At 44.2% G+C, this 100,800-nt stretch carries 90 protein-coding genes, 1 tRNA gene, 1 pseudogene and 1 riboswitch (1 of these 93 running past the window's edge); of the genes and pseudogenes, 72 read left to right on the top strand and 20 right to left on the bottom strand.

From position 1 onward, the window contains the following. Positions 1 to 129 precede the first annotated feature (129 nt). Together BU202_RS06030 and gorA are read right to left on the bottom strand one after the other, a co-directional pair. Positions 130 to 654, bottom strand: a complete 525-nt coding sequence (locus BU202_RS06030) for a biotin transporter BioY (RefSeq protein ID WP_075104886.1) — start codon at positions 652 to 654, stop codon at positions 130 to 132. Positions 655 to 1,357: 703 nt separating this feature from the next. Further along, entirely contained in the window at positions 1,358 to 2,707 is a 1,350-nt protein-coding gene (gorA, locus tag BU202_RS06025; RefSeq protein WP_075104885.1) for a glutathione-disulfide reductase, read from the bottom strand. 249 nt (positions 2,708 to 2,956) lie between these two features. Here gorA and BU202_RS06020 point away from each other — a divergent pair, with 249 nt between their 5' ends. From BU202_RS06020 to BU202_RS06005, 4 genes are read left to right on the top strand one after another with little or no spacing between them, the layout of a single operon-like run. Then, complete coding sequence (locus BU202_RS06020; RefSeq protein ID WP_075104884.1) at positions 2,957 to 4,132, top strand: efflux RND transporter periplasmic adaptor subunit; 1,176 nt, start codon at positions 2,957 to 2,959, stop codon at positions 4,130 to 4,132. After that, positions 4,095 to 4,790, top strand: a complete 696-nt coding sequence (locus BU202_RS06015; RefSeq protein ID WP_075104883.1) for an ABC transporter ATP-binding protein — start codon at positions 4,095 to 4,097, stop codon at positions 4,788 to 4,790. Before BU202_RS06020 ends, BU202_RS06015 begins: the two co-directional genes overlap by 38 nt. Further along, on the top strand, positions 4,791 to 6,035 hold the full coding sequence (locus BU202_RS06010) for an ABC transporter permease (RefSeq protein WP_075104882.1): 1,245 nt from the start codon (positions 4,791 to 4,793) through the stop codon (positions 6,033 to 6,035). A gap of 31 nt (positions 6,036 to 6,066) precedes the next feature. Then, positions 6,067 to 6,492, top strand: coding sequence for a hypothetical protein (locus tag BU202_RS06005; protein ID WP_075104881.1), 426 nt, complete (start codon positions 6,067 to 6,069; stop codon positions 6,490 to 6,492). Between the two features lie 219 nt (positions 6,493 to 6,711). On the opposite strand, the gene lysS is transcribed toward BU202_RS06005, so the two are convergent. The 5 genes from lysS to BU202_RS05980 form a co-directional block, all read right to left on the bottom strand. Further along, the gene (gene lysS, locus BU202_RS06000) at positions 6,712 to 8,202 is read right to left on the bottom strand and encodes a lysine--tRNA ligase (protein WP_075104880.1); all 1,491 of its coding nucleotides are present in this window, start codon (positions 8,200 to 8,202) and stop codon (positions 6,712 to 6,714) included. 117 nt (positions 8,203 to 8,319) lie between these two features. Then, positions 8,320 to 8,796: an aminoacyl-tRNA deacylase gene (locus BU202_RS05995; RefSeq protein WP_075104879.1), complete on the bottom strand. Its 477-nt coding sequence runs from the start codon at positions 8,794 to 8,796 to the stop codon at positions 8,320 to 8,322. Continuing rightward, positions 8,793 to 9,638 carry a DUF368 domain-containing protein gene (locus tag BU202_RS05990; RefSeq protein WP_075104878.1) on the bottom strand — a complete coding sequence of 282 codons (846 nt, stop codon included), beginning with the start codon at positions 9,636 to 9,638 and terminating at the stop codon, positions 8,793 to 8,795. Before BU202_RS05990 ends, BU202_RS05995 begins: the two co-directional genes overlap by 4 nt. Before the next feature lie 93 nt (positions 9,639 to 9,731). Next, a complete protein-coding gene (gene thiT / locus BU202_RS05985) occupies positions 9,732 to 10,289 on the bottom strand; it encodes an energy-coupled thiamine transporter ThiT (protein WP_075104877.1) in 558 nt (185 codons plus the stop codon). A gap of 64 nt (positions 10,290 to 10,353) precedes the next feature. Next, a riboswitch (TPP riboswitch) is annotated at positions 10,354 to 10,449 on the bottom strand. Between the two features lie 26 nt (positions 10,450 to 10,475). Then, on the bottom strand, positions 10,476 to 11,321 hold the full coding sequence (locus BU202_RS05980; protein ID WP_075104876.1) for a glycoside hydrolase family 25 protein: 846 nt from the start codon (positions 11,319 to 11,321) through the stop codon (positions 10,476 to 10,478). A 67-nt stretch (positions 11,322 to 11,388) separates the two neighbouring features. On the opposite strand from BU202_RS05980, the gene BU202_RS05975 reads away from it, so the two are divergent. The 11 genes from BU202_RS05975 to BU202_RS05925 all read left to right on the top strand — a co-directional run bounded on the left by BU202_RS05975 (position 11,389) and on the right by BU202_RS05925 (position 25,706). Next, positions 11,389 to 11,958 (top strand): hypothetical protein, encoded by a 570-nt coding sequence (locus tag BU202_RS05975; protein ID WP_244149025.1) that lies wholly within the window; start codon positions 11,389 to 11,391, stop codon positions 11,956 to 11,958. Further along, positions 11,939 to 12,310, top strand: coding sequence for a DUF4430 domain-containing protein (locus BU202_RS05970; protein WP_075104875.1), 372 nt, complete (start codon positions 11,939 to 11,941; stop codon positions 12,308 to 12,310). The genes BU202_RS05975 and BU202_RS05970 overlap by 20 nt, the downstream gene beginning before the upstream one ends. A 350-nt stretch (positions 12,311 to 12,660) precedes the next feature. Further along, on the top strand, positions 12,661 to 13,881 hold the full coding sequence (gene ftsW / locus BU202_RS05965; RefSeq protein ID WP_075104874.1) for a cell division peptidoglycan polymerase FtsW: 1,221 nt from the start codon (positions 12,661 to 12,663) through the stop codon (positions 13,879 to 13,881). Between the two features lie 36 nt (positions 13,882 to 13,917). Then, the gene (ppc, locus tag BU202_RS05960) at positions 13,918 to 16,614 is read left to right on the top strand and encodes a phosphoenolpyruvate carboxylase (protein ID WP_075104873.1); all 2,697 of its coding nucleotides are present in this window, start codon (positions 13,918 to 13,920) and stop codon (positions 16,612 to 16,614) included. A gap of 516 nt (positions 16,615 to 17,130) precedes the next feature. After that, on the top strand, positions 17,131 to 17,628 hold the full coding sequence (locus tag BU202_RS05955) for an RNA polymerase sigma factor (protein ID WP_279626016.1): 498 nt from the start codon (positions 17,131 to 17,133) through the stop codon (positions 17,626 to 17,628). Beyond that, a complete protein-coding gene (locus BU202_RS05950; RefSeq protein WP_083605760.1) occupies positions 17,609 to 18,688 on the top strand; it encodes an anti sigma factor C-terminal domain-containing protein in 1,080 nt (359 codons plus the stop codon). The genes BU202_RS05955 and BU202_RS05950 overlap by 20 nt, the downstream gene beginning before the upstream one ends. 146 nt (positions 18,689 to 18,834) lie before the next feature. Further along, positions 18,835 to 19,305, top strand: a complete 471-nt coding sequence (locus tag BU202_RS05945; protein ID WP_075104871.1) for an RNA polymerase sigma factor — start codon at positions 18,835 to 18,837, stop codon at positions 19,303 to 19,305. After that, a complete protein-coding gene (locus BU202_RS05940) occupies positions 19,292 to 20,254 on the top strand; it encodes an anti sigma factor C-terminal domain-containing protein (RefSeq protein ID WP_075104870.1) in 963 nt (320 codons plus the stop codon). The genes BU202_RS05945 and BU202_RS05940 overlap by 14 nt, the downstream gene beginning before the upstream one ends. A 123-nt stretch (positions 20,255 to 20,377) precedes the next feature. Beyond that, the gene (tuf, locus tag BU202_RS05935) at positions 20,378 to 21,574 is read left to right on the top strand and encodes an elongation factor Tu (RefSeq protein WP_067089207.1); all 1,197 of its coding nucleotides are present in this window, start codon (positions 20,378 to 20,380) and stop codon (positions 21,572 to 21,574) included. 369 nt (positions 21,575 to 21,943) lie between these two features. Then, positions 21,944 to 22,696, top strand: a complete 753-nt coding sequence (gene tpiA, locus BU202_RS05930) for a triose-phosphate isomerase (RefSeq protein WP_075104869.1) — start codon at positions 21,944 to 21,946, stop codon at positions 22,694 to 22,696. A gap of 76 nt (positions 22,697 to 22,772) precedes the next feature. After that, positions 22,773 to 25,706, top strand: coding sequence for a GBS Bsp-like repeat-containing protein (locus tag BU202_RS05925; RefSeq protein ID WP_075104868.1), 2,934 nt, complete (start codon positions 22,773 to 22,775; stop codon positions 25,704 to 25,706). A 226-nt stretch (positions 25,707 to 25,932) separates the two neighbouring features. Here the strand turns inward: BU202_RS05925 and yidA are convergent, their stop codons facing one another. Together yidA and BU202_RS05915 are read right to left on the bottom strand one after the other, a co-directional pair. Next, positions 25,933 to 26,739 (bottom strand): sugar-phosphatase, encoded by an 807-nt coding sequence (yidA, locus tag BU202_RS05920; RefSeq protein WP_075104867.1) that lies wholly within the window; start codon positions 26,737 to 26,739, stop codon positions 25,933 to 25,935. Continuing rightward, positions 26,729 to 28,042 (bottom strand): HD domain-containing protein, encoded by a 1,314-nt coding sequence (locus tag BU202_RS05915; protein ID WP_075104866.1) that lies wholly within the window; start codon positions 28,040 to 28,042, stop codon positions 26,729 to 26,731. The genes yidA and BU202_RS05915 overlap by 11 nt, the downstream gene beginning before the upstream one ends. Positions 28,043 to 28,365: 323 nt before the next feature. On the opposite strand from BU202_RS05915, the gene BU202_RS05910 reads away from it, so the two are divergent. From BU202_RS05910 to ftsX, 11 genes are all read left to right on the top strand, one after another. Next, on the top strand, positions 28,366 to 29,259 hold the full coding sequence (locus tag BU202_RS05910) for a sulfite exporter TauE/SafE family protein (RefSeq protein ID WP_075104865.1): 894 nt from the start codon (positions 28,366 to 28,368) through the stop codon (positions 29,257 to 29,259). Then, the gene (locus BU202_RS05905; RefSeq protein WP_075104864.1) at positions 29,256 to 29,642 is read left to right on the top strand and encodes a YwiB family protein; all 387 of its coding nucleotides are present in this window, start codon (positions 29,256 to 29,258) and stop codon (positions 29,640 to 29,642) included. Before BU202_RS05910 ends, BU202_RS05905 begins: the two co-directional genes overlap by 4 nt. A 191-nt stretch (positions 29,643 to 29,833) precedes the next feature. Beyond that, positions 29,834 to 32,530: a cation-translocating P-type ATPase gene (locus BU202_RS05900; protein WP_075104863.1), complete on the top strand. Its 2,697-nt coding sequence runs from the start codon at positions 29,834 to 29,836 to the stop codon at positions 32,528 to 32,530. Positions 32,531 to 32,938: 408 nt separating this feature from the next. Beyond that, a complete protein-coding gene (locus tag BU202_RS05895; RefSeq protein WP_075104862.1) occupies positions 32,939 to 33,739 on the top strand; it encodes a DUF2785 domain-containing protein in 801 nt (266 codons plus the stop codon). 131 nt (positions 33,740 to 33,870) lie between these two features. After that, the gene (locus BU202_RS05890; RefSeq protein WP_075104861.1) at positions 33,871 to 34,518 is read left to right on the top strand and encodes a TM2 domain-containing protein; all 648 of its coding nucleotides are present in this window, start codon (positions 33,871 to 33,873) and stop codon (positions 34,516 to 34,518) included. 99 nt (positions 34,519 to 34,617) lie between these two features. Further along, positions 34,618 to 34,974 carry a TM2 domain-containing protein gene (locus tag BU202_RS05885; protein ID WP_075104860.1) on the top strand — a complete coding sequence of 119 codons (357 nt, stop codon included), beginning with the start codon at positions 34,618 to 34,620 and terminating at the stop codon, positions 34,972 to 34,974. Positions 34,975 to 35,338: 364 nt separating this feature from the next. Continuing rightward, the gene (locus tag BU202_RS05880; protein WP_244149024.1) at positions 35,339 to 35,821 is read left to right on the top strand and encodes a VanZ family protein; all 483 of its coding nucleotides are present in this window, start codon (positions 35,339 to 35,341) and stop codon (positions 35,819 to 35,821) included. Between the two features lie 38 nt (positions 35,822 to 35,859). Then, on the top strand, positions 35,860 to 36,987 hold the full coding sequence (gene queG, locus BU202_RS05875) for a tRNA epoxyqueuosine(34) reductase QueG (RefSeq protein WP_075104858.1): 1,128 nt from the start codon (positions 35,860 to 35,862) through the stop codon (positions 36,985 to 36,987). 33 nt (positions 36,988 to 37,020) lie between these two features. Further along, a protein-coding gene (prfB, locus tag BU202_RS10400; protein ID WP_142354767.1) for a peptide chain release factor 2 occupies positions 37,021 to 38,116 on the top strand; the annotation gives its coding sequence in 2 pieces (ribosomal slippage) (positions 37,021 to 37,092 and positions 37,094 to 38,116; 1,095 coding nt in all). 36 nt (positions 38,117 to 38,152) lie between these two features. Next, positions 38,153 to 38,845 (top strand): cell division ATP-binding protein FtsE, encoded by a 693-nt coding sequence (gene ftsE / locus BU202_RS10395; protein WP_089503448.1) that lies wholly within the window; start codon positions 38,153 to 38,155, stop codon positions 38,843 to 38,845. Then, on the top strand, positions 38,838 to 39,767 hold the full coding sequence (ftsX, locus tag BU202_RS05865) for a permease-like cell division protein FtsX (protein ID WP_075104857.1): 930 nt from the start codon (positions 38,838 to 38,840) through the stop codon (positions 39,765 to 39,767). The genes ftsE and ftsX overlap by 8 nt, the downstream gene beginning before the upstream one ends. Before the next feature lie 633 nt (positions 39,768 to 40,400). On the opposite strand, the gene BU202_RS05860 is transcribed toward ftsX, so the two are convergent. Next, entirely contained in the window at positions 40,401 to 41,036 is a 636-nt protein-coding gene (locus BU202_RS05860; protein WP_075104856.1) for an MBL fold metallo-hydrolase, read from the bottom strand. Positions 41,037 to 41,167: 131 nt separating this feature from the next. Between BU202_RS05860 and BU202_RS05855 the strand changes: the two genes are divergently transcribed. The 4 genes from BU202_RS05855 (at position 41,168) to proC (ending at position 46,938) form a co-directional block, all read left to right on the top strand. After that, positions 41,168 to 43,630, top strand: coding sequence for a bifunctional DnaQ family exonuclease/ATP-dependent helicase (locus tag BU202_RS05855; RefSeq protein WP_075104855.1), 2,463 nt, complete (start codon positions 41,168 to 41,170; stop codon positions 43,628 to 43,630). A gap of 180 nt (positions 43,631 to 43,810) precedes the next feature. Further along, the gene (gene proB / locus BU202_RS05850; protein ID WP_075104854.1) at positions 43,811 to 44,887 is read left to right on the top strand and encodes a glutamate 5-kinase; all 1,077 of its coding nucleotides are present in this window, start codon (positions 43,811 to 43,813) and stop codon (positions 44,885 to 44,887) included. A gap of 17 nt (positions 44,888 to 44,904) precedes the next feature. After that, complete coding sequence (locus BU202_RS05845) at positions 44,905 to 46,143, top strand: glutamate-5-semialdehyde dehydrogenase (protein ID WP_075104853.1); 1,239 nt, start codon at positions 44,905 to 44,907, stop codon at positions 46,141 to 46,143. A gap of 12 nt (positions 46,144 to 46,155) precedes the next feature. Then, positions 46,156 to 46,938 carry a pyrroline-5-carboxylate reductase gene (gene proC / locus BU202_RS05840; protein WP_075104852.1) on the top strand — a complete coding sequence of 261 codons (783 nt, stop codon included), beginning with the start codon at positions 46,156 to 46,158 and terminating at the stop codon, positions 46,936 to 46,938. An 887-nt stretch (positions 46,939 to 47,825) separates the two neighbouring features. Here the strand turns inward: proC and BU202_RS05835 are convergent. Further along, a pseudogene (locus BU202_RS05835) lies at positions 47,826 to 48,083 on the bottom strand (TetR/AcrR family transcriptional regulator); the annotation flags it as partial. 206 nt (positions 48,084 to 48,289) lie between these two features. Between BU202_RS05835 and BU202_RS05830 the strand changes: the two are divergent. The 3 genes from BU202_RS05830 to BU202_RS05820 all read left to right on the top strand — a co-directional run bounded on the left by BU202_RS05830 (position 48,290) and on the right by BU202_RS05820 (position 50,166). Continuing rightward, a complete protein-coding gene (locus BU202_RS05830) occupies positions 48,290 to 49,135 on the top strand; it encodes a DegV family protein (RefSeq protein WP_075104850.1) in 846 nt (281 codons plus the stop codon). Positions 49,136 to 49,302: 167 nt separating this feature from the next. After that, positions 49,303 to 49,695 (top strand): rhodanese-like domain-containing protein, encoded by a 393-nt coding sequence (locus tag BU202_RS05825; RefSeq protein ID WP_075104849.1) that lies wholly within the window; start codon positions 49,303 to 49,305, stop codon positions 49,693 to 49,695. Positions 49,696 to 49,710: 15 nt separating this feature from the next. Beyond that, on the top strand, positions 49,711 to 50,166 hold the full coding sequence (locus BU202_RS05820) for a GNAT family N-acetyltransferase (protein WP_075104848.1): 456 nt from the start codon (positions 49,711 to 49,713) through the stop codon (positions 50,164 to 50,166). 165 nt (positions 50,167 to 50,331) lie between these two features. On the opposite strand, the gene BU202_RS05815 is transcribed toward BU202_RS05820, so the two are convergent. Genes BU202_RS05815 through BU202_RS05805 form a run of 3 tightly spaced genes read right to left on the bottom strand, consistent with a single transcriptional unit; the run spans position 50,332 to position 52,737 of the window. Beyond that, the gene (locus BU202_RS05815) at positions 50,332 to 51,597 is read right to left on the bottom strand and encodes an aminotransferase-like domain-containing protein (RefSeq protein ID WP_075104847.1); all 1,266 of its coding nucleotides are present in this window, start codon (positions 51,595 to 51,597) and stop codon (positions 50,332 to 50,334) included. A 56-nt stretch (positions 51,598 to 51,653) separates the two neighbouring features. Next, positions 51,654 to 52,304 (bottom strand): PAQR family membrane homeostasis protein TrhA, encoded by a 651-nt coding sequence (gene trhA / locus BU202_RS05810; protein WP_075104846.1) that lies wholly within the window; start codon positions 52,302 to 52,304, stop codon positions 51,654 to 51,656. Beyond that, positions 52,288 to 52,737: a DUF1836 domain-containing protein gene (locus tag BU202_RS05805; RefSeq protein ID WP_075104845.1), complete on the bottom strand. Its 450-nt coding sequence runs from the start codon at positions 52,735 to 52,737 to the stop codon at positions 52,288 to 52,290. The genes trhA and BU202_RS05805 overlap by 17 nt, the downstream gene beginning before the upstream one ends. Before the next feature lie 263 nt (positions 52,738 to 53,000). On the opposite strand from BU202_RS05805, the gene BU202_RS05800 reads away from it, so the two are divergent. Together BU202_RS05800 and yaaA are read left to right on the top strand one after the other, a co-directional pair. Beyond that, entirely contained in the window at positions 53,001 to 53,672 is a 672-nt protein-coding gene (locus BU202_RS05800) for a LemA family protein (protein ID WP_075104844.1), read from the top strand. Positions 53,673 to 53,853: 181 nt separating this feature from the next. Continuing rightward, on the top strand, positions 53,854 to 54,591 hold the full coding sequence (gene yaaA / locus BU202_RS05795; RefSeq protein ID WP_075104843.1) for a peroxide stress protein YaaA: 738 nt from the start codon (positions 53,854 to 53,856) through the stop codon (positions 54,589 to 54,591). 47 nt (positions 54,592 to 54,638) lie between these two features. On the opposite strand, the gene BU202_RS05790 is transcribed toward yaaA, so the two are convergent. Together BU202_RS05790 and BU202_RS05785 are read right to left on the bottom strand one after the other, a co-directional pair. Next, positions 54,639 to 55,184 carry an NADPH-dependent FMN reductase gene (locus tag BU202_RS05790; RefSeq protein WP_075104842.1) on the bottom strand — a complete coding sequence of 182 codons (546 nt, stop codon included), beginning with the start codon at positions 55,182 to 55,184 and terminating at the stop codon, positions 54,639 to 54,641. A 117-nt stretch (positions 55,185 to 55,301) separates the two neighbouring features. Then, entirely contained in the window at positions 55,302 to 55,745 is a 444-nt protein-coding gene (locus BU202_RS05785; RefSeq protein WP_083605763.1) for a MarR family winged helix-turn-helix transcriptional regulator, read from the bottom strand. A gap of 148 nt (positions 55,746 to 55,893) precedes the next feature. Between BU202_RS05785 and BU202_RS05780 the strand changes: the two genes are divergently transcribed. The 4 genes from BU202_RS05780 to asnS all read left to right on the top strand — a co-directional run bounded on the left by BU202_RS05780 (position 55,894) and on the right by asnS (position 59,372). Beyond that, entirely contained in the window at positions 55,894 to 56,391 is a 498-nt protein-coding gene (locus BU202_RS05780; RefSeq protein ID WP_083605759.1) for a cell wall elongation regulator TseB-like domain-containing protein, read from the top strand. Further along, positions 56,388 to 57,569: a pyridoxal phosphate-dependent aminotransferase gene (locus BU202_RS05775; RefSeq protein WP_075104840.1), complete on the top strand. Its 1,182-nt coding sequence runs from the start codon at positions 56,388 to 56,390 to the stop codon at positions 57,567 to 57,569. Before BU202_RS05780 ends, BU202_RS05775 begins: the two co-directional genes overlap by 4 nt. Positions 57,570 to 57,578: 9 nt before the next feature. Further along, positions 57,579 to 57,953: a VOC family protein gene (locus tag BU202_RS05770; protein ID WP_075104839.1), complete on the top strand. Its 375-nt coding sequence runs from the start codon at positions 57,579 to 57,581 to the stop codon at positions 57,951 to 57,953. 72 nt (positions 57,954 to 58,025) lie between these two features. Beyond that, the gene (gene asnS / locus BU202_RS05765) at positions 58,026 to 59,372 is read left to right on the top strand and encodes an asparagine--tRNA ligase (protein WP_075104838.1); all 1,347 of its coding nucleotides are present in this window, start codon (positions 58,026 to 58,028) and stop codon (positions 59,370 to 59,372) included. Between the two features lie 29 nt (positions 59,373 to 59,401). On the opposite strand, the gene BU202_RS05760 is transcribed toward asnS, so the two are convergent. Continuing rightward, positions 59,402 to 59,812 (bottom strand): OsmC family protein, encoded by a 411-nt coding sequence (locus BU202_RS05760; protein ID WP_075104837.1) that lies wholly within the window; start codon positions 59,810 to 59,812, stop codon positions 59,402 to 59,404. A 129-nt stretch (positions 59,813 to 59,941) separates the two neighbouring features. Here BU202_RS05760 and BU202_RS05755 point away from each other — a divergent pair, with 129 nt between their 5' ends. From BU202_RS05755 to BU202_RS05720, 8 genes are all read left to right on the top strand, one after another. Then, the gene (locus BU202_RS05755; protein WP_075104836.1) at positions 59,942 to 60,322 is read left to right on the top strand and encodes a RidA family protein; all 381 of its coding nucleotides are present in this window, start codon (positions 59,942 to 59,944) and stop codon (positions 60,320 to 60,322) included. Positions 60,323 to 60,333: 11 nt separating this feature from the next. Further along, complete coding sequence (rapZ, locus tag BU202_RS05750; protein ID WP_075104835.1) at positions 60,334 to 61,221, top strand: RNase adapter RapZ; 888 nt, start codon at positions 60,334 to 60,336, stop codon at positions 61,219 to 61,221. Continuing rightward, positions 61,218 to 62,192 carry a YvcK family protein gene (locus tag BU202_RS05745; RefSeq protein WP_075104834.1) on the top strand — a complete coding sequence of 325 codons (975 nt, stop codon included), beginning with the start codon at positions 61,218 to 61,220 and terminating at the stop codon, positions 62,190 to 62,192. The genes rapZ and BU202_RS05745 overlap by 4 nt, the downstream gene beginning before the upstream one ends. Then, positions 62,189 to 63,100, top strand: coding sequence for a DNA-binding protein WhiA (gene whiA / locus BU202_RS05740; RefSeq protein ID WP_075104833.1), 912 nt, complete (start codon positions 62,189 to 62,191; stop codon positions 63,098 to 63,100). Before BU202_RS05745 ends, whiA begins: the two co-directional genes overlap by 4 nt. Positions 63,101 to 63,235: 135 nt before the next feature. Next, on the top strand, positions 63,236 to 63,583 hold the full coding sequence (rplS, locus tag BU202_RS05735) for a 50S ribosomal protein L19 (protein WP_075104832.1): 348 nt from the start codon (positions 63,236 to 63,238) through the stop codon (positions 63,581 to 63,583). 89 nt (positions 63,584 to 63,672) lie between these two features. Beyond that, positions 63,673 to 63,744 (top strand) — tRNA-Arg (locus BU202_RS05730). 524 nt (positions 63,745 to 64,268) lie between these two features. Continuing rightward, positions 64,269 to 65,801 (top strand): ClC family H(+)/Cl(-) exchange transporter, encoded by a 1,533-nt coding sequence (locus BU202_RS05725; protein WP_075104831.1) that lies wholly within the window; start codon positions 64,269 to 64,271, stop codon positions 65,799 to 65,801. Positions 65,802 to 65,829: 28 nt separating this feature from the next. Next, positions 65,830 to 67,056 carry a chloride channel protein gene (locus BU202_RS05720; protein ID WP_208604249.1) on the top strand — a complete coding sequence of 409 codons (1,227 nt, stop codon included), beginning with the start codon at positions 65,830 to 65,832 and terminating at the stop codon, positions 67,054 to 67,056. A 485-nt stretch (positions 67,057 to 67,541) separates the two neighbouring features. On the opposite strand, the gene BU202_RS05715 is transcribed toward BU202_RS05720, so the two are convergent. Beyond that, complete coding sequence (locus BU202_RS05715; RefSeq protein ID WP_075104829.1) at positions 67,542 to 67,997, bottom strand: flavodoxin; 456 nt, start codon at positions 67,995 to 67,997, stop codon at positions 67,542 to 67,544. 99 nt (positions 67,998 to 68,096) lie between these two features. Between BU202_RS05715 and BU202_RS05710 the strand changes: the two genes are divergently transcribed. The 9 genes from BU202_RS05710 to serB all read left to right on the top strand — a co-directional run bounded on the left by BU202_RS05710 (position 68,097) and on the right by serB (position 77,231). Then, positions 68,097 to 69,035, top strand: coding sequence for a DHH family phosphoesterase (locus BU202_RS05710; RefSeq protein ID WP_075104828.1), 939 nt, complete (start codon positions 68,097 to 68,099; stop codon positions 69,033 to 69,035). Next, positions 69,022 to 69,972 (top strand): FAD:protein FMN transferase, encoded by a 951-nt coding sequence (locus BU202_RS05705; protein ID WP_075104827.1) that lies wholly within the window; start codon positions 69,022 to 69,024, stop codon positions 69,970 to 69,972. Before BU202_RS05710 ends, BU202_RS05705 begins: the two co-directional genes overlap by 14 nt. Continuing rightward, complete coding sequence (locus BU202_RS10550; protein ID WP_167364744.1) at positions 69,969 to 70,118, top strand: hypothetical protein; 150 nt, start codon at positions 69,969 to 69,971, stop codon at positions 70,116 to 70,118. Before BU202_RS05705 ends, BU202_RS10550 begins: the two co-directional genes overlap by 4 nt. A 102-nt stretch (positions 70,119 to 70,220) precedes the next feature. After that, positions 70,221 to 70,463, top strand: coding sequence for a type B 50S ribosomal protein L31 (locus BU202_RS05700; RefSeq protein WP_067091298.1), 243 nt, complete (start codon positions 70,221 to 70,223; stop codon positions 70,461 to 70,463). A 332-nt stretch (positions 70,464 to 70,795) separates the two neighbouring features. Further along, on the top strand, positions 70,796 to 72,022 hold the full coding sequence (locus BU202_RS05695; RefSeq protein ID WP_075104826.1) for an FtsW/RodA/SpoVE family cell cycle protein: 1,227 nt from the start codon (positions 70,796 to 70,798) through the stop codon (positions 72,020 to 72,022). Positions 72,023 to 72,029: 7 nt separating this feature from the next. Further along, the gene (locus BU202_RS05690) at positions 72,030 to 72,566 is read left to right on the top strand and encodes a DJ-1 family glyoxalase III (RefSeq protein WP_075104825.1); all 537 of its coding nucleotides are present in this window, start codon (positions 72,030 to 72,032) and stop codon (positions 72,564 to 72,566) included. A 204-nt stretch (positions 72,567 to 72,770) separates the two neighbouring features. Next, on the top strand, positions 72,771 to 74,723 hold the full coding sequence (gyrB, locus tag BU202_RS05685; RefSeq protein ID WP_075104894.1) for a DNA topoisomerase (ATP-hydrolyzing) subunit B: 1,953 nt from the start codon (positions 72,771 to 72,773) through the stop codon (positions 74,721 to 74,723). Positions 74,724 to 74,811: 88 nt separating this feature from the next. Next, a complete protein-coding gene (gene ezrA / locus BU202_RS05680) occupies positions 74,812 to 76,536 on the top strand; it encodes a septation ring formation regulator EzrA (protein WP_075104824.1) in 1,725 nt (574 codons plus the stop codon). A 50-nt stretch (positions 76,537 to 76,586) separates the two neighbouring features. Beyond that, complete coding sequence (gene serB / locus BU202_RS05675) at positions 76,587 to 77,231, top strand: phosphoserine phosphatase SerB (RefSeq protein ID WP_075104823.1); 645 nt, start codon at positions 76,587 to 76,589, stop codon at positions 77,229 to 77,231. A 250-nt stretch (positions 77,232 to 77,481) separates the two neighbouring features. Here serB and BU202_RS05670 read toward each other — a convergent pair whose 3' ends face one another. After that, on the bottom strand, positions 77,482 to 77,928 hold the full coding sequence (locus tag BU202_RS05670; RefSeq protein ID WP_075104822.1) for a DUF1694 domain-containing protein: 447 nt from the start codon (positions 77,926 to 77,928) through the stop codon (positions 77,482 to 77,484). A 115-nt stretch (positions 77,929 to 78,043) separates the two neighbouring features. On the opposite strand from BU202_RS05670, the gene BU202_RS05665 reads away from it, so the two are divergent. From BU202_RS05665 to BU202_RS05640, 6 genes are all read left to right on the top strand, one after another. Continuing rightward, a complete protein-coding gene (locus BU202_RS05665; RefSeq protein ID WP_075104821.1) occupies positions 78,044 to 79,054 on the top strand; it encodes a YeiH family protein in 1,011 nt (336 codons plus the stop codon). 124 nt (positions 79,055 to 79,178) lie between these two features. After that, positions 79,179 to 80,486, top strand: coding sequence for a surface-displayed alpha-enolase (gene eno, locus BU202_RS05660; protein ID WP_067085729.1), 1,308 nt, complete (start codon positions 79,179 to 79,181; stop codon positions 80,484 to 80,486). Positions 80,487 to 80,626: 140 nt separating this feature from the next. Further along, on the top strand, positions 80,627 to 80,848 hold the full coding sequence (gene relB / locus BU202_RS05655; protein ID WP_012515410.1) for a type II toxin-antitoxin system RelB family antitoxin: 222 nt from the start codon (positions 80,627 to 80,629) through the stop codon (positions 80,846 to 80,848). A gap of 1 nt (position 80,849) precedes the next feature. After that, positions 80,850 to 81,110, top strand: coding sequence for a type II toxin-antitoxin system RelE family toxin (locus tag BU202_RS05650; RefSeq protein ID WP_075104820.1), 261 nt, complete (start codon positions 80,850 to 80,852; stop codon positions 81,108 to 81,110). A 156-nt stretch (positions 81,111 to 81,266) separates the two neighbouring features. Further along, positions 81,267 to 81,476: a hypothetical protein gene (locus tag BU202_RS05645; RefSeq protein ID WP_208604248.1), complete on the top strand. Its 210-nt coding sequence runs from the start codon at positions 81,267 to 81,269 to the stop codon at positions 81,474 to 81,476. A 558-nt stretch (positions 81,477 to 82,034) separates the two neighbouring features. Further along, positions 82,035 to 83,861, top strand: coding sequence for a heavy metal translocating P-type ATPase (locus tag BU202_RS05640; RefSeq protein WP_075104818.1), 1,827 nt, complete (start codon positions 82,035 to 82,037; stop codon positions 83,859 to 83,861). Between the two features lie 663 nt (positions 83,862 to 84,524). Here the strand turns inward: BU202_RS05640 and BU202_RS05635 are convergent. Beyond that, on the bottom strand, positions 84,525 to 85,253 hold the full coding sequence (locus BU202_RS05635; protein ID WP_075104817.1) for a MurR/RpiR family transcriptional regulator: 729 nt from the start codon (positions 85,251 to 85,253) through the stop codon (positions 84,525 to 84,527). A gap of 153 nt (positions 85,254 to 85,406) precedes the next feature. On the opposite strand from BU202_RS05635, the gene BU202_RS05630 reads away from it, so the two are divergent. The 10 genes from BU202_RS05630 to msrB form a co-directional block, all read left to right on the top strand. After that, positions 85,407 to 86,207, top strand: a complete 801-nt coding sequence (locus tag BU202_RS05630; protein ID WP_075104816.1) for a carbohydrate deacetylase — start codon at positions 85,407 to 85,409, stop codon at positions 86,205 to 86,207. Positions 86,208 to 86,211: 4 nt separating this feature from the next. Beyond that, complete coding sequence (locus tag BU202_RS05625; protein ID WP_075104893.1) at positions 86,212 to 87,771, top strand: PTS transporter subunit EIIC; 1,560 nt, start codon at positions 86,212 to 86,214, stop codon at positions 87,769 to 87,771. Positions 87,772 to 87,799: 28 nt separating this feature from the next. Further along, on the top strand, positions 87,800 to 89,125 hold the full coding sequence (locus tag BU202_RS05620; RefSeq protein WP_075104815.1) for a family 4 glycosyl hydrolase: 1,326 nt from the start codon (positions 87,800 to 87,802) through the stop codon (positions 89,123 to 89,125). 750 nt (positions 89,126 to 89,875) lie between these two features. Next, the gene (locus BU202_RS05615; protein WP_075104814.1) at positions 89,876 to 90,475 is read left to right on the top strand and encodes a recombinase family protein; all 600 of its coding nucleotides are present in this window, start codon (positions 89,876 to 89,878) and stop codon (positions 90,473 to 90,475) included. A gap of 210 nt (positions 90,476 to 90,685) precedes the next feature. Continuing rightward, positions 90,686 to 96,649 (top strand): Rib/alpha-like domain-containing protein, encoded by a 5,964-nt coding sequence (locus BU202_RS05610; protein WP_075104813.1) that lies wholly within the window; start codon positions 90,686 to 90,688, stop codon positions 96,647 to 96,649. Between the two features lie 738 nt (positions 96,650 to 97,387). After that, positions 97,388 to 98,713 (top strand): branched-chain amino acid transport system II carrier protein, encoded by a 1,326-nt coding sequence (brnQ, locus tag BU202_RS05605; protein ID WP_075104812.1) that lies wholly within the window; start codon positions 97,388 to 97,390, stop codon positions 98,711 to 98,713. Between the two features lie 134 nt (positions 98,714 to 98,847). Next, the gene (gene ccdA2 / locus BU202_RS05600; protein ID WP_075104811.1) at positions 98,848 to 99,555 is read left to right on the top strand and encodes a thiol-disulfide oxidoreductase-associated membrane protein CcdA2; all 708 of its coding nucleotides are present in this window, start codon (positions 98,848 to 98,850) and stop codon (positions 99,553 to 99,555) included. A 32-nt stretch (positions 99,556 to 99,587) separates the two neighbouring features. After that, positions 99,588 to 99,956 (top strand): hypothetical protein, encoded by a 369-nt coding sequence (locus BU202_RS05595; protein WP_075104810.1) that lies wholly within the window; start codon positions 99,588 to 99,590, stop codon positions 99,954 to 99,956. Positions 99,957 to 99,968: 12 nt separating this feature from the next. Beyond that, complete coding sequence (locus BU202_RS05590) at positions 99,969 to 100,625, top strand: redoxin family protein (protein WP_075104809.1); 657 nt, start codon at positions 99,969 to 99,971, stop codon at positions 100,623 to 100,625. 10 nt (positions 100,626 to 100,635) lie between these two features. Then, positions 100,636 to 100,800: the 5' end (the start) of a peptide-methionine (R)-S-oxide reductase MsrB gene (gene msrB / locus BU202_RS05585; protein ID WP_075104808.1), read on the top strand. Its footprint extends 954 nt past the window's final position; only the first 165 of its 1,119 coding nucleotides appear in the window; its start codon is at positions 100,636 to 100,638; its stop codon lies beyond the right edge, outside the window.

Genomic DNA, 100,800 nt, shown 5'->3' with positions numbered 1-100,800 from the left:
AGAGGCTGGTGACGAGTCAAGAGCAGTGAGGCTTGAACAAAGTGAAAGCCAGCGTCTTTAGGCGCTGGCTGGGAATGTGGGCTTATAGCCCCGGTTCAAACCACCCGTTAGACGGGTGGTCATGATTTTTTATGCTTTGAAAATGCGGTTGAGTGGTCGGTGAACCATGGTAATCATCAGCAACTTAACCAAGTCAGGAATCAGAAAAGGCAGGACAGTTAGGGCTAGTGTTTTCTCCAGACTGCTATGGGTGATGAGGGAGAAAACAAGGCTTCCTGATAAAAAGCAGAGGGCATCACCGAGAAGATTTGCCAGAAAAACCTGGATAAGAGATGATGTCGGTGATGTCAGCACGGCAGTTACTCCTGCGTAAAGCAAGAAGCCCCAGAGAAAGCCAGCAGTTGGACCAAAAAGTGCTGCCATGCCCCCTGACAATCCTGCAAAGACAGGTAGCCCGATGGCTCCTAGGAGGAGATAGAGGAAAAGGCTAGTCAGCGCCTCTTTAGGACGGTAAAGAGTGGCAATCAGCCCCACCGCAAGCGTCTGTAGGGTAAAAGGTACAGGACCAAGCGGAATGACAAGCTGTGATAAGACAGCAATCAATCCGGCACCGATTGCAGGATAGATAAGGGACTTGGTTGTTCGATGATTCATAATGTTATCCTTTCTATTTTTAGAGGGTAACGAAATTATAAAAGGATTGACTGCAAAAGTCAATCCTTTTTTTATCGGCTGTCACAGGAACCAGCTATTTTTGCTTTGCTCACTTCACGTCCTCTATAGATGATGAAAACTTGCGTAGCAAGTTCCCTCCCGTTGTATCTTGTGTCAATCCGAATTGTGTTCGAGCTAAGAGTTACGATGAAAAAGATAGGTAGCTGTTTCGGCTTTAGCTAGTTACGGAAAGCGAGGTCCACTTGAAGAAGCTATCGCAACTTGGTTACGTTACAGTTCCATTTTGGCGATAGCTAGCTGGTTATATGCAATAAGTAGCAAATGAATTGAACACAGCCTATGAGCTGTGTAAAAATAGAGCCTACAGGCTCTCCGTCAACCTCCTATTAGGAAACCTCCACTGGAGCTTTTCACTCGTCAAAACTCCTATTTTTGCTTTGCTCGCTTCACGCCCTCGTATCTTGTTTAACTGAGTTCGAGCTAAGCACTGTGTGAAAAAGATAAATACCCCTAGAAACTGTCGTATTTCCTATTTTCACTGTGTGCTTTATACGCTCTCACATCTTCTAATTGAACACGCCCTAAACTCTGTGCGAAAAAGACAACTACTCCTAGAAGCCTGTGCTTCTTCGTCGTAGTTTCTATTTTCGCTTTGAATTTTTAACGGGCTTTGTATCTTGTTTTAGCGCATGGTGACAAATTCTTCTGCCCCTGTTGGGTGAATCGCAACGGTTGCATCAAAGTCAGCCTTGGTAGCCCCCATCTTAATCGCTACTGCAAATCCTTGAATCATCTCGTCTACTCCGTAGCCAATGCCGTGGAGCCCGATGATGGTTTCCTCTGGTCCAGTCGTGACCAGCTTAAACTTGGCAGCTTGTCGGTGGCTTCCAAGTGCGGTATACATAGAGGTAAAGCCAGAAGTGTAGACCTTGACCTTTTCAACCCCAAATGCTGCTTCGGCTTCTTCTTGAGTGTAGCCGATGGTGCCAATGGCAGGGTGTGAAAAGACAACGGTCGGAATGAAGCGGTAGTCCATTTTGGCGCCTGTCTTCCCATTAAATAAGCGTTCGGACAAGGTACGGCCAGCCTTAATGGCAACGGGTGTCAATTCTTTCTCGCCTGTCACATCACCAAGCGCATAGATGTGTGGGACACTTGTCTCTTGAAATTCATTGACGGCAATATGACCAGATGCAGTAGTGGTGATGCCGACAGCTTCAAGGTTCAAGTTTTCAATGTTGGCTTTTCTACCAACTGCCCAGAGGATTTTATCAGCAGTATGCTGGCTTCCGTCCTCAAAGGAAATGGTCAGGCTTCCATCAGCATTTTTTTCAATAGCTTGCGGAATTTTATGAGTATGCAGGGTTAGACCAGTCCGCTCCATTTCCGCCACGAGGGCGTCTGTAATATAGCTATCAAAGCGGCGTAAGGGACGGTCACGGCGGACAAAGAGGTCCGTCTTGACCCCGAGTGAATGCAGGACACCTGCCATCTCAACAGCGATATAGCCAGCACCGATGACAGCTACTGACGCAGGAAGTGTTTCCCAGGCAAAGACATCATCAGAGACGCTGGCATACTCGCCACCAGGGATGTTTGCTTGGACGGGCTTCGCCCCTGTTGCAATAACAATCTTATCTGCGTAGATGAGCTCCCCATTGACGGCTACGGTATGTTCATCAACAAAGCGGGCATAGCCATGGATGACCTCGACCCCATTTCGTTCAAAGGTGCCCTTGTAGGAATTTCTAGAACGTTCAATGTAGGCATCGCGGTTTTTCTTTAAGGTCGCAAAATCAAAGCTGACGCTATCTGCTGTAAAGCCGTATTCTGGCCCATAGTGGTGGAGGGCTTCAGACACTTGAGCGCCGTACCACATAATTTTCTTTGGCACGCAACCAATATTGACACAGGTACCACCGAGGAGGTTTCCTTCAATCACGGCGGCTTTTGCACCGTGTTCTGCGGCACGGTTCATGGTGGCAATTCCTCCAGAACCTCCGCCAATCGCAATTATATCAAATCGTTTCATACTAGTTTCCTTTCTGATGATAGGCTTAGGCTTTCTTTTATTGTAACGCTTTTTTCAACTTCCTGCAAAAATCGGCTACGTTTGTCCAAACTTACAAAAGTGTAAGAAAATTGTCAGCGTGAGTAATGGCAAAAAAATAGATTTTTGTGTAAAATAATAAATAATCTAAGAAAATGCTTGCATTTTTAGTTGTATTGATGTATTATATAGACAATACAACAACTTGTTCATCACAAAAGGAGAAAAGATATGTTTAAGACAAAGAAAAGCAAAATCATTTTGTTTTCCAGCTTAGGAGTGGTAGCACTTGCACTTGTTGGAGGGGGCTTACTATTTGGAGGTAAGAAGACAGAAGCACCTGTTGCAGCCGAAGGTTTGATGTATACGACCGTGAAAGAAGGCTCGATTGCTTCTTCAACACTATTATCAGGGACAGTTGCTGCAGCTGATGAGCAGTATGTTTATTATGATATTTCAAAAGGAGATTTGAATGCAGTCTTGGTGGCCCAAGGTGACCAGGTACAGGTTGGCACACCACTCGTTCAATATGATACAGCCGAATTACAAGCAGCTTATGATACAGCGGTGCGGGCCCGTGACAAAGTAGGACGTCAGATTGAAGATCTTCGTGTAAATGGTCAGAGCGTTGATTTGACAGGTGACGCTACAGTTGACGGTAAAGCCACTTCTGCTGCGCAACGTACTGTCGACATGCAAATGCAAGACTTGAACGATGCCTATGCAGATGCCCAAGCAGCAGTGGATAAGGCCCAAGCAGCCTTTGATGAGGCGACTGTTACCAGCAATGTTGCAGGAACCGTTGTTGAAGTCAATAAATCCGTTTCAAAATCAAACACCAGCACCAACCAAACGGTTGTACACATTGTCAACCAAGGTAGTTTGCAAGTAACTGGTGAACTGTCAGAGTATGACTTGGCAAATATCTCTGCTGATCAAGAAGTGAACATCACGTCAAAAGTATACCCTGATAAAGTTTGGACTGGAAAAATTTCGTACGTATCAAATTATCCTGAAAATGGTCAAGCTGCAACAGCTCTTCCTGGTTCAGGAGGGGGCGCTTCCAATTCCAAATACCCATTTAAAGTAGCCATTACTAGTGAAATTGGAGAATTGAAGCAAGGATTCTCTGTCAATATTGAGGTTGTCAATAACAGTAAAAATATCCTTGTACCAGTAACTGCTGTTGTTCCAGAAGGCGATAAAAACTTTGTTTGGACAATCGTTGATGGAAAAGCTCAGAAAGTGGAAGTTACGCTTGGTAGTTCAGATGCGATGTATCAAGAAGTAACAGGAGGTCTGAAAGCAGACGACCACGTCATCTCCAATCCAAACGATAGCTTACAAGATGGAAAAGAGGTAGAAGCGCATGAAGAAACAACTCATCAAGCTGATCAACATCAATAAGAGCTATAAAAATGGAGATCAAGAACTACGCGTTTTAAAAGATATTAATTTGGAAGTAGAAGAAGGCGAGTTTCTTGCCATCATGGGTCCGTCTGGATCAGGGAAATCCACTCTGATGAACATCATCGGTCTCTTGGATCGTCCGACGGCAGGAGAGTACGTCCTTGAAGATACAGAAGTCAGCCAGATTTCAGAAGGGAAATTGGCTAGTGTCCGTAACAACCAAATCGGCTTTGTCTTCCAGCAATTCTTCCTCCTTTCTAAGCTGAATGCTCTTCAGAATGTGGAGTTGCCCTTGATTTATGCAGGGGTAGCTGCTAGTAAGCGTAAGAGCTTGGCTCAACAATTTTTAGAAAAGGTCGAGCTGGGCGATCGGATGACGCATTTGCCGTCAGAATTATCAGGTGGTCAGAAGCAACGGGTGGCAATTGCGCGTGCCTTGGTCAATAGTCCATCCATCATTTTAGCGGATGAACCAACAGGGGCTCTTGATACCAAGACAGGCGATCAAATCATGGAACTTTTGACGGAGCTAAACCGTGAGGGCAAGACCATTATCATGGTAACCCACGAGCCAGAAATTGCTGAATATGCCAAACGCCGCATCGTCCTTCGTGACGGAGTGATTACAGAAGACAGACGCAAGGAGGAGAACTAGATGGAAAATGTAAAATTTGCCCTAAAATCAGTCCTTGCCCACAAGATGCGCTCACTTTTAACCATGTTAGGGATTATCATCGGGATTGCATCCGTTGTTGTCATTGTGGCCTTAGGGGAAGGGTTTAGAAGAAGTTTATCCGATGCCCTAGCAGGCGATCGCAATAATGTGCAACTCTATTTCTCAAATACTACTACTGAAACTCTCCAAGATGGCCTTGTCAGTCGATTTTCAGAAACACAAACGACCGATGAACCAGAACCAATTTTAACAGATGGAGTTCTGAAAGGGCTATTGGAAGTGGATGGGGTCAGCAACTACTATACAACCAATAGTAATAATGGAGAAATCAGCGTTGGCGCTAAAAAGGTGGAAGGTGTTTTCATTACAGGGGTCAGCCTATCTTACTTTGATGTCAAAGACATCACCCTCTTAGCTGGGCGCAAGTTTACCACCAATGACTACTCTCAATTTGCCCGCATTATCATGCTGGACGAGAAGAGTGCCGAAACATTATTTGGAGATGCGCAATCTGCCTTAAACCAGACCGTCAGTCTATCCAATAAGGCCTACTTGGTTGTCGGTGTGTATAAGGAAGAAGGTGAAGGAGGCCTCCTTAATTTTGGAGCAGGTGGTGCGGCTTTGATGACCAATACACAGGTGGCTGCGGAGACAGGTGCTTCTGAAAATGCACAAGTATACGTTCACATAGAAGATGTCTCTCGTACTTCAGAAGTTGGTAAGGCTGCGGCTGATTACTTGACCAGAGCCACTCATCTTAGAGAGGCCAAATACGATATTCAAGATTTCTCTGAATTCCTGGATACATTCAATACTCAATTGTCAGGAATGACCCTATTTATTGGTTCTGTTGCAGGAATCTCCCTTCTTGTAGGCGGTATCGGGGTGATGAATATCATGCTGGTATCTGTGACAGAGCGGACACGTGAAATCGGTCTGCGGAAAGCCCTCGGTGCGACCCGTAGCAATATCCTCTTGCAATTCTTGATTGAAGCGATGGTCTTGACTAGTCTCGGTGGAGCTATCGGTCTAGGAATTGCACAGTTAGCGGTTACGCTGATCAATGTGAGCAAAGCCATGGGACCACAAATTACGGCGATTATTTCGCTTCCGGTGGTGCTTGGAAGTCTCGCCTTTTCAGCCGCAGTCGGTGTCATCTTCGGTGTCCTACCAGCCAACAAGGCTTCTAAACTAGACCCAATCGAAGCCCTTCGTTATGAATAATCTCTCATCATCATGTTAGGAGGATGGTATCATGAAAAAATTAGTTTATCTTTGTTTGTTTTTCCTGACCTGTCTTGGTCTGTCAGCCTGCTCCATCAGAAGCGGCGAAACGGCTGAAAAAAAGGACAAGGGTCATTCTGAAATGATTCGTGTCTATGATGCGGATGAAAAGAAGATTCTTGAGACTAAGGATAAGGAAGTTCTTGATACCTTCGGGGAATATGTCGGTTCAGCTGGTGAAAATGTTGAGGGAGAAGAAGTCTTTGCGGACATGCCTGCTGATGCCAAGGTCGCCTATCATTTTGTACTGACGACAAGGGATGGGTCCGACATCGATATGTATGTCTATGAAAACGACCATCACTTGCTGATGAAAGATATTCCCCTAATCGGCAATTTGAAACTCCCTGTTTCAGAAAAGGAGCTAGATTGGCTTCGCCATCCTGAAAAATGGTGATGAAAGAGTGAGGCAATCGATTTTTTTGAAACTGCGATTGTATAGTGGATTGAGAAAGGAATAGGATAAGGCAAGGAGCTGCAGATAGAACTGGCATTCATCAAAGCGACTTAATGATGTCCTAACCTTTATTCAATTCAACCATATCTCACTCCTTCGATTTATTGATACAAATGTCCACTAAAAAACTCCGGTAGCCGATGCTACTGGAGTTTTCGTTTATTTCATCGTTGGGAAAAGTAATACATCACGAATCGTAGTGGTATCCGTCAGCAACATGCAGAGGCGGTCGATTCCGATACCGAGTCCACCTGTTGGTGGCATACCGTATTCAAGGGCTTCTACATAGTCGTAGTCGATACCAGTTGCTTCGTCATCTCCCAATTCTTTTGCCTTGGCTTGAGCCTTGAAGCGTTCCAATTGGTCGATTGGGTCGTTCAACTCGGTGAAGGCATTTCCATACTCTTTGGTCATGATAAAGAGCTCGAAACGATCTGTAAAGCGTGGGTCAGTATCATTTTTCTTAGCAAGTGGTGATACAGCGACAGGATGTCCATAGACAAAGGTTGGCTGGATTAGCGTATCTTCTACAAATTCCTCAAAGAAGGCATTGATGATTTGGCCAACTTCTGTGTAGTGTTTTTCTACAGGAACCTTGTGCTCGCTCGCGACAGCTTTTGCTTCTTCAAAGGTCATATCTTGCCAGAAATCCACCCCTGTTTGTTCCTTGATGGCATCTACCATGTGGACACGCTTGAATGGCAGGTGGATATTGATGTCCGTTCCTTGGTAGGTCACAGGACCGTCTCCGACAACAGCTTTTGCCGTGTGTTGGATAATTCCCTCGGTCAAGTCCATGATGTCAAGGTAGTCTGCGTAGGCCTGATACACCTCAATCGATGTAAATTCTGGATTGTGAGTGGCGTCCATTCCCTCGTTACGGAAGATTCGTCCGATTTCATAGACACGCTCCATACCGCCGACAATGAGGCGTTTCAAGTGCAATTCGGTCGCAATCCGCAAGACCATATCGATGTTTTGGGCATTGTGGTGGGTGATAAATGGACGGGCAGCAGCTCCCCCTGCTTCATTGTGAAGAACAGGTGTTTCTACTTCCAAGAAACCAAGTCCGTCCAAGTAACGGCGGATTTCTGATATAATTTTGCTACGAGTGACAAAGCGCTCGAAGCTCTCACGGTTTGAAATCAAGTCCAAGTAGCGTTTGCGGTAAATGGTTTCGGTATCTGTTAAACCGTGGAATTTTTCTGGTAGCGGGCGAAGGGCTTTTGACAAGTGGGTCAATTTGCGGGCATGAATGGACAATTCGCCCATGTTGGTCCGCATGACATCTCCCTCAACTCCGATAAAGTCTCCGAGGTCAGCCTTGTTGAAGAGTTCGTAGTTTTCTTCGCCGACATCATCCTTGCGGACGTAGATTTGGATTTGGCCTTCGCGGTCTTGAATGTGGGCAAAGCCAGCCTTTCCTTTTCCACGCTTGGTCATCATCCGACCTGCAATCACCGCAGTAGCGCCTAATTCAGCCAAGTCTTCTTTACTCTTATCTTCGTATTGTGCCTTTAATTCTGCGGAGTTGGCAGTGCGTTCGAAGCGTTTTCCAAAGGGGTCAATCCCTTTTTCACTTAGGGCAGCCATTTTTTCACGGCGCACCAGTTGCTGGTCATTTAATTCTTCAAAATGTTCATTTGACATAGTCGTTTCATTCCTCCAAAGTCTATCTCACTTATTCTAGCATAAAAGCAAAAAAAAATCAGCTAGGATAGCTAATTTTTCTGATAAATATACGATTTTATGGCAATCGGTCCATGCTCATTTAACCGTCAAATCGGCAAAGCTGGCTCCTACAAAATCTGCCAAGGCTTGGCTATCGATGCGGATGGAGCGCCCGATTTCTCCAGCAGAGACAATCATCTGCCCCAATTCCAAGGCAGATTGGTCAATGTAGATGGGAAAGGCATGTTTCTGGCGAATGCCGACAGGGTTATTAGCCCCGTGGACATAGCCAGTCGTCTTTTCCAAGTCTTTCTGCGGAATCATGCTGACTTTTTTATTGCCTGAAATCTTGGCCAGGGCTTTTTCGGACAGGTGCTCGGTAATCGGCACAATTCCGATGACAGGTCCCGTCTTATCACCAGTCAAGGCTAGGGTCTTGTAAATCTGATGTTCTGCGACATCGTCTAGCAGTTTCCCTTCAAGAGCGTTGATTTCAAGGCTGTCATGAGCAATACCTGCCTTGTCTAAGATTTGGTCCACCAAGGTTTTCTTGATTTTCTTTTTCTTACTCATGACTTGTATTTCTCCTCCAGTTTGCTCATCCATAGGCCTAGCCAAATGCCTAGTGAAAATAGGAGAATGGCGAGCAGCCAAGTGTTTAGTCCTGCACCAGCGTAGGAGATGGATTCTTCATTTCCAGCCTGTGGAATCAGGATTAAAAGGGTGCTAGATAGGACGATACCGATGATGAAGTGGTAGACACGGGAATGGTAGTGTTTGAGCGCAAAGTCCATGGCTTTTGAAAAGGCCAGCATGGCAAGGACACCACCGAGGGCAATCGGCAAAAAGGTTCCAAGCAAGTCAAGGGATTTAAAGCCATTGAGCATAGGGGTGTAAATACCCAAGATGAGGAGCAGGTTGGACGGGCTAAGACCCGGCACTAGAATCCCCAAGGCAATCAAGGCTCCCGCTAGGACAAAGCTAGCAAAGCCAGCAGGTAGAGTACCAACGAGGTCATTGAGGAAGTAGAGGATGAGGCCAGAAATGACGAAAGTGCCAACCAACCAAGCGAGGTCTACCCTATCTCGTTCAGTCTGTTGAGTGGATTCCTTAACGAGGCTAGGAATGGTTCCCACAATAGCACCTGCAAATCCCCAGAGGACGATGACTTGATAGTGGGCTAACAGATATTCAACAGGGTAAGAAAAGAGGGCAATTCCTAAAATACCACCGATTCCTACAGGAATGAAAAAGAGCACATTTTCGATGAAATTCTCACGGATATGCGCGAGAAAGCGAATCATCCGCTCATAAATTCCTAAAATCGCTGCCAAGACCCCGCCTGATACTCCAGGCAAGATAAAGCCAAGGGCGATAATCATTCCTTTAATGATTCTTGCAATCCAAGATGACATAGTTTCCTCCATAAAAATAGGTATAATCAATCGAACGGAAACGAAAAACGTTCAAAACGATTCTATTATACCATATTTTAGGAAATTGTGTGCCTAGCGATTAGGCAAGAAAAAACGTGGGCTGGTAGGGATCAAGATGCCTAGGACAAGTAGGACGACAAAGAGGGTCAAACCGCCTGCTGTTCCATTGACAGTAAAAGAATACCAATAAGCCGACATTCCTTCAGGAGCGTAGCTGCCCCAAAAGATGACGCCTGCGATATAGTGAATGAGGTAACGGACGAATACAGCCAGACTAGCAGCGAGAAAGGCCTGTTTAACGGCCGTTAGCTGTTCTTTGGCCTTCAGAGCCTTTTGAAAGCTGGGTGCGAAATAGCCTGCAAGCCCCATTGCAAGAAAGGCCAGGATATATTCGAGCAAGACTTGGGAGAAGGAGAGATAGTAGACCTTGCCGAGGGCGAAGTGCAGCAATCCCCAGACTAGACCAGCTAATAGGCCATACTTTGCGCCTCTACGCAGGGAAATCAGCACCAGAGGAATGGCACCAAAGGATGGATTGAACCAGCCTATGAAGTCAGGAATAAAGGACAGAACCATAGCAAGGGCAGCAAAGAGAGCGACTTCGACGAGGGCGGTGAGATTTTTGGACATAAAGAAAAACTCCTTTTTATTTCACAAAAGGAGCCTTGGTCTTTGATAATACGAGTAAAAACCAGTATGTTTCAAACACAATCCCTACGCTAGTGTTAACTAGATCAGGTTCGAGGATTTCGCAGATGCGATCTCAGCCGAAGCACTCCTTTGTGATAGATATTTAATTATAGTTAGTATAGCATGTTATTGAGGGTTTGTAAACAACTTTTGATAAACTTGATTTGGATCTTTGAGAGTCGTAATCAAATTGAGGTCCAAATGGTGGGCAAAGCCGTTGAGATAACCTACAGATGTGTATTGATGCAGGTCATAATCTAAATTTGTATTTGGCGCGGCATTGTAGTAGCCCGAGTTGGTGCCATAGGTCGGAATCCAGAGGGCGGTAAACTTATTTACGGAAATCTGATGTTCTTCCATAAAGTAGGTCCCGATGTAGATTCCAATATTTTTCACCCCGAGGTCTTCCAATTCTTGGCGGAAGGCTTCGACACCGGCATTCATGTCCTCCATGGTCTTGTCTTCGACATCGAGCCAGTAGTAGGTCGGCTTGAACTTGTAGGAGGCTTCGTAGAAGGTTTTGGCCTCCTTTTTCATGGATTCGATGCTCGTTCCAGTGACATAGGCATAGACCGCAACGGGAATACCACGTGCTTGAAATTCCTTGATATGGGTCTGATAGTGCTTGTCAATGCCCTTTTCGTCAGATGCGTTGTTATCCTTTCGGGTATGCGAACCACTCTGTACACGAATAATAGCACCAGATATGTTGGCGGAAAGGGTGTCGTAGTCAATATCAGATGGGCGTTGCCAGCCAGAGACATCGATGATCGGTTTCATGTCCAGCGCATTGGTGATATGAACGGTGCTGGCATGGTAACTCGGCTTAGTCGACGTGCTTTCATCTGTTGGTTGAACGACTTCTTGCTTGTCTTTTTCTTGTTCTTGATGCCTTGCTTTTGTCGTAAGAATAATCCCTGTAAAACAGAGGAAAAACAAGGCAACAAGGATAGGATGTATTTTCTTTCTCATTGCTCTTATTCTATCCTAAATGGAGGGAAAAATCAAAAAAAATAAGCTGAAAGCAGAAGAATTTATCTTGACAGCAGGCAGAGAATCCGTTACCCTAGAAGAGGAAATAAAAGAGAGAGTACCATGTATCATGTCAACGAGACGAATCAGCCAGATTGTCATCTTAGCAGCTCTATCCATTGCGCTTCGTGCTGCATTTGGAGCCCTACCAAATATCAAGCCGATTTCGGCTATCTTTCTAGTCAGTCTTTGCTTTTTACCCCTTGGCGACAGTCTCTGGGTCATGGCCTTGACAATGTTAGGAAGTAGTCTTATATTTGGATTTGGCCTAGTCGTTTTTTGGCAGATTGCAAGTTTTGCAGTCGTCATGCTCTTGTGGCGTATCCTTGTGACTCCCTTTATTTTAAAGGGGAAGTTGGGGATTGAATTACAAAGTATCCTTGCAGGAGTAATTTTATTCCTCTATGGTTTTTCGATTAGCCTTCCGACTGCTTGGCAATTCGGGACAAATCCGATTCTCTATTGGCTAAACGGCCTATCGTTTGACGTGCTACACAGTGTTTCAACTGTTTTATTCTACCCTATTATTTATTCTATATTTAGGAGATATTACCCTTATGAAAAAATGGATGCTTAGCGTCGTAACAGTTATCGCAGGTCTCTTTTTAGTAGCTTGCCAACCGCAATCTGCTTCACAAGCAGAGCCAACCTATACAGCAACCTTGAAAGTGACTTTCCCAGACAATAAGGTCGTTGAGGAAAAGGTGACATTTGAAAAAGATGACTCGGTGATGGATATTTTAGAAGACCACCACAAAGTTGAAGAAAAAGATGGCCTAGTTACCTCTATTGATGAGGTCAGCCAGAATCCAGAAAAAAACACCTATTGGATGTATGATGTCAATGACGAATTAGCTCCAAAAGGTGCCAAGGAAATGCACGTTTCAGAGGGTGATACAATTGCCTTCTACCTGCAAACCTTCCAGTAAATAGAAGAAGAGAATGGGGTTGGGACATAAGTACCCAACCTCATTATTTTTATAATTTGAGCAGTTTGACGTATATATTAACAGTCCAGTGGACTGTTAATACCTGAGCTCGGAAACTAGAAAGCGAAGACAGTCAGGGGAGTGACTGTTGATACCCGAGCCTAGAAATAAAGGAGTGAGGATAATCGATTTCTACGAAATCACGATTGAGTCCCACTCCCATTTTTGTTTGCGAAGGGGACTGCTACATCTTGGAAACGCTTTTCCCTAAAATTGTCAGATTTTTCCGTATTTAGTAGCGAAATATGGTATAATGAGAGCAATACTCTAGAAGATGCTTAGGAGAATAGATGAAGATTGATAAACAGCATTTGCTGAACTATTCGATTTTAATTCCATATTTAATTTTATCAGTCGTTGGGTTGATTATGATTTACTCAACGACTAGTGCCTTGCAGGTTCAAAATGGAAGGAATCCTTTTCAACTCTTGCTCAGTCAGGCTGGCTATTGGGTACTTAGCTTGATTGCAATTGCGATCATTTACCGCATGAAATTGAGCTTTTTGCGCAGGCCAGGTTTAATCTATGTTACGTTGATTGTTAACGGATTTTTACTGGTCATCTCCCATTTTTTTGAGGCGGTCAACGGCGCCCACGGCTGGATTCGTTTGGGACCTAAGGGAATTATCGGTTTGCAGCCAGCTGAGTACCTGAAATTGCTGATTATTTGGTATCTAGCTCACCAGTTTGCTAAGATTCAAGGTGACATTCACAAATATGACTATCAGGCTCTGACCAAGGGACGCTGGATTCCCGATAAGCTAAATGATTGGCGGGTGGTGAGTCTACTGTCTCTAGGTCTAGTCGCTTCGCTTCCCGACTTGGGAAATGCAGTGATTGTTGCCTTGATTATGATGATTATGATTACGAGTAGTGGAATCGGCTATCGCTGGTTTTCAACAGCGCTGATTGGGCTTGTTTCAGTCTCTGCCCTGCTCCTTGGCTCTATTCGAGTGCTTGGTGTTGAGGTGGTGGCGAAAATTCCGCTCTTTGGTTATATTGCGAGACGTTTTGCGGCCTATTTCAATCCCTTTGAAAATGCGACAGAATCAGGTTTGCAGTTGACCAATTCTTACTATGCCATGAGCAACGGTGGCTGGTTTGGCTTAGGCTTGGGCAATTCGATTGAAAAAAATGGTTATCTACCAGAAGCCCATACGGATTTTGCCTTTTCGATTGTCATTGAAGAATTGGGATTTTTTGGCGCAAGTTTGATTTTGGGGCTTTTGTTCTTCTTGATGTTGCGCATTATCGTCGTAGGGATTCGAGCGAGAAGTCCTTTCAATGCTATGATGTCTTTTGGCGTAGCTGGGATGTTGCTCGTTCAGACCTTTGTCAATATCGGTGGAATTGCTGGCTTGATTCCAGCGACAGGCGTCACCTTTCCCTTTATTTCTCAAGGGGGAAATAGCTTGCTCATCATTTCTATTGGAATAGCCTTTGTGCTGAATATCGATGCCAGTGAAAAACGCGAGTTGATTCAAGAAGAGATTGAACGAACAATGGTTTAGAAAGACTAGGAAAAATAGGTAGGAGAAAAGGAAGATATGGCGATTCAAAAATTAGAAAACTACACCAACAAGGAAACCATCCAAGAAGAAGTCGGCATTCTGACGAATATCTTGCAAGATGTAGCCCGTCAGATTATGTCTGAGGAAACCTTTGATAAGATTATCGAACTTGGAAACCTCTCAAAGCAGGATGACTACAGCCAGCTAATGGACATTATCAGCCAATTGACCAACGATGAACTGGAAGTGATTGCCCGCTATTTCGCGGTCTTACCACTCTTGATTAACATTTCAGAAGATGTCGATTTGGCCTATGAAATCAACCACCAAAACAACCTAGGTCAGGATTACCTCGGAAAAATTTCAACGACAATTGATGTGGTGGCAGAGCGTGAAGATGCCGCTGAAATCCTAGAAAATCTCAATGTGGTGCCCGTCTTAACGGCTCACCCGACTCAGGTGCAGCGCCAGTCCATGCTTGATTTGACTAAGCATATCCACGAATTGCTCCGTCGCTACCGTGACGTGAAGCTAGGTCTCATGAACCGGACCAAGTGGTTGGATGAATTGCGCTGCTATGTGGAAATCATCATGCAGACCGAGATGATTCGGGAGAAGAAGCTCAAGGTGACCAATGAAATCACCAATGTCATGGACTACTACAATAGCGCCTTCATTAAAGCTGTGACCAAATTGCAGCGGGAATACAAGAATCTTGCCGCTGATCGGGGAATTGAGCTGGTCAATCCGCGCCCGATTACCATGGGCATGTGGATTGGGGGAGACCGTGACGGCAATCCATTCGTGACGGCTGAAACCTTGAAATTATCAGCGCTGACCCAGTGCGAGGTCATCATGAATTACTACCATGAGCAGCTGGAAAAACTCTACCGCAATTTTTCACTGTCTACCAAGATTGTCGCTGTCAGCCCTGCTGTTCAGGCCTTGGCAGATTTATCGGCAGATGCGTCTGTCTACCGTGAGCATGAGCCTTATCGCCGTGCCTTTCATTACATCCAGATGAAATTGGCCAATACCCGCGATTATCTGATTCACGACCAGAAAAACGATGAGCGCTATGCCAATGTCCGTGAGTTTAAGGCGGATATCATTGCGATTAAAGAATCCTTGGAAGAAAACAAAGGGGCAGCTCTCCTAAAGGGAGACTTGACCGAGTTGTTAGAAGCGATTGAAGCCTTTGGTTTTTACTTGGCAAGTATCGATATGCGTCAAGATTCGAGCGTCCACGAAGCAAGTGTGGCGGAGTTACTAGCTTCTGCGAAAATCGTGGAAGATTACAGTAGCCTGTCAGAAGAGGAAAAATGTCAGGTTCTCCTCAAAGAATTAGTGGAAGATCCCCGCATCTTGTCTGCAACCCATATTCCAAAATCCGAGCAGTTGGAAAAAGAATTGGCGATTTTTGCAGCAGCCCGTGAATTGAAAGACAAGCTGGGTGAGGAAGTCATCAAGCAGCATATCATTTCCCACTCCGAACACGTCTCTGACCTCTTGGAATTGGCCTTGCTTCTAAAAGAAGTCGGCTTGGTTGATGCGGAACGTGCGCGTGTGCAGATTGTGCCACTCTTTGAGACGATTGAAGATTTGGACAATGCCCCTACCACGATGCGCAATTACTTGCAGCTAGACGTTGCCAAGTCTTGGATTGCAGGTAACAACAACTACCAAGAAATCATGTTAGGCTATTCGGATTCTAATAAAGACGGTGGCTATTTGTCATCTGGTTGGACTCTCTACAAGGCCCAGAATGAATTGACCCAAATCGGTCAGGAATACGGGGTGAAAATTACCTTCTTCCATGGACGTGGTGGAACAGTTGGTCGTGGTGGCGGTCCGTCTTACGACGCCATTACCTCTCAACCGTTTGGTTCTATTAAAGACCGTATCCGCTTGACCGAGCAAGGAGAAGTGATTTGGAACAAATACGGAAATAAAGATGCTGCTTACTACAACCTTGAGATGCTAGTATCTGCGACCTTGGATCGTATGGTGACCCAGATGATTGTGGATACAAATGAAATCGGTGGCTACCGTGAGGTGATGAATGACATTGTCGAAGATAGCTACCATATCTACCGCGATTTGGTCTTTGGCAATCCGCATTTCTATGATTACTTCTTTGCAGCAAGTCCGATTCGCGAGGTGTCAAGCCTCAACATTGGCTCTCGGCCAGCAGCACGGAAGACCATTACGGAAATCGGTGGCCTGCGTGCCATTCCGTGGGTATTCTCATGGTCCCAAAACCGAATCATGCTACCAGGCTGGTACGGGGTCGGCTCGAGCTTCAAACGCTTTATAGATAAGGCTCCAGAAAACCTAGCCAAATTGCAAACCATGTATGAAAACTGGCCTTTCTTCCGTTCGCTCTTATCAAATGTCGACATGGTTCTCTCTAAGTCCAATATGAACATCGCCTTTGAATACGCGAAAATGTGTGAAGATGAAGAAGTGCGTTCGGTCTTTTACACCATTTTAGACGAGTGGCAATTGACCAAAAATACCATTCTTGAAATTGAGCAAAATGACGAATTGCTGGCAGAATTACCGTCCTTGAAATCCAGTCTTGCCTACCGCATGCCGTATTTCAACGTCTTGAACTATATCCAGATTGAATTGATTAACCGCCTGCGCCGTGGTGAATTGAGCCCAGACCAAGAAAGTCTGATTCACATTACCATCAACGGTGTTGCAACAGGCTTGCGGAATTCAGGATAAAATAGAAAAAATCGGTTTCTGCCGATTTTTCAGAACGTAGACAACCCCAAAATCTATTTAAACAAGTTTAAAAAATCTGCTAACTGGACATTCGATTTGTTGATTTTCGCGAGCGGAGCGAGCCCCATCAGATACTTTTCGCTGTGGTAAAAGTCGGGAGTGGGACTCAATCGTGATTTCGTAGAAATCGATTATCCTCGCTCCTTTGTTTCTGGGCTCGGGCTAAAATAATCCACTGGATTATTTTACTCCGCAGGAAGTCGCTACCGTCCGCACCACCTAAGAAAAGTATCATAAAAGAACGTTTTTCAATCTTAAAAATCGGTTTCTGCCGATTTTTTTGTCTTTTTTATGCTAGACTTGTAACCAAGAGCAAGTTCATTCGTTCTATAGTCAAATGAATTAACTTTCAGACAAGGAACTGAGACGCAGACAGTACTGGAGTACGGCAAGTCGAAAGTGACGATGTATCAAAGTTCATTCAAAAGACTATATTAGTGAAAGGAGGGGAGAAAGATTAACTTTGATGACTATGAAACAGAAGTAATGCGCATCGCAACGGAGATTTCCTACTATCTGCAAAAGTCGGGTGCCAGTCGGGCAGATAGTGATGATATTGCGCAGGATGTCTTGGTCAAGATTCTCGAAACAGACATCGTTCTTCCCTTCGAGAAACTACGAGCCTGGCTCTATCGCTCGGCTATTCGGGCTTACATTGATCGCTATCGACGGGACAAGCGCTATCATGATCTTGTCCAGCAGGAATTTTTCCACAAGGAGGCCCTGCTCAAGTACGATACAAAGGATTACAGTCCCTTGCATGAAGCTGTTCTTGCCCTACCGACCAAGTACCAGCTCGTGATTGATTGCTACTATTTTCAAGAAATGACGACCAAGGAGGTGGCCCAGGTGCTGGGCATTAGCCAAAGTTTGGTGAAAATCAACCTCTACCGTGGTCGCAAGCAGCTAGCAAGATTGCTAAAGGAGAAAGGATATGACTATGAAGACTTTTGAAGTGGTAACCAAGAAAAGCAAGCGGAGAAACCTGCTCAAGACGATTGGAATTTCGCTTTTGACCTGTTTGGGTCTTACGATGATGACATGTAAGGGGTTAGCCTGGCTGACTGCCCGCCATGCCAATGAACTGCGAGAGTGTCACCAAACCATGATGGAGATTAGTTATCCTAATGTCAGCTATATCAATTGGTCTTTTATTGCAGATTCTGAATTTACAGGGACTTATTATGCCGATCAGGTCAAGGATATTGCAGGAATCACCGTTCCTTTTGAAGATTTTCAAGGAGTTTACGGCCTCTCACAGGGCTATGAGGCACGCCAAGCCTTGAATGTCTATCTCGCCTCGGACGAAAAGGCCAGCTACACATACGGTAGTAGCTACAAGGTTCCAATGTTTTACAATATCCATCGCAATTATCATCAAATGGGGGAAGTGCTCACGCAGGATATCACGGCTTTGTCTCAAATGCCCAATCGTGCGGTTGAAATGGCGGTGACCTTTGATAAACCCTATACGTTTGACGAGATTCAAACCCTGATTCCTGATAACTTAAAAATCAAATGGTACTGGATTGGAACGGAGACTCTCCATGATACCCGCCGTTTAAAACTGGATGCCCAGATTGGTTTTCAGCCCAACTTGACGGAGCCAGAGACTTATGAGGAGATGAAACAGCAGAAGAAGCCTGAACAACGTTCTGCAGAAGAATCCAAAAAAGTCAATGAAGCCTATCAAAAGAAACTGGCTGAGCTGACCCCCAGTCAAGGCTTTCGCAATAGCTATACCTTCTTTCAAGCCCATCTTCAAGAGGCCCTATCAAAAAACTGGCTTCGTTATACCAGCACAGATCGGGCTGGAGAAGAGTTCGACCTGACCAAGGATGTGGAAGAATATCTGGAAAAGAATCCAGACGGAAAAACAGCCAAGTTTGCAGGTGTCATTTTGACAGGAAGGGCAGAGGATTTTGCTTCCCTTGAAAAAGCCAGTTGGATTTTTGCGTCCAACATCGGGCAGGACGTGGAAATTAAGCCCTATCATCAGTTGAGCACTCCATGAATCTTTCCAAACTGACAAGGATTTAGATAGCGTTTTTATAAATGTGATAAAATATAATGAGACCTGTAACTTTTACGGGTCTCGTTTCGTTTTATTAGTGAAGAAGGGAGGGAAGGATTATCAAACTAGATGAGTATGAAAAAGTCTTGATTGGGTTTGCTACGGACGTCATCGCTTATCTGATGAAATCAGGTGTGACAAAAGAGCAGGCAGAAGATGTTGTACAGGACATTTTTGTCAAACTCCTTGAAATGCCAGCGGCCATACCCGGTGAGAAAATCCGAGCCTTCATGTACCGCTCTGCTATACGACGTTACATCGACAAGTACCGCAGGGACAGGCGTTATATGGACATTTTTCGGCAAGAATTTTTCAAGACCCAAGAACTTTCCCCCTTTGAGACCACCGAGTATGACTTTTTGCTAGAAGAAGTAGAAAGACTCCCGCCACAGGACGCTCTCCTCTTGGACCTCTTTTATTTCCAAGGTTTTTCCATTGGTGAAATAGCAGAGCTTCTTTCTTATTCCGTCAGCAAGGTCAAGGTCAGTCTTCATCGCAGTCGTCAAAAACTAAAAAAGGCTCTTAAACAGAAAGGATACCACCATGGAAACATTTGAACTATTAGCTAAGAAAACGAAAAAAGAATGGAAAAAACGGACCCTGTTCATTAGTCTTGGAACAGTTCTACTCGCTGTGGTGGTGGGGTTTCTCATCTGGATAGGCTTGTCATTTCTGGCCACAAAGCAGCATCAACAGCTAGATGATTACTATTACCAGCGGACAACCATTGCTTTTCCGAATATGCAACAAGACAATGTTCGCGTCACATTCGCTCATAATCTCGGTGGGCATTATGAAGCGAACCTAATCAAAGATATAGATGGTATCTCCGTTAAGTATGAAGAGATTGAAACAGATTTTTCGGCCATGAAATGGAATCATGATTTTCTAGCAACTTTTGTACTGCCATCGTCTGTGGAGCAAGATAGTACCGAGATGGCCTATAGTTATAAAAGTCACCAAAAGGCAGCCTTGTTTTTCAACCCTAAAGCCAGCTACGGTTCAAAAGATGTTATCCGAAAACCTGCTCAAGAATTGCCTTACCTAGATCAGATGAAGGGGCAGTTGGTAGAGGTAGCCATCAGCTTTGACAAGCAGTACACCTTAGCAGAACTAAAAGAAAAACTTCCGAAAAATCTCAAGGTAAACTGGTACTGGATTGGTAGTGTGAGCACTGAAAATACAGCGCATAAGGCTATCAGCCATCTATTTGGTTGGGCACCAAGGAGACAATGGCCTGATCCATCCTATCAGGAATTTTATGAATTATTAGAAGAATTTAGCCACAGTAAAGAATATAAAGAGATGGGACAAGGGGGGCTAGCAGAAGATGTGAAAGCGCACCTTGCTTCCAAGGGGAAAGTCGGAAAAGCAACCTTTGGCGGCGTCATCCTAACAGGCAAGGCAGAGAACTTTGCCCAGCTAGAAAATCAAGATTGGATTTTCGCCTCAAGCATTGGTGCGTCTATCCCGAATCAGCCTTATTATCAGCTCGATGTGGAATAAATCATAAAAAAGATAGAAAATACTTGCATTTCTGCTACAATTTGATAGAATAGTAAGGTAAAGTTAGACTGTATTGCCTACTGTCTATCTATAAAATATATTTTATTGGAGGCTTTTACCAAAATGGCAAAAGAAAAATACGATCGTAGTAAACCACACGTTAACATTGGTACAATTGGACACGTTGACCACGGTAAAACTACTTTGACTGCAGCTATCACAACTGTATTGGCACGTCGCTTGCCTTCATCAGTTAACCAACCAAAAGATTACGCTTCTATCGATGCTGCTCCAGAAGAGCGCGAACGCGGAATCACCATCAACACTGCACACGTTGAGTACGAAACTGAAAAACGTCACTATGCGCACATCGACGCTCCAGGACACGCGGACTACGTTAAAAACATGATCACTGGTGCCGCTCAAATGGACGGAGCTATCCTTGTAGTAGCTTCAACTGACGGACCAATGCCACAAACTCGTGAGCACATCCTTCTTTCACGTCAGGTTGGTGTTAAACACTTGATCGTCTTCATGAACAAAGTTGACTTGGTTGACGATGAAGAATTGCTTGAGTTGGTTGAAATGGAAATCCGTGACCTTCTTTCAGAATACGATTTCCCAGGTGATGACCTTCCAGTTATCCAAGGTTCAGCTCTTAAAGCTCTTGAAGGTGATTCAGCATTTGAAGACATCATCATGGACTTGATGAACACTGTTGATGAGTACATTCCAGAACCAGAACGCGATACTGACAAACCATTGCTTCTTCCAGTCGAGGACGTATTCTCAATCACTGGACGTGGTACTGTTGCATCAGGACGTATCGACCGTGGTACTGTTCGTGTCAACGACGAAATCGAAATCGTTGGTATCAAAGAAGAAACTTCTAAAGCAGTTGTTACTGGTGTCGAAATGTTCCGTAAACAATTGGACGAAGGTCTTGCAGGAGACAACGTTGGTGTCCTTCTTCGTGGTGTACAACGTGACGAAATCGAACGTGGACAAGTTATCGCTAAACCAGGTTCAATCAACCCACACACTAAATTCAAAGGTGAAGTTTACATCCTTACTAAAGAAGAAGGTGGACGTCACACTCCATTCTTCGACAACTACCGTCCACAGTTCTACTTCCGTACAACTGACGTAACTGGTTCAATCAAATTGCCAGCAGGTACTGAAATGGTAATGCCTGGTGATAACGTAACTATCGACGTTGAATTGATCCACCCAATCGCCGTTGAACAAGGTACTACTTTCTCTATCCGTGAAGGTGGACGTACTGTTGGTTCAGGTATGGTTACAGAAATCGAAGCATAATTCGATTACGTTCCCAGAAATAACAATTATAAACAGACAAAAAAAACAGCCCACTGGGCTGTTTTTTCACGAGCTTAAAAACACGAAAGCGAGTACGCCCAGTGGGCTGTTTTTTCACGAGCTTAAAAACACGAAAGCGAGTACGCCCAGTGGGCTGTTTTTTCACGAGCTTAAAAACACGAAAGCGAGTACGCCCAGTGGGTTTCTTTTTGTCCTGTCACCTCGTTTTTCCCAATAAAACATGTATCGGCAAGAAGCTGTATGCTTTTTGTCATGTGTAGAACATGTTTTTTATCTATCAATACTTTCTTTCTTTGCTCATTTGTGATAGAATATACATTGAAAATAAATTTAGAAGAGGTATGTGAAATGTCACGGAAACCAATTATCGCAGGAAACTGGAAAATGAACAAAACAGCAGCAGAAGCGCGTGCATTTATCGAAGCGGTGAAAACAAAAATCCCTTCAAATGACCGTGTGGAGACTGTTATCGGCTCACCAGCTCTTTTCATTGAAGGAATGAAAAAAGGTGTTCGCAACTCTGACTTGAAAGTGGCAGCACAAAACTGCTATTTTGAAGACTTTGGTGCATTTACTGGGGAAAACAGCCCTGCAACACTTGCAGCACTTGAAGTGGATTATGTCATCATCGGTCATTCAGAACGTCGCGATTACTTCCATGAAACAGACGAAGACATCAACAAAAAAGCACATGCAATTTTCAAAAATGGTATGACTCCAATCATCTGCTGTGGAGAATCTCTTGAAACTTACGAAGCTGGTAAAGCTGAAGAATTCGTAGGTGCGCAAGTATCTGCAGCTCTTAAAGGTTTGTCTGCAGAGCAAGTCGCTTCATTGGTTCTTGCTTATGAGCCAATCTGGGCAATCGGTACTGGTAAGTCAGCGACTCAAGACGATGCACAAAAAATGTGTAAAGCAGTTCGTGACGTTGTTGCAGCAGACTTCGGTCAAGAAGTGGCAGATAAAGTGCGTGTTCAATACGGTGGTTCTGTAAAACCAGAAAACGTAGCAGAATACATGGCTTGTCCAGATGTGGATGGAGCACTTGTAGGTGGAGCATCACTTGAACCAGCAAGTTTCCTTGCTTTGCTTGAGTTTTAAGACCAAAGAATAGATAATAGACGATAAAAACTTCTAACATTTAGCTAGAAGTTTTTATTGCAACATAGGAGAAAACATGAAACTAAAATCTCTTGTATGCCTATCAGGGGTGGTACTGGCTTGTTGGATGAGCCCTGTGACCGCAGATAGTCTGATTACACCATTACAGCCACTGACGCAAGTGAGTCACGAAGCCTCTGTAGGAAATCTACAAGTGGTGGCAGAAGATGGCAAGGTTAAGGCTATCGTGTCTCAGTTACCAGATGACTATGAGCCTTCTGTTGGGACTTTGTGGACAAAAGAGGATAAGAGTGACCAAGTAACCATTTCCTCATTTGAGAAAACTGAGAATGGAGACTATGAGGCAGTTCTCGTGCGAGATGCTTTTCCTGTAACAGCAGACACCTTTTATCTTCAAGTCGAAGTAAGAAACAAAGAGGGACAGATTGAAAACTTGGAACCTTATCCATTTCAATGGACTCTTACTCCGCCAACAAGTTCGACGAGTTCATCGTCTCCTGCAACAAGCGCAGATGATGTGTCATCCAGCAGCAGTAGCCTTGCGAGTGCTTCTAGGGTAGAGCCTGGTTTGAGTAGCTCGAGCTCGCAGAGCACGAGTCCATCCTCTACTACTCCAAGTAGTTCCACTCAAACGGACGGTGTGTTTCGGAATGCCCCTGCTACCCGTAAAAGGCAGCCAAAGGTGAAAAGCGAAGCTTCCTCGTCTTTAACAGAGTCTAGGATACCCGTAGCTTCTAAGGAATTGCCTCATGAACTTAGACAAGAGCCAACTGAAGCAGTAGAAATAAAGTCTAGTGGGAAGATTGAAATTCAGCACATCAATGAAAATGACGGGACCTTTGATGTGTTGATCCGTGATATTCGTGCCTCTCAGGAGGTTCAGGGAGTACGTGTTCCTGTCTGGACCGGTAAAGGTGGTCAAGATGATTTGCGTTGGTATGAAGCCGAACGACAATCGGACGGGGCTTATCACATCCGAATTGATAACCGCCTGCACCACTACGAAACAGGCAGCTATCATGTGCATTATTACTATCGTTATAAAGATGGTAGTCAGGAGGGTATTGGTACGATTCGGACGGAACTTCCAGTGCCGACTAGACCAAGTGGGAAGATTGAAATTCAGCACATCAATGAAAATGACGGGACCTTTGATGTGTTGATCCGTGATATTCGTGCCTCTCAGGAGGTTCAGGGAGTACGTGTTCCTGTCTGGACCGGTAAAGGTGGTCAAGATGATTTGCGTTGGTATGAAGCCGAACGACAATCGGACGGGGCTTATCACATCCGAATTGATAACCGCCTGCACCACTACGAAACAGGCAGCTATCATGTGCATTATTACTATCGTTATAAAGATGGTAGTCAGGAGGGTATTGGTACGATTCGGACGGAACTTCCAGTGCCGACTAGACCAAGTGGGAAGATTGAAATTCAGCACATCAATGAAAATGACGGGACCTTTGATGTGTTGATCCGTGATATTCGTGCCTCTCAGGAGGTTCAGGGAGTACGTGTTCCTGTCTGGACCAGTAAAGGTGGTCAAGATGATTTGCGTTGGTATGAAGCCGAACGACAATCGGACGGGACTTATCACATCCGAATTGATAACCGCCTGCACCACTACGAAACAGGCAGCTATCATGTGCATTATTACTATCGCTATAAAGATGGTAGTCAGGAGGGTATTGGTACGATTCGGACGGAACTTCCACTACCAACTAAACCAAGTGGGAAGATTGAAATTCACAATCAAAATAGGGCAAATGGCCGTTTTGATGTATTAATTTCCAATCTGAGAAGTCCCCAAAAAATTCAACGTATTCTCATACCTGTTTGGTCTGCTAAAAAGGGACGAGATGACCTTCGTTGGTATGAGGCTACCAAGAAAAAAGATGGAAGTTATGCAGTATCAATTGATCCGGGCAATCATGGCTATGATCAAGGTCTTTATCATGTCCACTGGCATGTTCAGTATACAGATGGAATAAGAGTAGGGGCTGGCACCACTCGAACAACGGTCAGTATAAAAGATGTAGTAGCACGAGCAGATATAGCGATTCAAAAAATGAATCATTTGGATGATAGTTTTGAGGTTCATATCTCTAATCTTCGTGCCTCTACCAGTGTGGATGCTGTCTATGTTCCTGTTTGGGCTGATATAAATGGTCAAAATGATATTATCTGGTATAAGGCTAATCAGCAAGCAAATGGTTCATATAAGGTAAAGGTTCATGCAAGAAATCATCAGTTTGAATCAGGTGTCTATCACGCAGAACTCTATATTTTGAGCCAAGGAAAGCGTTACAGGGTGAGTGGAACAAAGACGCATTTGAATGTTAGTAGTCGCTCCCCTAAGGCCTTTGTGGATGTAAGTAGCCATAATGGTTCTTTGTCTGTGGCAGATTACCGCAAACTCTTAGAACAGGGTATATCTGGTGTTGTTGTCAAACTGACAGAAGGTACCAGCTATCAAAACCCTTACGCTCAGGATCAAATCAAGAATGCCAAAGCGGCAGGTCTAAAAGTATCTGTCTACCATTATTCGCACTTTACAGATCGTTCATCAGCTCAAGCAGAAGCACGTTATTTCACAGCCTTTGCAGCTCAATTAGGTCTTGCGAAAAGTACGGTCATGGTTAATGACATTGAAGAGTACAAAACTCGTAAGAATATCAATGCCAATATGAAAGATTGGGAAGCAGAGATGCGTCGTCTGGGCTATCAAAATTTAGTCCACTATGCAGGTGCTAGTTGGATTGATGTGAATACCTTGGGGTATGCTGGGCCGATTCAGACAGGCCAATTTGGAATTGGAAATTTCTGGGTAGCACAATATCCTTATAAAACGATGACCTTTGACCAAGCGAAAACAATGGGCTTACATGCCGGTGCAGCAGCTTGGCAGTATACATCAGCAGCTCAGTTACTACCAGGCCGACATCTCTTTGATGTGAATATCGACTACACCGGTCGCTTTACAGATTGATTGTTACTGATAGTACGAAATCGTGAGCAGAAGAAAAGGAGGTTGGGACGATAGTACCCAACCTCCTTCATTTTTATAGTGTAGCTGACAGAATCAATAGCCAAAGGAGTGGACAATCGAGGCTTCTATAGCACGATTGTTCCACTCCTTTTATTGGTCTATGATTTTCATTGAATATGAGTATGGCAAGTCGAAAGTGACCATGTATCAAAGTTCATTCAAAAGACTACAATACCCATTCTCTAATAGCGTGTGCAACCCCGTGTTCATCGTTTGACTTGGTGATATGGGTCGCGATTTTTTTGAGTTCAGCACTGCCATTTTCCATAACGACTGCTGTTCCTACAACTTCTAGCATGGAACGGTCATTTTCTTGGTCACCGATGGCCATGGTTTGGTCCATGGTCAATCCTAGTAAGGCGCTTAGTTGTTTGATAGCTTGGCCTTTATTGACTGTTTTAGGTGTAACTTCTAGATAGAATGGTGCTGATTTTGCGACATTGAAGCGTTCGGTCATGGCGCTTGGAATCTGTGGAAGAGCAGCATCCAGCTTTTCAGCCTCATCCACCAACATGATCTTGATAATGTCCTTGTCTGCCATTTCTTCTGGTGTTCGGTAAAAGACGGGGGAATCCACCAGTTGCGCTTCATAGACGGTGTATTTTCCGATGTTGCGATTGGCAGTATACATGCCATCTTTTAGGCTAGCGTGCATAGGGATATCTAGCTTGCGTGACAAGTATTCCCATTCCAGGTAGTCAGCATAGCTCAAGCCCTCTTTCACAACATCCTTTCCGGTCGCTGTTTCTTGAACCAGTCCACCGTTAAAGGTAATGACATAGTCTCCCTCGTCTAGGAGATTTAATTCACTTAAAATGCGCTTGACACCAGAAATCGGACGTCCTGTTGCAATGACGATTTTCACGCCTGCTTTTTTGGCATCTTGAATGGCTTGATAGACTTCTGGGGTAATTTGATGTTGGCTGTTTAGTAGGGTACCATCGATGTCAATGGCTACAAGTTTAATACTCATCGTGTTCTCCATAAATAAATTGATCGTTGTGAATATAGCTTAGAAACGTCGCACTCTGCTGGGCAAAAATACCTGTTTCCTTGAGCATTTCCTTAGGAAAATAGAAGCGGCTGTCGCCGTGAACTGTCCCTGCCAGAGAATGAACAATCGGAGAGAGCTGGGATAGTTCAATCAGGCTACCGTCCTTTCTGACCATCTCAATCTGCGTCCGTTTTTTCTTGGCATTTGGTCTGTAAATATCATAGGGCAAGTCAAAATTATGATGAATCGCCGTGTAGTAGCTAGGCTCAAAGCCGACTTGATTGACAATGGCTTCTAAGACTGAAAGATGGGCTTCTGTCTGTGTATCAAAGGTGATGGATTTGAAGACCTTGCGGTTGATGTAGCGCTGGGCTAGGTCTGATAAAATCTTATCTGGTCCAGCGATCCAAGACTGGAAATAGGTATTCATGACGCCATCGTCTAAGGCCAAATAGTCCTCTAGCGTAAAGGATTGTTCAAAGAAAGGAAGCAAGCGAGGTGAAGACGTTTCAAAGAAGGCCTGCTGGTCTTGATACAGTACCTTTGCTCGTTTGAGGAGGTTTTGGAGCAAGACTTCCATGGAACGACTAGCAGGGTGGAAATAAACCTGCATGTACATTTGATAGCGACTGAGGACATAATCTTCCACCGCATGCATGCCCGACTCTTTAAAGGCAATGCCGTTTTCTGTCGGGCGAATGACCCGCAAAATCCGTGTCAAATCAAACTGTCCATAATTAGTTCCTGTAAAGTAGGAATCACGGAGCAGGTAGTCCATACGGTCGACATCAATCTGGCTGGAAATCAGTTGCACCACCTGTTTATTGGGATAGGTGTGACGGATGACACTTGCCACCTTCTCAGGGAAATCAGGCGCAATCTGCCGTAATAAGCTGTTGATTTCCGTGCCGTTACTGGTGATAATCTGGCAGGTCATCTCCTCGTGGTCCGTGTCAAAGAGCCGCTCGAAGGTATGGGAGTACGCTCCGTGCCCGACATCGTGTAGGAGCGCTGCGACCATGGTCAAGAGCGAATCGTTGGTATCCCAAGTTTCTGGATATTTGGTGTCAAATGTGGACACGATTTGCCGCGCGATTTCATAAGCCCCGAGGCAATGCGAAAAGCGACTATGCTCACCACCATGAAAGGTATAGGAGGTGGTTCCTAGCTGTTTGATGCGGCGTAGTCGTTGAAATTCTTTGGTATTGATTAAGTTGTAGATGAGTTCATGATCTACATGAATATAATTATGAACAGGGTCACGAAATACTTTTTCACTCATTCTTTCATTATATCAAAAAAAGAGCGATTGTGCTTTTGTGAGCTATTTGCCCTGTTGTCAACTCTAGTACAACTACGAAATCGTTGCACTTGACTTGACAATAGGGCCTCTTTCGAAAGTGGAAAGGTGTGTATATGAAGATTTTGTGGTAGAATGATAGGTGGACATGTTCGCTTCTTTCTATACTGAGTTGGGGAATTCTAGTATAACAGACGAACATGTCTTTTTGTTGCACTTCATTTTACAACAGGGCCTGTGAACTATTTGCTGATTTCACGTCAAAACTTGTTTACGAAAAAGAGGTTTCATATTATAATAAGAGTATGACAGAACAGATGATTTTACACCTTATTCAGGCCCTCTTGATCGGGCTGATTTTGTGGATCGCGTGGACGATCTTTTCTTATGCGAAGAAGCATCAGATTTCCCTGAAAGAGCGCTTTTGGACAGGGTTTGGGATTGGCTTTCTTACCGATTTGCTGGATACCTTAGGGATTGGGACCTTTGCGACGACCACAACCTTGTTTAAGGCGACCAAGTTGGTGGAGGACGATAGAAAGATTCCAGCGACCATGACGACGGCCCATATCATTCCCGTCTTGGTAGAAGCCCTGCTCTTTATCACCATTGTCCAAGTGGACTTGCTGACCTTGGTGGCCATGGCAACGGCAGCTTTTTCGGGAGCTTTTGTTGGTGCACGCGTGACCCAGCATTGGAATACCCAAAAGGTGCAACGAATTTTGGGCGTCTTGCTCATCATCGCGGCTCTTTTTATGGTCTATCGCATGGTGACCAACCCAGGGGCTGACCTGACGACGGATGTTCGTGGCTTGTCAGGCTGGAAATTGCTAGTTGGCGTAATCTTTGACTTTATCGTGGGGATGCTGATGAGTATGGGCTTGGGCAATTATGCACCAGAGCTGATTTTCTTTTCACTGATGGGCATCAGTCCAGCCATCGCTCTTCCTGTTATGATGCTAAATGCTGCCATGATTATGACTGCAGGTGCCAAGCAATTCATCCAATCAGGTCGGGTCAATTGGTCTGGTGTGCTAGGGATTATTGTCGGAGGAGTTTTTGGAGTGTTGACAGCCGCTAAGTTTTTGAGTAGTTTAGATGTCAATAACCTGAAAATCCTCGTGGTCTTCATCGCTTCTTATACAGGCTTGACCTTGCTGCGTTCCTCATTTGTATCACAGATAAAGGAGAAAAAATGAAGATTATCATTCAAAACGAAATTGACCTTGACGGTGAAATGGAGGTAGTAGAGGAAATCCGTGATGTGGAGGCCGTTGAAAAGGGCGGTTTTCTCTATTTAACCTATCAAAATGACGAGAAAGAGCGCGTGGTCTTGAAAATCACCGATACGGACTGCACCATGACCCGCTTTTCCAAGCCCAAGTCCGTCATGCACTTTATCAACCAAGAAACAACAGTGACGCAAATTGCAACGCCAGTCGGCATTCAGATTCTTCATGTAGTGACAGACCGTTACGAGAAAAGAGAAAACCAAATCACGGTAGGCTATGCTCTCCAAATCCCACAGACTGGGCAAGACCTGGCTCGGTATCATTTAAAGATTAGATGGGGTATTTTCTAGGAAAAAATCCTTGCAAATGACCTAAAAATTTGCTATAATGGTCAACATATCAAGGGAGTAGCTGACGGAAGTATCCGTTACAAGGTCGTCAATCCGAAAGAAATTTCCGGCCTTGTATGAAATAGCGAGACTTGTTTGAATAAAACAAGTCTCTTTTTGTGTTTTCAAAAAGGGACGAAAAGGAGAAAAACATGCCAACAGAACAAAAGCGCCATGCTTTTTACACCCAAGATGCAGATCTTGTCTTGCGTGAGCTAGATGCGAGCGAAGAAGGTCTGTCAAGTAATGAAGCAGAAAAACGGCTTGAAACCTATGGTCGTAACGAGCTAGAAGAGGGCGAAAAACGCTCGCTCTTAGCCAAATTCTTAGACCAGTTCAAGGATATGATGATTATCATCTTGTTGATTGCAGCGATTCTATCCGTTGTGACATCAGGTGGTGAAGATATTGCGGATGCCATTATCATCTTGGCTGTGGTCATCATCAATGCGATTTTTGGTGTTTACCAAGAAGGCAAAGCTGAAGAAGCCATTGAAGCCCTTAAATCCATGTCTAGCCCAGCAGCGCGTGTCTTGCGTGACGGTCACATGACGGAGATTGATTCTAAAGAATTGGTACCCGGTGATATCGTCAGTCTTGAGGCAGGAGATGTGGTACCGGCTGATATGCGCTTGCTCGAAGCTAATTCCTTAAAAATCGAAGAAGCAGCTTTGACAGGTGAGTCTGTACCTGTGGAAAAAGATGTCCGCGTGACTCTAGCAGAAGATGCAGGAATCGGTGACCGTGTCAATATGGCCTTCCAAAACTCCAACGTGACCTACGGTCGTGGACTTGGTGTGGTGGTAAACACGGGAATGTTTACCGAAGTTGGTCATATCGCAGGTATGCTCCAAGATGCCGATGAGACAGATACACCACTCAAGCAAAACTTGAACAACCTTTCTAAGGTCTTGACCTACGTGATTTTGGTCATTGCAGCCATTACTTTTGCCGTTGCAGTCTTTATCCGTGGAGAACACCCATTGACAGGTCTCTTGACCTCTGTTGCCCTTGCGGTTGCAGCGATTCCAGAAGGTTTGCCAGCTATTGTCACCATTGTCTTATCCTTAGGAACTCAAGTCCTTGCTAAACGAAATTCCATTGTCCGTAAATTGCCAGCGGTGGAAACACTTGGTTCAACAGAGATTATCGCCTCTGACAAGACAGGTACGCTGACCATGAACAAGATGACCGTGGAAAAAGTCTATTACAACGGTCAGTTGGTTGACGCCAAGGAAGTGATTGAAGCAGGTCTTGACTTGCCTTTACTTGGTGCAGTTGTTCTGGCAAATGACACCAAGATTGATGCGGACGGAAAACTCATCGGAGATCCGACAGAGACAGCCTTTATCCAATATGCACTTGATAAAGACTATGATGTTAAAGGCTTCCTTGCCCAATATCCTCGTGTGGCGGAGTTGCCATTTGATTCAGACCGCAAGCTCATGTCTACAATTCACCCCTTGCCAGATGGTAAGTTCTTTGTAGCTGTTAAGGGAGCGCCTGACCAACTCTTGCAACGCTCAACCATGGTGGATATGGCTGGAGCAGTTAGCCCAATCACAGAGGAAGTGGCAGGAGCTATCAAAGCCAACAACTCTGAAATGGCTCACCAAGCCCTCCGTGTCCTTGCTGGTGCCTATAAGATTGTTGATAGTATTCCAGAGGAATTAACAACTGAAACGCTTGAAAGCGACTTGATTTTCTCTGGTTTGATTGGAATGATTGACCCAGAACGTGCAGAAGCTGCTGAAGCCGTGCGCGTGGCAAAAGAAGCAGGTATCCGTCCAATCATGATTACAGGTGACCACCAAGATACAGCAGAAGCGATTGCCAAGCGTCTTGGCATCATCGATGCCAATGATACAGAAGACCACGTTTTGACAGGTGCTGAATTGAACAACTTGTCAGATGAAGAATTTGAGAAAGTCGTTGGTCAATATTCAGTCTATGCCCGCGTATCTCCTGAGCATAAAGTTCGTATCGTAAAAGCATGGCAAAATCAAGGCAAGGTCGTTGCCATGACCGGAGACGGTGTCAACGACGCGCCAGCCCTTAAAACAGCCGACATTGGTATCGGTATGGGGATTACAGGGACAGAAGTATCAAAAGGTGCGTCTGACATGGTCCTTGCCGATGACAACTTTGCAACCATTATTGTAGCCGTTGAAGAAGGACGGAAGGTCTTCTCAAATATCCAAAAGACCATTCAATACCTCCTTTCAGCAAACACTGCTGAAGTCTTGACCATTTTCCTTGCAACCCTCTTGGGTTGGGATGTGTTGCAACCTGTTCACCTATTGTGGATCAACTTGGTAACCGATACCTTCCCAGCGATTGCCCTTGGGGTTGAGCCAGCAGAACCTGGTGTCATGAGCCACAAACCTCGTGGACGCAAGTCAAGTTTCTTCTCGGGCGGTGTCATGAGCTCTATCATCTATCAAGGTCTGCTACAAGGTGCCTTGGTACTTGCGGTGTACGGCTATGCGATTGCAAATCCAGTTCATGTGGGTGATGTAAAAGCGATTCATGCGGATGCGCTTACGATGGCCTTTGCAACTCTTGGCTTGATTCAGCTCTTCCACGCTTACAATGTCAAGTCTGTTTACCAGTCTATCTTGACGGTCGGTCCATTCAAGTCTAAGACCTTCAACTGGTCTATCCTTGTATCCTTCATTCTTTTAGCTGCAACCATTGTCATTGAGCCACTAGAAGCGATTTTCCACGTGACACACCTTGACCTTAGCCAATGGGGCGTTGTCCTCATCGGAAGTTTCGCTATGATTATCATTGTAGAAATTGTCAAGTTCGTCCAACGGGCATTAGGTATGGATAAGAACGCGATTTAAACGATTTACCGATTTATCGGGGGAGTGGGATAAAAATCGTGATTTCGTAGAAATCGATTTTGTAGTCCTCGCTCTCTAGTTTCTAGGCTCGGGTATCAACAGTCAGGGGAGTGACTGTTGATACCCCGCAAGGTTGACTTGCTTCCACAATCGAGAATTGTGGAAGGTTGGAAATAAGGCTAGCGAAGAATCGTTCGCTAGCCTCTTCTAATAGAATATTGATTTATCAATGTTTTACAAGCCCGACAAGCCTCGCTTTCTAGTTTCTAGGCTCAGGTATCAATAGTCACTCCCCTGACTATTGATATACGTCAAACTGCTCAAATTATAAAAATAAGGAGGTTGGGTACTTATGTCCCAGCCTTTTTCCTTTCTATTTATGGTATACTAATATAAAGGAGGTTACCTATGAAAAAGACACTAGAAGAAAAATTACAATCAAAAAAGCCTAGCTATTCAGATAGTGAAGTGGTATGGTTGTTAGATAATATCGGTCATCCTGATGCGGCTATTCGGGATGAATTGGTCTATATCAGCCTAGGACGGGGCTTGTTTGAAGGACTCTTTAGGGGAGAGCAGTTCCGCTTTTTACTGGAGGAGAGTTTGCGGAGGGACTTTCTGCTCTACAAGATAGACGAGATTGGGCTTCCAACTTTGACGCGCTCCTTTACAGCCTTGCTTTGGGGCCATCTTTTAGAAGTCAGCAGTCTGCCAGACAGCCCTTATTTTCAACAGATTTCAAAGCAGGAGTATCAGACTATTTGCCAGAAGACCTATGAATATTTGGAAAAAGAGCAGGACTTCACAGGATATTCAGAAGATTATGGCTGGGTGCATGCCTTTGCCCATGGGGCGGATTTACTGGTCGCTCTGGTTTGTCATCCTTACTTTAAAAAAGAGGCTTGGGAGAAGATTTTCCCGATTCTGACCGCGATTTTCAAGCGGTTGCCTAAGCGTTTTGTGGATGATGAGGAATGGCGCTTGGCGCGCGTGGTGCATGAGGCGATGAAATGTGGACACTTACAAGACGACAGCCTAGTAGCGTGGGTCAAGTCGCTCGATTTTCCACTTGCAACAAATCTTGATTTTTATCGTTTTTCAGCCATGCGGTCTTGTTTACTGGACATTTACCTACAATTAGACAAGGAAGACCTGCTTGCAGAAAGCGTAAAGGCTGCTATTCAAGCGTGGGGACCAGCTGGTCAATAAAAGGCATGTCGTTTTTGAGGCTTAGTGCCTTTTCTTGCTGGTCATCAGAAGCAGAAAGTGATAAAATAGTACAGTATATATTAGAAAGACGGCATCCGTTTTTCAAGAAAAATATCTAGGAGATGACGAATATGAACTATGCTCAAGCCTTTTTAATGGCGAACATGAATGCCTTTCCCCCCGAAACCTTACCCATTATCAAAGAAGAGCTCGATCGTTTGGATGAGAAATCTGTCAGCATGTTATTGATGACGGACATCAAAAATCCGATGACTGCTCTGCTATTTTCCATCTTCCTTGGAGAATTAGGAGTTGATCGCTTTTACATCGGCCACAAGGAGCTCGGCATTGCTAAGTTAGCCTTGACCATTATTGGCTATGTGACCTTGTTTATTGTTATCGGCTTTTTTATCCTGCTTGGTGTCTATATCTGGAAACTAGTGGATTGCTTTTTGATTATGAAGGCTTGTAAGCAGGCCAATTTTGAGCGCTTCATGTGGCAAGTGAATCAAGCAAAAATGTTTCAACAAGCACACTCTACATCTGCAAAAAACGGAGCAAGTGTCGTTGTGGAAGCTGCTGAAGAAGTACCAGTAGCAAATGAAGAAGAAGTGAGTGCAACGAGCGAAGTTGTTGCAGTAGAAGAGCCAACCCATGTCAGTGAAGAAGAGATAAGTGAAGTTGTTGCAGTTGAAGAGTCAGTCCTTGTCAGTGAAGAAGAGATGAGTGAGGCTGTTGAAGAGCCGACTTCTGTCAGTCAAGAGGACATGAGCGAGTAGGAGTGTGGCATCGAAAAGATGAAGATGAAAATGGCTCTTTACAAATAGGTCCATTTATATTATCATAGAGGATATACTATTTTTGAAAGAGGAGACACCATGTCAACATTTTCTGATTCCTATATTGCAGCCAATGCTAGCAATTTCCCAGCAGAAGCGATTCCTGCTCTGCGCCAACGCTTGGAGGCTTTAGATGAGTCTCAAGTATCCTACATCCTTGCAACTGAATTGAAAAGTCCAACAACTGCTTTGATTTTTTCAATCTTACTCGGTGGTCTTGGAGCTGACCGTTTTTATATCGGTCAAGTTGGACTTGGGGTTGCAAAGTTGCTCTTGTCATGGATGACATTTGGGATTTGGCCTTTGATTGACTGGTTCTTGATTATGGGCGCAACGAAACGTGTTAATCTTGAGAAACTCAATATGGCGCTAATGGCCGCTTCTTATAGTAGATAAAAGATAGAAAGAGGCTGGGATAAAAAGATTTTGATTTTTGAAATTCTTTCTCATCCATTCTTCAAGTTGATAAATAAGATATAAAAAGCGAACAAGACAGAATTCTGAGTGTCAGAAAACTAGTTTTGTTCGCTTTTTATATTTAGTGTTGGATTTTTGACCCAGCCTCTTTTTTGCTATTTGCGACTGCACTACCTTAGAAAATATCATAAATAGAAATGTTTTCTAGTTAATCAGTTTGATTTTGCAAACAATCTGTAACACGACTCCCTATTTGTCATCAAGGTGTAACGTTTTCTAGGTAAATTTTTGATATAATGGTACAATGTTTGTAAAGGAGGGAAGTTAGATACAGTCTCGTAACATGACTATTTTCTTATTTGCAATTTATCTCTCGTTTCTGACATGGATTATCCTATTTAAATTAGATGTGTTTTCTACCCTCCAAATGGCCTATAATCACGAAATGGGACGCAGTATCAACCTCATTCCCTTTGCAGGGACAGCTGTCTATGACGGGGTACTGGATTATCAGGAAATTGGCTTAAATGTCCTCTGTTTCATTCCCTTTGGGATTTACATGGAAATGCTGGATAAAAAGGCGACTTGGGTCAAAAATCTAGCCGTGATATTAACTGTCAGTACCGTCTATGAAGCGCTGCAATATACCTTCCAAATCGGCGTCGCAGACATTACAGATGTTCTGGCAAATGGTTTTGGTGGTGCAATCGGCATCAATATCATGTATATCTTGACCAGCATCTGGCATGACAAAGCCTACGAACGGGTCAATCGAATTGCTCTCATTTTGACAATCGTTGCCGCAGAGCTACTTTTGCTCATTTAGATATTGCAAACTTTCCCATTTTTGTTACAATAAAAGAAATGAACCTAAAAGAACAAATTATCGCATTATCAAAGGACATTGGGATTTCAAAGATTGGCTTTACCACAGCAGATGATTTTGCTTATTTGGAAAAATCCCTGCGGGCCGCAGTCGAAGAAGGGCGGACATCAGGCTTTGAGCATAAAAATATTGAAGAGCGCATCAAGCCAAGGTTGAGCCTTGCTTCTGCCAAGACCATTATCTCCATTGCAGTCGCCTATCCGCGCAGGCTCCCGCAAAAACCGCAGAAAACTCAATATAAGAGAGGCAAGATTACGCCCAATTCATGGGGGCTGGATTACCATTACATCTTACAGGATAAGTTGGAACGCTTGGCGCGTGGGATTGAAGAGCTGACAGCAGATTTTGAATACAAGGGCATGGTCGACACAGGAGCCTTGGTCGATACAGCAGTTGCCAGACGAGCAGGTATCGGCTTTATCGGTAAAAATGGTCTGGTCATTTCCAAAGAATTTGGCTCTTACATGTTTCTAGGCGAGTTAATTACCAATCTGGAAATCGAGCCAGATCAGCCAGTTGACTATGACTGCGGAGATTGCAATCGTTGCGTTACGGCTTGCCCGACCTCTTGCTTGCTTGGAGATGGGACCATGAATGCGAGGCGTTGCCTGTCCTTTCAGACCCAAGACAAGGGCATGATGGACCTAGAATTCCGTAAGAAAATCAAGACCGTCATCTATGGCTGTGACATCTGCCAGATTTGCTGCCCGTATAATAAGGGAATTGATAGCCCACCCGTGGTGGACATTGACCCAGATTTGGCAGAGCCCGAGCTGATTCCCTTTTTGGAGCTGTCAAACGGGCAATTCAAGGAGAAATTTGGTATGATTGCAGGCAGTTGGCGTGGGAAGAATATTCTCCAACGAAATGCCATTATCGCCCTTGCAAATGCTAATGACAGATCAAGCATTCCCAAGCTCTTGGAAATCATTGATAAGAAGCAAAATCCTATCCACATGGCGACCGCTATCTGGGCACTTAGCCAATTGGTCAAACAGCCCAATGAGGAGATGGTTGCTTTTATCGAAAATGTCCAGAGTGAGCATCCAGATGTCGTGGCAGAGCGGGAGGCCTTTCTATCATTCGCCAAAGAGCTACAAATATGATATAATAAAAAGAATACAGAAAATGAGGTACCTATGGATATAGCAGAAATTCGACAAAAAATAGAAGAGCTAGAAACCAAATTGAACTCATTCAGGAGGTCTCTTTGACTTAGAAGGTTTGGAAGAAGAAATCGCCATCTTGGAAAACAAGATGACCGAACCAGACTTTTGGAATGACAATTTGGCAGCTCAAAAAACATCGCAGGAGTTGAATGACTTAAAAGCAACCTATCAGAATTTTCATCAGATGATGGACTTGCTAGATGAAGCAGAAATTCTCATGGAGTTTCTCGCAGAAGACGAATCCGTCAAAGATGAATTGGAAGAAAAGTTGCTCGAGTTGGACAAGTTGATGACCAGCTACGAGTTGACGCTTCTCTTGTCAGAGCCCTATGATAATAACAATGCCATCTTGGAAATTCATCCAGGATCAGGCGGAACGGAGGCTCAGGACTGGGGCGAGATGTTGCTACGCATGTATACCCGTTTTGGGAATGCCAAAGGCTTTAAGGTGGAAACCCTAGACTATCAAGCGGGGGATGAAGCAGGAATTAAGTCTGTTACCTTGAGTTTTACAGGTCCAAACGCTTACGGCTTACTCAAGTCAGAAATGGGCGTGCATCGCTTGGTGCGTATTTCACCATTTGATTCGGCGAAACGTCGTCACACATCCTTCACATCAGTTGAAGTCATGCCTGAATTGGACGACACGATTGAAATTGAGATTCGGGATGATGAGATCAAAATGGATACCTTCCGCAGCGGAGGTGCTGGTGGACAGAACGTCAACAAGGTGTCAACAGGGGTTCGTTTGATCCACATTCCGACAGGTATTGTGACCCAATCAACCGTGGACCGTACCCAGTATGGGAATAGGGATCGGGCGATGAAATTGCTGCAAGCCAAGCTCTATCAACTAGAGCAAGAAAAGAAAGCAGCGGAGGTTGATTCGCTCAAGGGAGATAAAAAAGAAATTACCTGGGGCAGCCAGATTCGTTCCTATGTCTTTACCCCTTATACCATGGTTAAAGACCACCGCACAGGCTACGAAGTCGCGCAGGTGGACAAGGTCATGGATGGGGATATTGAAGGATTTATCGATGCCTATCTCAAATGGCGAATTAGCTAAAATAAAAAGAAAGGACTGTCTTAGACAGAATACCTTATGGGAATTATTGAAATGAAGGATGTTTCCAAGAAATATGGAAACGGAACAACCGCCCTTCGAGGCGTGTCTGTAAATGTGGAACCGGGGGAGTTTGCCTACATCGTAGGACCTTCTGGTGCAGGGAAATCAACCTTTATCAAGCTCTTGTACCGTGAAGAAAAGTTGGATAAAGGTTCGCTCAAGGTTGGAAAGTTTGACCTTGCTAAAATCAAGAAAAAAGATGTTCCAATGCTGCGTCGCAGCGTCGGAGTTGTCTTCCAAGACTATAAATTGCTTCCGAAAAAGACGGTGTTTGAAAACATTGCCTATGCCATGGAAGTTATTGGTGAAAAACCACGTAACATCAAAAAACGGGTCATGGAAGTCTTGGATTTGGTCGGCTTGAAGCACAAGATTCGTTCTTTTCCAAATGAACTATCAGGTGGTGAGCAACAGCGTATTGCGATTGCCCGTGCCATTGTCAACAACCCAAAAGTCTTGATTGCCGATGAGCCAACAGGAAACTTGGACCCTGAAAATTCATGGGAAATTATGAATCTTTTGGAGCGGATTAATCTCCAAGGGACCACGATTTTAATGGCGACTCACAATAGCCAAATCGTAAATACACTTCGCCATCGCGTTATCGCAATCGAAGACGGCCGCGTGGTACGTGATGAAGTAGAAGGAGAGTACGGATACGATGATTAGACGATTTTTTAGACATTTTATTGAGTCTTTAAAGAGCCTCAAACGAAATGGATGGATGACGATTGCCGCCATCTCATCAGTGACGATTACCTTGACCTTGGTCGGAATTTTCGCTTCTGTTATTTTAAATGCGACCAAGCTGACAGCTGATTTGACCAACAATGTTCGCATCAATGTCTACTTGCGTGCAAATTCGACAGACAATGCTCAAACCATTGTTAACGACCAAGGCCAAACGGTTGAAAACCCAGATTATCAATCGATTTATAAGCAAATTCTTGCCTTGGATAATGTCAAAAGTGTGGACTATTCAAGTAAGGAAGAGCAGTTGGAGCATTTGACTACAACCTTAGGTGAAACTTGGAATCTCTTTAAAGGAGATGCCAATCCGCTCTATGATGCCTACATCATTGAAACGACAGAGCCACAATATGTCAAATCTGTTGGAAAAGAAATTGCAAAAATCGATGGTGTCACAGAAGTTCGTGACGGTGAAGTAGAAACAGAGCGTATCTTCAAACTGAATAGCCTCGTGAAAACATGGGGATTTGCAGCAACAGGGCTCCTGCTCTTTACAGCGATCTTTCTGATTTCCAACACCATTCGGATTACCATTATCTCGCGTAGCCGTGAAATTCAAATCATGCGATTGGTGGGAGCTAAAAACAGCTATATCCGTGGGCCATTCTTGCTGGAAGGAGCTTGGGTTGGCTTGCTCGGAGCAGTTGTGCCATCTGCCTTGGTCTACTTTGCTTATCAGCTGCTCTATGCCTCTGTTAATGATTCCTTGGCCTCACAGAATCTCTCCTTGATTAGTATGAACGTCTTTGTACCAGCAATGATTGCAAGCCTCTTTGTAGTAGGAATTGTCATCGGTTCCTTGGGTTCTGTGATTTCCATGAGACGATTCTTAAAGATTTAACCATAAACGAAAAAACGAAAGTTGAGAAAACTTTCGTTTTTGACTGCTCATATTTTTTATTTCATGGATCGGGAGTGGGACTCAATCGTGATTTCGTAGAAATCGATTATCCTCACTCCTTTATTTCTAGGTTCGGGCTAAAATAATCCACTTGCTTATCCTCGCTCTCTAGTTTCTAGGCTCGGGTTACAATACTCTACTTGCTTATCCTCGCTCTCTAGTTTTTAGGCTCGGGTTAAAATAATCCACTGGATTATTTTAATCCCCTGCCTGTCCTCGCTCTCTAGTTTTTAGGCTCGGGTTATAATACTCCACTTGCTTATCCTCGCTCTCGATTTTTTAAGCTCGGGTTACAATACTCTACTTGCTTATCCTCGCTCTCTAGTTTTTAGGCTCGAGGCTGGGACAAAAGTCCCTTACCTTGTTACATTTCATAGTTTTAACAGTTTGGCGCAGTAGTTGTCTGGTTTGTAAAACGTTGATAAATCAACATTCTACAAACCTAGTCAACCTTGCGGGGGTGGGACTACAAAATCGATTTCTTCGAAATCACGATTGAGTCCCACTCCCCCTGCCTGTCCTCGCTTTCTAATTTCTAGGCTCGGGTATCAACAGTCACTCCCCTGACTGTTACTATCTAAAAAACGGGTTAACGTTTTTCTCATGGGAAATGGTGGTGGAGTGTCCATGTCCGGGATAGACCTGATAGTGACCTGGTAGGGTGAAGAGGTTGTTTTTGATACCTGCTATTAAATCTTCAAAATTGCTGGTTGGAAGGTCTGTGCGACCGATTGCTTCTCTGAAAAGAGCATCACCTGTGATGACAAGTTCCTGGTCTGGGAAGATGAAGGAGACCCCACCGATGGAGTGGCCAGGTGTCTCTACGACAGAAAAATGAAAGCCTTCGATGTGGTAGTCTGTTTCGTATTGGAAGGTGTTTTCGGCTGGTTGGCAGACGACATTGTCCATATCATCGTGACGGGCGAGACCAGAAAGGTTCATTTCAGGTGTATAGAGCCAGCTAGCCTCACTTTCAGCCACGTAGACAGGTGGCATGTCAAAATGCTCTCGTACCAAGTCCAAGCTCATAATATGGTCGTAATGGGTGTGGGTCAAGAGAATAGCAGCTACTGGCTTTCCAATTCTTTCAATCGTCTGTCGAATAGTTGTCCAGTCACTGCCTGGATCCACCACGATAAGATGGGAATCATTTTCCAAATAGTAGGTGTTTTCATAGGCGACAGGGTTTACGGTTTTATGCAGTTTCATTTCATTTCTCCTTTGGACAGTCTTTCTACTCTAGTCTAGCAAAAAATGAGGCGCTTGTCTCTTTTGAAAATTGCAAGGAGTGGTGGAAAGGTTAGGGCTTTTGATGGAAAATATGATATAATTTTACTGTTATGACAGAGAGAAAACAAGCAAATCGGTATGCGGTTGTAGACCTAGAAGCAACGAACAGCAGTAGTGATGCCAAGATTATCCAGATTGGGATTGTCATTGTGGAGGCGGGGCAGATTGTCGAAACCTACGCAACAGACATCAATCCTTACGAGAAATTGGACTATCATATCCGCGAATTGACCGGCATTACCGACCAGCAATTAGCAGTAGCCCCTGATTTTGGTCAGGTGGCAAAAGAAATTTATGACTTATTAGAAGACACGATTTTCGTCGCCCACAATGTGTCCTTTGATGCCAATTTATTGGCAGAAGCGCTCTTTTTTGAGGGCTATGATTTACACACACCGCGAGTTGATACGGTCGAATTGGCACAGCTATTTTTCCCGACCTTGGACAAGTATAGTCTGATCAATCTTGCAAAGGAGTTGGACCTTGAGTTGGAGCAGGCCCATACGGCTATTTCAGATGCGACGGCTACGGCTCATCTGTTGTTGAAAATCCAAGAGAAAATCCAGCAATTGCCCAAGCAGACGGTAGGGCATATCCTTGACTTTGCGGATCATCTGCTCTACGAATCTCGCTTGGTTATTGATGAACTATACCCGACTTTGTCAGATTATCTGCCCGAACATCTGGTATTAGTAGGTGGTCTTTGTTTGAAGAAACCAGCTGTGCTGCAAGCACCCTATCATCTATCAACAGATTTTGCGACCAATCTCGCTCTTTTAGGGCTGGATGAGCGACCGCAGCAGCTAGCCTTTGCCCAGATTATGGAAAAACGCCTGCAAGACGAGAATGCTCATGTGCATTTCATTCAGGCGCAGGCAGGAATTGGCAAGACCTATGGCTACTTGCTTTCGGCGCTAGCCCATAGTAATCAGCCTATTCTTGCGGTCGTTCCGACCAAAATCTTGCAGCAGCAGATTATGGAAAATGAGGGAAAAAGGCTGTCAGAGGTCTTTCATACGGATCTTGCTAGCATCAAGTCCCCTCGCCACTATCTCAAGCTGGATACCTTTTGGCGGACCTTGGAGCGGCAGGATGAGAATCGGCTTTTAAATCGTTACAAAATGCACCTCTTGGTCTGGCTTTGTGAGACGGAGACAGGAGACTTGGATGAGCTTAAGCAGCAGCGCTATCAAGCCTATTTTGATGAGCTACAGCATGACGGCAACTGGAATGAGCAATCCTTGTTTGGAGAGTGGGATTTTTGGTATAGGGTGCAAGAGGCTGCCCGCTCCAGTCATGTCACCTTGACCAACCATGCTTACTTTTTGGAGCATGTATCAGATACTCCTTGGATGCAGGAGCGGCTCTTAATCATTGATGAAGCGCAAAAATTGGTCCTAGCAGCAGAAGAATATGCCAGTCAGGAACTATCGATTTCAGACTGTGAAGCCCTGCTCCAGAGCAAGTTGGACAGAACTAGTCAGCTTCTTGAAAAACGCTTATTAGAAGCCTGTTCTTTTGAGTTAAGTCATCTTTTAGAGCAGTTCCGAGCAACTGGCAGGCGAGAATTAACAGCAGAAGACCTAGAAACTCTCAGACAAAATTTGGAAGAGCTGGGCGATAGTGATTTTCAAGACTGGGTTTGGCTACTCGGGCAGAAGCGGGAGTTTTGGCTGGAAGAGCGCAGGGTAGATGAGAAGCGCTTGAGCTTCCTAAGAGCCAGTCAGGAAGATGTACTTGATGTAGCTAGTCTTTTGCCAAATAGTAAAATATGCTGTATCAGTGCCACTCTTGAGATTAGTAAAAAGGTGAATGTGGCTGATTTGCTCGGTTTTAAAGAGGTGACCTTTGATAGACTTCCCAGTCAGCAGATAGAGAATCAATTGATTGTGTATCCTCGAACATTACCTGATTTGGTCGCCTTAAACAAGGAAGAACATGCAGCCTTTATCGCCCAGTATATTCAAGATGTAATCGTCCTTGGCCGACCGATGTTGGTTTTACTGACTTCAATTCATTTGCTTTTAGAATTGTCACGAATCTTAGAGGACGCGGGCATTCCTCATCTCGCCCAGCACAGACATGGGACAGAGATGGCTATCAAGCGCCGATTTGAAAAAGGAGAAGTGCCGATTTTACTAGGAACAGGAGCTTTTTGGGAGGGGGTAGACTTTGCCAGCCAACCTCAACTGGTTCAAGTCATTCCGCGCCTGCCTTTTGAAAATCCTCAAGACCGTTTTGTCCGTAAGGTCAACCGCCGTCTCAAGGCAGAAGGGAAAAATCCCTTCTATGATTATCACCTGCCGATGATGATGTTAAAGCTCAAACAAGCCATAGGACGGAGCAACCGTTTTGCAGGGCAACGATCCTGTATCCTCTTACTGGACAATCGCTTGATTGATAAGCAATATGGACAGCAGATTAAGACATTCCTCAAGACAGAATACCAGTTAGAAAGCCTTGAGCCAGAACGTCTAGTAGAGCGAATGGAACAATTTTTAGAAGAAAGGTAAGAAGGCTGGGGGAAATCCCTGGCTTTCTTATGTTGTTCAGTTTTGGGGTAGATTTTCCTCCATTTACACTCTCTTTCCGATTCTTGTCAGAATATCCTTGCTTACATAGTAGAATCGGTGGTCAAAATGCAGGAAGTATGCTATACTTTTCCTTATCTAGTTAGGAAATGAGAAGTAGGTATGAAAGATAAGCTAATCGTATTTAAGGTGGGGACTAGCTCGCTCACGCAGAAAAATGGCAGTTTGGATCGCATCAAAATTGCCCGTATTACCAATCAATTGGCCCAGCTACATCAGCAGGGTTACCAGTTGGTTTTAGTGACGTCAGGCTCGATTGCGGCTGGTTTTCGCCGTTTGGGCTTTGATAAGCGGCCGACCAAGATTGCTGAAAAGCAGGCCAGCGCTGCGGTGGGGCAGGGACTCTTGATTGAGGAGTACACCCAAAATCTCATGAAAGACGGGATTGTATCGGCTCAGGTTCTGTTAACTCAAGATGATTTTGCAGATGCGCGGCGCTATCAGAATGCTTCCCAAGCCTTGCAGGTCTTGTTGCACCAAAATGCCATTCCCATCATCAATGAAAATGATACGATTGCGATTGAAGAAATCAAGGTCGGAGACAATGACACTCTATCTGCCCAAGTTGCATCGCTTCTAAAAGCAGATTTGCTGGTGCTCTTGACGGATGTCGATGGTCTTTATACAGCCAACCCCAATACAGACCCTAATGCCAAGCATCTGGCAGAGATTGCAGAGATTAGTGACGAATTATTTGCCATGGCAGCTGGAGCAGGGTCTTCCAACGGAACAGGTGGTATGACGACAAAATTACAGGCGGCGCAGATTGCGACCAAATCAGGCGTACCAGTCTTTATCTGTTCGTCTAAAGAAGACACAGCCCTCTTACAAGCAGTCACTCAACGTAACAAAGGAACTCTCTTCCTTGCAGATAGACAGGCCATGAACCAGCGCAAGCAATGGTTGGCCTTCTATGCACGGACGGAAGCCTCTGTTGAGATTGATAGAGGAGCAGAAGAAGCCATGCTGAACAAGGGGCGTAGCCTACTGGTTGCGGGAATCAAAGCAATTGAAGGGACTTTCCAGTCGGGTGATATTGTATCTGTCTACAGTCAAGAGACGCACCGCATGATTGGAAAAGGTCGGGTCAAGCTCTCCTTAGAAGAATTGGAGCAGAAACTCTCCACCGAAAAAGCAGAGGGTATCTTTATCCACCGCAATGATTGGGTCAGCCTATAGAAAGGATGATAGGTGTTATGAGTACAACACAAGCCTTATTAGACAGTCTTTTAGCGCATAAGTCGGCTATTAACTTGGCAAGTACAGAGCAAAAAAATGCGGCACTTGTGGCGATGGCAGACCAGCTTGAAGCAGATTGTGAGCAGATTTTACAAGCAAATAGCCGTGATATGGAGCAGGCTCAAGGCGCTATCGCTCCTGTCATGCAGGACAGACTGCTTTTAACAGCAGAGCGGGTAAAAGCGATGGCAGACGGGATTCGGGCCTTGATTGCTCTTCCAGATCCGGTCGGTCTGACTCTTGATGACTATCAGGCGGAAAACGGTCTTCGGATTCAGAAAACATCCATCCCCTTTGGTGTCATTGGAATGATTTATGAAAGTCGTCCTAATGTGACTTCTGATGCTGCAGCGCTTGCCATCAAGAGTGGAAATGCGGTTATTCTGCGTGGCGGAAAAGAAGCCTTTCATTCTAGCCAAGCCATTGTTACCGCCTTGAAGACAGGTTTGGTCAAGGCCGGTATTGCGCCAGAAGTGATTGAATTGGTGCAGGACACCAGCCGGGCTTCGGCTCAAGAACTGATGACGGCAAAAGGCAAGATTGATTTGCTGGTGCCGCGCGGTGGCGCAGGTTTGATTCAAGCGGTGGTGGAGCAAGCAACGGTGCCTGTCATTGAAACAGGAACAGGGATTTGCCATGTCTATGTGGATCAAGCTGCGGATTTGGAAAAGGCGCTTGCGATTGTTGCCAATGCCAAAACCAGTCGCCCATCTGTCTGCAATTCCGCAGAAGTGCTCCTTGTTCATCAGGACATAGCAGCCCAATTCTTGCCTCTGCTAGAAGAAAAGCTAGCGGGTCAAGTCGAACTGCGGGCAGATGAAAAAGCCCTTGCTTATTTGAAACAGGGGCAACCAGCAGGGCCAGACGATTTTGACACGGAATTTTTAGACTATATCCTAGCGGTGAAAGTGGTGGAGCATGTTGCAGAAGCGGCAGCGCATATTGCGGTGCATTCGACAGGTCATAGCGAAGCCATCGTGACAGAAAGTGCGGAAACAGCAGCCTATTTCACCCAAATGGTTGACTCTGCAGCTGTCTATGTCAATGCCTCAACCCGCTTTACAGACGGGGGTGAATTTGGTCTAGGCTGCGAACTGGGCATTTCCACCCAGAAAATGCATGCACGTGGTCCAATGGGCTTGCGGGAGATGACCACCTACAAGTATATTATTACAGGTACGGGTCAGGTACGTTAGAAAGGAGCGGCTATGAAAGTTGGATTTATCGGTCTAGGCAATATGGGGTCAGCGATTGCTCTTGCAGTTGCCAAGGTAGCAGGAGTAGAGGTGCTCCTCAGCCATCACAATCAGGCTCGTGCAGCAGCTCTACAGGCACAAACGGGTGGGCGTATCCTCTCAAACAGTGACATCGTTCAAGAAGCAGATGTCATCTTTTTAGGGGTCAAACCGCATCTCCTTGCCCCTCTTTTAGAAAGTCTGGGCGGAACGGCGCTGCAACACTCTTCTACTGTTTGGATTTCCATGGCAGCTGGTATCAGCCTAGAGCAGCTTGCTCAATATTTGCCTGCTAGCCAAGTCGTTCGGATTATGCCCAATACCCCTGTTGCGATCGGGCAAGGAATGACAACCTATGCTCTGACCAATCCTGAATTGGCGGATGTGACCGAGCAACTCTTATCCCAATCAGGACAGGTCAAACGAGTAGATGAAAAGCTGATGGACGCTGCAACAGCTCTTGCAGGATGTGGTCCAGCCTTTGTCTATCAATGGATTGAAGCCATGATGGATGCAGGAGTAGCGCACGGCTTGAGTGCTGATGATGCCAAGTACCTCGCTGCCCAAACCCTTCTCGGTTCAGCCCAGATGGTCTTAGAAAGCAGCAAACACCCCGCCCAGTTGAGACAGGAAGTCACCTCACCAGGTGGTTCTACGATTGCTGGTGTCGTTAAACTTGAAAAAGAGGGCTTTCGCTATGCCATTATGGCAGCCATAAAAGCAGCTATTAAACGGACTAGACAATTAGGGAAATAAAAGGAATGTCGTTTATAAAAGATTTTTACTAATTAGCTAAAAAAGATTTAAATATATGGACGTTGAATAGTTTCCCTATCAAGTGGATAGTAAAATATAGTAGCATAACCTGACCTCTAAATGCTTATAGAAGTCAGGTTATTTTTGTTTTTCAGACGGTATGTAGCAGTATTAGGAAGCTAGAGGCTGGGCACAATGTCTAGTCTCTTTTAGCAAATTTAAAAAAATAGATTTAGTGCTTGATTGATATGATGTTCGCTTTATAAGCTCCAAAGATTACCTAATCAACTGTGCGGGGGTGGGACTAAAATAATCCAGTGGATTATTTTAGCCCGATCCTAGAAATGCGAAAGCGGGGCAAGTTGTGTGGATTGTTTCAGAATGTAGATAAGCCCAAAATCCATTGAAACAAGTTAAAATGTTAAGCTAGCAGAACATTCGATTTCCGATTTTTGCGAGCGGAGCGAGCCTCGTCAGATACTTTTTGCTGTGGTAAAAGTAGGGAGTGGGAAAAAAGTTCCTTGTTTCCTTGTATTTTATAGGATTAATAGGTTGACGTATATCAATAGTCAGGGGAGTGACTATTGATACCCGAGCCTAGAAATGCGAAAGCGAGGCAGTCTGTATTACTTGGAATTAGGTAAGGTGAATGAACGATGTCAGTCTTTGATTATTGACATCATGACACACGAAACGGCAGGAAAATCTTCCTGCCGTTTTAGCTTTTTAACTTATCGTTGATTCAACTGATTGGTCTTGTCCTTAATCCATTGGCTGATGTTGGAGAAGGTCTTGGTATCTTCCACCTTGTCTTTTTGCTGCTGGATAAAGTCTGAAAAACTCTGCTGAATCCCGTCTTCGTGGACCTTCTTTTGCAGTTGATGCCACTTGTCCATAAGATTCTGAGAAGTTCTGGCATAGGCCAATTCTAAAATTTCTTCTTTTGATTTATAATTGCGGTAAAAGGCATTGCGGGAAACACCTGCTTTTTTGACCAATTCTGAAATCGAGATTTGTCGCATGTCCTTTTTTTCCAACAAAAAAAGCAGAGCCGTTTCAATGGATTCACGGGTTAGTTGATTGATTTCTTTATTGGATTGGGCTAAATTCTTTAAGGATTTAGGGGAAATTGTCCGTTTCTTCATATCGTTTCTCTCCTCGCGTAACATGAACTCCTAGAGCGAGAAAATAAGGCTCGCTAAGTCAGTAGAGGCAGTTCTATATTTGCTGTGACAGCCGAAAGAAAATGCTTTCACTTCGCCTTATTTCATGATATAATTGTAAAGCAAGATAGTTTGCTTGTCAAATAAAAATCTTAGCCTCACTACTTATATAGAATGGAAATACATTTATGGCTAAATGGAAAATCGTCGCAGATTCAGGTTGTGATTACAAAGAACTAGCGAATCTCGCGCCAGATACCCTATTTGAAATTGTTCCCTTAACCGTTCGCATTGAGGATCAAACCTTCCTCGATGATGAAAAACTCGATATCGACCACATGATGGACGTGATGTATGCTTCATCAGCAGCGGCAGGTTCTGCCTGTCCAAGTCCGCAAGCCTACGAAGCGGCGTATCAAGGTGCTGACAATGTGATTGTGCTAACCTTGACCGGTTCCTTGTCTGGTAGTTACAATAGTGCCCGCGTCGCAAAAGACATGTTTTTGGAAGAACACCCTGCGGTCAATATTCACTTGATTGATAGCCTTTCTGCGGGTGGAGAAATGGATTTACTGGTCGGTGAAATCAACCGCTTGATTGCGGCAGGTCTAGACTATGATGCCTTGGTAGAGGCCATCACGGAGTATCAGAAAAAGACCAAGTTGCTCTTTGTCCTTGCCAAGGTCAATAATCTGGTCAAAAATGGGCGTTTAAGTAAGCTGGTTGGAGCAGTTGTTGGCCTGTTGAATATCCGCATGGTGGGTGAAGCAAGTAGCGAAGGCAAGCTCGAGTTACTTCAAAAAGCGCGTGGTCATAAAAAGTCTGTTGCAACGGCCTTTGAAGAAATTCTCAAGGCAGGCTACAAGGGTGGACGGATTGTGATTGCCCATCGTAATAATGACAAATTCTGCCAGCAATTCTCGGAAATGGTCCGAAACATGTACCCAGAGGCCCTCATTGAAGCCCTTCCAACTTCTGGACTCTGTAGCTTTTATGCAGAAGAAAACGGCCTCTTGATGGGATACGAAATTTAATGACAATGAAAAAGGCTAGTAACTTCGGTTCATTGCCTTTTTTATACGTTATCAGAATGGGGGAAGGAATGAAAAAATCAAGGATGATCCTGCTTGTACTGGTACTTGTTGCTGGTTTTGTAGGCTTTCAGCAGTTGAGACCAAGCTCCCATCCTGAGGAGAAGAGAATGCCTCGGCGACCTTTGGTTGGAGTTGAGCCCAACATCAAGTGGTCCGAGGCTAGTCAGGATGCGCAGACCTATCAGATTCGTTTTGATCAGGTGGTGGCTGCTGTCAAAAATGGCGCTAAGTGTTATGACGTGCGCTCCTTTATCGAATACCAGCTGGGTCATGTGGAGATTGCAGAACATTATCCGTTGACGACCCTAGGCAAGCAGGAATTTCCAACCTTGGTCCACGATGTGCCGATTTATCTCTATGGTTCAGATAGTGTCTCGTCAGCCCAGGCGGCCAAACTCTTGCGTGATGAGGGCTTTCAATATGTCTATGACTTGGGAAGTGTAGACCAGATAAAGGCGATTGGTGCGACTATTCAGGACTTGTGGCCATTTGGCGGATAAGATTAAGGGGGAAATATGATTACATTAAGGCCTATTGATGAAGACAATTTTCAGGCTTGTATTGCGTTGACGGTAAGCGTTGCAGAGGAGGATTTTGTAGATCCTGTCTTGTATTCGCTCGCAGAAGCCTGGCTCCATCGTGATTACATGGAAGCCTTTGGCATTTATCATCAAGACCAGTTAATTGGCTTTGTGTCTCTATATATTAACAAGGAAAATTCCGAAATCATCAACTTTTTGATCGATGATGCGTTTCAAGGTCAAGGCTATGGCAGCCAAGCTGCCCAAGGTTCGATGCAGTATCTGCAAGAAAGGCATCAGGCAAAACGCATTTCACTCCCTGTCCATATCAAAAATGAAAGGGCCAAGGCATTTTGGACCAAGCAAGGTTTTCGCCCGTCTGACAACATTGAAGATTCCTATTTGTTTATGAGGTATTACCCCTCTGGGGACGATAGTCAAATGAATTAACTTTCAGATTAGGAACGGAAGACGCAGACAGTACTTGATTTTCATTGACTATGAGTACGGCAAGTCGAAAGTGACGATGTATTAAAGTTCATTCAAAAGACTATAAAAGGTTATGATTGCAAAGCTAGGAAAGCATGAGAGATACACAATCAGCTAGGCAGATGCCTAGCTGATTGTTAGTTCTTCAAGTATTTGTCGGAGATGTTGCGCAAAGTCCTTGCTATAAGGAAGTTGGAGGTAGTCATGGGATAAACCTGCAATGATTTGCCTGCTCGTTATCCCATGTTTGAGGCGGGCTGTCATCCTGCCCTTTGGTAGCTGAATGGTCAGCATTTCTTGAGCGATATGGTAGGGATAGGCAAGGTGAGTGCCAGCCATCATCTCTTTCATGTCGGCATCGTGTGTCTGTTTCAACTGGTGTAGGTGGCGCGTGTTGCGAGCAAACATACCATTATCAATATAGAGCGACAATGCCTTTTGCATGATGAGATTGGTATCGTAGTCAATCAGGCTCTTATGCTGTAAAAAGGTCTCTCGCAACTGCCTAGGCAAGACAATGCCTCCCAAGCGCAGGGCAGGAAAGAGTGTCGGGGTAAAGGACTTGATATAGATGACACGGTCGTGGCTATCAAGATAGTGAAGCGGCAGGGTCTTTGCAGGATCAAAATCTGCCAGATAATCATCTTCAATCACATAGACATCATAGGTTTCAGCCAAGTCAAGAATGGCCTGCTGGGTCTTGCTATCGTAGGTCGTTCCCAAAGGATTGTGGAGGCGGGGAATGGTGTAGAAATAGCGGATATTCCCGCTTTGAAAAATAGTCTCTAGCTGCGTCAAGTCAATCCCGTCCAAGGTTCGTTCAATAGTCTGAAAGGGTAGTCCCTGTTGTTCCAAGAGGTTTCTCATCCGATAGTAGGTCGGCTCTTCAACCAAGACTTCTTCTTTACCATTAGACAACTGCATTTGGGTCAGAATATAGAGGGCCTGTTGGCTTCCCGCCGTAATGACCAGCTGGTCTTTTTTAGCATAAACATGATAATCCATCAGAAGCATGTGGAGAGAGTCAATCAATTCTTCCAAGCCTTCCTGCTGATGGTAATAATTAAAAAGATAATTTTCTCGCCCAATCAGACTTTCATGAACGCAGGTCCGAAAATCCTCGTAGGGTAGCTGCAAGAAATCTTCTGGATTGAGTGAGACGGTTGTGTCTTGAAAATCTTGATCTTCTAAGATATAGTAGCCACTTTTTTCTACCGCATAAATTCGATTTTGGTATTTCAGCTCAAGCATGGCCTTTTGAACGGTGTCCTTGCTGCACTGATACTGCTCACTCAAGCTGCGAATGGAGGGCAATTTTTGCCCTCGTTTAAAGCGGTGCTCCTCGATTCCTGTCAGAATATCTTCAATAATGCGTTGGTATTTACTGGTCATATCTGTCCCCCTACAGACTAGTATAGCGTCTTTTGAAATTAGAGACAAGTCTTGGATTAGACCATATAAAAGACAATGGCTAGATACTGCAAGAGACTAGCGAGTATGATAAACAAGTGCCAAATCATGTGGAAGTAGGGTTTTTTCTTAGCGTAGAAAATGGCGCCGACACTATAGGCAATTCCGCCTGCTAACATGAGAAACCAGAAGGCAGGTTTCGTTTGACTGACCACCTGTGGTAGAATCAGCACTACCAACCAGCCCATGATGAGATAGAGGGCGAGACTGAAGCGCTCGTTGACCTTTTTGGCAAAGATTTTATAGAGAATACCAAAAATTGTCGTTGCCCATTGAATGACGAGGACTAGATAGCCCAGCCAGTTGGGCATGAGGGTCAAGAGCACTGGAGTGTAGCTGCCTGCGATGGCAATGTAAATCATACTATGGTCGATGATTCGTAAAATATACTTATGAGTCGAACCATAGGCCATCGAATGATAAATCGTTGACGCAAGAAACATCAGAAAGAGGCTGATAATGAAAATGGAGACCCCAATCGCCTGCACCAAGCCCGTCTGTTCATAGCTATAAATGGCAGAAATAGGGAGCAACAGTAGCATGAAAAAGGCGCTGACAGCGTGGGTGACGGCATTGCCCACCTCTTCACCAAATGAGAGGGGGAGGGAGAGTTTAAAACTTTGGTTCATGAGGTTCTCCTTTCAGTTCTGGAATGAGCGCAAGTGTTTCTTGGTAAAAGTGAATGGTCTGACAAGCCTTTTGCAAAATGGGCGGATGCTCCGCCGTTTCATTACCTGAAAAGCAATCCACAAAGGCATTGTAGAGTTCAGGAGCCTCGTGCGTCTCCTTTAAGACATCGATGATGTCTTTTATCTCTGCAATCGGAAAAATCGGCTTACAGATACTGAGAATAATGAGACGTGCCAAATGAGTACGGTTGTATTTTTTCTTGATAGGTTTAGGAAGATAGCCATGCTTGACATAATTGTTGACCATCGAAGCAGTGAGAGGCTTTTCACGACTGCCTAACACGGGACTCGTCTGTTGGTTGACATAGAGCAAAACCTGATCCAGATACAATTCTAAATCGGGAAGTTGCTGCCATTTTGGTAAGTGATTCATTCTCTACTCCTTATCATCTAGTCTTTATAACCAGATGATAACATTTTATAAACAAAAAAGCAAGGAAAGAGCAAATGAAAGTTCATCAAGGGGTATCCAAGTTTCTAATTTGATGGGAAAAGATGTTTTCATGCCAATAGATATCAATTGAATTTTATGATTCATTTTGGTACGATAGATAGGTAGTTGTACTAACGACTATCAAACATACTTCATTAAGAATGAGTATGAATGAGGATATTAAGGTTAGGTGGAAGGAAATTATGAAAGATAAAAATATTTTAGTCGCATTGCTAAAAGGAATTGGTCTTGTTATTCTCTCAACATTGCTATGGCTTATTATCATGGTGGTTGCTGTGCCAATTGAAGGAGAAGATGTCTATGAACCATTTCCAGGATTTATTTTGGTTGCAGGTTTATTGACAAGTCTATGCATGTCTTTAATCATGCAATATAACCATGTTCGCCGCACTGAGCAATCTGTTAAATCGAGTAAGAGTCAGATTCAGATTGTTGAGGAAAGAAATGAAGCCCTTTTAGATAAAGCTACTCGTTTTGTGGAGAAACATCAAAAAATTGAAAAAGAGTCAGTGATTGACCTAAATAAATCAGTATCTAAAGTTAAGAAATTCGAAGAAAAAACTGTAATGAAGTCGTCTAAAATTGAGACCTCTGAAGAATTTGGGCAGTTTCTCCGTGAGATGCCTGAATTATTAGCAAATAAAAATGTTGAACGTTTGCTTGATGAAATTTTTGAGACAGAAAATGTATTAGCCCAATGGAAAATGCATTATAATAATCTCGTAGAGGAATACAATTCGTCTATCCACCAATTTCCACTTGCCCCCATTTCAAAACTGATTGGTTTTAAAGAAATGGAATTTTATACACGGAAAGTAGATGTTGAGTTGACGGACGAAATGCTTGGACTATAAATTTTTCTAAAAATTTAAACTCTCTTTATTTGGATATAGTCTGTAGTATTTTACAAAGGCAAGTTAGAAATAGCTTGCCTTTTATCATGGAATACTCGGATTGAATGGATCATCAGCCAGACCATGAAAAAATGAGACAAGTTGACTAGTGAATATTATTTGAAAGTGATATAATCATACTATGAAAATCATCCTTCCAAATGCAAAAGAATTAAATACCAACTTAGAAAACCATCCCTTTGCTCCTCTGTCTGAAAAGAGTAGGGCCGTTTTGGAAGCTCTAGGTCAGATGTCGGTGGCAGACTTGGCAGCTTTCTACAAATTAAAAGAAGATAAGGCCGAGTTAGAAGCCGACCGCTGGTACCGCATTGCCCACCAGCAAGCCAAATCCTATCCTGCTTGGACACTCTATGATGGTCTCATGTACCGCTATATGAAGCGCAGGGATTTGACAGACGCAGAGCAGGTTTACTTAGAACGCCATGTCTTGATTGCGACAGGCTTTTATGGCTTGATTTCACCCTTTACCCTGATTTCTCCACACCGCTTGGACTTTCAAGGTCAGCTAAAAGTAAAGGGCCAGTCGCTCAAACAATTTTGGCGGGCGCAGTACGATGAAGAGCTAGCAGATGAAGATTTGATTATCTCTTTAGCTTCGTCCGAATTTGAGCAGGTCTTTTCGCCTGCCATTCAAAAGCACATGGTGCAGATTATCTTTATGGAGGACAAGAAGGGACAGCTCAAGATTCATTCGACCATTTCCAAGAAAGGGCGGGGTCGCTTGGTTTCTCTCATGGCAGAACAAGATGTTCAAACTCTTGACAAGCTCCGTCAGCTGACCTTTGACGGCTTTGCTTATCGGGCGGATTTATCAGAAGAAAGAAAAATCGTATTTGTGAGGAAACATGTGCCAGTCTAAGGTAGCTGGTACCGAATAAAAAGGTTGGGACAAAATTCCCAACCTTTTTATTGAATTGCTGCAAGAAGGGCAGCGGCTTGTTTTTCTAATTGTGTAGCTGTTTCTTCGGAAAGAACGAATTGACCAGTTGCCCATGCTTCTGGATTGATTGGTGAAGCTGTAAAATCACCGACAACTTGGGTACGGATAAATGGAAGAAGGGCATGGTAGGCTGCAAAGAGTGGCTCATGTCCGCCGTTCGCAGCAGCAGATACAGTAATCAATTTATCTTGGAGGATAGAAGGTCCTTTTGGATTTGACAAGTCAAGCGCACGGCTGAGCCAGTCAAGAATATTTTTTACTGGACCAGGAATGCCATAGTTGTAAACTGGTGAGAAAATCCAGATAGCATCTGCTTGGTCAACAGCCTCACGAGCAGCCGCAACTGCAGGAAGAACAGGTGTTTCAAGGTCTTGGTTGAAAACAGGAACTTGGCTATAGTCCAAGTAAGTCACATTTGCTTTTCCTTTGAGCAATTCTTCGGCTTGTTTTGCCATTTGGTGGTTGAATGAACCGTCACGTAGTGAACCAACTAAAAATAATACATTTGCCATTGAGATGGCCTCCTTTAAAAGTGTAAAATGTGCTTTCATCGATGGGTGAGCATACTCGATGACGAAAGCGATGAGTATAGAATAACAAAATTATCACTAATTAGCAATAAAATTGTTTCATCTTTTGAATTTTTTTAAAATTGCATTGAGTGTTTCTTGCTCTTCAAGGTTGAGTACACCAAAAATACGCCCGATATTATCATAATGTTCGGGGAGAATGGCCTCGATTGTCTTGCGACCAAGATCGGTCAGGTGAATCCGAGACGCTCGTTTATCATGACAATCGGGTACTTTGGTGATATAACCGTCTCGAATCATATTTTTAATCACGACCGTCATATTGCCAGACGTGCTGAGGAGCTTGTCAATCAGTTCCTGAATGCGGAGGTCGCCTTTATTGTAAAGAGCTTCTAGCACTCCGAATTGCCCCATGGTCAAGTTGTACTTTTTTATGGTTTCGATTTCTTGTTTGTAAATGGTATCAGAGGCGCGGTGGAGAATGACCAGGCTGCGCAGGGCTTCTTGATTCTTTTCTAAGGCTTTTTGTACATTTTCTATCATAGGAATAGTGTAGCAAGAATTGGGCAGAACTGCAAGAAGAAGCGCTTTGCGTTTTTGAGGAGAAATAGGGGGAGGGTGTTGAAAAAATTGGTATAAATTGCCAGAAAAAATGGCATTCTGCACCAATATATAGTATAATAATTCTATTATGGCAAAAAAGAGAAATCGCACCAGTAAATCCAGTATGACGCTTGGCAAGCAATCCCTCATCGGAGTATTTGTCCTTGTATCTGTTATTGTTTTTTCAATCTTGTATATTTTGGAAGTGTCGGCGCGTCCTTTTTTACAGGGACAAGAGCAGGCAGAGCAGGTGGCAACCCAGTATGCAGGCGTGACCTCTATTTCTAAGGTCGCTCGCTACAATGGTGAGAAGAGCTATTATAGCGTGGCTGGAAAAAATCAGGCAGACGAAGACGTATTGGTCTTGATACCAGAAGAATCGTCGGAAATTCTTGTTTATAAGGTGGCAGAAGGGATTTCTCAAGAAGAGGCGAAAACCATTGCCAAAGAAAATGGGGCTGGAGAGATTTCAAAAGTGACCTTTGGCTACTTTAAAAATCAGCCGATTTGGGAAGTGAAATCTGGTCAGACCTACTATGCCATTGCGTTTGAAGGTGGGAAATTGCTGAGCAAGGAGGGAATATGAAGTTATCAAAACGAGTGCTTGAAATGGAAGAAAGTGTGACCTTGGCGGCGGGGGCGCGTGCCAAGGCCTTAAAGGCAGAAGGCAAGGATATCTTGTCTCTGACCTTGGGAGAGCCTGACTTTACCACTCCAGCAAATATCCAAGAAGCAGCTATCCGCTCGATTAAAGACGGTCGTGCTAGTTTTTACACGGTTGCAAGTGGTCTTCCAGAGTTGAAAGCAGCGATTAGCCAGTATTTTGAGAAATTTTACGGATACGCAGTCGCTCCTAATCAGGTGACAGTCGCAACGGGAGCCAAATTCTCCCTCTATACCTTTTTCATGAGTGTTATCAATCCACTTGATGAGGTCATCATTCCAACTCCTTACTGGGTCAGCTACGCAGACCAAATCAAAATGGCAGAAGGCGTGCCAGTCTTTGTTCAGGCAACAGAAGCAAATGACTTTAAGGTAACGGTGGAGCAACTAGAAGCAGCGCGGACAGACAAGACCAAGGTCTTGGTGCTCAATTCACCGTCTAATCCAACGGGGATGATTTACAGTAAGGACGAGCTCCTTGCGATTGGAAATTGGGCTGTTGCGCATGATATTCTGATTTTGGCAGATGATATTTATGGGCGTCTGGTCTATAATGGTCATACCTTCACACCGATTTCTAGTCTGTCAGAAGCCATTCGGAAGCAGACGGTGGTAATCAACGGGGTATCCAAAACCTATGCCATGACGGGTTGGCGGATTGGTTATGCAGTAGGTGAGGCAGAGATTATTGCTGCCATGAGTAAGATTGCAGGGCAAACAACGTCCAATCCGACAGCAGCCGCTCAATATGCGGCGATTGAAGCGCTTAGCGGTGAGCAAGATACCGTTGAGCATATGCGACAGGCTTTCGAGGAACGGCTCAATACCATCTATCCCTTGCTTGCTCAAGTACCAGGATTTGAAGTGGTCAAACCGCAAGGAGCTTTCTACCTCTTCCCAAATGTCAAAAAAGCTATGGAAATGAAAGGCTTTACGGATGTGACCGAATTTACCACAGCGATTTTGGAAGAAGTAGGTGTTGCCTTAGTGACAGGAGCAGGCTTTGGCGCACCAGAAAATGTCCGTCTCAGCTATGCTACAGACCTTGACACCCTCAAAGAAGCCATTCAACGACTGCATACCTTTATGGAAAATGATTGAGGTGGCTCTATGATTGACCATTTGAGTATTCGAGTCAAGGACTTGCCAGTGTCAAAAATTTTTTACCAAAAAACACTAGCTCCGCTCGGGTACGAGATTCGATTTGATCATGACCATGCGGTTAGTTTTGGAGAAAAGTCTAGTACAGACCCTGGTGGAGATTTCTGGCTAGAAACGGGTGAACAAGTTCCCATGCATGTTGCTTTTCATGCGAAAACTCATACAGAAGTGGAGTTGTTTTACCAAGCTGGTTTGGCAGCTGGCGGTAGAGATAATGGTAGGCCAGGTTTTCGACCACACTATCATGCCAATTATTATGCAGCTTTTTTGATAGATCCAGATGGCAATAATATTGAAGCTGTCTGCCATGTCAAACATGAATAGCGAATAAAGTAAAATTGCAATTTTAAATATTTAACTGATAAACGATTACGATAGAAAAAGAAAAGAGAAATTATGTCTAAAGATTTAGTAGCGATTATTGATGTCAAAGACCATGTTGGAGAAAAAGTGACGATTGGTGCTTGGGTTGCCAACAAATCAGGCAAAGGAAAACTGGCCTTCTTGCAACTCCGTGACGGAACAGCCTTTTTCCAAGCTGTTGCCTTTAAACCGAACTTTATCGAAACCTTTGGTGAGGAAGAAGGAGCAGCTAAGTTTGATACTGTGAAACGACTCAGCCAAGAAACATCTGTTCTTGTGACAGGAATTGTCAAGGAAGATGAGCGTTCAAAATTCGGCTATGAGCTAGATATTACGGACCTTGAGGTAGTTGGTGAATCAAAGGATTATCCGATTACGCCAAAAGAACACGGAACGGATTTCCTCATGGACAACCGTCATTTGTGGTTGCGTTCTCGCAAGCAAATGGCCATTATGCAAATCCGTAACGCCATTATCTATGCAACCTATGAATTCTTTGACAAGAATGGCTTTATTAAGTTTGACAGCCCCATCTTGTCTGGAAATGCGGCAGAGGACTCAACAGAACTCTTTGAAACGGACTACTTTGGCACCCCAGCTTATTTGAGCCAATCAGGTCAGTTGTACTTGGAAGCTGGAGCGATGGCGCTCGGTCGTGTCTTTGACTTTGGACCGGTATTCCGCGCGGAAAAATCAAAAACCCGCCGTCACTTGACCGAGTTTTGGATGATGGATGCGGAGTATTCATTCCTTTCACACGAAGAATCGCTTGATTTGCAAGAAGCCTATGTGAAGGCCCTTATTCAAGGTGTTCTAGACCGTGCACCGCAGGCGCTTGAGACTTTGGAACGTGATACGGACCTCTTGAAGAAATACATTGCAGAGCCATTCAAGCGTGTGTCTTACGATGATGCGATTAGTCTTTTACAAGAGCATGAAGCGGATGAAGATACGGACTATGAGCACGTAGAGCATGGAGATGATTTTGGTTCTCCGCATGAAACATGGATTTCAAACTACTTTGGTGTACCGACCTTTGTCGTCAACTATCCAGCTAGCTTCAAGGCTTTCTACATGAAACCAGTTCCTGGCAATCCAGAGCGTGTCCTTTGTGCGGATCTTCTTGCACCAGAAGGCTACGGTGAAATCATCGGCGGCTCTGTCCGTGAGGATGACTACGATGCCCTTGTTGCGAAAATGGAAGCCCTTGAAATGGACAAGTCAGAGTATGAATTCTATCTTGACCTCCGTAAATACGGCTCAGTTCCCCACGCAGGATTTGGAATCGGTATCGAGCGGATGGTAACCTTTGTCGCAGGTACCAAACATATCCGTGAAGCCATCCCATTCCCACGCATGTTGCACCGGATTAAACCGTAAAGATATAAAAAAGCGCCTCAGGCGCTTTTTTATGTATTCCACTCAACGGTTTGAAGTGAAATGGTCTGACTTTGGGCGATGAGTTTGGAAATGGGGCAACGTTTGTGGGCCTGCTGGACGAGGCTTTCAGCTTCTTCAAGTGTGAATCCTTGAATACTGGCTCTAGCATTGACTTGAAAGTAGTAGCCTGTGCCAATAGTGGCTTCTCGGTGGAGTTCACAGGTCACCTCAACCCGTGATGGACGCGCCTGTTTCTGACTTTCTAAGAGGGCTTGAATGGTTGCGTTGAGGCAAGTGGCCCAAGCAGTTGCCATGAGTTCTTCGGGGTTAAAGCCTTCATCTGTTGTCAGGGGATGGGCAGTTGGGAACGATTTTTGACTGGAAAGGGAAACGATACCATGAATCCCTTCTTGATTTGTCGCGGTAACGGAATAAAGCATAAAAACCTCCTGTGAATGGAATTATCTGATTTTATTATACACCAAAGAGGTGCAGAAGTCGGAAAGAACGATTTGCCTCGTATTTGCTAAAAATATGCTATAATAAAGAAAAACGAAAGAGGTATGAAAATGAGAACAGTTCACACAGATAAAGCCCCAGCAGCCATCGGTCCTTACGTCCAAGGAAAGATTGTGGGAAATTTGTTATTTGCATCAGGTCAAGTGCCCCTGTCTCCAGAAACGGGTGAGGTTGTCGGTACAACGATTGAAGAACAAACCGTGCAGGTGTTGAACAATATCCGCGCAATTTTAACAGAGGCGGGGACCGATTTTGACCATGTGGTGAAAACGACGTGTTTCTTGAGTGATATGAATGACTTTGTGGCCTTTAATGAAGTCTATAAGACGGCTTTTTCAGCTGAATTTCCAGCTCGTTCAGCCGTCGAAGTGGCTCGCCTGCCACGCGATGTGAAAGTGGAAATTGAAGTCATTGCAGCAGTAGAAAATTAGAGAGGAAAACGATGTCTGAAAAACTCCATCTTGTGATTGTCACAGGAATGTCAGGTGCTGGAAAGACGGTTGCCATCCAGTCTTTTGAAGATTTGGGTTATTTTACAGTCGACAATATGCCTCCAGCCCTTTTGCCAAAATTCTTAGAATTAATCCGCCACAGTCAGGACAATGACAAGGTCGCAGTTGTTGTGGATATGCGGAGCCGTTCCTTTTTTGCGGAAATCCGTCAGGTCTTAGATGAGATTGAAGCGGCTGACGATGTGGACTTTAAGATTCTCTTTTTAGATGCGACCGATAGTGAATTAGTGGCTCGTTATAAGGAAACACGCCGTTTGCACCCACTTGCAGCAGATGGCCGGGTTCTGGATGGAATTCAACTGGAGCGTGAATTGCTAGCACCGCTTAAAAATATGAGCCAAAATGTGATTGATACGACAGAGTTGACGCCTCGTAATCTCCGTAAGGAAATTTCAGACCAATTTGCCAGCCTAACCAACCAGCCCTCTTTCCGAGTGGAAGTCATCTCTTTTGGCTTCAAATACGGTTTGCCACTTGATGCGGACTTAGTCTTTGATGTACGCTTCTTGCCAAATCCATATTATCAAGTGGAATTGCGCAATCTGACAGGGCTAGATGAGCCAGTCTTCAACTATGTCATGGAGCATGAGGAATCCGAGGAATTTTACCGCCATTTACTGGGCTTGATTGAGCCGATTTTACCGGGCTATCAAAAGGAAGGCAAGTCTGTCCTGACCATTGCAGTTGGCTGTACGGGTGGTCAGCACCGCAGCGTTGCCTTTGCGAAGCGTCTTTCTGATGATTTGCAAAAAGGGTGGACGGTCAACCTCAGTCACCGCGACAAAGACAGACGAAAGGAAACGGTCAATCGTTCATGAGAAAACCTAAAATTGCCGTCATCGGAGGCGGTACAGGCATTCCTGTCATTCTCAAAAGCCTACGCGACAAGGATGTAGACATTACAGCCATCGTGACGGTAGCAGATGATGGGGGCTCGTCAGGTGAAATCCGTCATGCCTTGCAGATGACGCCACCCGGTGATTTGAGAAATGTCCTGCTCGCCATGTCTGATATGCCAAAACTCTATGAGCGCATCTTTCAGTACCGCTTTGCAGAAACAGACGGAGCGCTAGCGGGTCATCCCTTGGGAAATCTGATTATCGCAGGTATCTCTGAAATGCAGGGATCCACCTACCATGCCATGCAGCTCTTGTCCAAGTTCTTCCACACAACAGGGAAAATCTATCCCTCTAGTGAAAATGCCTTGACCCTTCATGCCGTGTTTACAGACGGTCATGAGGTGGTCGGAGAAAGTAAGATAGCAGGCTACAAGGGCATGATTGACCACGTCTATGTGACCAATTCTTACAATCAGGATGAGCCAACTGCCAGCCGGAAGGTGGTGGAGAGCATCTTGGAAAGCGACATGATTGTCCTTGGACCTGGCTCCCTGTTTACCTCTATCTTACCCAATCTCATGATTTCAGAAATCGGTCAAGCCTTAAAAGAAACCAAGGCAGATGTGACCTATGTCTGCAATATCATGACCCAGCGGGGCGAAACAGAATTCTTTAGTGATGCCGACCACGTACGTGTCTTGAACAAGCATCTAGGGGCAGACTGTATCGATACCGTGCTGGTCAATATTGAGCCTGTCCCGCAAGACTATATGAATACCCACCAGTTTGATGAATATCTTGTGCAGGTCAAGCACGACTTTACAGGCTTACAATCACAAGCTCAACGGGTGATATCGTCCAATTTCTTGCGGCTTGAAAATGGGGGAGCCTTTCACGATGGGGACTTGGTTGTCGAAGAACTCTTGAAAATCTTGCAGGTGAAATCATGAGTTTCAGTGTGCAAGTAAAAGAAGAAATTATCAGTCAAGGTCAAGCGACAAAGAGCGAACTGGCAGCTATGATTAAGCTATCGGGCAGTCTCGGTTTGGCCTCGTCTGGTCTCACCCTGTCCATCAGCAGTGAGCATGCAAAAATTGCCCGGCATCTCTATGAGATGCTCTACAAGTTCTACCACGTCAAGGCTGAGATTCGCCACCATCAAAAGACCAATCTGCGAAAAAACCGTGTTTATACCGTATTTTTGGAAAGTGGGGTCAATGAGATTTTAGATGACCTCTATCTGGCGGATAGCTTTTTTGGCCTGGAGACAGGCATTGCGCCTGCGATTTTAGAAAAGGATAGCTGGAGCCAGTCCTATCTACGTGGCGCTTTTCTAGCCAGCGGTTCTGTCAAGGATCCAGAAACGGGGAAATACCAACTAGAAATCGCCTCCATCTACGAGGACCATGCCCATGATTTGGCTCGTCTCCTGCAAAAATTTCTCTTGGATGGCAAGGTCATCGAGCGTTCCAAGGGCAGTATTACTTACTTGCAGCGGGCAGAAGACATCATGGACTTTCTCTTGATTATCGGAGCGGAAGAAGCCAAGACAGAATTTGAAAATGTCAAACTGCTACGAGAGACGCGCAATGACCTCAACCGAGCCATCAACGCAGAAGCGGCGAATATTGCCCGCACGGTAACAGCCAGCATGAAGACGATTAACAACATTTCCAAAATCATGGAAACGATTGGGCTGGACCAATTGCCGTCTGACTTACAAGAAGTCGCCCAGCTACGGATTCAGCATCCTGATTACTCGATTCAGCAGCTAGCCGATAGCCTTTCAAAACCGATTACCAAAAGTGGCATCAACCATCGCCTCCGCAAAATCAATAAAATAGCAGACGAATTATAAAATAATCAGCGATTTTACTTTACAATCATCGCATCTTTGTATATAATAGATAAAGTGTGTAATGGACACACCAAAAACGGTTAATCCGCTGGGACGTGAGCTCCCATGATTGGCAAGATAGGAGAAGAAAGAAACATGAATCCATTAATTCAAAGTTTGACAGAAGGTCAACTTCGTACTGATATCCCTGCATTCCGTCCTGGTGACACTGTGCGTGTTCACGCGAAGGTTGTTGAGGGAACTCGTGAGCGTATCCAGATCTTTGAGGGTGTTGTCATCTCTCGTAAAGGTCAAGGTATCTCAGAAATGTATACTGTCCGCAAAATTTCTAGCGGTATCGGTGTAGAACGTACCTTCCCAATCCACACTCCACGTGTTGATAAAATCGAAGTAGTACGTTACGGTAAAGTACGTCGTGCGAAATTGTACTACCTACGTGCATTGCAAGGTAAAGCTGCGCGTATCAAAGAAATCCGTCGTTAATCAACGATTGGGATTTCATCAAGCACCCGTCAGGGTGCTTTTTAATTTTTGCTTGCAATCTTTGCCCGTCTACGATACAATAAAAGAACCTTCCCTTAGTTAAATGGATATAACAAATTCCTCCTAAGAATTAGTTGCAGGTTCGATTCCTGCAGGGGAGATAGGATGTTTTATACTTGACTTTTCTAGGAAAGTGTTAGATAATAAAGGTGCTTAAAAGGTCGAAGAGTTAAGCGCATTAGAAAAACACCCAAGGCTGCAACCGAGGGTGTTTTTTTGTGCTTGCTCAAGGCACTCAGGCTAGTGTTGTTTGTCGCGTTTGTTTGCTAGCTGACGGATTAGCCATTCCGCAATGAGTTGAGAACCCACACCGATAAACAGTGGTAGCAAAACAAGGTCGAAAAGCATACGCATATAGAATCACCTCCTGCTAGCGCAGTATCGTGAGTGCGACAACAAGATTATATCACAAAAAATCAAGTGAGACCACTAAAAAAATGTAAAAGGAGATGGGCAGGCAATGGATGAAGAGATAAGTCCCCCCCTACCATTTTCTTTACCCATCCAACAACTTTCCCTCGAAAAATTGGTCTGGATTTGGTAGAATAGGAATAAGAAATGATTGATGCTCCTGAAATGTCTTGGTTCAGGTAGCCAGTTGGAGTATGAGGATAGGAGAAAGATTATGGAAAATCACCATAGGGAGTTCCGTTTTTCGGCGAGTTCCATTATGAGCTTTGTCTGGCGGGGCATTCTGGTCGGAATCGTGTCGGGTGTAGTGGTCAGCTTGTTTCGTCTAGCAATTGAACTGCTGTTTGAAGAGGTGATAGCTGTTTACCATGCAGCTCAGAGCAATCCGCTATTGTTAGTGCCGATTACCCTAGTCAGCCTCTTTGTCGTCTGGCTTATCAGTCTCTTGGTCAAGTCAGATCCAGACATCAAGGGTTCAGGGATTCCCCATATCGAGGGAGAATTGAAAGGAATGCTTCGGACCGATTGGTGGAGTGTTCTCTGGAAGAAATTTATCGCAGGGGTGTGTGCGATTTCAATGGGCTTTATGCTGGGACGTGAGGGACCAAGTATTCAGCTGGGGGCCATGTCGGCAAAGGGTGTAGCCAAGTTTTTGAAGGCCAGCCGTATGGAAACCAGAGCCTTTATCGCAAGTGGCGCAGCTGCGGGACTTTCAGCAGCCTTTAATGCCCCAATTGCAGGCCTCCTTTTTGTCGTTGAAGAAGTCTATCATCACTTTTCGCGCATGGTCTGGGTGACAGCCTTGGTGGCTAGTCTGGTTGCCAACTTTATTTCCTTAAACATCTTTGGCCTGACACCTGTCTTATCTATGAATCAGGAACTGCCCTTTCTTTCGCTCGAACAGTATTGGATTTTTATCCTAATGGGTATGTTTTTAGGAGTGATGGGCTTTGGCTATGAAAAGGTGATTTTAAACTTCCACCGTTTTTATGACTTCTTAGGGAGAAAATTCCAGATTCCACCATACGCTCATGGGCTTATCGGGATTCTCTTCGTGATTCCGATTGGCTATTTCTATCCACAGTTACTGGGTGGCGGGCATCGGCTGATTATTTCTCTTGCCCAGGAAAATCTGCTTTTGACTACAGTTTGTTTCTATTTTCTCATTCGTTTTGTCTGGAGCATGATTTCCTACAGTAGCGGTCTACCGGGCGGTATTTTCTTGCCCATGCTGACCTTGGGGTCTCTTTTAGGAATGGCCTTCGGCTTGGTCTTAGAACAGCTTCATCTGATTTCCGTAGATGCCTTGCCTCTCTTCATTGTATTGGGAATGGCAGGGTATTTCGGTGCGATTTCAAAAGCGCCCTTGACTGCCATGATTTTGGTAACGGAAATGGTGGGTGATTTGAAGCAGTTAATGGCGATTGGCGTTGTGACACTCGTTGCCTATATTATCATGGATTTGTTAAAAGGTGAGCCAATTTATGAAGCCATGCTAGCCAAGATGACCATTGCGCATACAAGCGATGTTGTTGAACCAACCCTAATTGAGCTGATTGTCTCAGATAAGATTGCAGGGAAAAAAGTGAGAGAATTAACCCTGCCGAAAAATATCCTCATTACAACCCAAATTCATCATAAGAAGTCTGAATTGGTGGACGGAAATACCCGTTTGCATGCAGGAGCAACCATTTTCGTGGTGGTCAATGAAAAAGAATTGGGTATGGTTAAAGAATTATTGATGTAGGAAGTGGAAAGAAAAAGAAGGAGCAGTGATGAAGAATATCAAAGACAGCTATCAACATTCCTACGGCTTATGCTTGCGTTTAGCCCTAGTTGGTGTGCTCATTGGCCTCATCGTAGGAGCGGTGGATACCATCTTTGGTCGCGTCCTGCTTCTGATTGGGGACGTCCGTTCAGCCCATCTGCCGTATCTACTTCCCTTTTTGGCGCTGGCAGGTCTTGTGATTGTCGCCCTCTACCAGCGTTTTGGCAAGGACACGCAGAAAGGCATGGGCTTGATATTTGAAGTGGCGCACGGAGACAGCGAAGTAATTCCCTTGCGTTTGCTTCCCTTGGTTGTCGTTTCGACCTGGTTGACGCATCTCTTTGGCGGGAGTGCTGGCCGTGAGGGTGTGGCAGTTCAGCTAGGTGCCACTATTTCGCATCGCTTTAGGCATTGTCTTAGCTTTCCCAATTCGTCTCAGGTATTGGTGGTAACGGGAATGGCTGCGGGCTTTGCTGGTCTATTTCAAACGCCCCTTGCTGGCCTCTTCTTTGCCTTGGAGGTTGTGACTCTCGGTCAGTTGAACTTGTATGCCTTGGTGCCTAGCCTCTTTGCAGTCTATACGGCTAGCAGATTCTCACATTTCTTGGGATTAGAAAAATTTTCGCATGTTCTTCCTCTTACGCAGACCATTACAGTTGAGGTATTTCTGAAATGCCTGCTACTTGGCCTCTTGTTTGGGTTGACAGGAAATGTCTTTGTCTCCCTGCAAAGTTTCTTCAAAAAACAGGCTATTGATTACTTGAAAAATCCTTATTGGCGGATTGCGCTTATCGGGGGTGTGCTTAGTCTGGCTCTATTCTTTGCTCATTTCGGGCGCTATGCGGGTCTTGGGACGAATTTGATTGAAGCTAGTTTTTCTACCCATCAGATTTACAGCTATGATTTTCTGCTGAAATTGCTTTTTACGACCTTGACCTTAGCGGTTGGTTTTCAGGGTGGAGAAGTGACGCCCCTCTTTGCCATTGGTGCATCTCTCGGTGTTATCCTTGCTCCTGTCTTTGGACTGCCCATCGAATTAGTCGCAGCTGCGGGCTATATCAGCGTTTTTGCTAGTGCGACCAATACCTTGCTCGCTCCTATCTTGATTGGTGGAGAAGTCTTTGGATTTCAAAATCTCCCCTTTTTTGCTATTACAGTGATAATCAGCTATATGCTCAATCGTAGACAATCCATCTATGGCTTACAAAAGGCTGTGGCGGTAGATGCAGAGTAAACAGAAAAAGAGGCTGGGACAAAAAGATTTTGATTTTGAGATTCTTTATCATCAAGTCTTCAAATTGATAAATTAGATGCAAAAAGCGAACAAAACAGAATTCTGAGTGTCAGATAACTAATTTTGTTCGCTTTTTATATTTAGGGTTGGGCTTTTGTCTCTGCCTCTTCAGAACGTAGACAAACCCCAGACCTATTTAAGCAAGTTGAAAAGATTGCTCAATTTCCGATTTTCGCGAGCGGAGCGAGCTTCATCAGATACTTTTCGCTGTGGTAAAAGTAGGGAGTGGGATAAAAATCGTGATTTCGTAGAAATCGATTATCCTCGCTCCTTTGTTTCTGGGCTCGGGCTAAAATAATCCACTGGATTATTTTACTCCGAAGGAAGTCGCTACCGTCCGCACCACCTAAGAAAAATATCTCAAAAAAATTTTTTTCTTCAATAAAAAAGAAGCCTTGCAGGCTTCTTTTTACACAGTCATATCATTATGCTTCCAAAGCTGCAACAAGGTCTGTTGCGAATTTTTCGAGGTTTACGATATCGTCTTCCTCAGCTGCCAAATCAACCTTGACATTTTCAGCCCCCTTGGTTGCTCCGCGTGATGCCAACATGAGGTCAAAATCGTCTACTGATTTACAGAAATCTTCATAGAAGGTGTCGCCTGATCCGCAGACACCGTAGATTTTTCCTGTCAAGTCATAGTCTGCCAAGTCCGTATAGAAATCGACGATTTCATCTGGTAATTCGCCGTCCCCACCATACGAATAGGTATAGGTTGCGACGATGATGATATCGGCATCTAAAATTTCTTCTGTTTCAACAGTCGTACACTCGTCGTTGTGCACTTCAAGACCGAGTTCTTCCAGTTTACTTGCGACAATATCCGCAATTTCTTCGGTATTGCCTGTCATACTAGCGTAGACAATTTTTGCCAGTGCCATAATTTCCTCCAAAAATAGATGATAGCACTAGTATACCACATTCTCCAAATTTTCAAAAGCGCCACTTTTATGATAGAATGAAAAAAAGGAGTATATAGCATGCTAGAAACGATTTTAGACAAGATAAAAGAGTACCAGACCATTATCATTCACCGCCATATGCGCCCAGATCCAGATGCGCTGGGTAGTCAGGTGGGCTTGCAGCGCTTGTTGCAAAAAAACTTCCCTGAAAAGGCCATCAAGGTGACGGGCTATACAGAGCCAAATCTTGCTTGGTTGGCTCAAATGGAGACAGTCGCAGATGAGGACTATCAGGGGGCCTTGGTGATTGTGACAGATACAGCCAATCAAGCGCGGATTGATGACAAGCGCTATGATCAAGGAGAGGCTCTCATCAAGATTGATCACCACCCTAACGATGAGGTTTACGGAGACATTTCCTGGGTGGACACCAGTGCTAGCTCCTGTAGCGAGATGATTGCGCATTTTGCCTTGGAAATGGGCTTGGACTTGGATAGCGACATCGCCTATCTGCTCTATGCGGGAATTGTCGGTGATACAGGGCGTTTTCTCTATCCTGCGACTACTGCCAAGACCTTTGACATTGTGGCGAAACTCCGCCAATATGACTTTGATTTTGCAGGGCTTTCACGGCAGATGGACTCGGTGGACTATACGATTGCTAAGCTCATCGGCTATGTCTACGACCATTTGGAGGTTGATGGAAATGGCGCTGCGCGCGTAATCCTTAGCCAAAGTTTGCTTAAGGAATACGGCATCACCGATGCCGATACAGCCTTTATCGTGGGAGTGCCTGGACGGGTTAATACGGTCAAAAATTGGGGTGTCTTTGTCGAGCAACCTGATGGTTCGTATCGCGTGCGGTTGCGGAGCAAGTTTTTGCCAATCAATGAAATTGCCAAACGCCACCATGGGGGAGGTCATCCCTTAGCCAGCGGGGCGAATTCGTATTCCTTAGAAGAAAACGAGCAGATTTACCAAGAATTACAGCAGGTGGCAGCAGATGCAAGCAAGTAATCGCCACATTCGTCTCATGGGCACGGTGATTGAGGTGAAAATCTGGCACCATGAGCCAGAGCCTATTTTAGATCAAGTAGAAGCGCTTCTTTATCTGTACAAGGATCGCTTTTCAGCTAATGATTTGACCTCGGAGCTCATGGAAGTCAACCTCAATGCAGGTGTGCAGCCTGTCCCCGTTGCAACTGATTTATTCGAGCTGATTGCGCTTGGAAAACAGCACAGCTGTGCACCAAATAGCCATTTGAATATCACGATTGGTCCCTTGGTGCAGACTTGGCGGATTGGTTTTGCGGATGCGCGTGTTCCCAGTCAAGTAGAGATTGAAGAAAAGCTCGCCCTTATCAATCCACGGGATATCGAACTGGATGCCGATGAACAGTCTATCTATCTCAAAAAAGAAGGCATGGCGATTGACCTTGGGGCTCTTGCCAAGGGCTATATTGCAGACCGAATCGTGGAACATCTAGAGCGAGTAGGTGTAGCAAGGGGGCTCATCAATCTTGGCGGCAATGTCCTCACTTTTGGTCACGCAGAGCATAATGAGGACGGCTTGTGGCAAGTCGGTATTCAACATCCGAAACTTCCGCGCGGAAACAATGTCGCGATTTTAAAAATCGGTGCGGAGTCGGTGGTGACGTCAGGCATTTATGAGCGGACCTTGACCTATGAGGGCAAGACCTATCATCACATTTTTGATAGCAAAACAGGTTATCCAGTAGCAAGCGATATTGCGAGCTTGACCATTGTCTCAAAGCAATCTGTAGACGGTGAAATTTGGACTACCCGTCTGTTTGGCGGGTCGGTTGCGGACATCTATCAGACTGTTCTAGGAGAAGCAGGGCTAGAAGCCATTATCATTACCAAAGACAACCAGATGATTGTGACGCCTGGTTTACGAGACCGCATCCTATTACCAAATGGAGGGCAAGCATGAACGAAGTCAACTATGACGTGATTGACCTGTCTTTATGGCAAGATAGTGTGCAAGATGTACCAACCGATACAGACTCAGGCGCATCTGAAGGTTATTTTGGAGCAAAGGTGGCTACTGATGCCAATTCTGGTGCATCGATTCAGTAAAAAAGTTGGAGAAAAGTCTTGCCAACGGGGTCAAAGTATGATAGACTATACAAGTATTATCTATGGCTCGGAAAGAGTCCATGGCAGAAAGGAATTTTTAAAATGAAAAAAGATATCCATCCAGAATATCGTACTGTTGTCTTCATGGACACAACTACTGGTTACAAGTTCCTTAGCGGTTCTACAAAGAACTCTAAAGAAACAATCGAATTTGAAGGTGAAACCTACCCATTGATTCGTGTGGAAATTTCATCAGACTCACACCCATTCTACACTGGACGTCAAAAGTTCACCCAAGCAGATGGACGTGTGGATCGTTTCAACAAAAAATACGGTCTCAAATAAAAAAACAGCCCAGTGGGCTGTTTTTTCACGAGCCGAGAAATACGCAAGCGAGTTCCAGCCCAGTGGGCTGTTTTTTCACGAGCCGAGAAATACACAAGCGAGTTACAGCCCAGCGGGCTGTTTTTTCACGAGCCGGGAAATACACAAGCGAGTTCCAGCCCAGCGGGCTGTTTTTTGATAACCCAAGCAATCAGAGCGTGTAAACAGCCTACAATCTGGTCCCATTACCCCATGCTCTCAAAATATTCCATCGCTTCATCTTCCTAGTTCAAAATTTTCCCATTTTCTGCTATACTGGAAAAGTGAATTGATTGAAAGTATGAGGACGAAAAATGAAGAAGACTCCGTCTCTGGAGAGCCGTGTTGACTATGCCTTAATTTTACCCGTGTTGTTTTTGCTCTTAATTGGAATTGCTGCGGTTTATATTGCTGTTAGTCAGGATTATCCAAACAATATTACCTCCATTGTCGGTCAGCAGTTGATTTGGATTCTCTTGGGGATTGGCCTAGCCTTTCTGGTCATGCTCTTTAGTACCAAATTCTTATGGACAGTAACACCGATGTTATACGCTTTAGGCCTCGGCTTAATGGTCCTGCCCTTGTTTTTTTATAGTCCAGCACTGGTCGCATCAACTGGGGCCAAGAACTGGGTGACCATTCGTGGTGTGACCCTCTTTCAGCCCTCGGAGTTTATGAAAATCTCCTACATCGTTATGATGGCCCGCAGTATTGTTAGCTTTCAGAAAAAGCATCCTGTAAAGAGTATTCAAAAAGATTTTCAGCTGATTGGCTATTTGACCCTGTGGACTATTCCCGTCTTGCTGCTCTTATATTTTCAAAAAGATTTGGGAACCTCTCTCGTCTTTCTGGCTATTTTTAGTGGGATGGTCTTACTATCTGGCGTTTCTTGGAAAATTTTGCTGCCGACCTTTATTGCAGCAGTTGTCTTGGTAGGAGGTTTCTTGCTCCTTTTCATCGCACCGGGTGGGACAACCTTTTTGCACAATATAGGGATGGATACCTACAAGATTAACCGTATCGCGGCTTGGCTGGATCCCTTTAAAAATGCTAAATCAACAACTTACCAGCAGGCACAAAGTTTGATAGCCATCGGAAGCGGTGGTCTCACAGGTCTCGGTTTTAACAAAACCAATCTCCTCGTTCCCGTTCGGGAGAGTGATATGATTTTTACTGTCATTGGAGAAGACTTTGGATTTATCGGTGGCGTGACCCTGATTGGACTGTATACCCTGTTGATTTATCGCATGTTGCGGATTACCCTGCAATCGAACAATCGTTTTTATACGTATATCTCGACAGGTTATATCATGATGCTACTCTTTCATGTCTTTGAAAATATCGGAGCAGCCATTGGTGTCCTTCCTCTGACAGGGATTCCTCTACCATTTATTTCCCAAGGTGGGTCGTCCATTATTTCCAATCTTATCGGCGTTGGCTTGATGCTATCCATGAGTTATCAATATACCTTGTCCAACGAACAGCGTCACAATAAGTCGCGGGCATATAAAAAAATCACGATTAAACGTGTAGAAAGATAGGTGTCTTATGAAAAAAGTAGCAGTTATACTAGCAAATGGCTTTGAAGAAATTGAGGCTTTGACCCCAGTAGATGTTCTGCGTCGGGCGTCAATGGAGTGCGATATGGTAGGACTCACTAGTCTAGAAGTCGAGGGTTCTCATGGCATTAAAGTGCAGGCAGATAAGGTCTTTGACGGGGATTTATCAGCCTATGACATGGTTGTCTTGCCAGGCGGTATGCCAGGCTCTGTCAACTTGCGAGACCATACAGGTTTGATTGCAGCCTTACAAGCAGTTGCGGAGCAAGATAAGTATGTAGCGGCCATTTGTGCGGCGCCGATTGTATTGGAAAAAGCAGGGCTTCTAGCCGAGCGTCGGTATACTTGCTATCCTGGACAGGAAGCAGCTATACCTTCTGGACAGCATGTAGTAGAAACAGTTGTCGTAGATGGCAATATCGTAACCAGTCGCGGGGCAGGAACTGCTTTGGACTTTGCCTACCAATTGGTTGACCTCCTTGGTGGAGATGGCGCTAGCCTAGCAAAAGCCATGGTGTACCAGTAATAGTTGTTCAAGGAACTAAAAAAAGCGGGAGTGAAGAAAGTCTATTTCAGACAGTTCTTGCTCCTTTTTTTGTAGGAAAATTGTGAAAAATATGATATAATGAAGGGTACTCGTTTGGCGAATATGATTGCTTGTCAAACAGTAGAGATGCCTAAGATACATACCTTTGAAAAAGGCGATGTTACAGAAAATAAAGGAAGAAGAATGACAGAAGAAATCAATAACTTACAGGAAAAAGCACAAGAATACGATGCCAGTCAGATTCAGGTCTTAGAAGGTCTTGAAGCGGTGCGGTTGCGTCCGGGGATGTATATCGGATCAACCTCTAAAGAAGGATTGCATCACTTGGTCTGGGAAATCGTTGACAACTCGATTGACGAAGCCTTGGCTGGTTTTGCGACCCATATCGAACTCTATATCGAAGCAGATAATTCGATTACCGTCGTTGATAACGGCCGTGGAATCCCTGTGGATATTCAGGAAAAAACAGGCCGTCCAGCGGTTGAGACCGTCTTTACGGTTTTACATGCCGGCGGAAAATTCGGCGGTGGCGGCTACAAGGTGTCAGGTGGTTTGCACGGGGTAGGTTCGTCCGTCGTCAATGCCCTCTCAACGCAACTAGATGTGCGTGTTTACAAAAATGGCAACGTCTACTACCAAGAATACCGCAGAGGTGAAGTGGTGGCAGATCTTGAAATCATCGATCAGACCGACAAGACAGGGACAACTGTTCATTTCACACCAGACCCAGAAATTTTTACCGAAACAACAGAATTTGATTTTGCCAAACTCAACAAGCGTGTTCAGGAACTGGCTTTCTTGAACCGTGGCTTGCATTTATCCATCACTGATAAGCGTGAGGGACTAGAGCAAAGCAAGGAATATCACTACGAAGGTGGGATTGCTTCCTACGTGGAATACCTCAACGAAAACAAGGATGTCATCTTTGAAACACCAATCTATACAGACGGTGAAATGGATGATATTACCGTTGAAGTGGCCATGCAGTATACGACAAGCTACCATGAAAATGTGGTCAGCTTTGCCAATAATATCCATACCCACGAGGGGGGAACGCATGAGCAAGGTTTCCGTACAGCCTTGACCCGGGTTATCAATGATTATGCCAAGAAAAATAAGATTCTCAAGGAAAACGAAGACAATCTGACAGGTGAAGATGTCCGCGAAGGCTTGACGGCTGTCATTTCCGTAAAACACCCCGGACCGCAATTTGAAGGGCAAACCAAGACGAAGTTGGGAAATAGCGAAGTGGTCAAGATTACCAACCGACTCTTCTCAGAAGCCTTCTCAGAATTCCTATTAGAGAATCCGCAAATTGCCCGCCGTATCGTGGAAAAAGGAATCTTAGCAAGCAAGGCTCGGATTGCAGCCAAGAGAGCACGGGAAGTGACCCGTAAAAAATCAGGACTAGAAATTTCCAATCTACCTGGGAAACTAGCCGACTGTTCCTCAAACGATCCAGCTCAAACAGAACTCTTTATCGTAGAGGGAGATTCAGCGGGGGGATCAGCAAAATCAGGACGCAACCGTGAGTTTCAAGCAATCTTGCCCATCCGTGGGAAAATCCTCAACGTTGAAAAAGCGACCATGGATAAGATTCTTGCCAATGAGGAGATTCGTAGTCTCTTCACGGCTATGGGAACGGGCTTTGGAGCTGAATTTGATGTAACCAAGGCGCGCTACCAAAAGCTGGTCATCATGACCGATGCCGATGTCGATGGTGCCCATATCAGAACCTTGCTCTTAACGCTCTTTTACCGCTATATGCGCCCGATTGTGGAAGCGGGTTATGTCTATATTGCCCAACCACCGATTTATGGTGTAAAAGTGGGAAGCGATGTGAAAGAGTACATCCAACCGGGTGTTAATCAAGAGCAGGAATTACAGGAAGCGCTTGAGCGCCATAGCCAAGGACGTTCTAAGCCAACCATTCAGCGGTACAAGGGGCTTGGAGAAATGGATGATCACCAGTTATGGGAAACCACGATGAATCCAGAAAACCGCTTGATGGCACGTGTGTCTGTTGATGATGCAGCAGAAGCAGATAAAATTTTTGATATGCTCATGGGAGATAAGGTAGAACCTCGTCGCGAATTTATCGAAGAAAACGCAGTTTATTCGACCCTCGATGTTTGATTTTCGAAAAAACAAGTGCATATCGCCAAAAAGTATGATATAATAAAGCGATATTTTCCAGTACAAATTATTATCTAAGGAGATTTACATGTCTAGAGGAACAATCATTTTAATCGTTGCGATTGTTGTTATCTTAATTATTGCTTATATTGCCTGCCTTATCGCCCGTAAACGAAATGATAATTTATTAATTGCATTAGAAGACCGAAAAGAAGATTTATTTAATTTGCCTGTCAATGATGAAGTGGAGGCGGTTAAGAGCCTGCATTTGATTGGCCAAAGTCAGGTATCTTTCCGGGAGTGGAATCAGAAATGGGTTGACTTATCTCTCAATTCTTTTGCGGATATTGAAAACCATATCTTTGAAGCCGAAGCCTTCAATAATTCTTTCCGATTTGTCCGTGCTAAGAATGCGATTGACAGCATTGAAAGCCAAATCGACTTGATTGAAGAAGATATTACAGCTATCCGTCAAGGATTAAAAGACTTAAAGGAACAAGAAGAAAGAAATTCGGGTCGTGTCAAACATGCCTTAGATCTCTTTGATAGCTTGCAAGAATCTGTCCGTGAAAAGGCAGAGCAATACGGAGAAACTTTGCCAGAATTGGAAAAACAACTCAAAAATATCGAAGTTGAATTTTCTGAATTTGTGATGCTTAACTCATCTGGTGACCCGATTGAAGCCGCAGGCATCTTGGATAAGACAGAAGAGCATATGATTGCCCTCAATCAAATCATGGATCGCATTCCTGCCTTGATTGAAAAGGTTAACAAGTCCTTGCCAGATCAATTGGAAGACTTGGAAGCTGGTTACCGCAAATTAGTCGAAGAAGGTTACCTATTTACAGAAGGAAACGTTGAGTCTCGTTTCCAAGAAATTCGAGTAGCCATTCGTGAAACAACTGCCCTCATCGTCTCATTTGATTTGGATGCGGCTGAGGCAGAAATTGGAGAAATCCAAGCCAAGATTGATTACCTATACCAAATCTTTACTCGTGAAATCGAAGCTCACAAGGGAGCTGTTAAGATTGGTAAGAATCTCCCGAAATTCCTCGAACACGTTGTGCATAACACAGGTATCTTGACAGAAGAAGCAGAACGCCTCACTCATTCCTACATTTTGGTGGAAAGCAAGCTGTCTCGTATTTCAAAACTCGCTACAAAACTGGCCTCAATGGAAACCGTTGTGCATGATAGTGTTGCTGAATTGGAAACACCACAAGTTGCCTATTCTATTCTTGAGGAGCGTTTAGAGCATGCTCTTACAACCCTCAAACAAATGGAGGAAGAGCAGCTTGTACTAGCGGATTATTTGAAATCCCAAGAAGCATCTGAGACCAATGCGCGTAAGAAAGCAACTCTCTATATCAATCAGTTGCATACCTTGAAACGCTACATGGAAAAACGTAGTTTACCAGGTATTCCAGAAGATTTCCTATCTGTCTTCTTCAGAACCAGTGGCCATGTGGAAGCCTTGTTGGCGGAGTTGGATTACAAACGAATCAATATTGAAATCGTCAATCGTTTGTTGGAAAATGCAACATTTGACATGAATGAATTGGAAGAAGTAGCCTATACCATTGTTCAAAATGCAGCTCTAACAGAGCAGCTACTTCAATACTCAAACCGCTACCGTTCATCAAATGCTTCGATTCAGCAGGCCTTTACTCGCGCATTAGCGATTTTTGAGAAGGACTACGATTATCAAGCGGCTTTCGAAGAAATTTCATTTGCCTTAGAAGCTGTTGAACCAGGAGTGACGGAGCGTTTTGTACGTTCCTACGAAAAGACGAGAGAAACCATTCGTTACTAAACATAAAAAGCCCTCGGGCTTTTTGTTTTATACAAATAAGGAGAAGAAAAATGACAGTAAAAGGCTTATTAGTCATGGATGTGGACAGCACCTTGATTTTAGAAGAGGGCATTGATTTGTTGGGAGAAGAAGCGGGTGTCGGAGAGCAGGTGGCTGCGATTACCGAGCGGGCCATGCGGGGAGAGCTTGATTTTAAAGAGGCATTGGCTGCACGAGTCGCCCTCTTGAAAGGTCTGCCCTTGAGCGTTTTTGACCGCATTTTGAACAAGATCCATTTCACACCAGGGGCTGAAAAGCTAGTAGCAGAATTGCATAGACGAGGCTACAAGGTGGCCGTGGTATCTGGTGGTTTTCATGAGACAGTCGATGTACTTGCAGAAAGGCTAGGGATTGACTATGTCAAAGCCAATCGTTTGGAAGTGGAGGAGGGCATTCTCACAGGACGTGTGCTGGGCGATATTGTCACCAAAGATACTAAAAAAGCCTACTTGGAAAAGTGGGCGCGCGAAAATGGTGTAGAGATGGCGCAGACCATTGCCGTAGGAGATGGGGCAAATGATTTGCCGATGATTCAGACAGCAGGCCTTGGAATCGCCTTTTGCGCCAAACCCATTGTCCAAGAACAAGCTCCGTATCGCATCAATGAAAGAAATCTGTTAAAAGTCCTTGAATTATTGGATAGGGGCTGCAAATAGATATAAAAATAGGGGAGTGGGACAGAAATCGATAACTCGTAGAGTTTGATTATCCTCACTCCTTTATTTCTAGGTTCGGGCTAAAATAATCCACTGGATTATTTTACTCCCCCCCCCGCAAGGTTGACGTGGCTTGTAGAATATTGATTTATCAATGTTTTACAAGCCCGACAACTACTGCGTCAAGCTGCTCAAATTATAAAAATAAGGAGGTTGGGTACTTTTGTCCCACTCCCTATTCTTTTACCCATTAACCAAATAATTTCTTCCAAAATGAGGACTTTTTCTCTGTTTTAGCAGGAGTGGGGTGGAGGATTGCTGCGAATTGAGTAGTCAGTTCCGGGTTTTCAATCTGGCTCGGACAATCCGTATGGATAACAAGTCCAAAAATAGCAGCGCAGTCTTCTGCGACAATGGTGGCTTCGCATCCTAATTCTTGAGCCGTTTTCAGATAGAAAATCTGTTTTTGACTGTCGATAAAGGGCGAAATTTTGACCAAGACGGGCTTGTAGTCCTGAGTGATTCGTTGCAAGATTTCCTTGAAATGGCTTGCCAGATTCTGTGCGTTTGCCTCCTCAATGCTGCACAAACCAATCACCCGTTCTTCAAAGGTGTTTAAAAATTTGCGCTGCTCGTCGGGATTGAGTTTCAATCCGCCAGCAGCCTGTTGAATAATAATGTCGTTGATATCTTTCATACTTCCAGTATACCATAAAAGAGGGCGTTGGAAAATAAGGGGATGTTCCCCTTGATCCAGTAAAAGAGAGAAAACTATGGTACAATAAGGTCAAGTATGACAAAGGAGGTACGAAATGAAGATACGAATGCGAGAGATTTTACCAGGTTTTATCCTATCCTTTTTGGTAGCTCTTGTGGCAAAAGGGTTGGCAGTCTTTTTTCCGAGCATCGGTGCGGCTAGTTTAGCGATTTGTATCGGGATTGTTTTGGGAAATACGGTTTGCAGAAGCAAGCGCTTGGAAAAGGGAACCAAGTTTTCAGAAAGTAAATTGCTGGAGTTTTCAGTGGCGCTACTGGGGCTGACGGTCACCTTTCAGACCATCGGGGATTTAGGTCTTTCAGGCTTGATGTACATTATCCTCATGATGACCAGTATCATTCTCTTTACCTATTTTTTAGGGCGAAAATTAGGCTTTAAAGACGAAATGTCCCTCATGATTGCTGGGGGAAATGCGGTCTGTGGCTCGTCGGCTATCGGAGCCATTGCGCCCGCCATCAAGGCAGATAGTAAGGATAAGGGGCAGGCTATTGTCCTCATTAACCTCTTAGGGACCATTCTGATGTTTGTACTGCCCTTGATTGGGGTGCAGGTTTTGGATTTTTCAGATTTGGCTAATAGTGCTCTGACAGGTGGTATCTTGCAGTCTGTAGGGCAAGTAGTGGCATCTGCCAGTCTCATCAATGCAACCGTGACCCAGTATGCAACCTTGTTTAAGATTACACGCATCCTCTTTTTGGTAGTCGTGGTCTTTGCCTTTGAACGCTTAATGGCGAAAAAGAATCAGGAAACTTCTGCCGAAAATACGTCTGCTAAATCGATTTTTGCCAGCATTCCTTGGTATATCCTCGCTTTTCTGATTCTTTGTTGTGTAAACAGCAGCCTACCACTACCCAGCTTTTTCAGTGCCGGATCAAAATGGTTTAGCACTTGGTTTGAAATTACAGCCCTTGCGGCCATTGGCCTACGATTAGACTTTAAGAAATTTTTGCAAGAAGGACCCAAATTCTTGATATACATGGGTTTGATTGGCCTTGTGCAAATTGTATTAGCACTGATTTTGATTTTTATTTTAAGAATTGGATAGAAGTGGCAAGACGGAAACGTTATCATTGCAATATATGTGAAATTTATGAGTTTTTCCTTGAAAAAAATGCGATTTTAAGGTAACATGGTTTAGTAAATAAAATTAACTCAAAGGAGAGTAAAAAATGTCAATTATTACTGATGTTTACGCTCGCGAAGTCCTAGACTCACGCGGTAACCCAACACTTGAAGTAGAAGTTTACACTGAATCAGGCGCATTCGGTCGTGGTATGGTTCCTTCAGGAGCTTCTACTGGTGAGCACGAAGCAGTTGAGCTTCGTGATGGAGATAAATCTCGTTACCTTGGTCTTGGTACACAAAAAGCTGTTGATAACGTAAACAACGTTATTGCAGATGCTATCATCGGTTACGATGTACGCGACCAACAAGCTATCGACCGTGCAATGATTGCTCTTGACGGTACTCCAAACAAAGGTAAATTGGGTGCGAACGCAATCCTTGGTGTGTCTATCGCTGTAGCACGTGCTGCTGCTGACTACCTTGAAATCCCACTTTACAGCTACCTTGGTGGATTCAATACAAAAGTTCTTCCAACACCAATGATGAACATCGTTAACGGTGGTTCTCACTCAGATGCGCCAATCGCTTTCCAAGAATTCATGATTTTGCCAGTTGGTGCGCCAACTTTCAAAGAAGGTCTTCGTTGGGGTGCTGAAGTATTCCACGCTTTGAAGAAAATCCTTAAAGCTCGTGGTTTGGTAACAGCTGTTGGTGACGAAGGTGGATTCGCTCCTAAATTTGAAGGAACTGAAGACGGTGTTGAAACAATCATCGAAGCAATCGAAGCAGCTGGTTACGAAGCTGGCGAAAACGGAATCATGATTGGTTTCGACTGTGCATCATCAGAGTTCTACGACAAAGAGCGTAAAGTATACGACTACACTAAATTTGAAGGTGAAGGAGCTGCTGTGCGTACTTCTGCAGAGCAAATCGATTACCTTGAAGAATTGGTAAACAAATACCCAATCATCACTATCGAAGACGGTATGGATGAAAATGACTGGGATGGATGGAAAGCTCTTACTGAACGTCTTGGTAAACGTGTTCAATTGGTTGGTGACGACTTCTTCGTTACAAACACTGACTACCTAGCACGCGGTATCAAAGAAGGAGCTGCAAACTCAATCCTTATCAAAGTAAACCAAATCGGTACACTTACTGAAACATTTGAAGCGATTGAAATGGCGAAAGAAGCTGGTTACACTGCGGTTGTATCACACCGTTCAGGTGAAACTGAAGATTCTACAATCGCTGACATCGCGGTTGCAACAAACGCTGGTCAAATCAAGACAGGTTCATTGTCACGTACTGACCGTATTGCGAAATACAACCAATTGCTTCGTATCGAAGACCAACTTGGTGAAGTTGCAGTTTACAAAGGGTTGAACTCTTTCTACAACTTGAAAAAATAATCTCTTTATGAGATGAGGGCTGAAAAGCCTTGATATGAAGCACTTTGGGGTCTCATCCCAAGGTGCTTTTTGCTGTTGTAAGAATTGACAACACCTTAAAATGTGTTACAATGTGACACAAAAAAACGAGGTAAATAATCATGAGTACAGTTACTATCAGATTAAATCAGGAAGAAGAAATATTTTTTAAAAGCTATGCTCAATTAACAGGGCAAAGTCTTTCTAGTCTTTTTAAAAAAGCTTTAGAGCGTGATATTGAAGATGAATATGACTTAAAAATCTATCACCAAGCCTATGCAGAATATAAAGCAGACCCAGAGACAATTAGCCATGCTGATTTTAAGAAAGAGCTAGGCTTGTAATATGTACCATATAGAATATTCAAAAAAGGCTCAAAAGCAGATTAAGAAACTAGATAAGCAGATACAGCGCTTGTTATTTGCCTGGATTGATAAGCACTTAAAGGGGACAGACAACCCACGCACCAACGATAAAGGTTTAACAGAGAACCATGCTAACGAATGGCGCTATCGTATTGGTGATTATAGACTTATTTGTGATATTCAAGATGACAAGATGGTTGTTTTAGCGCTTGAGTTTGGGCATCGTAAGGATATTTATTAAATATAAAAATAGCACCCGTTAAGGTGCTATTTTCTTGCCTGCTGAACTCATAAATATGAATAATCAAGAAGCATTGTACCACAATAGAAGTGGGTTGATGAATGTGTCCAGATAATGGAAAGAGTGGATAGTATGATGGAACAAGAGGTGATGATATTGAATGAAGCTGATCTACATGCGATTGAATTAGCTGACGCAGATTATTTATTGAATAAAGGAGCGTCGTTTTACCGTGAAGGAAACTACACGCTTGCCATTGAATATTATCGATTGGCGGCATTACTGGGACAAGATCAAGCTCTTGCGAATTTTGGCTATTACCACCTATATAGACGAGCTGTACTGCAAATCTATTCCTTGCAATGATGTACTTTAAGAGGACTGCTAGAAGTGGCAACATAGATGCGACGTATAAGTTAGGGAATTTGTATAGTACGGATAAGTGGGGAATCTAAAGTCATTGCTGTTTCCATTTCTTATTATCAGCGTGCAGTTCATCATTTAATCGGAGATAACTGGAGCGATCTTAGCTGGTATGATAGTTTGCAGGATTACCCTGGTCTATGTTTCGCCTTGGGTCGAGAATTTTTTCAAGGGGAACACCTACCGTTCGATTTGGCTCTGGCTTATTAATTTTTAAAATAAGCAGAAATAGGCAATGCAGGCAAGTTAGCAAATGGCAATGAGCAGTATTATAAAAAGGCTAAAAATTCTTGACACCCCTACCCCAGTGTGCTATACTAGATGTGTAAAATAAATAGCATATGAACAAGCAGTAAATTTCTTTACGTAGCCGGGTCTACAAGTGTGTAGACAGCAGAATGATTGAGCATCTAAAGCTGAGCATATCTGTGAGACAGTACAAACTGTCCACAGGTATGCTCTTTTTTCTGTTTTTCATATCAAACAAAAGGAGGAGCAGCAATGAAAGCTATTGTCAAAACGCAAAGAGGAATCTTTTTTCTTCTAGGAAGTATCAGTCTAGGAGTTGGACTAGTGCTGGAAGGATTGGAGCAGGGCTGGTCTGTCGGTTTTTTCTGCCTGGCTATTGTCTTCTTGGGTGGTCCTATCAGTCAAGATGTCATCAAAGAGATGCTGGAGACAGGGGATTTTCAAGTGGATTTGTTGATGATCTTATCTGCACTTGGAGCAGTCTCTATCGGTTATGTTAGTGAGGCAGCAATCTTGCTCTTTATCTTTGCGGCATCTGAAGTGTTGGAAGACTATGTGTACAGGAAGTCCATGAAAACAATGGAAACCTTGATGACACAAGTTCCTCAACAAGCAAGTGTCCTGATGGAGGATGGCCAAGTGGAGCTACGAGCGATTGATAATATTTGCATTGGGGACATTCTCGTGGTAGCAAAGGGAGAACAAATAGCCCTTGATGGGCAAGCCCAAGAGCCAATGCAAGTAGATGAAAGTCTTTTGACAGGTGAAAGTCTTCCAGTCACAAAAGAAAGTGGAGACACAGTCTTTGCAGGAACGATGAATGTGGGCGATACGGCTAGTTATCGGGTTGTCAAAGATAGTAGTGACAGTCGGTATGCGCAGATTGTCTCGCTGATTCAAACAGCGAGCACCAGCCAAAGTAAGCGTGATGAGCGGATTCATCAACTCCAAAAGAAGTATGTGATACTGGTCTTAGTGGGGGTTCTTGTCTTTATTTTGGGTTTGATGTATGGGCAAGGGCAGTCTTTTGTTGAGGCTTTCTATCGTGGGATGATTTTATTGACGGTTGCGAGTCCCTGTGCCTTGATTGCGTCCATTACGCCTGCTATGTTGAGTGCGATGAGCTTTAGCGCTAAGCAGGGAATATTGATTAAAAATGGTCAGGCCTTGGAGAATATGATGCACTTATCGGTGCTCTGTACGGATAAAACAGGGACCGTCACAACAGGAGAATTTCGGATCAATGACTACCAGTTAGACAATCCGGAGCTTTTGCCGCTGCTGTTATACATGGAAAGTAGGTCCTCTCATCCCTTAGCAACCTCTATCTTGAGTTATTTTAAGGATGTGGCCTATGGAGCATTAGCAGAGACCCAGCCTGTCAAGGAATGCGTAGGCCACGGGATACAGATGGGAGATGTGCTGATTGGAAATCAGCAGTTTGTCCAATCGTGTGTCGATCCACATCATTATTTGGATAAAAAGAGTTATGGAACCTTATTGTTTGTGGCTCAAGCCGGACGAATCGTAGGCTATATTGAACTGGTGGACACTATCCGTGATGAGGCAGAAGGCTTAATCGCTTCTTTGAAAGAAGCAGGGGTAGGCGTCGTCATGTTGACAGGAGATAGGGCGGAGACAGCGCAATTTGTTGCAGATAAATTGCAGATTGAGACCGTTCATGCCCAGTGTCTCCCAGAGGATAAGGTGGCTTACCTACAGCAGTATGCAAGGCAAGACAAAGTGGTTGGCATGATTGGTGATGGCTTAAATGATGCTCCAATTTTGGCCCATGCAGCGGTTGGGATTGCTATGGGTGGTGGTACAGATGTGGCTCTTGAGATGAGCGATGTCATCATCATTCATAACAGCTTGACCAAGGTAGGCTTACTCTATCAATTGAGTCGCAAATACGGCCGCATCACTCGTTGGAATATCGCTTTTTCGATTTCTGTTATTCTTGTTTTAATCCTGTTGAATGTGATGGGAATCCTGGACCTGACCGAGGGGGTATTTTTCCATGAAATGTCGACCATCCTCGTCATCTTAAATGGTTTGAGGCTTCTTAAAGGAACTTAAGCTAGAACTTGACTATTGCTATGCTCCAAAGGCTAAAAAGGGTTAGACTTTGCATCCAGTCTTGGAACGTAGACTAACCCAAGATCTATTTAAACAAGTTATAGTCTTTTGAATGAACGTTGATACACCGTCACTTTCGACTTGCCGTACTCATAGTCAATGAACATCAAGAGCAGACTAGGCGACGCCGATGCAGATAGAGCTGAAGTTCATCCAATCAAGTCAACAAGGTCTGCTTTTGATGTTCGAAGAGTATCAAGTACTGTCCGCGCCTTACGTTCCTCGTCTGAAAGTTCATTCATTTGACTATAAAAAGCCCTGCTAACTTGCCATTTCTATTTTTTGATTTTCGCGAGCGGAGCGAGCCTCATCAGATACTTTTCGCTGTGGTAAAAGTAGGGAGTGGGATAAAAATCCTTTACCTCCTTACGTTTCATAGGTTTAACAGGTTGACGTAGTGGTTGATTGATATCTTTGTTCGCTTTCAAGCTCCAAAGATAATCTAATCAACTGTGCGGGGGTGGGAGTAAAATAATCCAGTGGATTATTTTAGCCCGAACCTAGAAATAAAGGAGTGAGGCTAATCGAACTCTTACGAGTTACCGATTTCTGTTCCACTCCCTCTCTTATTTTTATAGGATGATATCTGCTGGCCCTTCGTATTTAGTCAGTTTTGTTTAGTGTCCTGTCGATGATGTGCTCGAGGAGATTGATGCTGTTGCCGAAGAAGAGATTGAGGTGGCTATTTTCAAAATCGCGGTGGGAGTGGCCATTTTGGACGATAAAGGAAAGGTCAGCAGCCTTGGTGTAGCTACTATTTTCAGTCGCTGTAAAGGCGACGACTTGACCACCGAACTCCTTGCATTCGCGAATTTTTTGTAGTCCGTTTTTATTTTCGCCCGAGTGAGAAAAGATGAGCAGGGTATAGGGGGTGCGGTCAGAGATATGGCTAATCTCCACACCGTTTAAATCGATTGGAAAAATCTTTTGCAGGAGTAATTTTCGGTAGAGGTAGTCGACAATAAATTGGCAGAAACCTTCTCCATATAGGTAGATTTTCCCGCTTTCAAAGGCTGCCTGAAAGAAGCTGTCGAGCTCTGTGACATCGGCATTAAAAATAGAATAGGGATAGGAATCGCTGCTTTCTGCACTACCTCGCTCCAGCGATGTTTTTAATTGGAAGATAAATTCCTTGTAGTTGGAGCAGGCAGAGCGTTTGACCAGTCGGGTGATGGAGGAGGCAGAGATGTAGTTTTTTTCAGCGACTTTCCGAATGTCTAAATCGTCGTTGTTTCGAATCATATTCAGAATGGTTTCGATAATCTCTTTATCTTCTTTTAGAAAATGATTGTTGGGAAAGTATTTGTTGAGATAGTAGATTTTGGCGTGCATATCGTTCCCTTTCTGAAAATGTTTTCGTATTTTTAAAATAAAATCAAGTCAGCTGTCAGATATTGAAAACGCTAACCTTGAGTATTATACTATATTTGTAACAAAAATTCAAAGCTGCGAATAAGTTTACTAGAAGGGATATTGTGATGAATAATGAAAAAAGTAATCATCAATGCAGATGATTTTGGATATTCTTCAGGTGTCAATCGAGGGATTCTAGAATCGTTTAAAAATGGTCTATTGACTTCCACCACCTTGATGGCCAATATGCCAGGTGCCAGTGAAGCAATAGAATTAGCAAAGGCCTATCCAGCTTTAGGCGTTGGTTGCCACCTTGTGTTGACATGTGGGTGTCCATTGACGAAGGGTCAGACGATTGCCTCAGATGGTCGGTTTTACAATTTACAGACCTATCAGGAGAAGCGTTCGACTATGGATGAGGAGGAGATTTTTGAGGAATGGTGCACCCAGATAGACTTCTTGCTGGATCAGGGGATGACCCTGACGCATTTGGATAGTCACCATCATGTGCATACCTTTCCAGAAAACCTCGCCATTACCCAGAGAATTTCTGAACGATACCAGTTGCCATTTCGGAATGCCTACGGCTTAGAAGAGGCTCTCTCGCTGAACTATCAACTGGGGATTACAGGATTTTTAGACCTGATGAATTATCCAGCCATACGAGATATTACTCATTCGTTTGAAAACAGGAAAGACGAGTGCTTGAAAGAACTGCAAGCTGTGCTGGATCAACTCAAAGACCATGAAGTGACAGAACTGATGGTGCATCCCGCTTTTGTCGATGAGGAATTGTATTACCACTCCTCATTTAACATCGGGAGAATCAAGGAAGTCGCGATTTTGTGTGATGAAACGGTCAGCCAGATGTTTCAAGAAAATGGGATTCAGTTGTATCATTATGGCAATATAGGAGATATGGAGAAAGGATGACATGATGAAAGAGAAAATGATGAAGTCGGTAAATGTATTTTCAAAGGCGATTATCCAGCCTGTGATGTTTATGGCCGTGACAGGGATTATTCTATCTGTCTGTGCGATTTTCAAGCTGGAATTTATGCCGGTGGCCCTACAGTCGGTCGGTCAATACATTTTTAGTATCTTATCAGGAGGAATGATTGGCCAGTTGGGCGTAATTTTCTGTGTGGGAATTGCAACTGCCCTAGCCAAGCAAAAGTACAAGACAGATGCAGCAATCTTAGGAATTGTTTCCTACTTGATTTTCCTATATGCCAACAATGCTTGGCTGACCCTGACCAATCGCTTGGCAGAAGCAGGTGAGCAAGGCCTATACGGAACAGGTCAAGGGATGGTCTTTGGCATCCAAGTGACAGACATGGGGGTTTTTCTTGGGATTTTCCTCGGGGTCTTAGTCGGTTGGGCAGTCAATAAATGGGGTGAAATTAAGCTCCATAAGTACCTCTCGCCTTATGCAGGAACAAAGTCAGTTTATATGATTCTGGTCTTTCTTGTAACCATATTTGCCATGGTGATTACCTACATTTGGCCGATGGTCAATGCAGGTGTTGAAGCAGTAGTGAAAACGACCACCACAGCAGGTTCTATCGGGTTCTTCTTCTATGGTTTCTTGAACCGCTTGTTGCTTCCTGTGGGGCTCCACCACTTCTTGTGGATGCCATTGTTTTATACACCACTTGGTGGTACGGCAGACATTGCAGGGCAAACCTTCCACGGTGCCTACAATATCTGGTTGGCTGAATTGGGAAATGCAAATCAATTGACCAGCATGCACCCATCCATTGGTTACTTATCAAACTTTGGTTCTATTTCCCTACCGATCGGGATTGCCTTTGCCCTATGGAAAACAGCTCGCAGTGAAAACAAGAAGAAGGTAGCTGCCATCTTGATTCCAACAGTTGTGACAGCCTTTATGGCAGGGGTGACAGAGCCACTTGAATTTTTATTCCTCTTCTTATCGCCTATTCTTTGGGTAGCGCATGCAGTCGTTTATGGTTTAACCTTGCTTGTGACCAATCTTGTAGGAATCAGTGTGCAGTTTGATACAGGGATCAACATGATTATCAACAGTCTAGCCTTGCCAGTCCGTTTGGGTCATCAATACTGGATTCCAGTTGTCTTTGTCTTGTCGGCCTTGCTAGAGTATGTAGTCTTTAAATTCTTGATTGAAAAATTAAATATTCCAACCCTAGGTAGAGAGCGGGAATTGGTGGCAACACCAGTTGAGAGCGCCGTTGCAGAAAGCACTACAGGAGCTGCTGGTCAGCAAGCAGATGCCCAGACCTTAAACATTGTCCATGGTCTAGGTGGAGCAGGAAACATCATCAACATTATCAATTGTTACACACGCTTGAGAATCGATGTGGAAGATGAGTCCAAGGTGGACATCGCCTTTCTGAAAGAAGAAGTCCAATCTTCTGGTATCGTGGACAAGGGCAAACATATTCAAATTGTCATCGGGGTTGATGTGCAACAACAACGTGAAAAGATTGAACAATATTTGGCAACACTCAAATAGCCATTAGAAAAAAGGAGGTATGTATACTATGGGCTATAAGTTTGTAATGGTGGGTGGAGGTTCTACTCAATCTCCAGGTATCTTAGAAGTGCTACGGCAACGGGCAGAGGAATTGAACCTGTCAGAGCTTGTTTTATATGATAATGATAGCGAACGGGTCCGTCTACTGGGTCAGTATACGGAAATGTACTATCGTGAAACAGGCTCTAAGGTACAGGTATCATATACAACCGATATAGATGCAGCTTTTACAGGGGCAGATTTCCTCTTTATGCAAATTCGTCCGGGCTTGAACAAGCAACGCGCGATCGACGAAAAAATCTGTATTCAAAATGGTGTCATCGGGCAAGAAACCTGTGGTTTGGGAGGATTCTCCTTTGCCTTACGTGTCATCCCAGCGGTCCTCGATATTATTCGCAAGGTCAAGGAACTATGTCCAAATGCCTGGATTTTAAACTACACCAATCCAGAAGCGATTTTGTCGGAAGCGATTTATCGGGAGTTTCCAGAAGCGAGAGTCTTGTGTATCTGTGATATGCCGATTTCAATTGAAGGCGCCATCGCTAGTTATTTCAACAAGGAGTTGCGCGATCTCACCTTATCTTACTTTGGCTTGAATCACTTTGGCTGGTGGACCCATATCTATGATGAAAATGGGCAGGATTTGCTGCCACAGTTGCGGGAAGATGTTGTGTCAGGGAAAATTGATACCCTCTTGCAGTCCAACGAAGAGACGAAAGAAGACCAATACTGGATCAATACCTATCGCCAAATGGTCAGCCTCTTCAAACGCTTCCCCGACTATTTCCCAAATTGCTACCTCCAATACTATTTGACGTGTGATGAAGCGATGAAGCATGATTCGGTTGACTTTACACGAGGGGATTATGTGATGCAGGGCCGTGAAAAGCGGATTTATGAAGAATGCCGCCGTGTTATCCAAGCAGGAACAGCCAAGGACTCTTCTCTTCATGCAGGGGTTCATGGTAATTATATTGTGGACATTGCCTATGCGATTATTCACAATACCAGAGAGCGTTTTACGGTCAACAAGAAAAACCATGGAGCCATTTCCAATTTTGATCCAGAAGCGGTGGTGGAAGTGCCAGCCTATGTGGGCAGCATGGGCGCTGAAACCATCAATATTGGTGCGATTCCGACCTTCCAAAAAGGTTTGATGGAAATGCAGAAAGCCTATGAAAAATTAACAGTAGATGCTGCGTTGACAGGATCTTACCAAACAGCTCTTGAAGCTGTCATGCTCAATAAGACCATTCCAAACTATACAGTTGGGAAAAAGGTCTTAGATGAGTTATACGAAGCGAACCGCGCATACTGGCCAGAGTTACGCTAGTGAGATGCCCAGGGTTTGAGTAGAAAACAGAAGAGGGAGTGGGACAGAAATCGATAACTCGTAAGAGTTCGATTTCGTTGTCCCACCCCCGCAAGGTTGACGTGGCTTGTAGAATATTGATTTATCAATGTTTTACAAGCCCGACAACTACTGCGTCAAGCTACTCAAATTATAAAATTAAGGAGGTTGGGTACTTATATCCCAGCCTCTCTTTGCATGAGTAACTTGGCTCATCTGAGAAAAAATGCCGTCAGATGGGTAGAAATTTTTCCTTCTGTAGGATTTATAGTATGATAGAGGTGTTCCAATAGATGTACGCTAGGAAAGGGTATTCTTTTCCAATCAAACGTGAACCGTTTCTTTTTTGGATCATACATGACATTTTGATAAGGCACTATAGTCTCCTTGGTCGTTTCACCGCTCCTGGGAACTATAGAGCCTCATTTTGTTGGTGCAAGAAAGGATTCATTCGCGATAAGGAAGCACGCTCTTCCTCATCTTAGAGGAGTCATAGAAAGAAAGTGACTATCAACATGAGATGCTATCAGCAAGGGACAGTTGTGAAGCGTTAGTAATAGAGCGCAAATAGATGAACGAATAAGGTGACAGAACCAAACAAATCGTTTGTTATCCCACTTTAGTGGGTTATCGTTTTCCTGACTTTCTAATTGTATTGTAATCATAAAAACTTACTGTTTGACAATGGACTATTAGGTCTTGTTTCTTTGTATAAGAATAGGAGGTTATTTTATGAAATACGGGTACGTTAGAGTATCTACAAAAGAACAGAATATTGATAGACAGATGACAGTGATGTATCAGGAAGGAGTTCAGGATAGACAGATTTATATAGACCGTTCGTCTGGAAAAAACTTCCATAGGGTCGCTTACAGACGACTCCTAAAAAAACTTGAAAAAGGGGATGAATTGGTAATTAAATCCATAGATCGCTTAGGTAGAAATTATGATGAAATTATTGAACAATGGCGTTATTTAATTAAAGAAAAAGAAATTGATATTAAGGTATGTGACTTCGCATTATTGAATACAAAAACGACCGATGATACGAATGTGACGGGAAAATTTATCTCAGACTTAGTCCTGCAAATTCTTTCCTATGTGGCCCAGGTAGAAAGAGAAAATCTGCTACAACGCCAGAAAGAAGGGATTAAAGAAGCTAGGAAGAAAGGGGTTAAGTTCGGAAGACCTAGAAAAAGAAAACCCATCAATTTCGATGAAATATTTCAATTGTGGAATAGTAAGAAAATAACAGTGCAAGAAGCAGCCAAGCGATTAAATATTCCCAAAACAACTTGCTATAATTGGCTAAAAAAAGCAAAAAAAGAGTAAAAATTAGTTCAAAATACTAGGAGTTTGGGAACAAGTATGATACAATTAGAATGAAATCTTTGTTCTGCTTACCATCTTCTCAATAGTGGGGGAGCTCGTAGCATATTAAAAAATGCTACCATCATAAAATGCGATGTAAAAGCTAGTTCAGAAACTCCTACGTTTTGGGATAAACGTAGAACAAAGTAAAAAAATAAAAGGGGTTAACAGATGCTTTTTAGAAAAAACGACAGATTTTCACTCCGAAAATATAAGGTTGGAGTGTGTTCCGTCTTTCTTGGTTCGATCTTACTAGGATCTCAATTAGTGGCGCTTCCACATGTATATGCTGCGACAGGTACATCGCTTGGAACTGATAACTATGCGACGGATGATGAGGCGCGTGCAGCGAATTTGACGGCGCCAGCGAATGCCAATCCAGTCCATGATATTAGGGTTCGCAACCAGACCTACATGGAAGGTGACGGGGCGAATCTGACACCGACCAATAACCGCTGGGATACCGACAATCTCCCAGGTTGGACTATAGAACCAGGTACGTCTGGAAGCAACGAGGTCAGTGTCTTTTATGACAATATGAATCCAGTGAATACCGGAGGCCTTGTTGCAAATGGGGTGACCTTGGGCTCCATCTATCAGCAGGCGCTGAATGGGCGTGACTTGCCGTGGCTCACGTCTTACTGGATGTCTTATAGGGCTAGACCATCTTGGGGAGTCATTGTTCCGTCTACGGAAACACGATTGCTCTATCTGAAAGCAGGGCAGGGGGTTTCCCAGACCTTTGATGTTGCACCAGGACAACATTTTGCGGTTGAAGGCTTTATGATTGGCGCACAGGGGACTGGTCCAAATGGGGCCCGGATTAGGTTTTACGATGCGGACAATGGTCAGGAATTGACAGGGATGTATAGTCCCGGTTCCAGTAATGCTGGGAAAAACTATCCTGCTAGTTGGGGTGCCGTTACCTCCTTTGGTAGAGTGCCAGCTGGTGTAAATCGCATCAAAGCAGTCATTTCTGCTCAGGCAACTCCCTTGATCTTAGGGCCAATGGATTTTATCGGTGGTTCTAATCTGGAAATTTTCAAGGACATCATCGAAACCGAACGAATGGGTAGTCCGACCTTGAGCCACGATAATGACAATGCTTACGACGGTGGCAAGGCCATTCGTGAGGGAGACATTGTAACGCTTGGTATCGAGGTTAAAAATACTGGAAATGGGATTACAATGGGCGATGTGACCATCAATGACACCATTCCAGAAGGATTTGAGTATGTGCCTGATTCCTTTAAAATTATGACAGAAAACGGTCGAGATGTCACAGCAAGCTACGGTGCAGGAAGTTTTGTCATTGGGAACGATGGAACTGTGATCTTTAAGCCTGTCTACAATAAGGGAAAAAATGGTATTTATAGAGCTCGCTATCTGCAAGGTCCATTTAACACCATCGGCTTTGCTGATTTTGATCCAGGAAATGGTCCAGACCGCAAAAAGACAAGCTCCTTCAAAGTGACCTACAAGGTAAAGGCAAAAGTTACCAAAGATACGGTTGGAGTTGATGCCAATGGTCAGCCAACAGATATGAAGACAGTATTTAGTCAGCCGTCTGTTAGTTTTATAAACTTGTGGCAGGGAGAAAACGAAAGACGAACAAACTATGCTCCTGTAGTACGGATGTCAATGGGGACAAATACTCCTCCAGTCATCGAAAACACGATTAAGACCTTGACCATTCAAAATGGAGATGCAGATGCTCAGGCGAAGCTAGATAGTCTTGCAGCAGCAGCTAATACTACAACAACCGACTATGAAGATGATATTAGACATCATCCAACAGCAAAAGCTATCAAAACGATTGTAGATGGAAAAGGTGTCGCAGTAGCGGATTTGGCAACGGCTCTAGAAAAAGCTGGTACCTATACCATTACCTATGAAGCAACGGACGCAGATGGCAACAAATCAAATCTAGTGACAACCACTCTGACAATTATTGATACGAAAGCTCCAGCAGCGCCAGCTGTTGATACCATTGATACTGCGGCAAAAGTCGTGCCAATCACCCCTCCAGCAGACGCCGACTTGAAGACCATTGAAGTGACCTTCCCAGGTAAGAATACTCCTGTGGTCGTAACGAAAAATCCAGACGGTACATGGAGTGCAGATGGTCAGCCTGTCCCAGTCGTAAATGGTAAACTTCAGCTGCCAATACCGACGGATGTGACCTTAAAAGAAGGCACAGATACCATTACTGCTATTGCTAAAGATGAAGCAGGAAATGCCTCTCAACCAGGCAAGGCTTCGGTGACTAACCAAGCACCAGAAGTGACCGTTCCTGGAGCAGCAACGACGCAAGAAAAGGGGCAGCAAGTTAATATTCTCGATGGTGTGACCACGACAGACACAGAAGATGATACAGATGCTCAAGACGGAAAAAGGACTGCCCTCAAACTCAATATCACAGCGCCAGATGGCAGCACCACCTCTTACTTGAAAAAAGGAGATGGTACCGTTGTCAAACTCGTCACTCAAGCAGACGGTACGGTCACAGAAGAGCCTGCGCAAGCTACAGATCTCAGTGCGTTTCCTTTGAATAAGGTAGGCAATTACAGTATTGAGGCAACTCCTATTGATAGCGATGGGAAAGCGGGCGCACCAAAGACCTATACATTGACAGTATCAGATACGACCGCTCCACAAGCACCAGTCGTTGATACCATTGATACTGCGGCAAAAGTCGTGCCAATCACCCCTCCAGCAGATGCCGACTTGAAGACCATTGAAGTGACCTTCCCAGGTAAGAATACTCCTGTAGTAGTGACAAAAAATCCAGACGGTACGTGGAGCGCAGATGGTCAGCCTGTTCCAGTCGTAAATGGTAAACTTCAGCTGCCAATACCGACGGATGTGACCTTAAAAGAAGGAACAGATACCATTACCGCTATTGCCAAAGATGAAGCAGGAAATGCCTCTCAACCAGGCAAGGCTTCGGTGACCAACCAAGCACCAGAAGTGACCGTTCCAGCAGCAGTTGCTCCAAAAGAAAAAGGAGAGACAGCCGATATTTTAGCTGGTGTGACTGCGACAGATACAGAAGATGATGCGGATAAACAAGATGGGAAAACGACTGCTATCAAATTTAAGATTACGGCGCCAGATGGTAGCACTACCTCTTACTTGAAAAAAGGAGATGGTACCATTGTTAAACTCGTCACTCAAGCAGACGGTACGGTTACAGAAGAGCCTGCGCAAGCTACAGAGCTTACCGCACTTCGACTGAACCAAGCAGGCGATTACAGTATTGAGGCAACTCCTATTGATAGCGATGGGAAAGAGGGAACAGCGAAAACGTATACTGTTACAGCGTCAGACACCACCGCTCCACAAGCACCAGCCGTTGATACCATTGATACAGCTGCGAAAGTCGTGCCAATCACCCCTCCAACAGATGCCGACTTGAAGACTATTGAAGTGACCTTCCCAGGTAAGAATACTCCTGTGGTCGTGACAAAAAATCCAGATGGTACGTGGAGTGCAGATGGTCAGCCTGTTCCAGTCGTAAATGGTAAACTTCAATTACCAATACCGACGGATGTGACCTTAAAAGAAGGTACAGATACCGTTACTGCTATTGCCAAAGATGAAGCAGGAAATGCCTCTCAACCAGGCAAGGCTTCGGTGACCAACCAAGCACCAGAAGTGACCGTTCCGGCAGCAACTCCAAAAGAAAAAGGCCAGACAGCTGATATTTTAGCTGGGGTGACTGCGACAGATACAGAAGATGATACAGATGCTCAAGACGGAAAAGCAACCGCTATCAAATTCAAGATTACGGCGCCAGATGGCAGCACTACCTCTTACTTGAAAAAAGGAGATGGTACCGTTGTCAAACTCGTCACTCAAGCAGACGGTACGGTTACAGAAGAGCCTGCGCAAGCTACAGAGCTTACCGCACTTCCGCTGAACCAAGTTGGTACTTACAGTATTGAAGCAACTCCTATCGATAGCGATGGTAAGGAGGGCACGTCTAAAACATATACCTTTGAAGTTGCAGATAAGCCAGATAGTCCCAAGATTGCTACAGTAGATACGAGTGCGACACATGTACCGATTACCATTGGAAATAAAGGGAATCCAACAAAACTTGAGGTGACTTTCCCAGGAAAAGATGGGAATCCTATTGTTGTAACGCTCACAAAAGATCCTCAAACAGGAACTTGGAAAACAGCCGATGGAGTGGAGATACCAGTTGCGGCAGATGGTTCCTTGTCCGTTCCAGTCCCTAATCATGCAACGATGCAAGAAGGCAAAGACCAGATTACAGCAGTGGCTTCTAATGGGATTTCAAGTTCTGATCCTGGAAAAGGTGAAATAACGAACCAGGCACCTGTCGTGACAACAGTAGATGCGTCTGAACAGGTAATTGGTACAACAGTAGACTTAACAGCCCAAGTCAAATCAGTCACCGACAAAGAAGATGATACCGATTCGAACGACGCAAAAGTATCTAGCATTACTGCCTATAAGATTCGCAAACCAGATGGAACAGAAATGACCATCACACCTGATGAAGCAAAGAACTTTGTGCCAGATCAATTCGGAAACTACATTGTCACCGTTGTGGCGACAGATAGTGATGGAAAAGTTGGAGAGCAGGTCTTTAACCTACCAGTTATCGATCGCGATCCAGTCTTTGACAAAGACAAGCATCACTCAGCGACAGAATTACTAACAGTAGACCAGCATACCCCGATTACGGATGCGGATATTTTGGCTAAAGTAACTCTACCAGATGGTTCTGCTGGAGTACCGAAAGTCATTGGAACAATTCCAACGACAGATATTCCAGGAAATAAAGGAACAGTTGCTGTTCAAATAGACTATCCAGATGGAACGAGTGAAGTCGTAGAAGTTCCAATTGTTGTAACACCAGTACCAAAGACTGATAAAGACAGCTTTAAGTCTGGGGCAGGTAGTCTTACCATTCCGAAAGATACGGTTCTCACAGATACGGATATCCTCAACAAGGTGACGATTCCAACAGGCTCAAATGGAGTACCAAAAGTAATCGGAAAACTCCCAGATACTGGAACCTCGGGCGATAAAGGAACCGTCGCTGTTCAAATAGACTATCCAGATGGCACCAGCGAGGTTGTCGAAGTGCCGGTTACCGTTACAGATACACCTGTTAAGGTAGACGATAAAGACGCCTATCAACCTGCTACGATCCTACTGGTTGTACCGCAAAATGGGCCAATTAGTCCTGACGATCTTCTTGCAAAAGTGACAATTCCAACAGGCTCAAATGGCGTGGCAACCGTAATCGGTACCATTCCAACTACCGATCAAGCAGGAGACCGCGGAACGGTTACAATTCAAATTGATTATCCAGATGGTAGCAGTGAGACTGTAGAAGTACCTGTTATGGTCACTCCTGCCCCACTAGCGGATCAGGACAAATATCAACCAGGTGCAGGTAGTGTGACAGTTTCCCAACATACTCCATTGACCGAGGCAGATATTTTGGCCAAGGTGACGATTCCAACAGGGTCGAATGCAAGTGTGAAACTATTAGATGCTGTTCCGACGACAGATCGTTCAGGAGACAAGGGGAAAATACGTGTTCAGCTTACCTATCCAGACGGTTCAACTGAAATAGTTGAAGTCCCTGTCATGGTGACACCAGTAACACCGAAAGATCCGATTTTACCAACTGTTACCCCACTGACTGTGCCTCAACATACTCCTATTACCAAGGATGATGTGCACAAACACGTGAAACTTCCAGCAGGAGCGAAGATTGTCTCTATTGGCGATATTCCAAGTACAGAGACACCTGGTGTGAAAAAGGCTATCCAAGTTGTGGTTGAATTACCAGATGGTCGGACTGTAACCGTTGCGGTTCCTGTTGTGGTGACACCGGTGGATGATCCACAACCTGAACCAATCCCACCGCAGCCAAATCCTAATCCGCAACCAGATCCAGGACAGCCTCATCAGCCAGGAACGAGTGGAACAACAACAGTTGTCCCTGGATCAACAAAGACTGCAAAAATTCTTCCAGCAACAGGAGAAGAACGATCGATTGCAGCTGTTTTATTAGGAATTCTACTGGTAACAGTAGCAGGATTGGTAGCCTTCATGAAGAAAGGAGTTCGCAAAGATGAAGCCGAATGATGCTCTCAATTTTCGAAAAAGTCGTTCTTTTGACTGCAAACGATGTGGCCAACACGTTGAAACCAAAGAAGGGGAATTAGATCGACGAACAAAGTTTTGTAGTGCTTTATGTAGCCGTCGCTATTTTAGACACCCAAATAAACAACGCTAACCCATCACGTGAATAGTTGTTGTTTGCAAAAGAGGCTGGGACCTATGTGCTCAGCCTTTTGCTTTGTGTAGCAGTTAAAGTAAGAGAGAAGTGGTATGATTATGTGAATGCGAGCTAAAATCTCGGAAAATAGACGAGCCACCCTAGAAATACGATTTCTTCGTCCGTCTCCCTCATTTTCTGTCGATTTTTTAACGCTCTTATATCATGGTATTTGAATGAACGTTGATACATCGTCACTTTCGACTTGCCGTACTCATAGTCAATGAACATCAAAAGCAAGCTAGGTGACGCTGATGCAGATAGAACTGAAGTTCATCAAATCAAGTCAACAACGTCTGGTTTTGATTTTCGAAGAGTATCAAGTACTGTCCGCGTCTTCCGTTCCTTGTCTGAAAGTTCATTCATTTGACTATAAAATCGATGATTTCAGATGATGACCTTTCACACCCGTTCTTATATTCTTACGAGATGACCAAGTCGTATGAAGATTCTGAATTTACAAAACCTTTAAAAATGAAGAGCTTCTGTCATCTTATAAAGAGTTTTTGGTATAATAAAGACTATTGAATTAAAAGGAGATTTTCATGATTAAAAAGGGTTCCTTAACAGGCTTACTCCTGTTTGGTATATTTTTTGGAGCAGGAAATTTAATCTTTCCGCCTACACTCGGCGCCTTATCGGGCGAGCATTTTTGGTCAGCCATTAGCGGCTTTGTGTTATCAGGAGTCGGGATTGCTGTCTTGACCCTCATCATTGGGACCTTAAATCCGAAAGGTTATGTCTATGAAATTTCACGCAAGATTGCGCCGTGGTTTGCAACAGCCTATCTGGTAGCCCTCTACCTATCCATTGGCCCCTTCTTTGCGATTCCACGGACAGCAACGACCGCCTATGAGGTAGGAATCGCTCCGCTTTTATCTAGCAATAGCCAGTGGGGCTTGCTCATCTTTACCCTCTTCTATTTTATGGCAGCCTATCTCATCTCGCTCAACCCATCTAAAATCTTAGACTTGGTAGGAAGAGTATTGACACCTGTTTTTGCCTTATTGATTGTGGTCTTGGTCGTCTTAGGGGCTACAAAATACGGCAGTAGCAGTCCGATGGTAGCATCAGGAACCTATGTGACTTCAGCCTTTGGAACAGGATTTTTAGAAGGTTATAATACGCTTGATGCCCTTGCTTCAGTCGCTTTCAGTGTGATTGCAGTTGAGACCATGAACCAGCTCGGCTTTGCCTCTAAAAAAGAATATGTATCGACCATTTGGGTGGTAGGAATCGTTGTGGCTCTTGGTTTTAGTGCTCTTTATATCGGCCTTGGATTTTTGGGCAATCATTTCCCAATTCCAGCAGAGATCATGGCTTCTGATGCCAACAAGGGGGTCTATGTGTTATCGCAAGCAACACAAGCCATCTTTGGCCCAACGGCTCAGATTTTCCTAGCCATTATGGTCACCATGACCTGCTTTACGACGACAGTCGGTTTGATTGTGTCGACATCCGAGTTTTTTGTCAAAACCTTCCCACAGTTAGGGTATAAGGTATATGCAACGCTCTTTACCTTGATTGGCTTTGGGATTGCCAATGTCGGTCTTTCAGCCATCATTTCCTACTCCGTTCCTGTGCTGCAAATTCTCTATCCGATTACCATTGCCATTGTTTTAATTGTCATTGTCAATCGCTTGATTCCACTATCAAAAATAGGAATGCAGCTGACCATTGCCTTGGTAAGTATCGTAGCCTTTGCCACTATTATCGGTGCGCAATTCAAATTGGAAGGCTTAAATCAGCTTATCAAAGCCCTGCCATTTGCAGATGCTTCGCTTCCGTGGCTCGTACCAGCCTTGATTGGCTTACTCATCGCTTTCTTATTACCTGATAAACAGGTCGCAGAAAGTTTTGAAATAGAATAATGTTTTCAATCTATCACGAAAGTGGTAGATTTTTTTCGTATCTCATCAAATTCAAGTTTTTCCACATCAAATTCTCTAGTTTTTAGGGTGAAAGAGGACTATACTAGACTTACAAATTGATAAGGAGTAACGAAATGACTTCAGTTGTATTTTTATTATCGGTGTTTTTAGCAGGAATCCTATCCTTCTTCTCACCCTGCATCCTACCACTCTTGCCGGTTTATGTCGGTGTTTTATTGGATTCAGATGAGCCGCGCACCGTGCGATTCTTAGGATTTGAGCTTGCTTGGTATGGCATTGTCAAAACCATCTTTTTCATCGCAGGACTATCCATGGTCTTTATCACCTTGGGCTACGGAGCTGGTTTCTTAGGAAATCTTCTCTATACTGATTGGTTCCGCTATGTGTTAGGAGCTATCGTTATCATCCTTGGGATTCACCAGATGGGCATTATCAATATTACTCAACTGCAGAAGCAAAAAAGCGTCCAATTCAAGCAGAACAAAAAACGCAATGATTTCTACAATGCTTTCTTGCTCGGTTTGACCTTCAGCTTTGGTTGGACACCATGTGTTGGGCCTGTTCTTAGTTCGGTGCTTGCGATTGCAGCATCCGGCGGAGATGGTGCTTGGCAGGGCGCAATCTTGATGCTCCTCTACACACTAGGACTTGCCCTCCCATTCTTATTGGTAGCTCTCGCGTCCTCATTTGTCCTACGCTACTTCAGCAAACTCAAACCCTACATGGGAACCTTGAAGAAAATTGGTGGTGCCATCATTATCTTGATGGGAATCTTACTCATGTTAGGCAACTTAAATATCTTTACCCAACTATTTGGATAAACAAAATAATTCATTATAAAAGGAGAAATCTCATGAAAACCAAAACATTATTACTCGCTAGCCTCTTGTCCGTAGGATTGTTGACAGCCTGCTCCACTCAAAAAGCAGACGATATGAAAAAAACAGATGACAGTTCGATGATGCAAAAAGAAGACAAGATGTCCGATGAAAAGAAAGACATGAAAGACGAAAAGATGTCTGACAAAGACGATATGAAGAAAGATGACATGTCTGACGAGAAAAAAGACATGAAAGACGAAAAGATGTCTGACAAGGATGACATGAAGAAAGATGGTATGAAAGACGGTATGTCCGATGAGAAAAAAGACATGAAGGATGAAAAAATGTCTGATAAAGAGGACATGAAAGGCGACGAAAAAATGGATGATAAGGATAAATAAGAGGAGGACAGCATGAAAAAACGCCACTTACTACTCACTAGCCTCATTTGTTTAGGTGTTTTAACCGCCTGCTCAACCAACCAGAAGACGGATGAGATGAAAAAGACAGATGATAGTGCGATGATGGAAAAAGAAGACAAGATGTCCGATGAAAAGAAAGACATGAAAGACGAAAAGATGTCTGACAAAGAGGATATGAAAAAAGACGACATGAAAGAAGGGGAAAACAAGGCGATGAATGATGGAAAACCAGCACCTAATTTTAATTTGGAAGGTGTGGACGGCAAGACCTACAAACTCTCTGATTTCAAGGGTAAAAAAGTCTATCTGAAATTCTGGGCGTCATGGTGTTCCATTTGCCTGTCCACCTTGCATGACACAGATGACCTCGCTAGTCAGGTAGAAGATAAAGACTATGTTATCTTGACAGTTGTATCTCCTGACCACATGGGCGAAAAATCTGCAGAAGATTTCAAAAAATGGTATGATGGACTTGACTACAAACACACTCCAGTCCTCCTTGATCCGAGCGGGAAATTGTTGCAAGAATACGGTGTCCGTGCTTATCCAACTTCAGCCTTTATCGGCAGTGATGGGGTCTTGGTAGAAGTCCACCCAGGATTTATGGATAAGGCCGGCATTGAAGACAAGCTCAAAGAGATTCACTAGGAGGTAGGATATGGAAGATAAGTCCAAATTATTCCTCATTCTAGGAGGTGTGCTCGTCGTGATTGTAGCCCTTGTATTTGGAAGTCGTCTGTGGACTGCCTCTTCCTCTACATCTACTTCGCAGATTAAGGATGCTGCAATGAGCCAGACGAATGAAGTCACAAGAAAGGATAAG

It is taken from the genome of Streptococcus cuniculi, assembly GCF_001921845.1.
GTDB classification, from domain to species: Bacteria; Bacillota; Bacilli; order Lactobacillales; family Streptococcaceae; genus Streptococcus; species Streptococcus cuniculi.
This window is presented reverse-complemented; position numbering and strand designations above follow the sequence as displayed.

What these genes read in the sequence shown, in the direction of transcription:
- ppc (WP_075104873.1), top strand. Translation starts at nt 13,918, where the DNA reads ATGGCGATTCAAAAATTAGAAAACTACACCAACAAGGAAACCATCCAA.
- tuf (WP_067089207.1), top strand. Translation starts at nt 20,378, where the DNA reads ATGGCAAAAGAAAAATACGATCGTAGTAAACCACACGTTAACATTGGT.
- BU202_RS05905 (WP_075104864.1), top strand. Translation starts at nt 29,256, where the DNA reads ATGAAGATTATCATTCAAAACGAAATTGACCTTGACGGTGAAATGGAG.
- whiA (WP_075104833.1), top strand. Translation starts at nt 62,189, where the DNA reads ATGAGTTTCAGTGTGCAAGTAAAAGAAGAAATTATCAGTCAAGGTCAA.
- BU202_RS05785 (WP_083605763.1), bottom strand. Translation starts at nt 55,745, where the DNA reads ATGATAGAAAATGTACAAAAAGCCTTAGAAAAGAATCAAGAAGCCCTG.
- BU202_RS05890 (WP_075104861.1), top strand. Translation starts at nt 33,871, where the DNA reads ATGAACTATGCTCAAGCCTTTTTAATGGCGAACATGAATGCCTTTCCC.
- BU202_RS05720 (WP_208604249.1), top strand. Translation starts at nt 65,830, where the DNA reads ATGAAGAATATCAAAGACAGCTATCAACATTCCTACGGCTTATGCTTG.
- BU202_RS06015 (WP_075104883.1), top strand. Translation starts at nt 4,095, where the DNA reads ATGAAGAAACAACTCATCAAGCTGATCAACATCAATAAGAGCTATAAA.
- BU202_RS05610 (WP_075104813.1), top strand. Translation starts at nt 90,686, where the DNA reads ATGCTTTTTAGAAAAAACGACAGATTTTCACTCCGAAAATATAAGGTT.
- BU202_RS05755 (WP_075104836.1), top strand. Translation starts at nt 59,942, where the DNA reads ATGAGAACAGTTCACACAGATAAAGCCCCAGCAGCCATCGGTCCTTAC.
- BU202_RS05625 (WP_075104893.1), top strand. Translation starts at nt 86,212, where the DNA reads ATGAAAGAGAAAATGATGAAGTCGGTAAATGTATTTTCAAAGGCGATT.
- BU202_RS05770 (WP_075104839.1), top strand. Translation starts at nt 57,579, where the DNA reads ATGATTGACCATTTGAGTATTCGAGTCAAGGACTTGCCAGTGTCAAAA.
- BU202_RS05815 (WP_075104847.1), bottom strand. Translation starts at nt 51,597, where the DNA reads ATGACCAGTAAATACCAACGCATTATTGAAGATATTCTGACAGGAATC.
- BU202_RS05715 (WP_075104829.1), bottom strand. Translation starts at nt 67,997, where the DNA reads ATGGCACTGGCAAAAATTGTCTACGCTAGTATGACAGGCAATACCGAA.
- BU202_RS05950 (WP_083605760.1), top strand. Translation starts at nt 17,609, where the DNA reads ATGACTATGAAGACTTTTGAAGTGGTAACCAAGAAAAGCAAGCGGAGA.
- BU202_RS05760 (WP_075104837.1), bottom strand. Translation starts at nt 59,812, where the DNA reads ATGCTTTATTCCGTTACCGCGACAAATCAAGAAGGGATTCATGGTATC.
- proB (WP_075104854.1), top strand. Translation starts at nt 43,811, where the DNA reads ATGAAAGATAAGCTAATCGTATTTAAGGTGGGGACTAGCTCGCTCACG.
- BU202_RS05670 (WP_075104822.1), bottom strand. Translation starts at nt 77,928, where the DNA reads ATGAAAGATATCAACGACATTATTATTCAACAGGCTGCTGGCGGATTG.
- ftsX (WP_075104857.1), top strand. Translation starts at nt 38,838, where the DNA reads ATGATTAGACGATTTTTTAGACATTTTATTGAGTCTTTAAAGAGCCTC.
- BU202_RS05855 (WP_075104855.1), top strand. Translation starts at nt 41,168, where the DNA reads ATGACAGAGAGAAAACAAGCAAATCGGTATGCGGTTGTAGACCTAGAA.
- BU202_RS05705 (WP_075104827.1), top strand. Translation starts at nt 69,022, where the DNA reads ATGCAAGCAAGTAATCGCCACATTCGTCTCATGGGCACGGTGATTGAG.
- BU202_RS05940 (WP_075104870.1), top strand. Translation starts at nt 19,292, where the DNA reads ATGGAAACATTTGAACTATTAGCTAAGAAAACGAAAAAAGAATGGAAA.
- yaaA (WP_075104843.1), top strand. Translation starts at nt 53,854, where the DNA reads ATGAAAATCATCCTTCCAAATGCAAAAGAATTAAATACCAACTTAGAA.
- BU202_RS05615 (WP_075104814.1), top strand. Translation starts at nt 89,876, where the DNA reads ATGAAATACGGGTACGTTAGAGTATCTACAAAAGAACAGAATATTGAT.
- trhA (WP_075104846.1), bottom strand. Translation starts at nt 52,304, where the DNA reads ATGAACCAAAGTTTTAAACTCTCCCTCCCCCTCTCATTTGGTGAAGAG.
- BU202_RS05820 (WP_075104848.1), top strand. Translation starts at nt 49,711, where the DNA reads ATGATTACATTAAGGCCTATTGATGAAGACAATTTTCAGGCTTGTATT.
- BU202_RS05885 (WP_075104860.1), top strand. Translation starts at nt 34,618, where the DNA reads ATGTCAACATTTTCTGATTCCTATATTGCAGCCAATGCTAGCAATTTC.
- BU202_RS05690 (WP_075104825.1), top strand. Translation starts at nt 72,030, where the DNA reads ATGAAAAAAGTAGCAGTTATACTAGCAAATGGCTTTGAAGAAATTGAG.
- ezrA (WP_075104824.1), top strand. Translation starts at nt 74,812, where the DNA reads ATGTCTAGAGGAACAATCATTTTAATCGTTGCGATTGTTGTTATCTTA.
- BU202_RS06005 (WP_075104881.1), top strand. Translation starts at nt 6,067, where the DNA reads ATGAAAAAATTAGTTTATCTTTGTTTGTTTTTCCTGACCTGTCTTGGT.
- yidA (WP_075104867.1), bottom strand. Translation starts at nt 26,739, where the DNA reads ATGAGTATTAAACTTGTAGCCATTGACATCGATGGTACCCTACTAAAC.
- BU202_RS06020 (WP_075104884.1), top strand. Translation starts at nt 2,957, where the DNA reads ATGTTTAAGACAAAGAAAAGCAAAATCATTTTGTTTTCCAGCTTAGGA.
- BU202_RS05830 (WP_075104850.1), top strand. Translation starts at nt 48,290, where the DNA reads ATGGCTAAATGGAAAATCGTCGCAGATTCAGGTTGTGATTACAAAGAA.
- BU202_RS05970 (WP_075104875.1), top strand. Translation starts at nt 11,939, where the DNA reads ATGAAAAAATGGATGCTTAGCGTCGTAACAGTTATCGCAGGTCTCTTT.
- BU202_RS05845 (WP_075104853.1), top strand. Translation starts at nt 44,905, where the DNA reads ATGAGTACAACACAAGCCTTATTAGACAGTCTTTTAGCGCATAAGTCG.
- BU202_RS05880 (WP_244149024.1), top strand. Translation starts at nt 35,339, where the DNA reads ATGACTATTTTCTTATTTGCAATTTATCTCTCGTTTCTGACATGGATT.
- BU202_RS05665 (WP_075104821.1), top strand. Translation starts at nt 78,044, where the DNA reads ATGAAGATACGAATGCGAGAGATTTTACCAGGTTTTATCCTATCCTTT.
- ftsW (WP_075104874.1), top strand. Translation starts at nt 12,661, where the DNA reads ATGAAGATTGATAAACAGCATTTGCTGAACTATTCGATTTTAATTCCA.
- ccdA2 (WP_075104811.1), top strand. Translation starts at nt 98,848, where the DNA reads ATGACTTCAGTTGTATTTTTATTATCGGTGTTTTTAGCAGGAATCCTA.
- ftsE (WP_089503448.1), top strand. Translation starts at nt 38,153, where the DNA reads ATGGGAATTATTGAAATGAAGGATGTTTCCAAGAAATATGGAAACGGA.
- BU202_RS06010 (WP_075104882.1), top strand. Translation starts at nt 4,791, where the DNA reads ATGGAAAATGTAAAATTTGCCCTAAAATCAGTCCTTGCCCACAAGATG.
- rapZ (WP_075104835.1), top strand. Translation starts at nt 60,334, where the DNA reads ATGTCTGAAAAACTCCATCTTGTGATTGTCACAGGAATGTCAGGTGCT.
- BU202_RS05915 (WP_075104866.1), bottom strand. Translation starts at nt 28,042, where the DNA reads ATGAGTGAAAAAGTATTTCGTGACCCTGTTCATAATTATATTCATGTA.
- BU202_RS05825 (WP_075104849.1), top strand. Translation starts at nt 49,303, where the DNA reads ATGCCTCGGCGACCTTTGGTTGGAGTTGAGCCCAACATCAAGTGGTCC.
- thiT (WP_075104877.1), bottom strand. Translation starts at nt 10,289, where the DNA reads ATGTCCAAAAATCTCACCGCCCTCGTCGAAGTCGCTCTCTTTGCTGCC.
- lysS (WP_075104880.1), bottom strand. Translation starts at nt 8,202, where the DNA reads ATGTCAAATGAACATTTTGAAGAATTAAATGACCAGCAACTGGTGCGC.
- BU202_RS05595 (WP_075104810.1), top strand. Translation starts at nt 99,588, where the DNA reads ATGAAAACCAAAACATTATTACTCGCTAGCCTCTTGTCCGTAGGATTG.
- BU202_RS05805 (WP_075104845.1), bottom strand. Translation starts at nt 52,737, where the DNA reads ATGAATCACTTACCAAAATGGCAGCAACTTCCCGATTTAGAATTGTAT.
- BU202_RS05910 (WP_075104865.1), top strand. Translation starts at nt 28,366, where the DNA reads ATGACAGAACAGATGATTTTACACCTTATTCAGGCCCTCTTGATCGGG.
- BU202_RS05620 (WP_075104815.1), top strand. Translation starts at nt 87,800, where the DNA reads ATGGGCTATAAGTTTGTAATGGTGGGTGGAGGTTCTACTCAATCTCCA.
- BU202_RS05925 (WP_075104868.1), top strand. Translation starts at nt 22,773, where the DNA reads ATGAAACTAAAATCTCTTGTATGCCTATCAGGGGTGGTACTGGCTTGT.
- BU202_RS05650 (WP_075104820.1), top strand. Translation starts at nt 80,850, where the DNA reads ATGTACCATATAGAATATTCAAAAAAGGCTCAAAAGCAGATTAAGAAA.
- eno (WP_067085729.1), top strand. Translation starts at nt 79,179, where the DNA reads ATGTCAATTATTACTGATGTTTACGCTCGCGAAGTCCTAGACTCACGC.
- gorA (WP_075104885.1), bottom strand. Translation starts at nt 2,707, where the DNA reads ATGAAACGATTTGATATAATTGCGATTGGCGGAGGTTCTGGAGGAATT.
- BU202_RS05635 (WP_075104817.1), bottom strand. Translation starts at nt 85,253, where the DNA reads ATGCACGCCAAAATCTACTATCTCAACAAATACTTTCCCAACAATCAT.
- BU202_RS05995 (WP_075104879.1), bottom strand. Translation starts at nt 8,796, where the DNA reads ATGAGTAAGAAAAAGAAAATCAAGAAAACCTTGGTGGACCAAATCTTA.
- BU202_RS05780 (WP_083605759.1), top strand. Translation starts at nt 55,894, where the DNA reads ATGGCAAAAAAGAGAAATCGCACCAGTAAATCCAGTATGACGCTTGGC.
- relB (WP_012515410.1), top strand. Translation starts at nt 80,627, where the DNA reads ATGAGTACAGTTACTATCAGATTAAATCAGGAAGAAGAAATATTTTTT.
- asnS (WP_075104838.1), top strand. Translation starts at nt 58,026, where the DNA reads ATGTCTAAAGATTTAGTAGCGATTATTGATGTCAAAGACCATGTTGGA.
- BU202_RS06030 (WP_075104886.1), bottom strand. Translation starts at nt 654, where the DNA reads ATGAATCATCGAACAACCAAGTCCCTTATCTATCCTGCAATCGGTGCC.
- BU202_RS05695 (WP_075104826.1), top strand. Translation starts at nt 70,796, where the DNA reads ATGAAGAAGACTCCGTCTCTGGAGAGCCGTGTTGACTATGCCTTAATT.
- BU202_RS05895 (WP_075104862.1), top strand. Translation starts at nt 32,939, where the DNA reads ATGAAAAAGACACTAGAAGAAAAATTACAATCAAAAAAGCCTAGCTAT.
- BU202_RS05980 (WP_075104876.1), bottom strand. Translation starts at nt 11,321, where the DNA reads ATGAGAAAGAAAATACATCCTATCCTTGTTGCCTTGTTTTTCCTCTGT.
- gyrB (WP_075104894.1), top strand. Translation starts at nt 72,771, where the DNA reads ATGACAGAAGAAATCAATAACTTACAGGAAAAAGCACAAGAATACGAT.
- queG (WP_075104858.1), top strand. Translation starts at nt 35,860, where the DNA reads ATGAACCTAAAAGAACAAATTATCGCATTATCAAAGGACATTGGGATT.
- brnQ (WP_075104812.1), top strand. Translation starts at nt 97,388, where the DNA reads ATGATTAAAAAGGGTTCCTTAACAGGCTTACTCCTGTTTGGTATATTT.
- BU202_RS05700 (WP_067091298.1), top strand. Translation starts at nt 70,221, where the DNA reads ATGAAAAAAGATATCCATCCAGAATATCGTACTGTTGTCTTCATGGAC.
- BU202_RS05590 (WP_075104809.1), top strand. Translation starts at nt 99,969, where the DNA reads ATGAAAAAACGCCACTTACTACTCACTAGCCTCATTTGTTTAGGTGTT.
- rplS (WP_075104832.1), top strand. Translation starts at nt 63,236, where the DNA reads ATGAATCCATTAATTCAAAGTTTGACAGAAGGTCAACTTCGTACTGAT.
- BU202_RS05630 (WP_075104816.1), top strand. Translation starts at nt 85,407, where the DNA reads ATGAAAAAAGTAATCATCAATGCAGATGATTTTGGATATTCTTCAGGT.
- BU202_RS05725 (WP_075104831.1), top strand. Translation starts at nt 64,269, where the DNA reads ATGGAAAATCACCATAGGGAGTTCCGTTTTTCGGCGAGTTCCATTATG.
- BU202_RS05640 (WP_075104818.1), top strand. Translation starts at nt 82,035, where the DNA reads ATGAAAGCTATTGTCAAAACGCAAAGAGGAATCTTTTTTCTTCTAGGA.
- BU202_RS10550 (WP_167364744.1), top strand. Translation starts at nt 69,969, where the DNA reads ATGAACGAAGTCAACTATGACGTGATTGACCTGTCTTTATGGCAAGAT.
- serB (WP_075104823.1), top strand. Translation starts at nt 76,587, where the DNA reads ATGACAGTAAAAGGCTTATTAGTCATGGATGTGGACAGCACCTTGATT.
- proC (WP_075104852.1), top strand. Translation starts at nt 46,156, where the DNA reads ATGAAAGTTGGATTTATCGGTCTAGGCAATATGGGGTCAGCGATTGCT.
- BU202_RS05800 (WP_075104844.1), top strand. Translation starts at nt 53,001, where the DNA reads ATGAAAGATAAAAATATTTTAGTCGCATTGCTAAAAGGAATTGGTCTT.
- BU202_RS05990 (WP_075104878.1), bottom strand. Translation starts at nt 9,638, where the DNA reads ATGTCATCTTGGATTGCAAGAATCATTAAAGGAATGATTATCGCCCTT.
- BU202_RS05790 (WP_075104842.1), bottom strand. Translation starts at nt 55,184, where the DNA reads ATGGCAAATGTATTATTTTTAGTTGGTTCACTACGTGACGGTTCATTC.
- BU202_RS05745 (WP_075104834.1), top strand. Translation starts at nt 61,218, where the DNA reads ATGAGAAAACCTAAAATTGCCGTCATCGGAGGCGGTACAGGCATTCCT.
- BU202_RS05900 (WP_075104863.1), top strand. Translation starts at nt 29,834, where the DNA reads ATGCCAACAGAACAAAAGCGCCATGCTTTTTACACCCAAGATGCAGAT.
- BU202_RS05775 (WP_075104840.1), top strand. Translation starts at nt 56,388, where the DNA reads ATGAAGTTATCAAAACGAGTGCTTGAAATGGAAGAAAGTGTGACCTTG.
- BU202_RS05710 (WP_075104828.1), top strand. Translation starts at nt 68,097, where the DNA reads ATGCTAGAAACGATTTTAGACAAGATAAAAGAGTACCAGACCATTATC.
- BU202_RS05860 (WP_075104856.1), bottom strand. Translation starts at nt 41,036, where the DNA reads ATGAAACTGCATAAAACCGTAAACCCTGTCGCCTATGAAAACACCTAC.
- tpiA (WP_075104869.1), top strand. Translation starts at nt 21,944, where the DNA reads ATGTCACGGAAACCAATTATCGCAGGAAACTGGAAAATGAACAAAACA.